The organism is Psychrobacter communis, from assembly GCF_014836505.1.
Classification (GTDB): Bacteria; Pseudomonadota; Gammaproteobacteria; order Pseudomonadales; family Moraxellaceae; genus Psychrobacter; species Psychrobacter faecalis.
This window is the reverse complement of the sequence record NZ_JACSQR010000005.1, coordinates 1-110,981: the sequence shown is the minus strand read 5'-3', so window position 1 is coordinate 110,981 and position 110,981 is coordinate 1. Positions and strand designations below refer to the sequence as shown.

Genomic DNA, 110,981 nt, shown 5'->3' with positions numbered 1-110,981 from the left:
CAGTTTCCCCATAACTTGCTCTCTATATTATAGATATAATCTATCTATTATAGTAATAAATAGGTAGGTTTGTATATGTTTTATTTAACTGTTTGCAACCCTGCTAAACCAATCCATGCACTTTCCATTCTACTTTCCTCATAAAGCCTAACAGTAGACTATAGTATAAGAGTATTAAATCACTCAAAATTTAGTAACCTAAATATAAGTTTACAGCATAAAAAAGACCTTGCCACATTACATGACAAGATCTTTTATTTACCCAAAAAAATCTAAATTAAGAAGGATGCACCATATCCGCAGGGGTTACCCACTCATCAAACTGCGCTTCAGTTAACAGCTCCAATTCAACCGCCACTTGCTTCAAAGTTTTGTTTTCTTTATAAGCAGTCTTAGCAATTTTTGCTGCGTTTTCATAACCAACATGACGGTTCAAAGCAGTCACTAGCATTAATGAATTATGCAAGAAGTCATCGATTTTGTCTTTGACTGGCTCGATACCAACCGCACAATTTTCGTTAAAGCTGTTGCAAGCGTCACCCAATAGCTTGATAGATTGCAATAAGTTAAAGGCAATCACTGGCTTATAAACGTTAAGCTCAAAGTTACCTGACGCGCCAGCCATGCTGATAGTGACATCGTTACCCATGACTTGAGCGACGACCATGGTCATTGCTTCTGACTGAGTTGGGTTTACTTTACCCGGCATGATAGATGAGCCTGGCTCATTTTCTGGAATCGTCAATTCGCCCAAACCACAGCGAGGACCTGATGCCAACCAACGGACGTCATTAGCGATTTTATTTAGGCTGCCAGCTAGCGTTTTGAGTGCGCCTGAAGCAAACACTTCGGCATCACGAGCGGCTAGTGCTTCAAATTTATTTGGTGAGGTGACAAACGGTAAGCCTGTTAATTCAGCCAATTGCTCAGCAGCTTTTACCGCATAATCAGGGTGAGCGTTTAGACCTGTACCAACCGCTGTGCCGCCTAGTGGCAATTCATATAGACCTTGTAGCGCGTTATCGATACGAGTTAATGAATGGTCAAGTTGGCTGACATAACCGCTGAATTCTTGACCTAGGGTCAAAGGCGTCGCGTCTTGCAAATGCGTACGACCGATTTTAACGATACTATCGAATTCTTTGGCTTTGGCATCTAGCGTATCGCGTAGTGCTTTTACCGCTGGGATAAGCAAGCTGTTAATCTGACGGGCAGCCGCCACACGAATCGCGGTTGGGAAGCTGTCGTTGGTAGACTGTGCATGGTTAACATGGTCATTCGGGTGAATCGGCGTGTAGCTGCCGCGCGCGTTCCCTGCGATTTCGTTGGCACGATTTGCCAATACTTCGTTCATGTTCATGTTTGATTGGGTACCAGAACCTGTCTGCCATACTACGAGTGGGAACTGATCCGTTAAACCACCGTTGATAACTTCATCAGCAGCTTGCACGATTAAATCGCGCTTATCGCCTTCGATACGCTCAAGGCTAGCATTGGTAATGGCAGCGGCTTTTTTCACTAGCGCCATTGCTTCAATCATCGGACGTGGCAATGTCTCGCCACCAATTTTAAAGTTCTCGCGGCTACGCTGAGTTTGCGCACCCCAATAAGCGTCAGCTGGGACTTCCACGTTGCCCATGGTATCTTTTTCGGTACGAGTTGCCTGATTCTGTGTCGACATAACTACCCTCTTTGATGGTTTGTTGTATAGCTGCTTTGAAAAAAGTGCAACACACGCTGCACATAAAGGAAAATACGATGTAAAGTGGCGTTATGATAGCATGACTTATCACAAATTTCTCCAAGTCCGTGAGGCTAACTGATGTCTAAAAACACCGGCCAACAACATTCTGCTACTGAATTATCTAACTCATTACCTGAGTTATCGCCTGATGACGCTCACTCGAAAAAGGAGGTTAAAGTCGCTGATAGCTTAAGTAATCCGCCACGACGACAATTTGCCCGCCAGCGTCGGCAATTAACAGCTGGCGAGCGTAGACAGTATGCGCGTATGGCAAGTTTGCATTTAATCAAGTTGCAACAGCGCTTACCGCCGCATGCAAAGATTGGCTTATATTATGATGGCTTTGGTGAGCTACCCACTCAGCCACTGTTGAAATGGTGTCGACGCTTAGGCTATTTACCTTATCTGCCGGTGGTTGGTTCGCTCGGTCGTACTAGAAATGGTAATGTGGATAAACGGCTGCGCTTTGTACCTATTTATCAGTCGAAACTGCTGAATATACCGACGCGCATTCATAGCTTAGGGATGAAGCAAAATCACCATCGCAGGTTACTTTGGGCACGAGAGTTGGATGTGATTATCTGTCCATTAGTCGCAGTTGACAAAAACGGCAATCGCATGGGTATGGGTGGTGGCTTTTATGATACTACGCTTGCTAAGAGCTACCAATCAGGCGCAAAAAAGCCATTAAAAGTAGGCTGGTGTTATGATTTCCAAGTGGTTGAGCAGCTTGAGCGCCAAGCGTGGGATGTGCCTTTAGATGGTTTGATTACGCCAAGTGGCTTGAGGTGGTTTTGATGACTAATAATAAAACCCCTGATGACAAGTCTAGTGCCGAGAATGTTGAGCAACATTTGGGACAATTAGAAAAAACAGAAGTCACTAGAGAGCAGTTATCTTACAGTCAAGAGCAGCCCTTTAGTTCTGATGAATTGCGAATGCTTATCAATGAAGAACGCTTAAATGAATTACTGGCTGACAGTGATGCTTTTTTGGTTAGTCTAAGTGGTGAGATTGAGGATTTTGAAGATAAAAATAAAGACCCATAAAGGATTTACAAAGACAATAATGAGCTACTTTTGCTCAAAACCACTAAGGGTAGTTTTTACTATCTTGTGGATCATTTTCGTCGGTCTTATTATCACGTTAGGTTTTAGCACAAATCCCTATTTACTTCACGTTCAGAATATTCCTCCTCCGCATCTCTATCCTATAGAATTAGTCGTTATATTAATAATGGCGATGCTGTTTCACTTAAGCCTACTGGTAACTATGGATGTATATATGGATAGTCGCTGGAAGTTCTTCGCTATGCTGTTGACTAGCATTTTATTTTTATTTGGTTTCGGTATGATGGCGATGCATGCACCGCCGTCATTAGGTGGGATGATTTTTTGGACATTCCTGTCATCTTTACTATTTTTATTGCTTTGCTTTCGGCAGGTCTGTTTATTTTTTTTAAGACGATTTTTTTTGTAGAGAATCAGTTTAATAACAAGGTAATTGACATTTTAAAGCTGGGTTAAAAACCCAGCTTATACCAAACTCTACTTAACTTTGATAGCTTTACAACACCATCGCCGCAATCCAACCAAATACCAATAACGGAATATTGTAATGGATAAAGGTCGGCACCACACTGTCTTTGATATGGTCGTGCTGGCCATCAACGTTTAGGCCAGAGGTTGGTCCAAGCGTCGAGTCTGACGCAGGCGAACCGGCATCACCAAGCGCGCCAGCTGTACCAATAATCGCCACGGTTGCTAAAGGTGAGAACCCTAAAGAGATACATAGTGGTACATAAATCGCCGCCAAAATAGGAATAGTTGAAAAAGACGAACCAATACCCATGGTCACAATCAAGCCAATCAATAGCATAATAAATGCAGCCATTGCTTTATTACCCGCAAACAATGACGCCGCGCCATCAACCAACGGCTGTATTTGCTCGGTCGCTTTCATGACTTCGGCAAAGCCTTGGGCGGTAATCATAATAAAGCCAATCATCGCCATCAGCTTGATACCATCATTAAAGACCGTATCGGCGTCACGCCATTTGACCACGCCGGTTGCCATAAAGACGCCAAAACCAAACATTGAGCCGAGTAATAATGAATCGGTATAGAGCTGTACGACAAAGGCTGTGACGATAGCAATTAGCGCGACGATGGTTTTCATTTTACTTTGCGTTTGGGCATCGGCAGCTGTTTTGCTTAAAGCGTCTTTTTCTACTACCGCATCGCGAGCTTGTTTATCGATGGCTAGCTGCTGATACTGACGCGGCTTACGATAGCTGATAAATACCGCCACTAGCAAACCAACAAGCATACCCAGCGCTGGAATCGCCATAGCTTTGGTGACCGAAATATTCGATACATCAATACCGGCTTCACCGACGTTTTTAAGCATGATTTGATTAAGATAAATATCGCCAAAGCCATAAGGGATAAACATATACGTGGTCACAAGACCAAAAGTAATCAGACAGGCAATCAGGCGTCTATCGATTTGCATACGGTTAAAGGCAAGCAATAAAGGCGGTACAAGCAGAGGAATAAAGGCGATATGAATCGGGATTAAGTTTTGGCTAAAGCAGCTCATGGTGACGAGCCCTGCAAACAGCATGTATTTAATCATGCCACTGGTGCCACCGGCATCAATGCGTTTAATCACCGCCCCTGCCAAAGATTGCGGTAAGCCCGAATGCGCAATCGCTACCGCGAAAGCGCCCAATAAGGCATAAGACAACGCAATTTGCGCGCCATTACGGATACCTTCTTGAAAGGCATTTAAGGTATCGGTCATACCAAGACCCGCAATCAGCCCACCTGCCAGCGCCCCGATTAATAAACTGAGTACCACGTGTACCCGCGCTAAAGACAGCCCTAGCATGATGACTACCGCTAGTAGCACCGCATTGATGGTCATATTCTCGCCCCTTACCCTATGTTTTTTGGTCCGCTATTGACTATTGGCACATTGCCGACCTATTTATTTCGCCCTAGCGTTTTAACTCACACGTTAACCCATATAGTTGCTATTTGAACGGAGCGGTTAAGACGCGCGTCATTTTACCTGATTTTAGCTATAAATCCCACGCGCAAAACTTAGCAGACAGGAGCGACCCTGCAAATAAAGACGCAATATTGTCATGACTGCTCGTCATATAGCCTTGCAATTTCATTTAGCAACACCATTTATCTAAACATGAACCACTAACTTGACTTTACAAGTCTGGTGAACGAGGAAGAATATATGAGTGAACATAAAATTGCCCAAGACAATATCGACATCGATGTCGACGTTTCATCTAACGTTGCTGATGATAAGGCGCTAAATACTTCATCTGACGATACCTTAGAAAACGTCTCGGCGTCTAAAACTATTCAGGACAGCGCTAAAGACATCGAAGCTGAAAGCGTTAAGGTAAAAGACGGTGAAGAGAGTTATCTGCCGCTACTAGCATTGCGTGATGTGGTTGTCTATCCGCATATGCAAATTGCTTTATTTGTCGGCCGTGCGCCGTCGGTAAAAGCCGTTGAATTGGCACAAGCTGAATACGGCAATAAAGTATTGGTCGTGGCGCAAAAAGACTCGCTAACCGAAGATATTGATCAAGATAACTTGTATCAGTACGGAACGGTGTGCCGCATCGTCAGCACTATGCCGCATGATAGCGATGAGAATTGCATCAAAGTATTGATTGAAGGTCAATACCGTGCGCGCGTTGATAATATTGAAAATCACGACGAGCTATTGATGGCAAGCTTTACGCGTGCTGATCTCGATATCAGCATGAGTGAGAGCCAACAAAAAAACACCATTCAGGCCTTAACGACGTTATTTGAAGGCTATGCCGATGCTCGTCTGCGTAATGCTCGTGAGCTAACTCGCGTGGCAAAACGCATCGATGATTTGCTTGAGCTGGTGTATTTTATCTCAACCCGTGTGTCGATGGATTTGGATATTAAGCAGTCGTTCTTAGAAGAAGACGATATCAAAACCCACATCAATACCTTGACCGAATATCTCGTTAAACAAAGCGCTGAGCAAAATATCGAGCAAGATATCCAAGATGCCGTTCGTCAGCAAATGGAAGACAATCAGCGCGAGTACTTCTTAAATGAGAAGATGAAAGCCATCAAAAACGAGCTGTCAGATATGAATGATGGCGCTTTCGATGAAGATGATGTCGCTGAGCTTGAGCAGCGTTTAGAAGATGCTGACTTGCCAGAAGATGTGCGCAAAAAAGCCGAGCAAGAGCTGAAAAAACTTAAAATGATGCCGCCTGCATCGAGTGAATCATCAGTGGTGCGCAATTATATTGAATGGATTTTGGATACGCCGTGGAATGCGACGACCAAAGTGTCTATCAATTTAGATAAAGCGAAAACCGTCTTAGACGAAGACCATTATGGCTTGCAAGATGTGAAAGACCGCATCCTAGAATACCTCGCCGTACAATCGCGGGTGAAAAAACTGCGCGGTCCGATTCTTTGTTTAGTCGGTCCTCCGGGTGTCGGTAAAACCTCGTTGGGTGAGTCAATTGCGCGCGCCACGGGTCGTAAGTTTGTACGTATGGCACTTGGTGGCGTCCGCGATGAAGCAGAAATTCGTGGTCATCGCCGTACTTATATCGGTGCTATGCCGGGTAAAATCGTCCAGTCATTGGCAAAAGTCGAAGTCAAAAACCCGCTATTTTTATTGGATGAAATCGATAAGATGGCGCAAGACTTCCGCGGCGATCCAGCATCTGCCTTGCTTGAAGTGCTAGATCCATCACAGAACGATACCTTTAACGACCATTATTTGGATATGGACTTAGACTTATCACAAGTGATGTTTATCTGTACTGCCAACAGCATGGATATTCCACCTGCCCTGCTTGACCGTATGGAAGTCATTCGTCTACCGGGTTATACCGAAGAAGAAAAGGTCAATATCGCGCAGAAATATCTCGTGCCGAAAGCGATTAAAAATAATGGCCTTAAAGAAGGTGAAATTGAAATCGTTGAAGCGGCATTGCACAGCATCGTGCGTAGCTATACGCGTGAAGCAGGTGTGCGTAACCTTGAGCGTGAAGTCAATAAAATCTGCCGCAAAGTGGTTCGCGGTTCGGTTGAAACCCATGGTGCACGTGCTCCGAAAAAAGCCGAACGCGAGCTGGTAGTAGTCGATGACAAAAACATCGATGACTATCTAGGCGTCCATCAGTACGATTATGGTCTGGCAGAAGAAGAGCCTGAGATTGGTCGCGTGACTGGGCTTGCTTGGACACAAGTCGGTGGCGAGCTACTAACCATCGAAGCGGTGGCGATGAAAGGTAAAGGCGAGCTGAGCTTTACAGGGTCACTCGGCGATGTAATGAAAGAGTCGATTCGTGCTGCCATGAGCGTAGTACGTGCCCGCGGTGACAGCTTAGGGATTGATTACGAGACCTTTAAAACTACTGACGTCCACGTGCATATGCCAGAAGGCGCGACCCCGAAAGACGGTCCATCGGCTGGTGGTGCGCTCACGACAGCGCTGGTCTCTGCCTTGACGGGCATTGCCATTCGTCCAGATATTGCGATGACAGGCGAGATTACCTTGCGCGGTAAAATCCTACGTATCGGTGGTCTCAAAGAGAAGCTGCTAGCTGCGCATCGCGGTGGCATCAAGCACGTCTTGATTCCAGCGACCAACGAGCGTGACTTGGCCGATATCCCTGATAATGTCAAAGAAGGATTGACCATCCAACCAGTGGCCACGATTGATGAGATATTAAAAGTAGCATTGGTGAGTATGCCAGTGCCGCTTAAGCCTGCGAAAGTGACGGTTGATAAAACCTCAAGCAAGGCGCTGCATAACTAATCTGATTAGTTACTAATCCAGTCTTATAAATCAAAAAGCCGCTCATCGTCATGATGGGCGGCTTTTTTTTGGCAATAATAAAAAACAATCTGGTCAAAACCCTATGCTATATTTTATACAAATGTTTATTAATTAGGAAAGTACAATGTTAAATCATTTAAGGGTGTCTCTAGTTGTAATAAGCACATTACTACCCCTCGCTTTATTAGGCTGCCAAACCAACAGCCTTAATCATTCAGCACAAACCAGTACCGTTATCGACGATAAAAACTGGTCAGCCTCTACGCCCAAACCTAGACTTTTGCAAACGATTACCAAATACGAGTGGCAACTGACACACGTAACTGATGAAAACGGTCAAACTCAGTCCTTTAATCATAAACCACCTTTGATAATGCAAGTCCGCCCCGATACTTTATTATTTGAAGAAGGCTGTCATCGTTATCAGGGTTCTTTTAAGGCTATGCGTCCCTTGCCTTATCCCTACTCATTGCCTGACATAAGAGACTTACCTGATAATTGTATAGCTATTTCTCATTCGGGCAGTGACTTAAATAAGGGCGACATTCAACGAGCTTTAGAAATTGTATTTGCGCCTTACTCAGATTCATATTTTAGGTTTGATCCTGTACTGCCTTCATCGCCACTCTTTTCTAAAAAAGCATCGAAACAACTGGCTTTAACGACCGATAAAGGCAAAATGTTCATTTTTTCTGGCACTGCTATGCCTAAACGAGCCGTCTCTGGACTAACCATTACTAATGAAATATTAGAGCGCTATCAATGGCATCTTATTAGTGCTACTGACCATACCAATAGACCTATTAGCCAATTAAACCATCCAAACGTACCTATTACTGCAAGCTTTGATATTGACTCATATAATCATAGCGATTATCAACAAGGGGCTTTTAGTCAAAGCGTTGGGTTTTTTACGGGATGTAACGGCGTTGGTGGGTCTTACGCGCTCTCCACTAATCAAACCTTATTGATTGGCGCTTCTCCTTCAACCTTGATGGGATGCGGTGATTTAATTAATGGGGTTGAAGATTATCTTGATCGCATTATGCACAACAGTTCTAGTCAACTAACCCTGACCCACCCAGATATTACATCGATATCTAATATTTCTAGCGTACCTATACCTGGCTACCTACTCACTCAAGAGCTAGATTCTGGCGAAACGCTTATCTGGAAGAATGAAATAAAGAAAACACCTTAGCCCCTATTCATTTTCATATTTTTTAAAAAGGATTTTACAATGCTCCTGCCAACTATAAAGCGCTCATTAACTATTATCAGCTTGTCTGTAGCAGTGGGATTAATGGGTTGCCAGTCTGCGCCATTGAATAGTATCCAGCAGACCACTATCGTCAACGCACCTGTTATTAAAGATAAATCTAACTTTACTGACGAGATAGTAATTAAAGAATCACAAGTAATGCAATGGGTAGCTCACTATGACTGGCAATTGGCGCAAGTAATTCATCAAAACGGTAACATAGTCGATATCGAAAATTTCGCACCGATTACCTTAGCAATAGAACCCAGTTCAATAAGTCTGCATCAAGGCTGTGAGCATTATAGAATGGATTTTCATGCGCTGTCCGCGCCGCCTTATCCCTATTATTCTCATCTTACTAAAGTACCCACAACTTGTCATGACGACAATAATACTGATACTGCAATTAAAGAGGATAATAGTATTCAATCGTTATTTGTTAAGTACGCACCTGTTAGGCTTAATTTTGAGTTATTGCCAACTTCACATTTAGCATCACAATCAGCGCCAGTCGCTATACAAGCTGCCCCTAAACGTTTGGCACTTAATATCGAAAATGGTAATCGCTTAATTTTTATAGGTTCAACTAAAGCATTGGCAACTCCCGCTGGATTGCCCATTACTAACGAGTTATTAGAGCAGTATCATTGGACGCTGGTGAGTGCCGTCAGTAATACTTATGATGCAAAAGGGGAATTAACTAGAAAACCTTTGGGCAATTTTTATCACCCAGATCATCCTATTTCAGCGAGCTTTGAAAGTTGGCCTAACAATCAGTACGCATCCTTTAGCTCAGGCTGTAACGGCGCGCGCGCGCCTTATTTTTTACTCAATGATAATACTTTCAAAGTCGGCACTATTATTAGTACTGTAATGGGCTGCGGTGAGACAGGCAATAGAATCGAGTCCGCTTTGTTTGATTTGATGCGTGATAGCAGCAGCCAGCTAACATTAAGCTTACAACCCTCACAGCCAACATCGCCAACATCACCAACAGCAGATAATCAGACCGATATGCCTCGTTATAATTTATTGCAAACGATGGCAACAGGCGAAACCTTAGTTTGGCAAAACGAAGTAAAGAAAACGCTGTAAACCTTTTTCAAACGCATACGTTATTTACATTTATTAACCGATTGTTGCGCATTTAATGAATAGTTATATTTAAACCTTGGCTATACTGATTGCGACATTAAGCAATGTTTGAGTATTTTAATAAAACAATAGACATTCATCACAACAAATAAATATAAATGGAGATAATAATGAATAAGACGATGCTTGCAAGTGCCCTGTTATGTGGTTCAGCTCTAGCGATGACAGGTTGCCAAACCGTCAAAGGTCAAATGCAAACGGGCAATCCACTTAACCAACCTGCGTTAAAATCTACGATCAATGCAGTCGCTGGTAATAAAAATGAAGTGGGTCAAGTATTCCTACGCCCAGTAGATGGCGGTGTCCAAGTTTATGGTAAGCTCATGAACCTGCAGCCTGGTAAAACTGTGGCATTGCACATTCATGAAACGGGTAGCTGCGGCGATATGGGTAAAGCGGCTGGTGGTCACTTTAATCCAGATAAAAAACCGCATTCTCATCCTGATGATATGAATGGTCATGCGGGCGACTTGCCGAACTTAACCGCCGATGCGAATGGCGTTGCTACTATCAACTATGTGAATAAGAAAATCTCTGCCGCTGATGCAGGTAAATACAGTGTTAACCGTCTAGCCTTTATCGTCCATAGCGGTGCTGATGATTATAAGAGCCAGCCTGCTGGTAACGCAGGCGATCGCGTTGCTTGCGGTATCATCGAAAAGAACTGATAGCCCAAAAGTTAATAGCAAAAAACCTCTTAGATTATCTAAGAGGTTTTTTATGGTTTAAAGATAAGGTGATTAAAGAGGTTTACTCTTCTACCCATTCACCATTACGCCAGTACACACCCCAGCGCGTGGCTTTGCCGTTTTTCTCAGAGCCGATATACTGCTCTTTTTTCTTCCGCGACCAGCGCAAAATGGTTGGATTGCCATCAGGGTCTTCGTCTGGACCTGCGAACAGATACTGGAACTTATCTTCCATTTTATCTTTGATTTCGCGTAACTCAGCAAGCTTTGGCGCACGTGTTTCGCGTACTTTCGGGAACTTAGATGCTGCTAAGAACATCCCAGCCGCGCCCTCACGCAAGATAAAGTAATCATCATGCTTGGTCGATTTCAGCTCTGGCAAATGGATAGGATCCATACGCGGCGGCGCTGCTTCACCGGTTTTAAGTACTTTGCGGGTATTGTCACATTTTTGACACGCAAAGTAAGGACCAAAACGCCCGGTTTTTAGCTCCATCTGCCCATCACATTTATTACAATCGATGGTTGGAGCATCTGAGCCCGGTACTTCAAACTTACCTTCTTCTAAGATATAACCGTCACAATCAGGGTTATTACCGCAGATATGTAGCTTAAGACCCCCATCAACGATATAGCCGTTCATGGCCGTACCGCATTTCGGACAGCGTTTCTTTTCCATCAAATCTTTAACTTCAGCCGCTTCATCATCGCTGTCGCTATCATCAAGATTGGCAAACGCTTCGACTGGCATTAAGTTCTTAGTGCCTTTACAGCGCTCTTTTGGTGGTAAGTTATAGCCAGTACAACCTAAGAACACACCCGTTGAACCGGTACGCAGCTGCATCGGACGATCACAAATATCGCAATGTACATCTGGCACATCGGTTGGATCATTCGGGCGCATACCGTCTTTTTCTTTGGCACGATCTAGGGTTGTTTTAAAGTCGCCATAAAAGTTATCGAGGACATCTTTCCAGTCGGTATCACCTTCAGCGACATGGTCAAGCTTGTCTTCTAATGCAGCGGTAAAGGTATAATCCATCAAATCTGGGAAACTGGCGGTCAATCTGTCGGTGACGATATCGCCCATTTTTTCAGCAAATAAACGTTTGTTTTCAAGCTTCACGTAACCGCGATCTTGAATGGTTGAGATGATAGACGCATAAGTCGAAGGTCGACCGATGCCTTTTTTCTCAAGCTCTTTGACAAGGCTTGCCTCTGTGTAACGCGGTGGCGGCTTGGTAAAGTGTTGACTCGGATCGAGCTTATCGAGCGTTAACTTATCACCTTGTTTGACATCAGGTAATAAAGTATCGTCAGTCTTCGCTGGTGGCATAACTTTAGTAAAGCCATCAAACACTAGGGTGCGACCGCGTGCTTTTAGCTCGACATCGCCGGCAGCGACAAATAGATTCACGGATAAGTATTTCGCAGGCGTCATCTGACAAGCGACAAACTGACGCCAAATCAGCTCATATAGACGAATGGCATCACGCTCAACGCCTTTTAACTGCGTCGATTTCATATTGACGTTAGACGGACGAATCGCCTCATGCGCCTCTTGTGCGCCTTGCTTATTGCCATAGAAGTTTGGCTTTTCTGGCACGTATTTGTTGCCATAACTGTCTTCGATATAGCCACGTACGGCGGCTAATGCATCACCAGACAAGAAAGTCGAATCGGTACGCATATAAGTAATATGACCAGCTTCGTATAAACGCTGCGCCAAAATCATGGTTTTCTTAACTGAAAAGCCCAAGCGCGTACTGGCAGCTTGCTGCAATGTCGAGGTGATAAACGGCGCACTCGGACGCGACTGCGTTGGCTTCTCTTCGCGCTCTTTCACGATAAAGTCGTTTGAATTAAGAACTTCTAGGACTTTATCGGTCTGCTCTTTATTAACAAGCTTTAGCGTTTTGCCGTCTTGCTTGGTTGCCTCTAGACGAATCGCAATGTGCTCAGCGTCTGCCGCTTTCTTGGCTTTACTATCAGCAACATGAGTATCGGCGTGAATCTGCCAGTATTCTTCTGGAATAAAGGCGCGAATCTCATGTTCACGCTCGACGACCAAACGCATGGCGACCGACTGCACGCGACCAGCTGACAGACCGCGAGCGACTTTTTGCCAAAGTAGCGGCGATACCATAAAACCAACGACGCGGTCTAAAAAGCGGCGCGCTTGCTGCGCATTCACACGGTCAATATCAAGTTTTGATGGTTGCTTAAAGGCATTTTGGATAGCAGATTTGGTAATCTCATTAAAGACTACGCGCTCATACTTGCTATCTGCACCGCCGATAACTTCTTTTAGGTGCCAGGCAATTGCTTCCCCTTCTCTATCCATATCCGTTGCGAGATAGATTTTGTCAGCGTCTTTGGCTAAAGCTTTCAGCTCTTTGATGACTTTGGTCTTGTTAGGCAATACTTCATAGACTGCCGCCCAGTCATGCTCAGGATCAACACCCATGCGACGTACCAATGCTTGCTGTGCTTTTTCTTCTTTGCTCAGTTTGTCATCTTTTTTGGTAGCAGCAGCTTTTTTGGTACTTTTACTGGCACTAACCGGTAAATCACGGACGTGACCGATACTTGAGCGTACGACAAAGTCATCGCCTAAGTATTTGTTAATGGTTTTTGCCTTGGCGGGTGATTCTACAATCACCAGAGACTTGCCCTTTTTTGGGCTGTCAGCAGATGCTGAGCTTTTTTTGGTTGTGGTTTTTGCCATATGTGACGACACCATAATATAAGTAGATTAAAAGTAAGGTTTAATTCAGCAGCATGGCAATTTATGGTAGCTAGTTATCATAGCCTTGCGGTTTATTGTAGTAGTAGCTGCCAATAGAAACGGTTATAAAACAAACAATAACCATAATACAAAGAGTCAGTTATAAAGACGTTACACTGCTAAGTATTACACTGTCAACTGAAAATGACTGCGAGTTTGCCAAAAGTGCTTGCATATTGCCCTTTAATGGAGACGAAAAATTGCTTTACCAGCTTTAAGATTTTTTCTGCATTTGTAATGCCCATTTTTCTAGGTTTTCTTTCAGTGCCAGCAAATCAGCCTCAATCAATTTTTGCTGATAGGCAGGATTGGTTGATGGACGCACATAGGCGATATCTTCCCAATAAATAACGATGCTATTGGCTTTGGTTAATAGTCCTTTGACAAATGGCTCAATACTAACAGGCAAATCAATTGGCATCTTATCCAGACTAAAATTGGGCTTTTTGATATCCGTTTTGGTATTATTTTGGCTGGAACGAATGGCACTCGGGATAGTCAGCTTGGTATCTTTTGTGGAGGTATCGACAAAACGGCTATCTGGTCGCCACTGTCCATCAATCACTTGATATCGCGTATGCGGCAGTTGCATATCGTCTAGCACTAGGCAGTATTGTCCTAGCATCCCGCGACCATATTCGTTGTCTTTACCTTTAATCCAATCAGGGCAGCTCACAAGCTTTGGATTCAGTTGCAAGCGGCGCGCAGTCATACGCAGCTTGTCCAAACGCTGATCGATACCGTTAGGTTTGAGCGCCATCATACTCCCTAATACGAATAGTACAATGATAACGCCTATTAACATTCCCATAATGGTCTGACCTTTTGACTGAATGAATGCGGTGCTAAAAAACAAAAACAGTGCCAACAATGCAATGGCTACGATTGATACAGATAACCGTCTTGATTAAAACCTGTCAATAAACAGACGCCTATAATGAGCGCAAAATATTAAAAATCAAGCAGAATGTCTTTACCAAACCTCAAGCCTGAATCACATTGCTTGAGAAAACGCTACTATATATACCTATATATCAGATACTTATCTAAACCAAAAACAAGCATGATAACGAGATACAAAAAGTGAATGCCACTAAAAAGTGCTATGATAAACCATAATTTTAAACGCGCGCAGGTTTATTATGAATTATCTTATTAAGCTAAACTCATCGATAGCTGATTTCGCTGGTAAAGCTGCTCGTCAGCTTGTGAGTAAATCAGGTATCGCTGTCTCTCTGATGGGCGCTACCTTATTGGCCATATCAGGCTGTGCAACGACGCAAAGCCTCACGCCGCAGCAGTGTCAAACCAGTAACTGGCAGGAAGTCGGCTATGTCGATGGACTTCACGGGCGCTCGGGTGCTTACTTTGGCAATTATACCAATCAATGTGCAAGTGTCGTTGGCGCAACGCCAAACCGCATATTGTGGGAGCAAGGTCGTCAGCAAGGACTAAAAAACTACTGTACCGAGCTCAATGCCTATAAACTTGGCCGCGAAGGTTATGATTGGCAGCCTGTTTGTCCGCTCGAAGGCATCGAAAAGCTTGAGGAAGCCTACGCACAAGGACGCTACTATTATATACGTCAGCGCGACCTTGACTATCTGCGCTCACCGTATCCATTCGGTTATGGACCTGGACGCTTTGGCTACGGTTATCGCCCGTTTGGTTATGGTTGGTAATTACTATGATTAATGGTCGCTATCCAGTCAAAACATCCTGAAAACGCGACGGTATTGCTGATATCAATTTTTGTAGCCTCTGTCTGCGTAGGCACAGCAAACAAGAAAAATTGATATCAGCAGCGCGTGATGTATCGATATGACTTTTCACTCACTATATGACCCACCGAATGCCATACAATCTACTAAATTGAAGGGTTGCTAAAAAAAGATAACCTCGCAAGGTTGCCCAAGCGAGGCGGGAGAGAAAGTTTATTATTTTAATTATTCTTGTTATTGTCGTGGTTATTTTCTTATTACTAAGCTTACTTGTTTATCTTGCTAGCTTATTGTTTTAAAAACTATTTTTACTGCTCAACTGTATTAATCAGTCGTTTAAACCTTACTCGTTAACAAAAGCCACCTTCGTTAATCCTGCTTGACTGGCTGCCGCTAATACTTGCGCCACGGTATCATACCTACTTTCTTTATCGGCACGCAGCTGGATAGAAGGATCCTTGCCATTCGCCGACTGTTCTTGCAGACGCACTTCTAATGCTTCTATACTGATAGGCTTGTCATCCCAAAACAAACCTGCATCTTTATCGATGCTAATTTGAATCGCCTCGGGCGGTGTTTCATTGACCTCGGCACTGGTTTTCGGTAAATCCAATGGCACCGTTGGATTCAGTACGGTCGCTGTCAATAAAAAGATAATCATCAATACCAGCATGATATCGATAAGCGGAATAAGATTCATCTCATTCATGCTTTGACTGTCATCGTCACCCAATTGAAATGCCATAATTGTTCTCAATACCGTTAATTGTCGTCTTTTCTGCTCGTGCTTTTTTGGCTTATTATCTCTACTGAACCATCACTACAACTGCGATGGTGCGGATTTATGATAATGCTCAGCTTGTTTATCTGCATTTGCCTGCTTCGTTAACTGCGTTACTTGATTAGTAGTATCACGTTGGACTGCTGGCTTTTGAATTGGCGCTTGTTGCACTGCAGCAAGCTCGCTAGATTGTGCCAATAAATCATGCGCTCTATCATTGGCGTGATACATGACGCGGCGATTGATACGTATCGCAAGGTTATAAAACACCACCGCCGGAATCGCAACAGCAATCCCTAAACCGGTCATAATAAGGGCCTCACCGACAGGTCCTGCGACTTGTCCTAATCCTGCTTGACCACTGACACCGATATTATGCAGCGCATGGAAAATACCCCACACCGTGCCAAACAGACCGATAAACGGCGCGATTGCTGCTGTCGTACCAAGTATCGGCAAACCGCGCTCACTGGCAAAACGATAGCGACCGATATGCTTGAGTAACGTCTGCTCAATCACCAAACGCCGAGACGCGGCATCGCTTTCAACCAAACTGACCTGCTTACTATGAATCTGCGCACTCAAATCATCGGCGACGCTAGCTGCCAGTTTGCGACTTTGCAATATGCGAATGATACCCGTCACCCAAGAGGCAATAGATAAAATAAGAAGCAAAAAGAATAAGGTTCTGGTCACCATATCGCTATATTGCCAGTAGGTTGTAAAGTCCATATCAGACTCCTTAATGTGGGATGTCGTTACTTGTCATTTTATGATTGTTAGCAGTACGAGTTTTGATAACTATTTTCGTACATCGTTGCTATATTTCGCTGTGTTTCACTATATTTTGTATGTGTCGGTTGTTTTATATCTGCTTGTATAAATGCGCTTTTCTACACCCAGTCTTTTATATTTAAGGAACCGCATAGGCAATTGGCAGGGTGACATTGCCGACCACTGGCGCGCCGTTTTTGGTAAAGGGTTTGAATTTACCTGAACGCACTTGGCGCTGTGCTTCTTTATCTAACAGCGGATTTCCTGACGATTGGGCCACACGTATGCTATCGATACCGCCTTGTTTATTGACTCTTAATACCAACACCACGTTGAGCGTATCTCCCGAACGGGCGCGGCGAGCGGCGCGGTCAGGAAAGCTAAAGTTTGGCGCCGATGCCCAGTTCGCAGCACTGGCGGTAAAATTGACAGGCTCATTACTTGCCGCAGCCTCTGCTTTTGCTCGAGCAGCGGCTTCCGCTTCTCTTTCAGCCTTTGCCTGCGCTGCTTTTTGCGCCGCCTCTTTAGCGGCATTGGCGTCTGCCTGCGCTTGAGCGTCACGAGCCGCTTGCGCCTGCGCTTCTTGCAGCGCTTTTGCTTGCGCTTGTCTTTCCGCTTGTTGCGCTGCCTTTTCTGCCTGCGCAGCTATTATACGGCGCTGTTCGTCAGCGACTGACTTATCAATAACTGGTGGCTTGTCTTCTATTTTTTTCTTTACAGGTGGTTCTTTTATAGGCGGCGTCTGTACAGGTTTTTCTTTCTGAACGATTGGTTCTTCTTCTCTTACTACGGGATCTACTGGCGTAACCGCTTTCATTTTTTGTTGCGTTTTTGGTTCAGGCTTGGGTTCGGGTTTAGGCGTTGGTATAGATTCAGCTTTACTTTGCGGCACTTCCTCTACCTCAGTAACCACGTTTTCGATGGGTTGAGTAGGTAATGTGACCATTTGGATTTCAAGCGGCGGCGTCTCTTTAATGGGCTTATCTTTAAGCATAGGCGCTTTGATTATCACCAAAGCGATTGCGGTAAGCAGGTGTAGCCCGACCACTAAAATAATAGCGATAAGTATCAATCTAAGTGGTGGCGCCTCTAAATCCGTTGAACTCATAACACCCTAACATTTAACCGTTATAGAATAGCGTAGATAATAATGCAAACGATAACTATTATCAATAGTAAATTATTAATCTCTCCATTTTTTTACTGCCTATCTTAAGCAAAGTTCTTGAGCAAAGTTGTTTAAAACTAAAAATTTAATGAATGAAAAGTCAGTTAATAAAAACCATTATCGTTAATATTGATAATAAGTCTCAATTACTTTATTATGGCAGTTGTTTTTATAGTGAAAATAGCAAATGATCGTAAAACTTTAATTATAAAGCCGCTATTTTTTATCATTATTCTGCTGTTTTTTTAGCATTCTTATAACAATACCAACCAAACCTTTGATATACCGAGTTATTTATGACTACTACTTTATGTTCTAATCGTACCGCAAGCCTCCTTGTTAAACGTCCATTATTGACCGCCATGATGACCGCGTTCATTGCTAGTGTTGGCTTAGCAGGTTGTAGTTCGCCTGATTCAAGTGATAATGAGATAACAGAAACCAAAGCTGAAAACCAAACGGCTGATGCGGCCTCGAATGTAGCTGAAAATGACAACGTTTCTGTTGCGACCATCGCAGTTGATACGGTAAAAGGTAAAGTCGATTTGGCCATGAATCCATCACCATTGGTCGTTTATGATATGACCTTGATGCAAGATTTGGCGGCGCTTGACGTAGCGGTTGACGGTATGCCAAGTGGGCTACTTTTAGATAACTTACAGTCAAAAGTACATCCGGATCCTAAAGAAGTCGGCACGGTATTTGAGCCTGATCTTGAAGCGTTGAACGCCATGCAGCCGCAAGCAATTTTGATCGGCTCGCGTATGGCAGAAAAATACAATGAGCTATCGAGTATCGCACCCACGCTGGATATGAGCATTGATACGGCAAATATTTATGAGTCAAGCAAGCAGCGCTTACACGATTTGGGTGCGTTATTTGGCAAAAGCGATCAAGCAGTAAAATTGCAAGGCAATATTGACACGCTGATTGACGAGACCAAAGCCTTAACCAAAGAAAATAAAGGCAAAGGCTTGGTGGTCATGGTCAATGGCAATAAGCTGTCAGCCTATGGTGATAAGTCGCGTTATGGTTTTATTCACAGCGTATTAGATATTCCAATGGCAGATGATAAAATCACTGATGCGCGTCACGGTCAGCCTATCTCATTTGAATACATACAAAAGACCAATCCAGATTGGTTGTTCGTCGTCGATCGTAGCGCTGCAATCGGTGAAGATGGTGCGGGTGCCAAAGCCGTATTGGACAACCCACTGGTGGCGCAAACCACTGCGTGGGATAAAGCCCAGGTAGTGTATCTAAGCCCAGACTCTTACTTAGCCTTTGGTGGTTATTATCAGTGGCTACAGGATTTAACGACGATTAAAAACGCCTTTACTAAGGCAAAATAAATTTTGACGCTATACAAGATACAAGTAGCAGCTGTTGCTTATGACAGTTGCTATCCATAAAAATTTTCAAACCCTATTCGTAAGCCAGTAGCCGTTATGCCATTATTTTCACCTCGTGCTCAAGCCAGCGTTAAAACCAGCTCTACTCTGCCAGCTGCGCCATCAAGCTGGCAGCCGAGTGCAAGTAGTGGCAGCCGCTACGCCCGTGATAAACAGCGCCGCGCTGCGATACCGCCGTGGTTAATAAACACAGCCAGCCTCATAATTATGGGGCTTTTGGTGTTATTAAGCTTATCCATTGGTGTAGCAGATTTTTCGTGGTCAGGTATTTTGCAAAGCCTTATCAGTCAAAGCGCCAACTCTGATAGTTCATTAATGTTGGTGAGCCGTATTCCGCGCACCGTTGCCATTATTTTGACGGGTATCGCGATGGCGGTGGCTGGGATGATTATTCAAGTGGTGCTGAAAAACCGCTTCGTGGAACCCTCGATGGTTGGGGCAACCCAAAGCGCCGCATTGGGATTACTGGTAGTCAGTTTATTGTTCCCAGCCAGCGCGCTACTGGTCAAAATGGGTGTCGCAACTATTGCGGCAGTCGCGGGCATGATGCTCTTTATGCTGCTGATACATCGCGTTCCGCCGACGGATTTTTTGATGATTCCACTGATCGGTATTGTCTTTGGTGGCATTATCGAGGCGATAACCACTTTTATCGCCTACCAAACGGAATCGCTACAGATGCTCAGCGTTTGGCAATTTGGCGACTTCTCTTCGGTATTAGCTGGACGTTACGAATTGCTTTGGTTGACGGGCGCACTATGCGTGCTGGCTTATATTATCGCCGATAAACTGACCATCGTCGGTTTAGGCGATAATATCGCGCTAAACTTGGGGATTAGTAAACGACAAGTGACGTGGCTTGGTGTTGGCATGGTGGCGATGATGAGCGCTGTCGTCGTCGTAACCGTTGGTATGATTCCCTTTATCGGTTTGGTCGTACCCAATATCGTTAGCCGCATTATGGGCGATAAACTACGTCGCAGCTTGCCCGCAGTCGCGCTCTTGGGCGCATCAGCCGTGCTACTTTGTGATATTATCGGGCGCTCCATTCGTTATCCTTTTGAAGTGCCTGTGGCGACAGTTTTTGGTGTGGTCGGCACGGTGATATTTTTATGGTTGTTATTACGTGCGCCTGCTGAGCAATAAGCCCTAGCGCAATCTTGTCGCTGCCTGATTGTTAACACTTTTCTTAATTTATTCGTCCTGTTGTCTGATTAGATAAGCTTGGCGTTGTTACTATTGAAGGTAGCATAGTAGGATTTATTCATGTTCTCATCGTCTAAGCATAACTTTATAAACGACAATTCTACCAAGACTGGCTCGGCAAAAAAGAGCGCTCTAGCAAATGCTACTTTAGACAATGACAGCCTTGAAGATACTTGTCGTCAAAACCTTTTAGCAAAACTTTGGACCTTTATCGCTGGTCATCCAAAATCCATTGCCGCGATTATTTTACTTATCTCGATGACGCTGTTTTTGACACTTAACGTCAACGGCTATTGGGACTTTGCCCTGCCATTACGGGGTAAAAAATTACTGGCGCTAATGGTCGTCGGTTATGCCATCGGCGTATCAACCCTGCTCTTTCAAACCTTGACCCACAATCCTATTTTGACACCCTCCTTATTGGGCTTTGACTCACTGTATGTGTTATTACAAAGCTTATTGGTGTTCTTTTTAGGCGCAATTAGTTTTACCAGCATTAACCCCATTACCAAATTTACCCTTGAAATCGTCCTCATGTTTGGCGCGTCGTTATTGTTGTTTCGACTGTTGTTTTCAAAAAGCAGTCAGGATTTAACGCGGCTGATACTGGTAGGCGTTATCTTTGGCGTGTTGTTTCGCAGCTTATCAGCGCTAGTTGCACGGCTCATTAACCCCGATGACTTCGTGGTAGTCCAATCGGCCAGTTACGCGCAGTTTAATACGGTCAATCCGCAGCTTTTGGGCATTAGCTTTGTTATTTGCGTCATCAGTGCGCTATTTATCTGGCGCTGGCGCTATCAATGCGATGTCTTGATGCTGGGCAAACCACAAGCAATTAACCTTGGTATCAACTATCAACGCCTCGCCTTTGGGCTATTAACGGTCATTGCGGTATTAGTCGCTACGGCAACCGCCTTGGTCGGTCCGGTAACTTTTTTTGGCTTACTGGTCTGCGCCTTGACCAATCGTATCGCGCGCCATATGTATCACAGTGAGCGTCTGATATTGGTCAGCTTGGTGGCGATGATTTGCTTGGTCCTCGGTCAAACTATATTTGAGCAAGTACTCGGCATGGCGGGTGTATTGTCAGTAGTGATTGAATTGGCAGGCGGCTTGGTATTTTTATTACTCATATTTATGACCTATCGCCGCTAATGATGACTTTTTAAAACGCAACGGTTAAATTTTTCTAAAAACAAGAACTGCTATGATTAAAATAAATAATGTTTCCCACCATATTGGCAGACAGCAAATCCTGCATGACATTAGCCTGTCTTTACCGCCCTCGCAAGTGATTGCCTTAATAGGACCAAATGGTGCGGGTAAATCGACGCTGTTTTCGGTGATGGCGCGCTTGCAACCGCTACAATCAGGGCAGGTCAGTTTCGTTATAGGGAATGAGGAGCATGACATTGTCAGCTGTCATGCACGAACGCTGTCTAAGACCGTAGCCATGCTTGGGCAAGACAACCAAGTACAAGGTCGGTTGCGTGTGCATGAGCTGCTGATGTTTGGGCGCTATCCTTATCATCAAGGACAACCAACGGCTGATGATCAGCAAAAAGTGCAGGAAATTATCGAACGCTTTGAGCTTGAGCCGTTAGCCGAGCGCTTTTTATCGACGCTCTCTGGCGGTCAGCGTCAACGCGTGCTGATTGCGATGATTGTCTGCCAAGATACACCGTACCTACTCCTTGATGAACCGCTCAACAATCTAGATATGTACCATGCTGGCCGTCTGATGCGTGAGCTGCGCGAATTGAGTCATACTGAGCAAAAAACCGTGGTGATTGTCTTGCACGACATCAATCAAGCTGCGCAATTTGCCGATACGGTAGTGACGATGAAAGAGGGTCGCGTACTGGCAACCGGCGCGCCTGTTGATGTACTCACGCATGAAACCATGAAAGAGCTGTACAAAGTCGATGTGACTGTCCTTAACCATCAAGGGCGACCCGTGATTGTCGATACGGTTTAAGTACTGGGTGTTTTATAGCTGTTTTTTAATAGCCGGTTTTCCGTAATGGTTTGAAAATTTATTTTTAATGGTCAATTTTTGCTTTAATCGGCTTTGACTACCTTTGACCCATAAATACACACCGGTAGCGGACAAGACTGCCACGGCCAATCCTATCATTGCTAAGAATATTTGATACAGTAAATGAGCGTTACCCTGTCCAATATGCCCCATGTGTAAGGTTGAGAACCATTGGTCGATTTTATTACCAAATACGCTTTGATATCCGAAAGTGACCTTTTCGACTTTGCCAGTCGCCGTAGCCACTGTGATAGACGAAGCACCACCGTGAGTGCCGACATCTTTGTCGGTTTTAAAACGCATTTGCCATTGCCCCTCCTCTGTAAGCCTGCGGATACCCAATGTCTGCTGTACGGTTACGCCATTTTTTTGCGCAGCAATATGCGCTTGCTCAGTTAAATACGCAATACTATTCGCTTTATTAACAAAGGTATTACTACCCGTTTCAGTGCTCATTGGTGCAACGGCTGACATAGCCTGCTCGCTCGATTTATCTGTTGTCTTTGACTTGCCTTTTTCTTCTCTTTTACCCTCTCTACCTTCAAACCCAACCACTGCTTGCATCACGGGTTGATACACCGATTTTAAATTAAAACCGACACTCGACCACGCAATGACAAATAGCATCAGCCACAACCATAAACCAAAAGCGTGATGCAAATCATAATTGAGCTTAAAGGTATTGGTTTTGCGGCGGATTTTCCACGCCGGTAGCCAGCGCTTAATAAAAGACGCACGTTTTTTAGGCGTAGTTTTAGGTACAGTTTTCTGCAATGCTTTTTTACCGTTAATAGCTCTAGGAAAGGTCAAGTAAAAGCCAATAAAACAATTAATCGTCCAAATAAGGGCTATCACACCTAGCAGCAGCTTACCGATATCGCCAAGCAATAAATCACGGTGCAACCAAAACACTTTCCACATGGTATTACGCTATGCCCACGCGTCTTTATCACGCGTTCCTACGATATCGCCGTTATAAGGGTTTACATAAACCTCTTGAAACGGGGCTTTAGGCTGATCTGTAGCGCTTTGACCTCTAGCTCTATCGACCGAGAATACCGCAGATTTATCCGCTTCTAATGATGTTGGCATACTAGAAAAATTGTACTCTGGATAGGCGGTGATCACCTTGTCGTGCAGGGTTGCAATAGGAAGCTGTGGCCCATCTTGCCGCTCAATTTGAGCCAATTTATAATCAAACACATCATCCAACTCGGCATGGAAAGCCAATAACGAGCCAGTAATGCCAGCCATGATTAAAAAGCCTGCCATCACAAGCCCAGTATAACGATGAATCCATAGACAAATACGGCGTATATTCGATGCAAAAGAAGATAATGAAAGTGAAGTCATGAGTGCTGATTCTTTATGAATATATAGGATTAATGGGGCTACAGCCGAAGCGTAATGTTTAAAAAGAAAGTTTGAGTGCCAAAAAATGGTGATAAAAAAGCCAGCTCTTTTTTATAAAAAGCTGGCTCTATTGCGACTAGAAAATAAATGCAGGCTTAAAACTGATAGGTTAAAGAAGCTTTGATATTACGACCTGGCTCGAAGTCAGTAGCAACATCATCAATCGGGTTTAGGCGAGATGAGTGGCTAGCATAAGCTTCATCGAAAAGATTGTAAACGCCAACCGTCGCTTTTAGTCCTTCAATTTGTTTTGGCGAATAGTTCATAAATATATCATGAACGTCATAGCTTGGTTTTTCAATATCATTCGCGCTAGTATTTGGCATTACTGAAGCGACATAGGTACTGCGCCAGCCAATATCTGTGGTCTCCGTTGGACTATAAGCCAAATTGACCATATATTTATCACCCGACTCTGAGCTGCTTCCGGTCACTGATGGAATACTATAGCCTGTTTTGTCGCCTTTACTGCGCGCTCGCGAATAGCTCAAACCCATACTAAAGTTATTCATTTTATAATCAGCGGCGAGCTCAACGCCTTTAATTTTAAAATCTTCATCTTTATTGATGACACCTTGGCAATCGCCACCTGGTTGTCCATTTGCACAGTTCAAGCCCGGTCTTGTCCCACCTGATCTCACAAACTCAATATAGTTTTCGATATCGGTTTCAAAATATTTACCGCTTAGTTGCAGGGCATCACCGGCGACCGTTAGGTCACGTAAGGTTGTAACGATTCCCACTTCAGCGTTAGACCCTTCTTCTGCTTTTAAGTCATTATTAACATACGTTTTATCACCGTCCGAATTAAAGATGGTTTGGCTTAAATCAGGACCATTAAATAACTGTGTGTAGCTAGCGAATACTTGCGTTAGTGGTGCAATCTCATAGCTTGCAGCAAGTGCACCGACGACATTGTCATAGGTTTTGCCCCCAGCGATAAACTCAGGAGATTTATAACGGTCATAACGCATACCGGGTGTTAAAGTGAGCTTACCGTTTCTCCATTGGTCTTCTAGATAAACAGAGGTGTTTGTTGCCTCGTCTGACCCTGTTTTAACGAAGTCGCGCTCCATCTCCGATTCTTTTTTGTAGTGCTCAATCCCAGAGATGAGCTTGTGCGTGCCAACATTCGTAGCAATGTCACTGGTGTTTTGGATTTTTGCGCCTGTGGTTTGAACTTGCGCGTTAAAATCAAAACCTGGATCATTGATATAATCAGAATCGCGCAAAATACGGGTTTTAGTCTGATACACATTGGTATCTATATCAATCAGCGGATTGCTAGGATTAAACTTATAATCAATACCATAAGTATCGCGCTTCACCTGTTGCGGAATTGGTGGCTCAGAGCGACTCGGAAAATCTGGACGGAATGGGAAAATCCCTTCTTTCTCAGTACGGCTAAAGCTTGCACCTACATGATGGTCATTACCAACATAAGCACCGGCTTTTAATAAGAAGCTCTCGCTCTCACTGTCTTCAAACAACTCACGGCCTTCACCGTCTTCACCCGAGCTGGTATCACGCTTGCCATAATAAGCCAATAAATCGACATTATCAGATGGTGCGCCAAAAACTGTGGCTGACGTCAGTAGCTCATCATTATTACTGGCATAACCTGCTTTTAGCTTGGCACCAATCTTTTGACCAGGTTTAAGTAAGTCAGCGGCATCGACCGTTTTAAAAGCAACCGCGCCGCCAAGTGCATCATTACCGAGCGTGACAGAATTGTTACCCACTGCCACATCCGCTTGTTTGAGCAAATCAGGATCAATGGTGATATCGCCCATATGATAGAACAGCTTGCCTTCTTGGCGCGCGCCATCAATGGTGACTTTTAGGTTGCTATCTTCAAGACCGCGAATACGAATGCGCTGGTTGACCGCTGACGTACCACCTATGGTCACGCCTGGCACCACATTTAAAAAATCGCTTAAATGACCCCACTCTCAACTTGTTTTTCTAAGGTATTGGTTTACTTAGTTTTTAAAATTTCAGTTAAAACAATTAGAATTTTAAATTCTATAAAAATCAAAAGCCTACGATAAGTTGAGATTGGCGTTTAAATGGCTTGCTTGCTGTGCAGGCGTATAGTCTTCGACATCGACGCCATCCTCTTGCACCTTTTCACGTACCGAGCTGTTGGCAGTTACGGTGATGGTTTGTAAGGTCGTACTAGGCACATCCGTTGCCGCAACCGCCAGCTGTGAACACAGAATTGCTGAAACAGCGACCGATAACACCGTTAATTGATTAGAAAATGTTGCTGACTTAACTTCACGCATAACACACTCACTTTACTTACTATTAGGATTGAAGGATTTAAGTGCCACTTTAGAAAGACAGTTTGAAAAAGATGGTCCGAAAAAAACAATTTGGGATTTTGCTTTTTATTTTCTATTAAAATTTTTGTGTTTTATTGATTGACCACGCCTACTCAATCAACAAATACATATAGAAATAACATGATTAACACTAATGATAATGATTAGCATTTGAAATATGACAGGCATAATAACGAAGTATTAACAATTTGGCAATAAATAAAGTAAGGAATTTAATTCAATAAGATAGACGACATTGTGAAAGTTAAGCAGCACCTAACATCGACTGCTATTAAGTACTTAATAGCAGTCGTAATTTTATTTGTCATAAGCGCATTAAGGTTTTGTTAAATCGCCGAGATGAAACAAATTAATATTTTAATCGCAAAAAAAACATTGCAATAAGCAAGGCTTTCGCTATACCCTTAGATAACTGACTAATTAGTCAGGTTTTAATCACCATATCTGGCAATATTGATAAATAATGGTGAGCTGCTTTTATTTATTAGCATACGGAAAAGTGCGACTCTCTGTTGGAAAATTATTAAATGCTTAGATAGCTAGAGAAACAAGATGAAGATCTAGAGTTTACTGAAAGGCTTTTTTAAGTCACGGACTCAACTCTCAAATCATCAGTTTTCCTACGCTGTTTAGGTTTACCTTCAGAGATTGGACTAAAAGTCACTTTAGGAGAAAGCCAAAATGAGTGAAGTTACTCAAGGAAACCCTGATTTATTATATGGACTGCATGACCGCCCTGCTCCTGCAAAAGCTTTCTTAGGGGCGGTACAGCACGTACTTGCCGCTTTCGTTGGTATTATCACGCCCTCTTTAATCATTGGTGGCGCTTTGGGATTGGGAGAGCACATCCCCTATCTGATTAGCATGTCACTGATGGTATCAGGGGTCGCCACCTTTATTCAGACCCGTAAAGTAGGGCCCGTCGGCTCGGGGCTGATGGCATTACAGGGCACCAGTTTTGGCTTTTTGGCTGCCGTCCTTGCCGCAGGTTTTGTGGTAAAAAATAAAGGTGGTGGCCCAGAGGAGATTTTGTCGGTCATCTTTGGCGTGTCATTCTTCGGCGCATTTGTCGAGATATGCTTAAGCCAATTCGTCACCAAACTCAAATCTTTGATGAGCCCTATCGTCACTGGCTGCGTCATTGTCACCATTGGTTTGTCTTTAACCAAAACAGGTCTGACTGATTTGGCAGGCGGGGTTGGTGCCGAAAACTTTGGTAGTATGGAAAATTTACTACTGGGCGGCGGGGTGCTGGTCAGCGTGGTGCTGATTAGTATCGTCAATAATAAAGTGATTCGCTCAAGCGCTATTTTTATCGGTTTGTTGCTTGGCTTATTTGCGGCGATGTTGATGGGGCGTATTGACTTCTCTTTAGTCTCTGAAGCGCCGTTACTTACCGTCCCTATTCCTTTTAAATACGGTTTGAGCTTTGATTGGCAAGCGTTTATTCCGATTGCCTTTATGTATATCATTACCAGTATCGAAACCTCAGGCGATTTGACCGCAACTTCAATGATTTCAGGCGAACCTATTCAAGGTCCTGTCTACGAAAAGCGTATCAAAGGCGGCGTGCTAGGTGATGGGGTCAATTCGTGGATTGCCGCGGTATTTAATACCTTTCCGGTCACTACCTTTAGCCAAAATAACGGCGTCATTCAAATGACTGGTATCGCCAGCCGCTATGTGGGTTTTTATGTGGCGGCGATTTTATTTACCATGGGGCTATTCCCTATCCTTGGCGCTATCTTTACGCAGCTGCCAAAGCCTGTGGTTGGCGGCGTGACGCTATTGATGTTCGCAACCGTTGCTACTGCGGGTATCCGCATCCTATCCACAGTGAATTTTACCCACCGTAATATCTTAATTATTGCGACTTCGCTTGGTTTATCGATGGGTATCGCGTTTGTTCCTGATGTCTTTGCGCAAACGCCGCAGCTGTTCCGCAATATCTTTGGCTCGGCAGTGACCATGTCAGGTATCGTCGCTATCACGTTGGATATGATTTTGCCAAAGAACTATGGCGTCGAGTTTGATACGTCTGATCAACATATAGAAGATGGTCTAAAACCTGTGCGCGTGTTGCCGAAAAGTGAGGTTGAAGGTCAGCCGTTATAACGGCAGCGGGCTTGGTTGAATAAATGGCGCGCTATGTAAAATCCGCTATTCAAGCCCGCAACCGCGCAGAATAAAGGGTATTAAGAAGTCAGCCGCGCGCGCTTCATCTTGCTTATCATAAGCGTCTTTTTGTAGCAGACCGACGATTTCTGTTTCAAATTCTGCATAACGCTGCGTCGTTGCCCAAATCAAAATCAACAGCTGCAATGGGTCAGCGATGCCAATTCTGCCTTGCTCATGCCAAGTTTTCATCACTTGTGATTTATCAAGCGCCCACTCTTTCATGGTTGTCGACATAAAGTCATGTAAATATGGGGCGCCGCCGATGACCTCTAACGCAAACAATTTATGACGGTTTGGATGCACAAACGCTTGGTGTAATTTGGTGCGTACAAACTTCTCTATCACGGCTTTTGGGTCGCTATCGACGGTCATTGTCACCAAACCATCGTTCCATTCTTCAATAATAGAGCGCAAAACCATTTTGTAGAGGTTTTTTTTATTTTTAAAGTAGTAATGGACATTGGCTTTTGGTAGTCCTGCCCGATCAGCAATGCCCTGCATCGTAGCGCCGCGATAGCTTTGTAATACAAACTCTTCTTCTGCAGCTGCCAAAATTACTGCTTGATTTTGGGCGCGGATATCTTGCTGATTACGATGAATAGGCGCCTCAGAATCGGACGCTTGAGATGTTTGATTAGGTTGGGTCATAAGATAAACCATTGGATAGGAGGATAAATAAGTAGCCATATTGCAACATACAACAGCACTGATAAGCCAATTTTATTTTTTATTTAGCGAAAATATAGCAGGGTTTTCGCCAGCGTATAAAAATAATTTGCATAAAACAGTTGACCAAATGGTCAGGTTTAAGCAGAATGGATGTTATTAAACCACTTATCACTCAATTAAACATAAGAATAAAGAGTTTTAAATTTAAATGAAAAGGATGTCACCGTGAGCTTAACACTAGCGCAATTTAATGCCCTCTCGCCAGACGAAGCACTCTCAAAACTATTGACCTGCTGCACTAGCAGCAAATGGGCGCATGACGTAGCAGGCGCTCGCCCTTTTGCAGATATAGACGACCTACTTGCCAGTAGCGACAAGGCTTGGCAGCAAGCGCAAACCCAAGAAGCCAATTTGCTTGAGGCCTTTGATGGTCATCCACAAATCGGCAACGTTGACTCATTAAAAGAAAAATACCGCAATACGCAAGACAGCGCGGCGCATGAGCAATCTGGTGCCAATAATGCTGACATGGATGTCATTGAAGCATTGGCAAAAGGCAATCAAGAGTATCTTGCTAAATTTGGCTTTATCTTTATCGTCTTTGCGACGGGCAAAAGCGCGCAAGAAATGCTGGATTTATTACTCACACGCCTGCCAAACGACCGCGCCACTGAGCTACTAAATGCGGCTACTGAGCAAAATAAAATTACCCGTTTGCGCTTACAAAAACTACTCGGCACTGCTTAAAGCAAATGTGCTTATTTTTACTATATAAAAGGAATGATCATGTCAGGCACTCTCTCTTCCCACATTTTAGATACCCATCTTGGCAAACCTGCCGCTGATATCGCAGTCACCCTCCACCGCGTGCCTGCAAACGGTGAGACCTATCTATTGGCAACAGGTGTCACCAACGCCGATGGTCGAGTTGCCGCTGACAGCTGGAAATTTGATACTAGTATCGATATCGCTAAATATCATTTAGATGTTGGCCGTTATACCTTGACGTTTGCGACCCAAGCCTATTTTGACGCGCAAAATCTCACGGCATTTTACCCGCAAGTAGTCATCGATTTTATGATCAGTGATGGCGGTCATTACCATGTACCGCTACTGCTCAGCGCACACGGCTATAGTACCTATCGCGGTTCATAAATGAATGGCTTAATGGATTTATAGCTGTCTGTTTTACCGTTTTCAATTAACGACAGAACGCTGAACCAAACATTGAATAAAAAAGTATTGCAAAGAAAAGGACAATTCGCGCATGGGTGCATATCTTCTCGACTGGGTCGCTTTATTTTTCCGCTGGTTTCACGTCATCGCTGGCGTGGCGTGGATTGGCGCCTCCTTTTACTTTGTTTGGCTAGACATGAGTTTACGTAAGCCGCCACAGTGGAAGGCGGACAAGGGTATATCCGGTGACTTATGGGCGGTACATGGCGGCGGCTTTTATGAAATAGCCAAATATAAGCTTGAACCAGAAGAGATGCCAAAAACCCTGCATTGGTTTAAATGGGAAGCTTATACCACTTGGCTTACTGGCATGGCGATGCTGGCTATCGTTTATTATTTCAATGCGACTGCCTATCTGATTGATCCCAGTAAAGTCGCTTTTGGCAGCAGTATCGGCGCGATTTCGACCAGCTTATTGTTTTTATTTGGTAGCTACTTTCTGTATGAAGTGATTGTTCGTAGCCGTCTTGGTAAAAACTCGCTGATTTTTAGCAGTATTATCTTTATATTACTAGTGATCGCTTGCTGGGGCTCTTATCAGCTATTTAGTGATCGCGCTTCATTTATCCATATCGGTGCCATTTTAGGGACGGTAATGGCGGGGAACGTCTTCTTTGGTATTATGCCTGCTCAGCGCGCGTTGGTAGATTGTGTGCGTCGCGGTGTGAAGCCCGGCAAAGAAGTGGCGGATTTGGCGCTACAAGCAAAAAACCGCTCGCTGATGAATAACTACTTTACCCTGCCGCTTATCTTTACCATGATTAGCAACCACTATCCGATGATGTATTCACATGCGCACGGTTGGTTGGTGTTAGTATTTGTCGGTATCATCACAGCAACGGTACGTCATTATTTTAATCAAAAACACTTGGGGCATCACAAGCCAAAATTCCTCTGGATTCCGGCATTAGCAACAGTATTATTGATTATTTGGATGCGTCCTGCCCCTGTTGAGCCATTACCCGCTGCTAGTGCCTCTGTTTCTACAGCAAACGCTACACCAGACACTACATCGGACACTACGCCACCAGTTACTGCTGGTTCAGCCGATAACTCGGAAATGAGTGCTGCTACCGAAACTGGCGCTGCCAATGAAGCGGCTACCGAAGTCGTACCTGTGACTGCCTCAGCAGATGATGCCATTATGGATATCGTCCACACCCGTTGTACCACTTGCCACGCGGCGCAGCCAACCCAGCAAGGATTTGCCGCACCGCCAGCGGGCATCATTTTGCAGACGCCAGCAGATATGAAAATCCATCAAGACAAAATTGTCACAGCGGTACAAACTGGCTATATGCCACTGGGCAATCTCACTCAATTGACCGATGCAGAACGCCAACAACTCGTCGCTTACGCTTCAGGGCTATAGTTATTTAATGAGACAGTTATTTAATCAGATAATTAGTTAATGAGCCGACAGTAGAAATACTCACCTTTAATTTGCTTTATTGTATTTAGGATAGTTTAAAAATGAGTCAAAAAATAACCAGTGATTTTAATCACGACACCTACCTACGTGACTTAAAAGGCTATGCAGGCAATCCGCCAAATGCCAATTGGCCGGGCGGGGCAAAAATTGCGGTACAATTTGTACTAAACATTGAAGAAGGCGCAGAAAATAGCGTTATTCATGGCGATGGTCAATCGGAGCGCTTTTTATCGGATGTACTAGGTACGCCCGAATTTAACAACCGCCACCAATCTATCGAATCCGCCTTTGAATATGGTAGCCGAGTCGGCGTTTGGCGCGTGTTAGATACCTTTAAAGAGTATGGTTTACCCATCACCACTTTTACCTGCGCCACAGCAGCTGAAAAAACGCCGCATATTATCGAGCGCGTGCTAGAAGATGGTCACGAAATCGCCAGTCACGGGCTACGCTGGATTACTTATCAATATATGTATCGCGAAACGGAACGCGAACACGTGCGCCGCGCTACCGAAATCTTCGAGCGTATGCTTGGTCGTCAGCCGCTTGGTTGGTATACCGGCCGCGATAGTCCCAACACGCGTGAGCTGGTTGCCGAACAAGGCGGTTATATCTATGATTCAGACTCTTATGCCGACGAGCTGCCCTACTGGCTCAATGTCAAAGTAGAAGATGGGCAAAAAATCGCCCGCAAGCCGCATTTGGTCATTCCTTATAGTTTAGAGACCAATGATATGCGCTTTGCTTCAAGCCCTGGTTTTACCAATGCTGAGCCTTTTTATCAATACTTAAAGGACAGCTTTGATACCTTGTATGAAGAAGGGGATAAAAATGGTAAAAACGAACCCAAAATGCTGACCATCGGTTTGCACTGCCGCATCATTGGCCGTGCGGGCCGTATCACTGCTCTCAAAAAATTCTTGCAATACATTACTAGCAAACCCGATGTCTGGATATGCCGCCGCGATGACATTGCTAAACACTGGTATGAAAACCATCCAGCTACTGACGATAACATCGCCAACTGGATGTAATCATCTGGCGCTAGCTAAACTAAATACATAAAACTGCTCATTAAACAAAAGGTGACATCATGACTACCACAATTATCGCGAGGCCTTTAACCAAGGCCGAATTTGCACCTTATGGTACGGTGATTGAACCCTATGACAAAGAAGAGCAGACCTCTGAAAACTGCTTCTTTATTAATAAAGGTTATGCGTGTCGACATCATGCGATTACGCAGGCTACGCTTGACGGCGGCGATGTTGGCTTCAGTATCTTTCGTGCCAAAAAGCGCGAACTGCCTATCGCCTTATCGGTGATGGAGTATCATCCCTTTGGGTCGCAAGCGTTTTTTTCGATGAATGGTCAAGATTATATTGTCGTCGTCGCACAAGCTGGTGAACCACCACGTTCGGCCGCTGATTTATCAGTGTTTTATGCCAAATCGCATCAAGGCGTGCAATACGATGCCAATGTCTGGCATCATCCGCTGCTGGCACTTGGTCGCGACTCAGATTTTTTGGTCATTGACCGTATCAATGGTGAGGGTAATAACTGCTACGAGCTGGCCATTGATGATTGGCAAGTGAATATTGAAGTAGCAAATGAACAAGCCGAACCAAATACACAAATCGCAGACTAAGCTGAACTATTTAAGCTATTTTTAATGCCTTGCTTAAATGAAAATAAGACTTAAACAGCCGTACTCACCCTTTATCTCTTGAAGATAGACACTAATTTAACACAGCAAAACCCCCTAAGGATTATTAATAATGCCAATTAAAAGCACCTATTACGCCCCAACTGGCGGCTTACCGCCGCAAACGCAACTGTTATCTGACCGCGCTATTTTCACCGAAGCGTATGCGATTATCCCCAAACGGGTGCTCACCGATATTGTGATTAGCTACCTGCCGTTTTGGGAAGGTATGCGCATGTGGGTGATTGCGCGTCCTTTAAGCGGTTTTGCAGAAACTTTTTCACAGTACATCGTTGAAGTCGCCCCAAACGGCGGCTCCGACAAGCCTGAGCTCGACACTAATGCCGAAGCCGTGCTGTTTGTCGTTGAAGGTGAGATGGATATTACTATCGAAGGCGTAGCCCATCATCTTGAAGCCGGTGGTTATGCTTTCTTACCACCTGCCTGTCAATGGACGCTAAAAAATAATAGTAATGAGCCTGTTAAATTTCACTGGATTCGCAAAGCCTATCAGTTTGTAGAAGGACTTGATGCGCCAGAAGCCTTTGTCACCAGCGATCATGATGTTGAAGCAATTGAGATGCCAGAAACCAATGGTGTTTGGAAAACCACGAGATTTACCGAACAGTCTGATATGCGTCACGATATGCACGTCAATATCGTTACTTTTCAACCAGGCGGCGTGATTCCGTTTGATGAAACCCATGTCATGGAACATGGTTTATATGTGCTAGAAGGTAAAGCCGTCTATCACTTAAACGGTGAATGGGTCGAAGTTGAAGCAGGTGATTTTATGTGGCTACGCGCATTTTGCCCGCAATCTTGTTACGCCGGGGGCCCTGGTCCATTTAGGTATTTACTCTATAAAGACGTAAATAGACACATGCCGTTTATACGTCCACAGCGTTAATTTATCTAAAATTATAAATGACCTAAAAGCCAGCATATCACCATGCGCTGGCTATTATTTTTATTTTCAATTTAACCTTCAACATCAAGCGTTAAACAAATAACGCTAAACGTCCAAACACGTTACTTGTTTTTCTTGTACTACTGTACTAGAATACTGAAACGAAACAATATTTTGCTTATTATCCTTTCTCTTACTAAGATTATATATTATGAGCGCCAATCCTTATCACAGTCTATTAACTCATTTGGCCAGCTGTCACGATAGTAGCGCTATCGACGAGCTATTTACTGCGCTATTGACCGATAAAGAACAACAAGAAATCGCCAATCGCATCCGTATTTTTGATTTGTTAGAGCGCGGTATCACCCAGCGTGAGATATCTGAGCAGCTCGGCGTCGGTATCGCCACTGTCTCGCGCGGTGCGAAAGCCATGCAAAGTCACGATGTGAGCGCCCTACTTAAAACTCATAGAGAAAATACGCATAAAAAAGACGCTTAATTGGGCAAAAACATAATTTCATTCTGCCTTATTTTTTTGATAAATCATTGAACTATTTTGGACATCGTTATGACCGCTTCTACTTCCAAGCCTGACCAACCTGCTGCTATCGAAATTCCTAGCAAACCACAGCGTATCAAACTCACGCAGGATATAGATTTTTTTGCGTTATTTAAGCGTATTGAGCACGCTTTTGAAACTTGTTATTTGCTTGAATCATTGGGCGAGGATGGACATATGGCGCGCCACCATGCCATTGGTTTTGACCCAGTGATGACTATTGCCGCTATCGACCGTACCACCTTAGCAATTACTGATAATAAAACCGCCGAAACCACACATTATCAAACTGACAATCCTTATCAGCTATTACGCAGCATCACCCCGCAGCACGTTATTGCGCGCGACCAAAGCGGCGGACTGGTTGGCTACTTGGGTTATGACAGTGTCAATTTTTTTGAGCCAAGTCTCAACGCCAAAGCCAGTGATGATTTCGAACCCTTCAAATTTGGTGTGTATTTAGATGGCTTAACGCTTGATAAGATGACCGGCGAAATATTCTATTTTTACTATCCAACCGCGCAGCAAGAAAATCGCATCGAGCAAATCAAAGCCTTACTTGAAGCCCCCATCCCCAATTATGAACCACCCTCAGTAGAGTTTTTGGGGGATGGCATGAGTCAAGAGGAGCATGCCAAAGCAGTGCTGCAAGTCAAAGAAGACATCATCTCTGGGCGCATCTTTCAGTGCGAAGTTGGCTTTAAATCCAAATATCGCATTTTCGGCGACAAGATGCCAATTTACGAAAAGCTACGCGCGGTTAATCCGTCACCGCATATGTATTTTATGAAATTTGCTCAGCAATGCATTATTGGTGCCTCGCCTGAGCTACTGTTTCGCCTGCGCCAAGGTGAGATGGAAACCTACCCATTAGCGGGCACTGCTAAGCGCGGCGTCGATATCGCAGAAGACCGTAAGCTTGCCCGCGCGCTACTGAATGATGCCAAAGAGATTGCCGAGCACAATATGCTGGTCGATTTGCATCGCAACGATATCGGCCGTGTGGCACAATTTGGTACGGTAAAGGTGCGTAGCCTCATGGATATCAAACGCTTCTCACACGTGCAGCACATTTCTTCTGAAATCGTCGGAATTTTGCACCCCGATGAAGATATGTTTAGCGCCCTTGCCAGCAATTTCCCCGCCGGTACTTTATCAGGGGCGCCAAAAGTGGAAGCCATTAAAGTGATTAATGAGCTTGAGCCTGATGGCCGCGGTGCTTATGGCGGCGCGCTAGGCTCCTTTAATTTTAATGGTGATTGTATTTTTGCCATTCCTATTCGCAGTCTATTTATCAATGGTGAGTCGGCTTATGCGCAAACTTGCGGCGGCAATGTTTACGACTCCAATCCTGCTGATGAATACTTAGAAATCCAGCGTAAGCTGTCAGCGATGAAAGTGGTGTTAGACAGCTTTATGACAGCGTGAATCCATTGTACTTTTGCTAAAGAGCTTATGCCTTATGAATGTTTTAATTATCGACAACTACGACTCTTTTACCTTTAACCTTTATCAATATATTGGCGAGATTTTACAAACCATGGATGGTGATAAAGACGACGCTAAACAAGCGGCAAATGTCATCGTCAAACGTAATAACGAAATTACCTTGGCTGATGTGCAGGCGATGAATCTTGACCGCATTATCATCTCACCCGGCCCTGGTGCGCCTGACGACTCGGCCTATTTTGGTATTTGCGCCGAAGTGATTGAGGTTATGGGCAAGACGACGCCGCTATTGGGCGTTTGCTTGGGCATGCAGGGCATTGCGCATGTCTTTGGCGGCGAAGTGGTACGAGCCAGCGTACCAATGCATGGCAAAGTCTCAGCCATTCGCCATGATAATGCAGGTGTCTATCAAGGCTTGCCACAAGAGATAGAAATCATGCGCTATCATTCCTTGATGGTAAAGGCAGATACGTTACCAGATTGCTTAACTGTTACCGCCGTCGTGAGTAATGATGCCCATCATGACTTAAGACTGACAGATGCAGCGGTCGCAGGTGATGAGATTATGGGACTTGCGCACACTGACTACCCGATACAAGGTGTACAATTTCACCCAGAGTCGTTTGCGACTGAGGGGGCGAAGCGTTTATTAACGAATTTTTTATTGCAGGTGTAATGCAGGGTTTTAAAAGGCTAATGTTAAAAAGCATAAAGGTGTAGTCAAAATGTCCTAAAAACGCTACGGTATTGCTTTTCACTTACTATACAATAAAAAAGACTGGCTATTTAGAAGCCAGTCTTTTTTCAAAATGAACTACTGCTCGATACGCTGCAAAAACGCTTGCGTGCGTGGATGCGTTGAATCTTCAAATAGCTGCTTGGCGCTACCCTCTTCGACTATGTGACCGTCTTCAATCAAGACCACATGGTCAGCAACATCACGCGCAAAGTTAATCTCATGGGTCACCACCACCATCGTCCAGCCTTCAGAAGCCAACTGCTTCATCGTTCCAAGCACATCTTGTACCAACTCTGGGTCAAGCGCCGAAGTTGGCTCATCAAATAGCAACAATGACGGCTCAATCGCCAGCGCACGAGCAATACCAATACGCTGCTGCTGACCACCAGACAACTGAAACGGATACAAATCTGCTTTATCCGATAAGCCGACTTTATCAAGTAACGCCAACGCTTGCTCGCGCGCTTGCGCTTTACTTTGTCCTTGTACCACCGTCGGCCCAAGCATCAAATTCTCAATGGCTGACTTATGCGGAAATAAATTATAAGACTGAAATACCATGCCTGACTTGCGTTGCAAAGCGAGTAAGGTTTTCTTTTTTGGCTTGGTGGCAAAGTCGACGGTCAAGCTGCCATCATCAAATGCAATTACCCCTTGATCAGGAATCTCTAACGCATTCAGACAGCGCAAAAACGTGGTTTTACCCGACCCTGATGGACCCAAGATGACCACTACCTTGCCTTTTTCAATGGACAAGTCGATGCCTTTGAGCACTTGATTGCTACCAAAGGCTTTGTGGATATTAGTGACTTGAATCATAGAGGTTTCCGCTTACAAATGAAAAAACGCTGATGGTAAAAAACGACAAGATGGCTATATTTTTTAGCAAAAATTATTTCGCCACATAACGATCAAGCCTGGTTTCAAGTTTGCCCTGAATAAAGGTTAAAAACAGACAAATTGCCCAATAAATAAACGCCGCTTCGGTATAAACCAGCATAAACTCATAATTACGGGCGGTAATGATTTGCGCCTGTTTAAACAGCTCCGTCACCAGTACCAATGACGCCAAAGACGTGTCTTTTACCAAACTGATAAAGGTATTGGACAATGGCGGTACCGACACCCGCAGCGCTTGCGGCAAAATCACATGGCGAAAGGTTTGTAGATAGGTTAAACCAACTGTGGAGCCCGCTTCCCATTGACCTTTTGGAATAGACAGAATCGACGCACGCACCGTTTCCGACGCATAAGCGCCAATGTTCAACGAAAAGGCGATAATCGCTGACGGAAACGGGTCGAGCTTCACGCCAACACTTGGCAAGCCATAAAAGATAATAAATAGCTGCACCAACATCGGCGTACCGCGAATGGCAGACACATAGATACGAGCAAGCCGATAAAGTATCTCATGGAACCATCCTGCACGCGGCACGATGCGAATCAAAGCTACCGTCAGCGCAATCACCATTCCAATCGCAAATGATATCAATGCCAGCGGTATCGAATAATAAATACCGCCTTTGAGCATTGGCCAAAATGAGTTGATAACGATTTGGGCGCGTGCAGCATCCATAAAGGGTAATAGTGCCAATAAATCGCTTAATACTGAGGTTATAGACGCTAGCATTATTTTTGTTGACTTATATCAGCACCGAAGAATTCTTCGCTAAGTTTGGTTAGCGTGCCGTCAGCTTTTATCTCAGCCATGGCGCCATTGAGTTTTTCGACAACTGCGTCATCACCTTTCAGCAGCACCAAGCCCGAACCCGTCTGCTCACTGGCAGGCGCAACCAATTTAATCTCAAGATTGGCGTCTGGGAATTTTTTTAGATAGTCCAATACGGCAAGGTTGTCATTCATAGTAAAGTCAGCGCGGCCTTGTTTGACCAACTGAATCGCTTGCGCCATACCATCGACGGGAACGATTTCAGCTTCATAACGCTCTGCCAGCTCACCATAATTACTGCTAAGCGATTGCGCTGAACGCAGTCCTTTTAGCGCTTCCCACGAGCTATAACGATTGTCATCAGTCGGTGCCAACACTACAGCGCCTGACCAGCTATATTCAGTCGCTTTATCATATTTCGCTAAGCGCTCAGGCGTGGTCAAACCTACCTGATTGGCAACCATGTCAAAACGTTTTGAATCCAAACCTGCTAGCATGGCATCCCACTGGGTTTCTTTAAATTCAACATCCACCCCTAGTTTATCAGCAACCGCCCGCGTTACTTCGACATCATAACCGGTCAGCTTACCGCTCTCATCATGATAGGTGAACGGCGGATACGTACCTTCAGTACCGACATTAATAGTGCCGCCATTATTGATACGTTGGAGCAAATCAGAACCACCAGTCGCCGCACTATCGGCTGCATTGGTATCAGCATCAGTGGTAGGCGACTGATTACAAGCGGCAAGTAATACCGTACTGGCGGCAAAGGCTAAAAGCGTACGACGTTTCATAAGACGTCCTTATAAAGTAGGTGAATAAGGCAAAAAGTAGCAAACCAATAAATAGGGTGAAAGCATTACAAGCAGTCTTGACTAAAAATTGTGCCTATTGGCTGTCATGCTTGGCTTTGGCTTCCCGATTTGAGGATACTGCGGCTATTTTTCAATACTATTTTTCTATTATGTTGCATCAAATAGGCTAAGTGACGGTTAATATTCATAATATTTTTAACGGCAATCCTACTTATGCAACCATGACTTGCTCATATACTAGCGCAGTTGGGTAAGAATAAACGTACAAAAACAGTGAGTATGCGTAAGATTGTTAAGCTTTACTCATTTATAAGGCTTTATATAGCGGCTTTTTAGATGAAAATCCTTGATGAAGCTACTTATTCATAATAAGGGTAAGACGAGCTTACTTTGGTTATATTCATATTAAGCGTTTATTATATTGAGTGCTCGCATAGTAAATAAGCCGTTTTCAATAAAAAAGACATCAACCCTATGACTGATGTCTTTTATACTATTTTTATCAAAATAACTGCTACTTTTTGAACTTATTGGCAAATGTTTTACCGCTGTTAGCGTCGACATTAATACTAACAATCTTGTTACCTTTTAATAGGTCAGCTTTATAATACGCCGTATGATTGGCATAATCGCGATCATTCTCAAATTCAATTTCTAATATCTTACCACCCGTTTGTTTTTCAGCGATATTAATGGCCTTCATAATATCGGTTTTTGCTTTTTTCTGAATTTGGTAAACGTTGATATCATCGCCATCAAGACGATCCGTTTCCTTTTTTACAATTTTACCTGTATTGGCATCTACTTTGATTTCATAATTGACGCTATCGGTACTGAATTCTAATTCATAGACGCCACCTTTGCCAATGGCATCGCTATCATCCTCATCAAAATCGGCACTGATTAAAATACCAGAAGCTGATTTACTGGCGATAGTAATGGCTTGCTTTAAGCTAATTTTCGCAGCTTGCGCAGCGCGTACTTCGTCTACATTACTAGCGGCACTGGCGGCTGTAGTTATGACGCCCGTCGTCAAGGCTAATGTCAGACAAGCACCCAATGTTGTTAGCTTAAAACCTTTGAGAATTTTATTCATCATATCGTCTCCTGATTCATATTTTTATTTATTACTATCGATTTTGTTTACCGTATTTTTTATTCAACTCTACCGCTTTTCTTATCATAACGCTGATGAGATAGACCTGTGCAGCAAAAAAGTATCCTAATGTATCATCATTGTTTGCAGTCAAAAAAACCGCGCCTATCCTCTTAGATAAGCGCGGTTTATAAAAAACTGCTTTCGTATTAAGACAAGTTTAGTTCAAGATACCATAAGCACATAAGGCATCAGCAACGCGTTTAAAACCAACGATATTTGCCCCTGCCATATAGTCGATATAACCGTTATCGGTCTGGTTATATTTTTCTGAAGCGTCAGCGGCGCAGTCGTGGATATTTTTCATAATGCACTTTAAGCACTCATCGACTTCTTCAAAGGTTTTATATTGACGTACAGAGTTTTGTGACATCTCAAGACCCGATACCGCGACCCCGCCTGCGTTGGCCGCTTTACCTGGTGCATAGTGGACGCGGTGCAAACGCACATAGTCAATCGCATCAGCGGTCAGTGGCATGTTAGCGCCTTCGGCAATATATTTAATGCCGTTTTCAACCATTAATTTGGCATCTTCTTCATCAACTTCGTTTTGGGTCGCTGATGGAATGGCAATATCACCTTTGATATGCCAAGGTTTTTGCTTAGCCAACCATTCACCGCCGAATACATCGACATAATCACACAACGGCTTACTTTGGGCTTTTTGCTCTTTTAGCCAGTTGATTTTTTCTTGGTCCATACCGTTTGCATCGTGCAGCGTGCCTTGTGAATCAGATACGGTCAGTACTGTTGCACCCAGCATGTGGGCTTTTTCAGCGGCGTGGAGTGAGACGTTACCGGCACCTGATACCAACACTTTTTTGCCTTTGATGTTATCGTTTTGAGCGGCAAGCATGTTTTCTAAGAAGTAAACTGCGCCATAGCCGGTCGCTTCAGTACGCATTAAGCTACCACCAAAACCCACGCCTTTACCGGTCAAGACGCCGCCGTGCTCACGCGTTAGATTCTTATACATCGCAAACATATAGCTGACTTCACGTCCACCGACGCCGATATCGCCTGCCGGTACATCGATGTCTTTACTGACATATGGATGCAGCTCACGCATAAAGGCATAGCAAAAACGGCGGATTTCGCTGTCAGACTTACCTTTAGGATCAAAATCAGCGCCACCTTTACCGCCGCCCATCGGCAATCCAGTTAAGGCGTTTTTGAAAATTTGCTCAAAACCTAAGAACTTAAGGACCGATTGGTTGACGGTAGGATGAAAGCGGATGCCGCCTTTATAAGGACCTAAGGCGTTGCTGAATTGTACACGCCAGCCGCGGTTGACCTGCACTTCACCCTTATCGTTTTCCCAATTGATACGAAAAGCGATAACACGGTCAGGCTCGACAAGACGCTCAAATATTTTGAACGTATCATATTCCGGATGGGCGTCGTATAGCGGAGCAATGGTGATTGCAACTTCTTTTACCGCCTGAATAAACTCAGGTTGATGGGCGTAACGTGCTTCGACTTTTTCGATTGCCTGACTGATACTCATATAGGTTCCTTAGGGTAAAAATGGTCATCGTGCTGATTCACGCGGGTGTTTTATCGCTTAAATACAAACGATGGGATTTAAAACACCAATGTGAGATTGAAATCGTTTCTATACGCTAGTAAATATAGAAACTGGGGGATTAGAAGCCAACTGAATGTGTCTCTAAATCGTAAACCCAGAAGCACAAACAATTTTTATCTCATAACTATATAGCATTTTTTTGCTGTATAAGTCTAGTAAATATCACCATCATCAAAATTTATAAAGGATATTTATTTCATTGGTGGTGTTCTAAAAAGTATGCTGGCTATAAAAGTCAATAAAAAATCTATGCTAAGTTTACTGATTCTATAGGGCTTTCAAGGCTTTAAAAATTGTTCAAATTTTAATCAGCATACTTTTTGACACACCACCATTTCATTATAATCTATCAATAAACCCGCCGTGAAAACTCGTTAGTCAAAAAAATGACCGTGCTTATTTGAGTCATTTTCGGCAATGCTTTTTTTTACTTGCTACTTTGACTCTATAATAAAAACATCTTAATAGAAAATAAAAACACTAAATAACTTAAACTATGCCAACTTTTATTTATTAATCGCAATGAAATTGCGATAAACGGTAGTGAAATAGTATTGAGCGGTAAAAAAAACACCGAATATTAAGGCTTCAAACGTTGTTCAGCCATATCAATGGTGATAGTAAGGATTTATAATATCGCCCGCTAGTCGAAGACTAAAATCAGCAAATCCTCAATCCCAATTATCCCCTTATTTATTCGTCACAGAGAAATCGTTATGCGTACAGACTCATTCCAGCAAATCTTGGAAGACCTAAACAGCTCATCTGCCGATGTTGAAGCATCTGCCCTTATCTCGAACGACGGTCTTATGATTGCATCGGCGCTGCCTACAGGCGTTGATGAAGACCGCGTTGGCGCGATGTCTGCTGCTTTATTATCACTAGGTGACCGCGCAGGTCGTGAATTGGCTCGTGGTAGCATCGACCGTATTATGATCCAAGGCGAAAAAGGCTATGTGATTATGACCTCATCAGGTGATGAGGCGGTATTAACCATTATGGCAAAACCAAACGCCAAACTTGGCTTGATATTCTTAGATATTAAGCGCGCCTCAGAAGCCTTGGCAAAACTTATCTAATACTTATTTTTAAAGTTCTGTCATTAAGACTTTATGGGCTATCAGCGCTATAAACTACTTGATAAACAACACTTTAAATGAAAAATCATGCCTTGTCTTATAAAAATTATTTAAGGTATTGCATACCGTTTATATTGAATAAATCTAACAGTGCGGTTTAAAACCTGAGTTTAATTGTCAGTTTGCCATATAAATTTAAGTCATACGCTTAAACCAAATATTTTTTCAATAAGGTTTACGCTTTTTAATAATTATCACAACCATGATAAATGAAGGAGATTACAATGGGTTCTCCACTCCCCGACGCCATGAAGCCTGACATGCCAGCAGAAGAAGTCACTCTGACTTACCACGACGGCACTTCGCGCACTGTTTATGACACTGGTATCGAACGCCCTTATCCTGACGGTAAATTAATCGTCTCACGTACCGACTTAAACGGCGTTTTGACGCACGTGAATGATGCCTTTGTCGAGATTAGCGGCTATGATGTCGATGAATTAATCGGTAAGCAGCATTATATTTTACGCCATCCTGATATGCCAAAAGCGGCTTATAAAGACCTATGGTTGACCGCCGACGCTGGGCAAAAATGGCATGGCTATGTGAAAAACTTATGCAAAGATGGCAGTCACTATTGGGTTTACGCGACTGTCGTACCAAACGTGCGCCGCGGCGAAACGGTTGGTTATACTTCTGTGCGCCGTAAACCATCGCGCAGCAAGATTGATGCGGCAATCGCCCAATATGCCGAAATGAAACAAAATGAGGAAGGCTAAATCATGACGACACATAATATGTTAATCGCGCCTGATTTTTCGCCGGAGCGTTTTGCAGGCTGGCACATGTTTAATACTTTGATTCAAAAGCGTGCCAATCTCAACATGCACCTAAACATCCCTACCTCGCATGCTGAGCAAGAAACCGTTATCAGTGAAGGTGATATTCAAGTTATTTATGCCAACCCTTTTGATGCGGCTACCCTTATCCGTGAGCACGGTTACCATGCGGTTGCGCGCCCTATCGGCAAATCTGATGAGATGGTCATCGCCGCGGCGGCAAATAGCGATATCAATAGCTTAGACGACATCAAAGCTGGCGCTACTATAGCAATGGCTGATAACCACGATGTAAAATTGATTGGTTTACGCCTGCTTGAAGCGGTCGATATCGAAGATAATGACCTTAACTGGTCAGTGACTGAAACATATCAGGCAGCGGCGCGCCAAGTGATTAAGGGTGACGCGCAAGCAGCGTTCTTTTTGGCAGAGATTTTCCATAGCTTTTCACGCCTAACCAAAGCGCAGCTATCAGTGTTAATCGAAAGCGATTTGGCCGATATCAGCCACGTTTTGCTGATTAAAGACGGCTTTCCGGATACTGACATTTTGATGGATGCCATTTTGAATCTGCATAACGATGATGATGGTAAAGAAGCGTTGACTGAACTTGGTATGCCGCAAGGTTTTGAAGCCATGAACGAAGAAGACGCAGAATTTATGATTGATTTGATGCAAACGTTACTTGACTAGCAGGTTCATTGGCATCTTACTGCCGTCATAGCCTATTAGGCTACAATAATGCTAAGCAACCATCGCTATGGTCTATCACGTCATAGCGATTGAGCAAAGTGGTGGCCTAATAGCATTTTTATTAATACTTTTTGAATAACTTTTTAATCGCTTTTTGCATAGTGCTATGACTAACAGGACACGCTTATGTCTGCTTTAGATCTCATCAAAGAAAGTGAAATGGCAGCACGGCGCGTCTATCGTCTTTATTCGCGTAAAATATTTATCGCACCCAACAACCGCCATTTTCACGAACAACGTATCAATGCTGCCCTACTGTTAAACGAAAAAGAACCACTACAAGGCGCGGTAGCCGATTTTTTTTATGGCTGCTGGTATGACATCCCTTATGATGTCACCAATATGTTTACCCGTCTGCAAGGGCGCATGCTGCCGCCTATCGAGCAAGGCTTTCGTGATTGTATCGATAAAAAAAGCTATATCCAAAAAAACAGTATGCTGGCAACGCGCTGGAGCGTACTGGTCTCACCATCTTTAAATGAACAGACGCAGCGCCTGCGTATCAGTAGCGATGACGCCAAAGAAATCGCTAAAGACATCACCAACGATTTGATGCTCGCGCGTGACAATCAAGACTGGGATACCATAGAGCAAATCGAAAACGAGTTTTTTGCCCATTGTATCGCGCGTCACGACCGTCTGGCATTCTCCTTGGTTTGGTTTCGCTTGGGTAAAAGCGATTGGCAATTCGATGCGCGCTGGAATGACTGTCAGCAAAAACTTGAGCAAACCAAAGACACACAAGACGCTTAACGTGCTTATTTTTCATAGCATCATCAACATTCATCTAACGAGTAGCCGCTATGTCTTCTTATTTAAACGCTGATAAAACCTATCTGACCTTGACCCCAGCTGGCATTTTTGAGGCATTTTCGCAAAGTGAACCAACGCCTGAGCAGTTATCCTTGCAAGATTTATTGTCGCATAACGAGACGCTGCTGGCCGCTGACTGGCTCGAGCGCTATTCTGATGAATGGTTAGACAGCTTTTTAGAACATGGCTGGATTGAGAAGCTGTCGCTATTTTTGCCCGCGCCAAATTTGCCGCTTGATCAATTTTTACCGTATGTGGTTTCAAGCTTGTCGGGTAAACGCCGCGCGGCGATTGGTTCTGATGAAGGGTTTTGTCTGGCACGGATTGGCTATAGCCAAGAAGAAGCGGATATGCTCAGTGTGGCGGCGGCGGACTTTTCAGGCTTTATGCTACGCCAAAAACAACGCGGCTGGGCAGTAGAGAGCCAAGCGATTTCTTTCTTTCAGCAAGTTGATTTGCTGATTCCTGAAACCAGTTTTGTATTTTTATGGATTGATGGCTCAGGCTACGTGCTTATCATCGATGGCGAACCTTTAACCAACAACCGTGCCTTTGTTGAGTTGGTATGGGCGCTTAAAACGTCTGGGCTTAGATTTACTAATTAGACCGAATATTTAGCAAACTACACTTAATAAAACCAGTTGCTTCTTATAAATGCACTCTTTAACCATAAGCGGTGCATTTTTTGTATCTGTAACTTAAACTACTGAATATGATAATAAAAATTACCATTTATAATTTTATCGCGTAATAACAATACCCTTAGAATTAACAATAAAGGTTTAAACGTTAGATTATACTTATTATAAGCAACTGTTTACTTTTCCGTTAAATTTATAATTTTAATAAAAACCTCCATTGCTAGATTTTCCTCATCTTCACATTTCCAATGTTTTAAATCATCTTTATTAATAACTACATTCCCCGAACGTGGCAACTTTTGCCAAACCTTGCATTCTTGCTTATTTTTAGGACAGTTTATGGCTTCGCTAACCACTGTGCGCTTACGTTATCAAACGATTGAAATTGGCAATACTGACATTCATATCTGCACCCTACGCGACAATCAACAATTTAGTGACCCCGATAACGAGGCGCTGGACCTTGGTATTTGCTCGGCGTCGTGGCCGATGTTCGGCGTAATTTGGCCGTCAAGCTTGGTGCTGGCCAATCATATGCTTGATTATGATATTGCAGGCAAGCGTATCTTGGAAGTTGGCTGCGGTATGGCGTTATCAAGTCTACTACTGAACCATCGCCATGCCGATATTACTGCGACCGATTATCACCCGACGGTTGAGTATTTTTTGGATAGAAATACCACGTTGAACAATAATAAAGAAATTAACTTTGAACGCTTAGACTGGGCTGAAGACAATAGCCATCTTGGCAAGTTTGATATCATCATTGGTAGTGACTTGCTATATGAAGACCAGCATATTGATATCTTAGCGGAGTTTATCGAACGTCATGCGCTGCCAACTTGTGAGGTTATCGTCGTTGACCCTGGACGCGGGCGCAAAAACAAGCTGACCCATAAGATGGTTGAATTTGGCTTTAGCAGTCAGCACGTGAAACCTGAGGACACCACTTATCTTGATCTACCTTTTAAAGGGCATATTTTGACGTTTTCGCGTTAATATTTAAAACAATCAAAACTTATAGAATAAAAAAAGACGCCATTTTACGGCGTCTTTTTTATGCATTTTATATCGCGATTTATTGCTAGTGTCATTTATAAGTTTATGTATTTACAAGCGTCGAACCAAAGGTGGTTGCACACGTGAATACATGATTAATGAGATACCATTAGATATCAGCTCAATGGCCAATAGGACGCCAAGAATATAAGTCGCTGACTGCGGATAGCTGGTGAATATCATGATAGCCAACGCAATCGAGATAAGCCCTGAGATTAATATTGGCACAAAAGCCACGGTTCGGCGTAAACCAAAAGCAACTATTACTCTGACAATACCCGTTGCCATAAATAAAATCGCAATCACCATGGTTAGGGTCAAAATACCTTGTAGCGGGTTTTGTAGTAGCTCAATACCAATAAATATGCCAAGTACACCGCCGATGGCCGCCAACACTTTACCCGTCGTGGTATAAGCACGGAACAGGGCAATAAACTGTAAAATACCAACCAAAAGAAAGACGAATCCAGCCAGTTGTTCGGCAGCGAAACTGGCGCTAAGCGGATTAAAAAAAGCAAAGATACCGCCAAGAATACTGATGATACCAACGACTAGCCACAGTGTACGACTCATAAGATCCCCTTACTTTATATTTATAATGCGCAAATGATATCGCAGGTTATTGGCAGCCTTGTATGACGGTAGTAATGTATTCAGGTAATCCTGTTACCATCGGTGCCTAGGCGTTGTACTATGCTTATAACCCTGCTAACGGTTTAGGCGTAATATACCTATCATCCAAACGATTCTTGGCGTCAAATTATTTATCAACCCAGCCCTGCTGTCGGGCATAGGCAAGTTGCTCGGGCGTATCGATATCATAGCTCAGCTGTTTATTGAAGACTGTACTGATTTCACTGGGCGAGAGCGCTCTGATTAAATGACGTAGGCCTTTGTCTCCACGTATATGAAACTGCCATTGTTTAAGTAGCTGATAATCGATAACTAACGGTAGACCAACGATGGGATTTTTCGTTTCATTTTTGACCTCGGCTTTACGCTCGATATGGTCGTCTTTTGATAACGTATCGAAAATCTGCCAATACTCATAAGCGCTAGCAGCCACTAGATGCTTACCGGCTAGCAATCCATTAACATGTTCCATATCCAATAAAACTTGGTCAACCCCCATAATCAACACTCGCTCAAGCGCTTCATGATTAAAATCTTTATCATTAACAAACTGAGTCAAGGCTTCAATAGCAGTATAAAGACTATGTCCCATACCAGTTTCGGGCGTTTGGTTAATGACAGTTTCGATATGTAGATGGGTGTCGCTTAGTTTTGCTATCTCACTAGCTATCGATGCCTTGTTTTTAGGAATAACAACAATAATAACTTGCGGATTTGTGCTTGCTGCCAGTCTTATCATATGGCTAATTAACGGAACACCATTTTTACAAAGCAGCTGCTTAGCTTGACCCAGACGACGACTGAGGCCACTGGCTAAAATAATGATGCCATGGTTGGTTTGCTGCTCAAGGTTTTGATTTGATATTGCGGCGCTATTTGACGTCGAGTCACTTTTCTTCATACATCGCTCAATATTTCAGATGTCGTATTATTGCTCGCTGAAAATTTGGCAGTCGCAGTTTGCTTATGCATAACGGCGCTTATTTGTGCCATGATGCCAAGTGCTAAAGCTTCAGGGCCATCACCGCCTAATTTATAACCAATCGGATAGTGGAGTTTTTTCACGCCCTCACTTAAACTTGCCGGATTGTCTTTGACAGCACGAATCTCATTTACCAAGCGCTCGGTTCGATAACTTGGGCCTAATTGCCCAAGATATTTATAATGAGTAGGATGCTCTAACAATAGTGAAAGACGGGCACGGTCTTGGGTCAAACTGTGCGACATCAACGCGACCGCCGCATGACGACTGAGCTTCAGCAGTTTCTCATTATCGTCCAATGCGACTGGCATCACGATATCCGCTTCGGGAAAACGCAGACGCGTGGCATAGTGAACGCGACTATCAATAACGCTGACATGCCAATCTTGTAATTTTGCCATGGTCACAAGCGGCATCACATCATTCCCTGCCCCGCAAATAAGCAAACGGTGTTGTGGTTGTAGACGCTGGATAAGCCATTCTGTGGTGATATCACCGTTTTTTAGGACAACGTATTCGGTATTTTTGTTAGAAACTTCATGCGTTGACAGTTTTTTAATGGTATCTCTAATCTCATGAGTAAAAATATTCGATTGCTCAATGAACCCTTTATTGCCCATACTAGCGCCACTGACAAAAGTTATTTTTTCGTTAGCAATATAGTCTTTCAAATCTAGCCGAAGCCCAATGGGTAAATGGTATTGATCATTTGCGCGAATTAACGTCGCTATCGTTGTAGGATTTTGGCTACGACGAACATGACGAATAACTTCTAAAAACGGCCTTGCGGCTGTCAAACGCTCAAACAGTACATGAACCTTGCCATTACAGCCCAAACCGAAATTTAGCTCATTTTCTAAATCGCCATTTCCATTGCCATTACTTTCACTATCATCATCTGCCTCGTCACTCTCATCACTACCCGTTTGATAAACCTGCACGTTTGCGCCATGACGCGTCAACCAAAAAGCACGTTTGATGATATGTGGTTCTAGGCAACCACCGCTAATCATCCCAACCGAGCGTCCATCAGCGCAGATAAGCATCATTGCCCCAGGCCGACGATAGGCCGAGCCTTCGGTACGTACTACCGTTGCTAACACCGCACCGATGTTTTGCTGCTGCGCCTCGCCTGCGAGCTTTAGAATATCAGCGACCTGATTCATAGTGCCTCTTATCTCTATTTATTTTTATTTTAGTTTCAGTTTTAATGATTAAAATTGCATTTCGCCTTATAAAAACCCGCTAGTGATGGCCGCTAGCGGGTTTTTATATCAAGCATCAGTTAGCCATTCGTTAATATCGACTATCAACAATAGTTATTCTGGCAACTCATAAAGCAGCTTATCAAGAGTGATTGGGAAATCGTAAACGCGCACACCGACCGCATTATAAATAGCATTAGCAATAGCCGCCGCTGCTCCAGAAATCGCGGTTTCGCCAATCCCTTTGATATGCATGGGATTGGTATAAGGGTCATCTTCTTCGACCAATATTACCTCCAGTTGCGGCACATCGGCATTGACCGGCACATGGTATTCAGCAAGATCATGATTGCATAGGCGACCATCACGCTTATCATGGATGATTTCCTCCATAAGCGCCGAACCAATACCGAAAACCATACCCCCGTAGCATTGTGAAGTGGCGGTTTTATGGTTAAGAATACGTCCGGCAGCAAAGGCGCCCGTCATGCGTTTAAGACGAATCTCGCCAGTCACTCTATGGACGGCGACTTCCGCGAAATTGACACCAAACGACGCTTGGCGATGGCTTTTGGCATTTTTTCCTGGTTTGATTTGACCTTTAGCGCTCATTTTTTTCTCATCGCATGCAGCGATAATATCTGCCAATGCATAAGACTGAAAATTGCTAAAATCGTATTTTTCTGCAGCAGACTCGGGTAAAGCTAAACCCGTTTTTTCAGTGACTGTATCTTTTAAATCTAGCGCTTTGTCTTTAAGCGTTTCAACCGCTGCTTCTGTTACGCTAGGGTCATGTTCACCTGCTCGTTTAATCTGACCTTTATCAAGCTGAATGGTGTCTGGATAAAGCCCGACTTTTTCTGCCAACATATCGCGTAGTTGCTCACAGGCAAGATAGATACCGCTCCCTGCACTTGCGGCGCCCACACTACCACCCGAACCTGAAGCCGGTGGCAACTCACTATCACCCAGCTTCATCTCGATATGGTCTATTGGTAAGCCTAGTAAATCAGCGGCAACCTGAGAAAATACCGTATAAGAGCCCGTACCGATATCGGTCATATCGGTTTCGATAATGGCTTTAATGCCAAGGGCTTTTGAATCGTCAACTTGCAGTGTCGCCCGCGCCTCTGACGGTTTTAATTGGTTACCACGAGCGGATGCCGCCATCCCCGTACCAATCCACCAATCTCCCTCTAACTGACTGACAGGTTTAGGATTGCGCTGCTCCCAACCGAATTGCGCCGCCCCTTGCTCCATACAAGCAAGTAGCTGCCGCGTCGAAAACGGAATGTCTTGGCTTGGGTCTTGCTCAGGCTCGTTACGACGTCGCAGCTCAAGCGGATCGATATTCAATTGCGTGGCCAATTCATCCATCGCACATTCAACCGCAATCATACCGACCGCTTCACCGGGTGCGCGCATAGAGCCAGAAAGCACGTAATTCATATCTACTTGTTTATAATTCACGCGGCGATTTTCACCGCGGTATAAATATTTAGTCGATAATGCTGTCGGCTCAAAAAATGCCTCACCCGGTAAATTACTGCCAACGGTATCGTGAATAAAGGTATTGATGATGCCGTCTTTATCACAGCCAATGGCGATACGCTGGCGAGTGTTTGAGCGTCTAACGGTCGCTTCCATCACTTGCGGACGCGTCATACTGATCAGCACCGGACGACCAAGCTCTTTTGCCGCAATCGCTGCTGCAATCGACTCAGGCGCGATACCCAATTTACTACCGAAACCGCCACCAACAAAATAAGAAATTAGTTGGACCTGATCTTTTTTTAGATCTAAAGCATCCATCACTTGCTGTTTGCAAGGTGCAATCATTTGGTTTGAGGTATACATGATGAGCTTATCGTCTTCCCAATAAGCCAGCGTCGCATGCGGCTCCATCGGCGAGTTGCTTTGACTTGGCGTATGGTAAAAGCGATCGAGAGTAATTTCCGCTTGCGCCAAGCCTTTTTCAGGGTCGCCTGTAACAGAATTTTTATCTGGGCCCTTTTGCTCATTGACATCATGAGCACTTGGCAGCTCTTGGGTAAAGTTTAATGCCGCTTGTTCGGTCTCATTTTTATAAGTGACTTTAAGGGCATTAGCGCCTTCGGTCGCCGCTTCAAAAGTCTCAGCAACCACTACCGCTATCGGCTGCCCGTGATAATAAATCTCGCTAGCGCCTTGGGTTGGTGCTTCGGTCTCACCGCCTTGCTGTGAGTTTCGCAAAAAATGCTTAGGATCGGTCACCACTTTGATGATGCCAGGAATATCTTCTAAAGCACTGCTATCGATATTTTCCACTTGTCCTTTGGCTATTTTCGCGCCAACTAAAACGCCGTAAACTTGATTTTCTCGATAAAACTCTGCTGAGTAAGGTGCTTGTCCGCTGACCTTTAACGAACCATCAACACGGTTAATCGGTTTGCCGACCAAATTGCTTGCTGTTTTGTCAAAAAGCGAATCGACAGGCTCATTCATCATCATTTTTTTGGTAGGTTCTGATGGCAATACTGAGTCCAATAATGACATGATTATGCTCCCTCGCCCGCTAAGGCGCGCTGAATAACTTGTTTAAGTAGGCGACGCGTCAATGGTATTTTAAAATCGTTTTGACCGTGACCTTTGGCCTCTTTTAATAATAAGTCTGCGGCTTGTGCGATCGTAGCGTCATCACCCGCTGTGCCCGTTAATAATGCTTCAACGTCTTCATTACGCCACGGCATCACCCCAATACCACCAAACGCCAAACGTACAGTCGCCAAATTACCCGTATCATCGCTCTCGATGACAGACGCACAAGACACTAAGGCAAAGGCGTAAGAAGCGCGGTCACGTACTTTGTCGTAGGTATGCATGCCTTTGATAGGCGATGGTAAAACAACATGAGTGATAAGCTCGCCACTCTCCAAGACATTTTCGATATGCGGCGTGTCTTTTGGCAGACAATAAAAGTCTTTGACTGGAATAGAACGGGTCGAACCATCTGCTTTCACCGTTTCAATGACAGCGTCAAGCAACCGCATTGCCACCGCCATATCCGATGGGTGCTGAGCAATACAGGCATCACTTGTACCTAAAACAGCTAGGGTACGGTGCTCGCCATTAATCGCTGGACAGCCACTACCGGGTTCACGTTTATTGCACGGACTGTCGGTCTGATAAAAATAATAACAACGCGTGCGCTGTAAAAAATTACCGCCAGTGGTGGCTTTATTACGCAGTTGACCCGTCGCGCCAGCTAAAATAGCGCGCGATAATACCGGATAATTGGCAATGACCTCCGGATGCGCCGCCAAATCACTGTTGGTGACCAGCGTACCGATACGTAATCCGCCATCAGCAGTCGTTTCGATTTGCTCAAGCTCAAGACGGGTGATATCGACCAATTTGGTTGGTGTTTCAATCTCAAACTTCATTAAATCTAAGAGATTGGTACCACCGCCGATAAATGACGCATCTTTTGGGCTGGCAGCAGTCGCTGCTTGCTCAGGAGCTTCGGCACGGACATAGTCAAAGCGTTTCATAAGTGAGCTCCTAATTGGGCGTTATGGTTTTTATTTTGTGACGCCTCATTTTGCGACGGCTTACTAAGCTGAGTTTCACTAGGCGGCGGCGACCAAATACCGGTAACGCTTGCAGCATCTGAGCCTTTTGTAGGTATAGTATTTTTTGTAGTTATAGTAGTAGAGACAGCTTTACCTGTTACGTTATTTTCCAAGACTTGCGAGATGGCATTAATAATGTTCGGATAAGCCGAACAGCGACAAATATTACCGCTCATGCGTTCGGCGATTTCTTGTACCAGCAAGCCATCAGGATTTTGCAAATCGGTAGTCACATAGCTTGGCCAGTTTTGCTTAATCTCTTCAATCAAAGCAGTGGCTGAACAAATTTGCCCCGGCGTACAGTAACCGCACTGAAACGCATCGTGGTCTTTAAACGCTTGCTGTAAGTCTGAGAGCGATTCAGGCATTCCAATGCCTTCAATCGTCGTAATCTCATCACCGTCGTGCATGATCGCAAGGGTCAGGCAAGAATTAACCCGTCGCCCATTAATGAGCATGGTACAAGCGCCGCATTGACCGTGGTCGCAGCCCTTTTTGGGTCCAGTAATTTGTAGATGCTGGCGGCAGACATCAAGCAATGTCGTGCGCGGATCAAGATTATCGAGCTGATAATCTTGCTGATTAATCGTTAACGTCAAGGTAGACATGCTGGCTTCTCGCTGGCAGTTATTCATAAAAGGATAAGTGTGCACGCTCTTAAACAGCGTCAATCGTTTCATTATGGCGTATCAAAAACAGCGCTTTGTTTTTACTTTGTAGTCATTGCAGTGTAGTTTTTTTAAGCAAATAGTGAGGACAAAACTTTTTTGTCAACTTTTAAACCTACGATAACTCTCCTTTACAACTGCGGTTGGCTGCTTAACCTCGTTAGTAGAACCTGTAACTTAGCAACCATTGTAATCACGATTTCATTCTCTTAATATGGATTCAACTTTATAAAACCTTCTATAAATAAATCGAACATAATCAATAAAATAGGTATAAAAATATGGAAAACTCAAATCAACTGCTATCCGGAAAACCTCTGCGCATCGATATCGTCTCAGACGTGGTTTGCCCGTGGTGTATCATCGGTTATCGTCAATTGGCTGAGGCGCTCAAGCAAACCAATACCGAGCACGAAATACACTGGCATCCATTTGAGCTAAATCCTAATATGCCAAGCGCAGGACAAAATTTGCGCGAGCACATTATGAAAAAATACGGTTCGAGCAAGGAAGAATCAGACGCGAGCCGCCTTAGAATGACGCAAGCGGGCAATGAAGTTGGCTTTGAATTTAATTTCAACGATGACACGCGGATACACAATACTTTTAATCTGCATCAGCTGTTGTATTGGGCAGGTCAACAAGGACAAAAGCCGATGCATGACTTAAAGCAGGCGTTATTTGGCGCGCACTTTACCGATGGTCGCAACATCTCTGATAATACGGTGCTGGCTGATATTGCAGCGGAAGTTGGACTTAATCGTGAAGAGGCGCTGGCTGTGCTGGAGGATCAGCGTTTTGCCAAAGAGGTACGCGCAGAAGAGCGCCACTGGCAGCAGCAAGGTATCCAAAGCGTACCAGCAATGATTTTTAATGAGCGGCACTTGGTCAGCGGCGCGCAAGGCGTGGACAATTACGTCAATATTTTACAACAATTGGCTGCTATGCAAGAGTAAATAAAGCTTTGCTAATAGGACTATGATTAATGAGTAAAGAAAAATTACTGACGCTGTCAGACGAAGCAGAAGAAATTGTCTTGGATAAGCTTAGAGAGTATATGAGCGAGGAATTTGATGTTGATATTGGCAACCTGCCTGCTAAGTTTTTATTGGATTTTATAATCGAAACCTTGGGACCACTTCTCTACAATCAAGTGGTCGACGATATTGAACCTTGGTTATACGATAGATTTACAGGCGTTTTAGAAGATATGCACAGCTTTAAAAAAGATTAAAAGGCATACAAAAAAACGCCGCCCCATTATAGGAGCGGCATTTTTATTTAATAGCGTTAAAAAAGCTTAGCTATCTAAGCATCATTCTAGAAATGCACCACAGAGCGAATACTCTCACCTTTATGCATCAAGTCAAAAGCTTCGTTGATATCTTCTAACGGCATGGTATGAGTAATAAAGTCTTGTAACGGAATTTCTCCTGCTAGGTAGCGCTCGACGTAGCCTGGCAACTCTGAGCGACCTTTGACACCACCAAAGGCTGAACCGCGCCAGACGCGACCTGTGACTAACTGGAATGGACGGGTTGATATTTCTTGCCCTGCGCCCGCGACACCGATGATGACTGACTCGCCCCAACCTTTATGGCAGCACTCTAACGCTGAGCGCATGACATCAACATTACCGATACATTCAAACGAATAATCAACGCCGCCATCGGTCAGCTCAACGATGACATCTTGGATTGGCTTATCGTAGTCTTTTGGATTGATGCAATCAGTCGCGCCCAATTTTTTGGCCAATTCAAACTTGCTTTCGTTAATATCAATGGCAATAATACGGCTGGCCTTGGCCATTTGTGCACCGATAACCGCTGATAGTCCGATACCGCCTAAACCAAAGATGGCAACCGTTGCACCTTCTTCGACTTTTGCAGTATTCATGACAGCGCCCATACCAGTGGTCACGCCGCAACCAAGTAAGCAAACTTCTTCTAGCGGCGCTTCTTTGTTCACTTTTGCCAATGAAATCTCTGGCAACACCGTATATTCAGAAAAGGTTGAGCAACCCATATAATGGTAAATTGGCTCGCCATCTTTATAAAAGCGCGTCGTACCGTCTGGCATTAAGCCTTTACCTTGGGTCTCACGTACCGCCGAGCACAGGTTGGTTTTACCTGAGCGGCACATTTTACAGACGCCGCACTCTGCAGTATATAAAGGAATGACATGGTCGCCGACTTGCACGCTGGTGACGCCTTCGCCGATTTGCTCAACGATACCGCCGCCTTCGTGGCCTAAAATTGCAGGAAACACACCTTCTGGGTCTTCACCAGATAAGGTGAACGCGTCAGTATGACAAACACCACTGGCGACAATTTTCACCAGTACTTCGCCTTTTTTGGGCAGCATCACATCCACTTCTTCGATAGACAATGGCTCATTTGGCCCCCACGCAATGGCGGCTTTGGATTTGATAAAGTTATCTGACATAGTATTCTCTCTTTTTAATTAATTTTATCGTTTATTATCCGCAGACCAATTTAGCTTATAGCGCTTACTTGATAGAGGCAAGCGCTAGTTATAGCAGTTTATATTTGAGCTGTTTGTAAAGGATTCATTTTATGCTGTCCATTATAGTTGTTTCTGCTGTGATAACAATATGCTATATTTGCAAATATCTTTTACACAATGGTAATAATCATGCGCTGGGATGGCATTAGCGAGTTCGTCTATGTGGCGGAATACGAAAGCTTTACACGAGCAGCAAAAGAATTGGGTATTTCAACCGCGCAGGTCAGTCGGCAGATAAGCGCCTTAGAAAAACGCCTTAACATTAAATTGCTCTATCGTACGACGCGCAAGGTATCGCTGACTGAAGAAGGTCGGGTATTTTATCAGCATTGCCGCGGTGTGCTTGACGGCTTAGATGCGGCCGAACAAGCCGTAAGCAATTTACAAACCAAACCCCAAGGCAGAATTAAACTGACCGCGCCTGTCACCTATGGCGAACAGCAGTTATTGCCCCTTATCAATGATTTTATGGTGCAATACCGCGATATCGAAGTGACGGCTTTTTTAAGCAATCAAAAAATTGACTTGATCGAGGGTGGTTATGATTTGGCGATTCGTATTGGCAAATTAAGCGACTCAACGATGATGGCAAAAAAACTTAGTCATCGTACCAACTTTGTCTGCGCCGCGCCCGCTTATCTAGAAAAGTACGGCGTACCATATTCTCTAGTCGACTTAAGACACCATAATTGCTTACTTGGTACGCGGGATTATTGGCACTTTATAGAAGATAGCGGTAATGCAAATAATGCTGATAAAGAAACAAACCTACGCGTCTCTGGCAGCGTACAATATAACAGCGGTCACAGCCTAGTCGATGCAGCGCTAAAAGGCTTGGGTATCGTACAGTTGCCTGATTATTATGTGCAAAAATATCTAGAATCCGGTGCGCTGGTCAGCGTATTAGATGACTATAGAGAGCCTGAGGAAGGGATTTGGGCGATTTATCCGCACAATCGTCATTTATCGCCAAAAATCAGATTGCTGGTGGACTATTTAGCAGAGCGCTTATCTTAATAAAGCTTGAAAGTGGCGATTTAGGATTAAGGCTACTTATTGTTATAAATTAAGTAAAAATCTTATTTTGACGACTTAGACCGTATTATTTGAGCGTTTAACTCTACTTTTAGCTTTTTTGCACACTCAATAATCTTTTTACGATCGGCGGCGATAGCGCCATATTCAAGCGCGGTTTTACGCATTTGCACGGTGACGTCATAATGCGGATAGCTGGCGTTTTGATGAAATAAGCGCTTATCTACTTCAATCAATGCGGCAAAATCGTGCAACTCTTGCAAGGTATCAGCGAGCATATGGCACCATTTATAGCCTTTAAATTCTATTTGCATAAAATCTACGTAAATTGCCATATGCATGCACTCCTTTATTTTTACTAAAAATTTATCACGCCCTAAACAGCACTTTCACAAAACAGCCATTAAAACAATTCACTTGTCTCTTTCTTGAGCTGTTTAAGCACCGTTTGATATTCGCTATCGCTGGTTGCAAGTGTGCTTAAACGGCCATAGCGCAATTGGCGATAGTGTTGTTGAATCCGCTCAATTTTTACTTGGACAGTTTTTGAGTCACCACTAGCGGTTAGCTTACTGGCATTATTATGCTTACTACTATTTTGACCACTGTCATCATCGATTGCGCTTGCCAAACGCGCAAGCCAAGCCAACTGCCCTTCACTCTCTGAACGCGCTAACGATTTATCCGCTTTAGCGATGCGTTTTGAGAGTTGGGCAAGTGGCAGGTCTGCTGGATGCCAACGTTTGCGGCGACGCTGCCAGATAACAAACACAAGAATCGCCATAACGCTAATGGCACTTACTGCCAACCAAGTGATTTGCTGCATGATTGAGCGAATATTAAACCATTTAAGCAATGAGTCAGCTTGCTTATCTTGATCGTAACCAACGACGTCCTTTTGCCAATAATAGCTCGCTTGGTCTGACAGACGACGTAAGGTTTGCAGCATTTGATACTGCTGATAGCTGATTTGTGCCCCAGCGCCCTCGCCAAATATTGCTGCTCCTCGCGCCTGTGTCAACGCATCCATGCCTTGCTCGACGCGCTCAGGGGCAACAAAAGCTGTCGGATCGACACGTACCCAACCTTGACCCTCAAGCCAGACTTCCGTCCAAGCATGCGCATCCATTTGCCGCACTTCCCAAACGTTACCGTTACGACTAGGCTCTCCGCCTTGATAGCCGGCGACAACGCGAGCAGGAATACCAGCGGCGCGCAGCATAAAAGTAAAGCTAGAAGAATAATGCTCACAAAATCCCGCTTTGGTGTCAAATAAAAACTCGTCAATACGGTTGGTATTTAAACGTGGCGGTGATAGCGTATAGCGAAAGTTCGTTTGATTTATCCAGCGCTCGATTGCCTGTATATAGCGCACGGGATCCGAGCCAGACTGGACAAATAACTGCTGCGCCAGTAGGCGTGCTTGCGGATTACCGCTACTTGGTAGTGCAAGATTGAGACGGCGCGACTCATCAGACAGTACAGGGTCGATACGCATCGGCGCAAACTGCAAGACATCGTAGCGCAGCTGCTGGGTAACCGGCTGATCTTTTCGTAAGGTAAAATTTGAGGTAATACTGATATCTTGCTGCTGAGCAAAAGGATAATCAAGTCCAAATAGCCAGTTTTGCTGCGTCGGCTCTAAGATAATTTGATAGCGATTCGGGGCAATTTTCACCTCATCAGGAACGGTCGCTAAGGCATTCGCTATCCAATTTGGCATTTGCGGCGCGGGTTGCCATTCTCGTTGCTGCGAACTGGGACGCCATGTGATCCCATCAAAATCACTAAAAACCAAACCACGCCAATAAAGCTGCTGCTGTGGCGGGCGCTTATCTGCAAACTCTACCCGAAAAGCCAGCTCAGTCGACTGGCCCAAATTGGCAAAGTCGCCGGGCGACATACTGTCAGAGACACCCGTAGTCGCTTGCTGACCTGAGAGCTGTACTGACCATAGCGGCGGCAAGCGCGGAAAGAATAAAAACAACACAACCAACAGCGGCAATGCGCCAATACCCAGCACGCCCAAAGTACGCAGACGCCCATCACCGCGAGTATTGCCATCATCGTTAAGCGCTATAAACGCCAACAATACAATGACCGCACCGATGATTACCTCTACTGTCGTCACAATGCCTTGATCCATCAAAAACAGTGAAGCAAGGACAAACAAAGATAAATTGAGCACCACATAAGCATCACGGCGCTTGTACAATTCCCACAGCTTACTGATAAGGCACAGCACTAAAAACGCGACGCCCATATCCAGACCAAACGCCGTGTTATAGGTCAGCCATAAGCCCACAAGCCCAAGTAAGAAGCCAAGCATTTGCATGCTTTGATAAACGCGCTTTAGATGCGTCAGTTTTTTAAACTTAGCTTTAATACGCGGTAGTTGGGCAATGATACTGACCAGCGCAAAACCTATAAGCCATAACGGCAAGTGCGCTGCATGCGGTAAAATAACGATGATTTGAGCAATTAATACCCAATAATACGCTGGTAAGGCAAATAGCTTGCGAGTCCATTTAGCATCGCTAGCCTGCTCAGTGTGAGAAGTGATATGTTGACCCAAAGCCAATTGTGCAAAGTTCGCAGGGTTTATCTGTGTCTCATTTGCAAGGTGGTGTTTGAAGTTGTTCATGGTGATTTTGCCAATCGTAACAAACAGGCTTGTGCAAACGTTTCACCTGCGCCCTTCGTTGCAGCAGAATGCTTATTAACCGTTGTCTCATTGGGTAAGCGCATGTTAAATGGGACGCCAAGTTCACCCAATGTCAGCACCCCATACGCCATTTGCGCCAGTTTTTGTTCATGCTGCGCCGCTGGCATATCAGCATAGTCTAAGGTTTGCTCATGGCCGACAGGATCAGTGAAATGTTTGGTAAACATCCCTTGGCCGCGCGCCACGTGTCCCCAAGAAACGCGTGCTAACGACTCGCCTACGATATAGTTATCAAGCCGGTCAAAGTCGTCTTGACCTTGGCGATATTGCCCGCCTATGGGCAAATCCTCCGGACTGGCAATGGCATATTGTGCCTGCCAGTCAAATACTTCAGGTTTTGGATAAACCCACGCGCGACGGGCGAAATAGACATACGACCAAGCGCGCATAATCCCTAAGGGGTAAACGGTTTTTATTTTTAATCTTGGTAGTTGCAACTGCCCACGACGATGCGTCTGCACCGGCAAACGAATGATTTGTTCATCTTGTAGGCGCGTGACCAATACTGAGTGCTGACTATCAGCGTGAATCTCACGTTTGTTATCGTTGTTTTTATTGGCTTTTCTATCGACCTTTTTATGAGGCTTTTGCTCAGTTTGCGCAGAGACAATTTGCTCAAAGGTAAATAATAACTGCCGTCTTGGTCGGCGGCTGTCATTACGCAGCTGCAACGTGACCCAAACAGGCGCGCCGGCTTCTGCCATGGTGATATCAAGCAGACGGACTTGCAGACCCGAGATATGGGCGAAGGTTACATGAAAGCTAATGAGCCAGACGCTGATGAGATAAAAGCACAGCCCCAATACCAAGTTATTACCATAGTTGATACCAGCGATAAAGGTGATGATTAATAAAACGGCAAACAGCAACCCTTCACGGCTAAAAAAGATATAGACGTTACGCAAATTCAGCGTCGCACTATCACTTTTGGGCGCACGCGAGGCAAACCAACGGCTTAACACTGAGCGAGCTGGTACGGTTAAGGCTTTTGGCAATATGCTCATGACTACCCTATCCTTACCATAAAAGATGCAAACAATTAAACAACGTCAGCCACATCTGCCAAAATGCGTTGGGCGATGGTTTGTGTCGCTTGTCCTCCCGTCACATGCGCAGGCACGAAACGCTGGCCAAGTCGATGGTCAGTGACCGCCGCAAACACCGCTTGAATATCTTCAGGCGTCACCTCCATATGTCCCGATACATAAGCATATGCTTGCGCCGCACGCTGTAGTGATAGCACACCACGCGGTGATAAACCATGATAATCAAAGCTTGCACGCGTTTTTGCGACCAGTCTTTGCAGATAATCCAACACCACATCGGCGACATATATTTGCTTGACCCCTTGCTGCGCTAATAATACAGCCTGCGTATCAAGCACTGCGGGCAGCTTTTTTAATAGCTCACGACGATTTTGTCCCTTTAACAGCTCGCGCTCAGCGGCAGGCGATGGATAACCAAGCGACAAACACAATAAAAAACGATCTAGCTGCGATTCAGGCAGCGGATAGACGCCCGCTTGCTGCAATGGGTTTTGGGTGGCTATGACAAAAAATGGCTGCGGCAATAGATAGGTTTGCCCATCTTGTGTCACTTGCCGCTCCTCCATCGCTTCTAATAACGCGCTTTGTGTCTTAGGGCTAGAGCGATTGATCTCGTCGGCGAGTAACAGCTGCGTAAAGATAGGGCCGGGACGAAACTCGAATTGCTGCTGACTTTGATCAAAAATACTCATACCCAAGATATCTGCTGGCAGCATATCATTGGTAAATTGCACGCGGCTAAAGCTTAACCCGAGCAATTGCGCCAAGCCTTGCGCCAACGTCGTTTTACCCATACCTGGCAGATCTTGCAACAACAAGTGCCCGCCTGCCAAAATACCACTGAGCGCCAGTTTAACCACCTCGGGTTTATCTAGCACTATTTGATTTAATTGCGCCATTAGCTGAGCAATTTTTTGCTGATTATGGCGATAGTCATTGGTGGCTTGGCTCATTATCGATTCTTGGCTCATTTTTTAATGAAATAGGTTTAAAAAAGAACACCTCTCTGTTAGGTATTTCTCAATCGAGCGTTGCTGCTATTTTGTTTCATCAACTGTTGGTACCGGTGCCCGCAGCGTTGATAAATAGGCAATCACATCGGCACGCTCCTTACTATCTGGCATCGGATCTGACAGCATTTTTGAATCGGGCATGGCTTTTTCAGCATCAGCGATATAAGTATCAAGCGTCTTAGCATCCCATACCCAACCTGATGCCGCAAGCCCTTCGCTATAGGTATAATCCTCTAGCTCGGCGGCTTTTGCGCCATAAATATTCATCAGCTGCGGCCCTTTTTTATTGAGCCCAGGGTTAAGCTGATGACACTGACCGCATGCGTCTTGGTATATCAGCGCACCGTTATCGGCATCACCCTCAGTATAAAGCGGCAGCGTGACCGGATCTCGATAATCAGGCGGTGTTTTTTCACAAGCGGTGAACAATAGCATAGCGGCACATACAGCGCCTAATGAGTATTTTTTGATAATAGACATGGTGGAATAATCTTAAATTGAGGAGCAGAGGCTATGTATGCGCCTACCTTCACCATAATACAAGGTAAAAAGGATAAACAAACATAACGCTGCGTAGAAGTATATATCGTTGCTAACCGTTAAACAGGGCTAATGTAACATGAAGTTTATTTACCCAAATTTAGCTCTCGCTTGCCACTTTTATGGTATTACTAGGTGCTTCTAAATAATAACCCTGTAAGTAGCGTGCGCCTACGCTCCACGCGACTGACATGGTCGCCGCATCTTCAATATATGGCATCAAGACATCAACGCTAATTTCATTGGTACGCATGATGAGCGACTTAACCGTTTCTAAATTCTCTGGGTTATCAAGGCTATCGACATAATTTCGGGCTAAGCGCACCATATCAGGCTGCACAAAATTGGCCAGCTCAACCGATTTAGCAGACGAGCCAAAATTATTAATACCCAGCTGACAGTTTACTTAGTTAAGCGCCGTAAATTGAGATTTCGCCACGGTTAAATGGTCAGCAATGTCTTTTTCATTAAACTGCAAGGTTAGCGCGCCCGCTCTGCCGCCAACTGCATTGATGAGTTGACTAGCAACGCTCGGTAGTTTTTTATCTATCAACGACGCATTGGTCAGTTGTACCAGTAACCTTGCATCTGGATGGGATTTACGCACATCATTGATTTTTTTACAGGCATTAATCAGTATCCAGCGATCAATTTTTTCAAGGAGCTTGTGCGCTTTAGCCACCGCCATAAACTGGTCAGGGGTCAGTACGGTATTGTTTGCATCGGCTAATGGCAGGCGTAGATACACCTCAAAGAAATCACTGCGATCATGATTGATATCATATATGGGCTGGAAAGACAACTCAAAGCGATTATTAGCAATAGCATCGACTAAAGACTCAGCAAGGGCATGATCATCACTATTGGCATGTTCGCTAGCGTCATATAAATGGTATTTATCACCATGATTGGAGGTTTCAATCATAATTTGATTGATAGCATCCAGAGCCCGTTCGAGCAACACTTTTGGCTCAGGCGTATTTTTTTCTATTTTTACGATCGCAATACTTGCCGTCGTACTTGTCGTCCGTTTATCCACTTCAATTAGCATATCACTAATGGTCGAGCCAATTTTCTTAGCCAATTTCTCAAGCGCAGCGGTATTTTGATTTTCTACCAAGATAGTAAAAGCGGTATCGCTAAAGCGACTCACATGGCTGTTTCCCTCTATCTCATTTGTCATTAGCTCATCTATTGATGAGGGCGACATAATAAGAACAGACTCATAATACGCAGTGATGGCGGTTCAATAGAATCTAGCAGGTCATTATTAGCAATCCTTGCTATATCTTTTATCGCTTTAGGGTCATAGTCTTTTTCGAGGGTATCATTTGTCTCTCTGCTTTTTATTGATGCCTCAGGGCCAAAAAATGAATGAACGTTTTTGCACGCCATATGCTCAGCCGTTGCTACTGGCTCTTTTGGTTTGGGCAATAGTCGCAAGGTACGAAAAACGGACAAATCGTCGTTATTGACAGCGCCACCATTAAATCTACCGTCAAATGTCTCTACCGCTAACCCTTTATCGGTGGCATGTTTTTTTGGCAAGGTATCGTAGCGGGGTTGCTGATAATCTGGTAACGCTTTGGCGACAATCAAACTTGATAAGCTTTGCTGGTTACTGACGCGGTAATGAATGTCATTGAATCCTGTGATGACGTGAGCCTCTTGTTTGGCACTTTGCTTGATGGGTAGTGTCAAGCGAGGCTGGATATAGCGATAGCTTAATGTCATGGCAACCGTGTTAAGCAAGCAATATTCAGCGCCTTCTCGACCATCCTTGATAAGTTTGTCCTTACGCGATTTCAAATAAGCGACCAGCGGTGCTAACTCGATAAATACACAATCATGATGGGCATCATAAGGATTAATCGCACAATGGGCGGTCAAATACGTCGGTGCGCTGTCACTATTTAAATTGACGAACACCTTTGTCTCCGTCTGCAGCTCTACCGTTATAATAAGGTGTTCACTCCACTCTAAGAGCAAACGCTGTACCATCAAGATATTGGCTCGGCGCATGGCACGCACGTTTAACAAGCTATGCAAACATAACTGAGCATATAGCTGATGGATAGTATCCGCACAGTGGGTGGTGATATAAGCACTGACATCAATATCAACTGTCCGCTGTTGGCAAGCCATATAGTAGAGCTGATTGATGTTAGACCATAAAGACGCTGTAGGCTTTTGGTAGCAAAGCGCTTCTTCAAACAGCAACTTTTGATACATCAACAGCGTCTGATAGGTCGCAATGGCCAAGGTAATTGACGAAGATTTGTCATTGGTAAAATAGCGCTGCCACAGATGGGTAGATGGTGATGGTTGATTATCTGCTAAAAAAGCAGTCTCTCGCTTTATAACACCGTCGTAACCCATAATCATTAAATAGTACAGCGATTTCACATGTGCTACATAGTCCAGCTGATAAGCGTTAAAAGCCTGCGTTTCATAGATATAATGCTGGCGCAGCAGCGCAATCAGCTGATTGGCCGCATCCAATACAATATTAAATAGCGTTAGGCGCTGGCGATCCTCTATATTTGCCGTACGCAGCTCTGTGAGCACTTGTTCTAACTGCTCTATTTGCTGCATCTCTGCCTGCAGAGGCAACAGCGCCGCCCATTTGCGTAAATGCTGCTCATCGCTATTAAACGATTTAGGCAATGGTTGCGATAAGGGCGCATCCGCTGTTAAATACTGCTGAAATGTCGATAAATTTACCATTACTATCCTTAGTAATTGCGTAGATTACCAATAGAAGTCGACCGCTATCTCTAGAGTTTACTTTTATAGACGACGACACTTAAGCACAAACCACTCGGGCACAAACTATTTATGCACAAACTATTTAGGCATAGACTTCAAATTGACTGCTCAGTGACCGCTCTATGAGTTTGACTCAAATTGCTTTAACAGTGCCTATGTATGAAAATTTTTAAACTTATCACTAAAAACAACTGTAATAATCACTTAACCGTTATTTGTTTACTAAAATTTAGATGTATTATATTGCCTATTTTAAGATTCATTGTAAATATCAATCGGTACTTTAAAGGGTTTATTAGGCAGTTCGCGCACCAACTTTGGCACTAAATAACCAGGCAAAGCGGCGAGTAACGCCCAGTACAGCTGAATAGCTGCGCGCTCGTCACTATCAAAATGGGCAGCACCGTCTACTTTGTCCAAGACATGCAGATAATAAGGCAGAACGCCAGCGGCAAACAAGCGCTGACTCAATGCGGTTTGCACCGTCACGCTATCATTGATACCCTTTAACAGTACCGCTTGGTTTAATAAAGTGACGCCCGCCGCGCGCGTACGCTGCAAATACTCAGCGGTCAGCGCATCAATCTCATTGGCATGATTACAATGAATCACCATCACTATTTGGCAGCGACTTTGCGACAGTCTATCCAATAGCGCCTCATCTAAACGCGCTGGAATGACCAATGGCAAACGAGTATGCAGCCTGATGGTGGTCAGTTGCGGAATCGCTTCTAAGGTATCGAGCCAAGAAAATAAGCGTCTGTTGGTGACATTTAACGGGTCACCGCCGCTTAAAATCACCTCGTTAATCTCAGGATGGGCGCTAATATAATTGATAATATGCTCTTTGGCATCGGCGGTTGGCATATTGGCGCTATAGTCAAAATGCTGGCGAAAGCAGTAACGACAATGGACGGCACAAGCACCGGTAATGGTTAATAAGACTCTTGATTGGTATTTATGCAATAAACCCTTTACTGGATTGTGCGTATTTTCGCTTAAAGGGTCTGCCACATAACCGGTCACAGCGATTTGTTCTTTTTTATTGGGCAATACTTGTTTAAGCAGAGGGTCATCAACGTCACCGACCGTCATTTTTGCTACAAAACCGCGCGGTACACGCAGCACAAAATGTTCAGGTATATAAACCTCTGAGCGCAATGATTCAAGCTTTAACAGCTCAAGCAACTCATCAATAGAGGTTATCGCTTCCGATAATTGCGTTTGCCAGTTTTTTTGTGTGATTAAATGGTTTATCATGACAACCTTATACCTGTGCCCAAAAGCCGCTATTATACGCTCTTAGTACGTCCGCTATCAAAGCGTACGAATTATTCTACAACCTTGTGCATCATAGGCAGCTTTAGCACAGCAAGGCGCAAACCCCACATCCAATTATTGATGACAATACTTACAACCCTTAGGAGTCTTCCGTGGCAAGTTTTTCTACTAACGAATTTAAAGCTGGTCTCAAAGTCATGCTCGATGGCAATCCGTATGCCATTCTTGAAAATGAGTTTGTCAAACCGGGTAAGGGGCAAGCCTTTAACCGTGTCAAAATGCGCAACTTACGCAGTGGTCGCGTGCTCGAGCAGACGTTTAAATCAGGCGATAGCTTGGAAGCGGCGGATGTCATCGATACAGAAATGAACTATCTTTATAACGATGGTGAATTTTGGCACTTTATGCACCCTGAGAGTTTTGAGCAATTACAAGCCGACAAAACCGCGATTGGTGATGCACTAAAATGGCTAAAAGAAAACAGTAACGCGCTTTGCACCATCACCCTATTCAATGGTGTGCCATTATCGGTCACGCCGCCTAACTTTGTTGAACTGCAAATTACTGAAACCGATCCAGGTGTGCGCGGAGATACGTCAGGTGGTGGCGGCAAACCTGCAACCCTAGAGACAGGTGCTGTGGTACGTGTGCCGTTATTTGTCCAGCAAGGTGAAGTGGTTCGTGTTGACACCCGTACCGGCGATTACCAAACGCGCGTTAACTAAGCGTCTTTATCTCGTTTAAAAAAAGCTTAACCGCTATTAGGGGTTAAGCTTTTTTAATGTCAAATGCTTTTTAGATGAGGAAATTATTCTTCCATCGATTGCTTATACATCAGCCAGTATTGCACCAAAGCATTAAGCTGCTCTTGTTTAAAGGGTTTGGTGCAATAATCCTGCATACCGACATCAAGATATTTTTTACGCTCACCATCCATCGCATTGGCGGTCAAGGCGATGATAGGCGGCAATGCTTGCGGGTCATAAAGCTCATGCAGTTTAATCGTCGCTTGTACACCATCCATAATCGGCATGTGATGATCCATCAAAATGACATCATACTGCTCAGGATTTAACGAAAAAACCTCTATGGCTTGTTGTCCATCCGTGACGTGAGTGACCGTATGACCGCTATTGTTCAGTGCTTTTTTAGCAATCATGGCATTGACGCTATCATCTTCGACCAGCAATATATGACCAATAAGCTCATGACTTGGTTCTGTCATACCAAAGTCGTTTGAGTCTTGCCAGCTCTCGTAATGCGCTTCATCGATAGGAGGTAGCGGCAATAATACGGTGAAAGTCGTACCAATACCGACGGCACTATCTACTTCGATATAGCCGCCCATCAGCTCTACCAAAGATTTACAAACTGACAGACCTAGACCTGTTCCACCATAAAGGCGATGAGTCGATTTATTGGCTTGATCATAAGCATCAAATATCGCCTCTAAAGATTCTGGCTTGATACCGACACCGGTATCTGTAACCTCAATACAAAGCGTCATGTCTTGATGATTAACCGAACCACTATCATCAGTATTATAATGAGAAGCTTGCTCTACTTGTAGCTCATGACTGCATATAGACTTATGATTACCGTATTTATCCTCACAAGGGTTGTTTTCCATGTGTTTAACGTCAATGGTCACCCGTCCGCCTTCACGGGTAAATTTAATGGCGTTATTGACCAAATTTACCATGATTTGTTTGATGCGTACCGGATCACCCTTGATATAAGGCGATAATGCCTCGGTATAATGATAATCTAACGTCAAACCTCGCTGACGGGCTTTGACCGCAAATAAACTCACCACTTCGTTACAAAGGCTCGATATATTCATCGGTATTGAATCGATGGTCATTTTGCCCGACTCAACCTTTGATAAATCTAAAATACCGTTAATAATCGCCAATAAGTGCTCGTTTGAGACTTTAATATTATCGACGTACTCTTGTTGTTCAGCGCTCAGCTTAGTCTCAGCGAGCATCTCAACCATACCAATGATGCCATTCATCGGCGTACGTATTTCGTGGCTCATGTTGGCCAGAAACTCTGACTTCATCTCATTAGCATGCTTGGCATGGCGCTGCTGGTCTTGAAGTTTCAAAGCATCGGCAGCCATCGCAGCAAACTGCGCCAATATATCTGCGTCATTATCGGTAAAATCGTAGTGCGCTTGCATATCCATCAAACATAAAGAACCCAAACTATAGGTCTTGCCATCTTCTTGCATAATAATCGGCGCGCCAGCATAAAAACGCAAATATGGCGCTTCTGTCACCAACGGGTTTTGACTAAAGCGACTGTCCTCTGTCAAATCTGGCAGTACCAAAACCTCATCCGACAGGACAGTATAATTACAAATAGCGACTTTGCGTGACGTTGTACAAATACCATCGAGCCCATGCAGCGATTTTAAATACTGGGTTTCCTCATCCATAAAGGTAATGGCTACGACTGGCATATTAAAAAACAATTTCGCAAGCTCGGTTAAACGCGCAAAAGCAGGTTCTTCATTATTGTTGAGTACCTGATATTTTTTGAGTTTACTAATACGCTCAGCGTCTTTCGCAGCGACAGGATAACGATAACCGATTTCTGACGAGTTAGATGTAGACAAAATGGACTCCGTTAATTCAGGTCAGACGCTTGGCTTGACCGCCGCCTGTTTGAGCAATAATTGTAATGCTTCACTAACCATCAGCATCGCGACCACTGAGGTGACGACGACCGCCGAACCATAGCCACCGCAGTGTAAACCGCCTGTTTGACAGCTTTTATCAACACGCGGTGGCTCTGTCGAATAGACACATTTGATGCCAAATCTCTCTTTAAGCGTACTATTAATCCCTTTTTCATGGCGCAGTTTATTGCGTAGCTTTGCCAACAACGGATCTTGATAACTATCGCGTAAATCGCTTACACGAATTTGACTCGGGTCTATTTTACCACCTGCTCCGCCTGCACACACCAATTTTAGTTTGTTAAAACGGCAATGCAGGGCAATAGCAAGCTTAGCATTCATATCATCAACACAATCTAAAATAACAATTGGATTTTTTTGCATAGCCATTTTTGCTTGCTCGCGCGTGGGCAATAATGCTGCGACATTTTCAGGTGTTAAAAAATCATCTATCAGATTTATTTCAACTTTCGGATTAATCTCACGGATACGTGTTGCCATTGCCGCAATCTTACTTTGACCAAAGGTACTGTCTAACGCGGGTAGCTGACGATTGACATTTGACGCCACCAATATGTCCAAATCAATCAATGTAATCGTACCAACGGCGGTGCGAGCCAGCGCTTCTGCCGCCCAAGAACCCACCCCGCCAACGCCAATGACGTAAACATGCGCTGCGGCAAAGGTATCGACAGCAGAGGCACCATACAATGTTTGCGTGCCTTTAAAACGGCGTTCATACTGCTCGGACGATTCATCAATCACATCGACGCTGTCAGCAGCAAGTTGTTGCTCGCTGCGCGCAGTGACCTCTTTATTAACTAAAGTATCTGTTTGCTTTATAGTTTGCTGCAATTGTGTCTCTTCGGTCATAACAAATTAAAGCTCGATTAAAAGGTTGTTTATTATTAATAAGTATCTTGGACTACTCTTGAACTGGATAACGCCAATCGGTACGTAAAGCATTGCAACTGTTGTGCCAAAATTGCTCGGCAAGCGTCTCGGTTGGCACAGCAAGTAATTCACTTAAACTGCCTAATACATAAGGTAAGTTGGCTGGGACATTTCTATCATGAGCGGGTGCATCGCCCCATTCATCATCTGGGCTTTGGCCAAGTGCTGACTGACTACCGCTCGAAACTTGACACATTATCGGCGTCATATCTGGGCAATCTGTCTCGATGACCAAACATTCAATACCATAAGTATCGACCGCTGCTTGAATCGCACGGCGCAGCTTTTTGGCATTTGGATTGGTCACCTGACCGGTCACCCCAAGTTTAAAGCCCAGTTTTACAAAGGCTTTTGCTTCTTGTTCACCGCCACTAAAACTATGGGCAACGCCGCCAAGCTCATGAGCATCATAGTCATGCGCCTTTAACAACGCCAATGCTTCAGCATGCGCTTTACGGATATGTAGCATCACAGGTAACTGCTGGCTCACCGCCATATCCAATTGGGCTTTAAAAAAACGCGCTTGCTTGGCGACCATATCAGGCTGTTTCATCTCATCCGTAAAGGTATCAAAGCCGATTTCACCGATGGCCAAAGGACGTTTGTCATTTAACATCTGCGCCATGTTTTCTAAATGCTCATCCGTATGATTATCGATATAAAAAGGATGCAAGCCTAGGGCAATATGCGCATGCAGAGAGATTTCTTTTTGCTCAAATGTCTGTCCTGCAATAGCGTGCACCTGTTTATTAATAAATTCTTTAGTTGCGTATAAACGGTCAAAATGCCGTTGTAAATACCCTACCAATACCAAATGGCGCACGCCTCGCTGATACGCTTTTTGTATTTGCTCCTCTCTGTCGACATCAAACACGGGAGCGTCAAAATGGGTATGGGTATCAATGAGAGGAAAAATTGTAGGCAATTTCTCATTAGCGTTAAATGAGGCGTAAATCGCAGTCATCAATAGCCTCCAAATTTAATGGTTTTCATTATTTTTCTTAAATATAGACGTTTATTTTAAATTAGAGACTTTATTAGCTGCTTTTTCGTCAGGCACTTTATCATCGTTATTATGATTTGATAATTGGCTATCGGCCTTTTTACTACTACGCCGCGGAATCAGTAATAAAGCCATGGTAACCGCACTTAAGGCTAACCATTTCTTTTTCTTTTCATTATCAAGATTGCTCATTAGTGGCGCCTATAGGTTCTAGCTACTTTTACTATTAACTTAAAAATCACTAACTTAACCCAGTCTACTTAAAGGACAGTTATTTAAATAATTATCTTAAAAAATTGCTTATAAAAGCAATATGTTATTAGATTCACTCTAATTATACGCTCCTCTAAAATGTACTGTGTTTATCTGTGTTATGAATACGCAAGCTAATGTACGGCAGCGCTATCATGCCGTACATTTACTGATGAGATGGGCTGTATTCTAATCAAGAAGTTAGCGCCTGCGTTATCCATTCGCAAGCGCTCTATATTAGAATTTAGCGTTTTAAAGGATACGTGGTGATGCCACTACTACTTGGCGTATCTACTTTGGTAAACCCTTGTGAAGTGGTTTTTGGCGTTTGGTCACGCTTAGGTACCAGTGGATTGAGTGGCATCAATTCATAGTCTGCGCTGACATTGCCATTCCAGCCTTCTGTACCGCTAAGTGGCAGCTGTTTAATAGTGCCGTTTTTGTCGATAACCAACTGTAGGACGCGCATCTGATTGTATTTGCGCTCAGTCACACTAGCGACAGCGCCGCCGTCACGTAAGATGGTCGGCTGCAAAAATATGATTAAGTTACTCTTTTGCGTGCTGTCATTATCAGAACGGAACAGCCGTCCGATGACGGGTACACTGCCCAAACCGGGAACTTTTTGTTGGCGGGTAGTGGTGTTATCGCGCATTAAACCACCCAAGGCAATGGTTTGCTGATCGTCGGCTAGGATGGTGGTATTAATCAAGCTTTTATTGGTAATCAGGCCACTGGCATTGGCGGCACTGCCAGGTACTACCGACGAAACCTCTTGCGAAACCTCTAGACGTACGGTGCCATTGTCGCCGATATGAGGTATAACATTTAGATTAATACCAATATCTTGGCGATCAATGGTCTGGAATGGATTGGTTGATGAGTCACTGCCTGTGGTATAAGAGCCGGTGACAAAAGGCACGTTTTGACCGACCAAAATACTGGCCTTTTCATTATCCAAGGTTAGAATTGATGGCATCGACAGCAGATTGGCGCTGGTCGACGAATCAAGCGCTTGTAAGATTGCACCATAAAACTGAGTATTACCTTGGCTGTCTTTTTTACTATCACCGATGCCAATTAACGCCCCAGCAATAGAACCTGCTGCTGCACTAATATTTGCGCCACCTGATAACGCGGCGGCGGCAAGCGAGACGGCACTCGCGCCGACGTTATTAAAGTTGACCACGCCATAGCCACTATTGGCATTACCCAGCGCCCATTGTACGCCAAGTTGGGTAGCGTCATCGCCTGAAACCTCAACAATCGCCGCTTGAATCAAAACCTGGGCACGGCGGCTATCGAGCTGAGCGACGGCATCCTCAATCTCAAACATCAGCTCGGGCGCGGCATTGACGATAACAGCATTTTGCGTTTCATCCGCGATAATGCTAAAAGGTCGCCCGCCGATACCATTACCTGTGCCACCTGAACTTGCCGTAGATAACGCTGCTCCCGTAGCGCCAGTACTGGTATTCGTAGCACTGTTGGTAAGCGCATTAGTATTATTGTTAAGGGCTGAGCCTGTACTACTGGCGCCGTTTAGCGAAGCTGACTCTAAGGTTGAAGCCGCACCAGCGCTATTAATAGACTGACTGGCAAGCAAGCCGCGCAGCATCTCTGCAATGTGACCGGCACTGGCATATTTTAAGCGAAAGACGCGCAGACCACTTAAACGTCTCGAAGGCGTAGTGTCTAATTGATTGACCATTTCTTGAACTTTGGCAATCATCTCCGGACTGCCTTTGACGAGCAGCCTATCACTAGAGGTGTCAGCGATGACTTTTAGCTGATTACTGCCACCTTGTGCTTGCCCGCTACCTGCGCTTGCCACCAAGGCGCTAATCAACTCCATCATACGCTCAGCGTCGACATGACGCAGCGGTATGACTTGCAAACTATCATTGACGTTGCTGTCTAAATCGCGGATAAGTGACGTGAGCTGATTAAGACTATCAGCACGGTCAGACAATACTAGCGCATTAACGCCCGGTACCGCTGCTGCGTGCGCCGACTGCGGCATCAAGGGACGAATGACACCAAGCACTTCTGCCGCTTGGGTATTGGTCAAATAAATCACCCGTGTCGCTAAGGCTTCACCGACACTGTCCCCGCGTAAGTCCACCGCCACGCCAGATTGTTTGGCGACGTTATCTGGTACCAGCTTAATGGTCGTACCCGAATCGATAGCGGCAATACCATTGACCTGCATGACACTTAAAAACAGCTGAAAAATCTCGTCACGCGACAGCGCTTTATTAGAGATGACCGTGACGTTACCGTTGATACGCGGATCAAGGACAAAGTTTTGATTGGTAATGGTCGCCACTTCATTAATAAAAGCTTTGATATCAGCATCTTGCAGATTAACCTTCCAGCTTTCTGCATTGACAAGACCTGTACTCGCTGCCCATAAAGGAACGGCTAAACATAGCGGCCGACACAAACGCATCAAACGCTGCAAGATATGGTACAAAGGCGTGACCGAAAAATTTTGAGAACTGACCATATTGATAATTACCTACAGTGATGACGCGGATATACTGATTTTCGTGCTTACTCAACAAATCTTTTGCTGAATATAATATGAACCAAATATATTAACTGATGAAATTTTTAACTAAAACTGCTGGCGAATGGTGATAACTTGATCGCCGCGCTGTACTTCTATTTGTGCTTCGCCAGATTGTTTGACTTGCTGCAGTATACTGGCATCTTGGCCGGGATTGCTGCCAACGCTTTGACCATTGACGGTCAGTACCTTATCGCCCGGCTCTAGCCCTAAACGGTTACGCAGTTTGGCTGGCATGGCGGCGGTGACCTGATAGCTCTCTCCAGATGCCATCACTCCCATCCGACTTAAATAACTGGCTGGGTTTGACTGTAATTCGGTAACGGCTTCATCAATTGGCGACTGCGGCGCGCTTTGATCGGTTGCCTGACCATTTTCTTGGCCATTTTGCTCAGTTTCAGGATTGCCTTGCTCGGACATTGGCGCATTAGACAGGTTTGGCAACATACTATTATCGGGCAAACGCTGATTACTTACCGCACCCGCCAGCATGGCACTTTGATCAAGCGGCATGGCTTCTGGCATTCTGATGACGACTTCTTTATCGTGAGCATCGGCTATAATGACTTCATTCCAATCGACGGCGACCAGCGTATAGTCACTGTCTTTTAAAGTATCACCGATACGGTAATTTTTCACTTCGCCATTGACGTCCAGCATCGCCGAAGACAAACTCTCTGGTATGGCGATAAGTACACCTTTTAACAAAACATTGGGCGGCGGCTGTACGGGTGCAGCGATAGGATCAGGGTCCGCAAAAATGGCAAATAAACCACTATGATCTGTACTGGTGTTCGCTGTACTCTGTAAAGGAGCAACTGGTAAGGTAGGCGCTAATGGCGCAGCTAGCAGCAACCAGAGTAAACGCGCAGCGCTCCAGCATAGCCAAACAATCGCTAATAGCAATAGTGCTGCTGCAAAGCGATTGAGGGTATTAATAACAGGTTTTAAACGGCTAGATACATCGGCAACATTCATCATCTAGCGCGCCCCTAAGCCACTAAGCAATGGCTGGCGCACACTGACCACAGGCGTATCTTGCGGAGCTTGCCCTTTATATTCTGGCATATTTTCTAATAGGCGCTGGGTTAAACTCACATCTAGCATATTGTCGCCATCGATATACAAATCGCCCAAGCGCTTATCTTGATTGTTGATAAGATTGACATGCAGTAGATTTTTATTGTTCTTTTGCTCGGCACTGAGCTCAGCTCGCAGTGCAGGCATGGTGAGATAAAAAACCTTACCACCGCTAGGATAACCGACTTCGCCGCCTACCCACGTAAGCTGACCACTTGCTTCCCTAAAACCGGCGGCGTTTCTATCTGAATTGCCTGCTTCAGAATTTTTTGCAGATTGACGTTTTAATGAAACGTTATTGACCTGAATCGGGGTATTAGGCAACTGCCAATCGACCACACTGGCTAAAGTTTCAGGGGCAATTTTACCGCTCATGTTTTGAATTTGCCATGAGCTGCTACCTACTTTCACCTGACCATTTAAGCGGGTCTGTTCTGAGCTGATATCGACTTCTGCGCCTAATTTGCCTAATAGTAGATGCCACGGCTGCCACGACCACTCAGCAGCACCGGTAAGCGGCGCTGTTGACACGGGCAATTGCCAAATCGCTGAGCCTTGCCATAAGTTGCCAGACACATGTTGTACATACGGCGTATCAGGGGCATATTTTTCAAGCAGCCAGGCTGCTGGCATTTGCAACACGGCAAATAGCGCGAAGAATATAAAGCCAAGTAGCCACCAGAGCTTGCGGGGACGCTTGTGAGACGACGTGGAAACGTGAGGCACGGTTAGCTAACTCTTATATAAGACAAAAACGTCATTATCATAGCAAACAATGGCATACAGATGACAGAAAAAAAGCCAGTATCTTTGCACCAAAATAGTGGCGATAAAGAGACTGACTTTTATCTAGCAGCTTATTTATAAAACCATCACGCTTAATGACACGTTAAAGTAAAATAGAATAAGATCTAAACCAAGAGCTTTTAAATGATTAAATCGCAAAATCCTCAAGCTTGCGACCTGTCGCTAGTGCATCTACCAACCAAGTTGGTTTGCGTCCGCGACCAGTCCAAGTTTCTTCATTATTATCGGTATTGCGATATTTAATGCTGCGTTTTTTCTCAAGCTTCTCGCCCGCTTGCAGAATCTCTTCGATGCTGGCATCGCTTTCTTCAGCGATTTTTTCAAACTGCATATAGGCGTCATATAAACGCTGATGCTGTTTTTCTTCAATCAATTGCTGCGCATTTTCAGTAATCGCGCGTAGCTCATCAACGTTTAAACTATTTAAATCTATGACGTTATTTTTGTTCATCGTAAACTCCACTTTTATATTAAGGTTATAACCGAGTTGGATTTTTACTAAAAACTTATGCGTAATAAAAATCGTAAGTAGCAGTAATATAAACAAGAATATAAACCGCCACAAGTATTGATTGATATTTAATAATAAATACCAGTAAGCAAATAATTATTTCCAAGAAAATAAACTTTTATATTAAATAGAATTTATCATATAAAAATAGCTCAATGATATTATTATCAATGAGCTACAGAATTATAAATACAACATATTGTTATTGTATAAGTTAGAATGGAATATCATCATCTACCGGACCGTCAGACATTGCCGTCGGTTTTGACTGTGCAGGCGATTGAGCAGGTTTATTAAATTGGTTCTGCTGTGCAGGCGCATTTTGATTATTAAAGCTATTTTGGTTGCTACCCTGAGCGCCGCCTTGGTTATAACCGCCTTGTTGGTTATTTCCCTGTTGGCCAAAGTTATTTTGGCCACCTTGGTTTTGGTTCTGACCAGCAAAACCGCCGCCCTGATTGCCATAGCCGCCTTGGTTCTGATATTGGTTCGAGCCTTGAGCGCCACCAAAGCTGCCACCATCATTACTACCACCGCTCGCACCATCGAGCATTTGCATTTGCTCAGCACGAATCTCGGTAATATAACGGTCTTGGCCGTTAGGATCTTGGTATTTACGCGTACGCAAGCTACCTTCGATATAAACCTTACTGCCTTTACGCAAATATTGCGCTGCGATTTCGCCTAGACGGTTGAACAATGAAATGCGATGCCATTCTGTCGCTTCTCTTTTTTCACCGCTTTGCTTGTCAGTCCACTGCTCTGAGGTGGCAACCGAAATGTTGGTCACGCTACCGCCATTACTGAATTGGCGAGCCTCAGGGTCTGCTCCAAGGTTACCGATGATGATAACTTTATTAACTCCGCGCATAATATCGTCCTTTTACTTATAAATAATTTGTTTGCCAGCTTTAATCGAGTATTTAATATAGAGTATGAATACTAGCAGTAATATGACTTCACTTTAACCATTTTTCTGTTAAATATCTAGGGGGCTTTGCGCTAAATGCGACAGCTCTTGTCGTGCAGAATCTGTTAATTGCGTTTTATCCAATTTTAAATAAGCGACCTGCTCTTTTGCCATCACGACCAACTCATCAACGCCATCTACCGCCAGCATTTGCCGTGACCAATCTTGGATATTGATATCTTTGGGAATGGTCACCGTGGTGCTTGATAAATACGGTGGATCAGCAATCGGAATAATCAGCAGCAATGCCGCGCCCATAATGACAGCCAATACGCCCCACGCCAGTAAATTCGGCTGGGTTAATAATAATCCGCCCATCGCCCCGCCAACAAAAGCACCAAAGAACTGACTCGATGAGTTTAGCCCCATCGCCGTTGCTTTATTTGCAACGGGCGCACGCTTCGATATCCATGAGGGAATGGTCGCTTCGAGTAAATTAAAGCCCATAAAGTACAGCAACAAGCCTAGAATAATACCAACCCCGACCTGACTACCAAGTGCTAATAATGCCAGAGCCGCGGTCATTAACGCAATCGCTGCCAAAAATACTTGGCGCATTTTGCGTTTCTTTTCAGCAATAATAATAAAGGGTATCGCTACGGCAAAACCAATAAATAATAACGGTAAATAAACCAAACCCTGCTGACGTACCGATAAACCAAGTACTTCACTGAGCTGATGCGGTAAGATGACGAAAATAGCCGTCATGGTTAAATGCAGAGCAAAAATACCGATATGCAAACGGTTTAAATCGCCAATCTTTAGCACATCTGCCAATTGCTGACCAATCGACTTGTTATCGAGATTGTGCTTAAGCACCCGTAGCGGTGTCGGCACGAACAATAATAGCAACATTGCTAAAACAGCAAAACCTGCCGTGAGCCAAAACAGTCCTGAGATACCTAGCGATCCGACCAATAAAGGCCCGAAGGCAAAGGCCAGCATAATGGAGGTAGCAATGGTCAAACCCATGGTCGCCATCGCTTTGGTGCGCATCTCTTCACGCGTCACATCAGCAAGTAGTGCCATCAATACCGCCGATACCGCGCCACTGCCTGCCAGCGCCCGCCCGATAATGACTTCGTAGATATCAGTGGCATTGGCAGCGATGATACCGCCAATAGCAAATAATATCAGACCCAAAAAGATAATCGGCTTACGCGGAAACTTATCCGCGGCAAGGCTCATCGGTATCTGAAAAATCGCTTGCCCGAGCCCATAAATACCGACCGCCAAACCAATCAGAAACGGCGTTGCGTGCGCATAATTATCACCATACACCGAAAACACGGGCACAATCATAAACAGGCCAATCATCCGCAAAGCGAAGATACCACCGACCCCAATAATTGCCCGTTTTTCTACGCTATTCATACTTGCCTCACTGGTTCATCATTGCTGGTTTATCACTGCGGCTTGCTGGTATTATCACGCCTTTATCAAGGCGTTAGCCTACAAATCAAGCCCACTAGTATAAGTCATTCGCCGTTTGCTTGCCGAAACTTTTATCTTACTGCTGCAGCCGCACGGTTGGCTTCTACTTGCGCTTTTTATAGAGGCGATAATTTTGTTACCAAGTGCATTTAATGGCGCATTACACCTTGAATAATGCCGCTGCCATGACAATAAAGTAAGACGTTGACAAGATACTTGCCTTGACTGTACGGCAGCTTTTAGACTGATTTTAATGATACAGATTTATAGCAAGTATAATGGCTTTTAAAGCAGCCAAGCTTTTAAGAAATACGATATTTAAAATAATAAAATCTAAAGTGGCATGATATAAACAAGTAATACTTAAAAAAGCCGTGCTTACAACTAACAATATTCAAAACCGACATTTTCTCGAAAACTATGCTGAAAAAACTGAAAAACAAAGCTTAATTCAATCTATAACAAAGCACTTATGTTAGTTAACAAACATTTCATTTAGATTGTTTTAATGATTTCAAGGTTAAGACTTAAGTTAGGTTTGAACGTTACGCTTATATAAACCTACATCACTGACGCTTTATGAAAAAATCAGCGTATGAAAATCTATTTTATAACTGTTGTTTTATTAAGAAAATTTCGTGATAACGACAGATTTTTATAAAGCCATAGCAACTTAACAACCAAATATGCTTTTAACAGCCCATTCATTAACTATATTTGACGCTTAGATTTTATATACCATTAGCAAATAGGAAACCTATCAACGATGGCACATGACCATATTGCAATACGCGGCGCACGTACGCACAACCTAAAAAATATCGATTTAGACATTCCACGCGATAAATTCGTGGTAATCACTGGCTTATCAGGCTCTGGTAAATCGTCACTGGCGTTTGATACGCTTTATGCCGAAGGGCAACGTCGTTATGTTGAGAGCTTGTCGGCGTATGCGCGTCAATTCCTCTCACAGATGGAAAAGCCTGAGGTCGATAGTATCGAGGGCTTGTCGCCAGCGATTGCGATTGAGCAAAAATCGACCAACCATAACCCGCGCTCGACCGTTGGGACGATTACCGAGATTTATGACTATTTGCGTCTGCTTTATGCACGAATCGGAACGCCCTACTGCCCTGAGCATGGTGAGCCAATGGTGGCGCAATCGGTCACTGAGATGGTCGATCAAGTCATGGCGTTGCCTGCTGACACCAAGCTAATGATACTGGCACCGGTGATTCGTGAGCGTAAAGGTGAGCATACGGTTTTGCTTGAGCAATTAATTGGTCAAGGTTTTGTGCGTGTGCGCGTCGACGGTGATGTTTATGATACCGATGAGCTGCCAACGCTCGATAAGAAGAAAAAGCATACGATTGAAGTCGTCGTTGACCGCTTTAAAGTCCGTGATGACTTGGGCAACCGCGTCGCTGAAAGTCTCGAGACTGCCCTACGCTTGGGTCAAGGTCTGGTCACGCTACACTTTATGGATGGCAATCCAAAAGAAGGCGGTGACGAAAACCAAGTCATGTCAGCCAAGCATTCTTGCCCTGTTTGTGATCGTGCAGTCTCGGAGCTTGAGCCGCGGATGTTTAGCTTTAATAATCCGTACGGTGCTTGCCCAAGTTGTGACGGTCTCGGTAAACGTCAGTATTTCTCAAGCGATAAGCTAATTACCCATCATGAAAAATCGCTCAATCAAGGGGCGATTAATGGCTGGGATAAGCGGCACGCCTATTACTTTGGTTTGCTATCGACCGTTTGTCATCATTTTAAAATCGACATGGATACGCCATGGCAAGAGCTGCCAAAAGCTCAGCAAGATATCATCATGCATGGCTCGGGTAAAGAGAAACTGACCTTTAATTTTACTGATGAGCGCGGGCGTAAAACCAATAAAACTGTGCCGTTTGAAGGCGTATTGCCGTATTTAGAGCGTCGTTATGCCAAAACCCAAAGCAACTTAGTACGTGACGAGTTGGCGAAATATCTCGCTGATACCACGTGTAACGTCTGTGATGGCGCACGTCTCAATGAAATCTCACGCAACGTCCGCGTTGACGATCAAACCATAGCCCAAATTGTTAAGCTGTCTATCGGTGATGCTGCTGACTATTATAAAACGCTCAAGATTGGCGGTCATAAAGGTGAAGTCGCCGAAAAAATCTTTAAAGAGATTAATGAACGTCTTAACTTCCTTGTCAGTGTCGGGCTTGATTATCTTACCCTTGCCCGCTCTGCTGAAACGTTATCGGGCGGTGAAGCACAGCGTATTCGTCTTGCTAGCCAGATTGGTGCTGGTCTGATGGGTGTCATGTATGTGCTCGATGAGCCATCGATCGGTTTGCATCAACGCGACAATGATCGTTTATTAAAAACCTTAACGCGCTTACGCGATTTGGGCAATACCGTGCTGGTCGTCGAGCACGATGAAGATGCCATTCGCCAAGCGGATCACGTGATTGATATCGGTGTCGGCGCGGGCGTTCACGGTGGTCATATCATCGCCCAAGGGTCGGTCGATGACATTATGGCAACCAAAGGCTCGCTCACAGGGCAGTATATGTCTGGTGAGAAACGAATCGAGATTCCAAGTATTCGTCATAAAGCCAAAACCATCGAAGTTGAAGCCAAAGGTAAAGCCAAACCAAAGCAAGTACCGATGTCGATTGAGCTTAAAGGCGCAATAGGCAACAACTTAAAAAATGTGGATTTGAGCTTACCGATTGGCATTATGACTTGTATTACAGGGGTTTCTGGTTCTGGTAAATCGACCTTGATTAACCGCACCTTAATGCCTATCGCTGCCACTCAATTAAATAATGCTTCAACGCTTATCGCTGATAAGCATGACAGCATTAGCGGTCTTGAGCATTTGGATAAAATGGTCGATATCGACCAAAGCCCGATTGGCCGAACGCCGCGCTCAAACCCTGCGACTTATACCGGTGTCTTTACGCCGGTTCGTGAGATGTTTGCGCAAACGCAAGAGGCGCGCGCTCGTGGTTATAAAGCCGGTCGCTTTAGCTTTAACGTCAAAGGCGGACGCTGTGAGATGTGTCAAGGCGATGGCCTTATCAAAGTTGAGATGCACTTTTTACCTGATATGTATGTGCCCTGCGATACCTGCCATGGTAAACGCTATAACCGCGAGACGCTAGAGATTCACTATAAAGGTAAAAACATCGCCGATGTGCTCGATATGACAGTTGAAGATGCGACTGAATTCTTCTCAGCGATTCCAGCGATTCATCGTCGCCTGCAAGCGCTGATGGACGTAGGTCTGAGCTATATTCGTCTTGGACAGTCTGCGCCAACGCTATCAGGCGGTGAAGCGCAACGGGTCAAACTGGCGCGTGAGCTTGCCAAACGTGATACCGGACAGACGCTATATATCTTGGATGAGCCAACCACTGGTCTGCACTTCCATGATATCGATAAGCTGCTCAATATCCTCCACACCCTACGCGATAAAGGCAATACGATCGTGGTCATCGAGCACAATCTTGACGTCATTAAAACGGCGGATTGGGTGATTGACCTTGGCCCTGAAGGTGGTAAAGGTGGTGGCATGATTATCGCTGAAGGCACGCCTGAAGAAGTGGCAGAAGTGAAAGGCTCGTATACTGGCGAGTTCTTAAAGCCGATGCTTGAAAGAGCGTCGTAAATTGTTTTTGATTTTTTGAATAAGAAAAAGGCCGTCCTAAGTGGGATGGCCTTTTTGTGAAAAACAGCTTAAATTTTCTTGAAGCAAAATCTATTAACGTAACCTCTGAACCTCTGTTATGTAAAACGGAGAGTAATCTTTCTGAAATCTTCCAAAAAGTAGACACATGTAATATTATATTAAGAAAGTTAATAGTTAATTAGGTTGCGTAATGATTATGAAGAAGATAATAGTCCCACTTATCGGATTAATCCTAGCAGGATGTGCATCAACACCCTCTAGATATGCTGTTGGATTTGATTCTCACCCGCAAGGAGCATCATTAATATGTGAAGGTCAGAATAAAGGATATACTCCTTACGTCGCTTATTTTAATAATGTTAAGTTCGTCGAGGGAGCTTCTAATACTCTAGATCTAAATCCATGCCATGCTGTGTGGAGCAGTGGAGTTCGTGCTGCTTATCCAACTAAAGCTCCAATATATCCATCAGGTGCAAGCACATATACACTACAAAGACCTGACGCTCCTGGATACTCCCAAGATGCTGAATTTGCTTTAAAAGTTAAGTCTATGCAAGCAAATGAGCAGGCTGCAATAGCAGCTCACCGAGCTGCAACAGCAGCTGAAAGAGCAGTTACCAATCAAAACAGCATGAGTTACTCAATGAATCAGGGCAATTCATTCAATAATACTGTTCAGTGTAAAAAATTACAGCCCTCTATAAATTCTGAAATAAAGACTTTTTCAGGAATGATATGTCCTATGGGTTGGATGCAAGTTTTTTAAAAATATATTTATACCTTCAGCTGCTCGGCTAAAGTTGTCTATAAAGCTCTGATATTCTTTTATAGTTTTTGCCTAGCAGCTCTAGTCTTATTACAAAAACATTTATTCATTAAAAAGAAGCTTATTGTAGTTATTACACCCCTTTTGTCCCCCATTAGCACATGATTCAGCAAATAAGCTCTTAGCCTTTTGAAGATCCTGCGGAACACCTTCGCCCTTAAAATACATTTGACCTAGATTGTTTTGCGCTTTTGAATCACCTTGCCTAGCTGCTTTTTGAAACCACTCCACAGACTTTTGATGGTCTTGAGGGACTATACTGCCTGATAAATAAACGTATCCCAAATATGATTGGGCCATTGCATAACCCTGATTAGCTGATTTTTGCAACCAATATAAAGCTTTCTGGGAGTCCTGTTCAAGACCATCACCCTTACTGTATTTTAAGCCTAAACTATATTGCGCTCTTACGTCTCCTTGATGAGCTGACTTTTGAAACCAGTCGAAAGCTTTCTCATAATTCTTCGGGACACCGTCACCCTTGTAATACATGAGACCTAAATCATATTGTGCTATTGCATTACCTTGATTAGCTGACTTCTGAAACCAGTTGAAAGCTTTTTGATAATCCTTAGGAATACCATTACCTTGAACATACATGAGACCTAAATTTAATTGTGCCTCTGAATCACCTTGATTGGCAAGACGTTGTAAGTCGTTAAAACTTGCACCCATAGCGGATACAGATAGTAAAGTCGCACATGCGAAAACGGGCAATTTGTCTCTTAAATACTTCATAGTATATCTCTACTCAATATTATTATTTTAAATGCCTTAGTATTTAAAATTAAGAACTTGTCTATGTTAAGATAATCAAATATTATACAGAAAACAAATAAAAAACACACTTGAACACATGGTAAGAACATAAACATATCAGCATCGAAAGCAGCTAAACAATGGGGGCTTTAGTGAGAACTGTCACCTACAAAAATATAAATAATGGCGAACTTTCAATAAACACAGAAAAGAACATAAGCAATTCCTATTTCTATAAAAGAAGATATAAGTAATAAGAAAAAGGGAGACCCATGCCCTCAAAACCAACCACTAAAATATTCGATGTCATCGTCATCGGCGGCGGTCAAGCCGGCTTAGCGGTTGGCTACTATCTAAGACGTGCCAGCCGAAAACAAACCCTCGACTTTATTATCCTAGACAATCAACCTAAAAGCGGTGGCGCTTGGCAACACTTCTGGCCATCATTACGCCTGTTTTTTCCTGTATCGCAGCACCACCTAATTGAAGCGCTAAGCCGGTCAGAATTTTTTGCCCAGCATCTTTTTTACTGTGCTCAGATAATGCATGGGTCATTTCGTGTCCCATGATCGCAGCAATCTCTGCATCTGTTAACTTCAACTTTTCTACAATACCGGTGTAAAAAGCCATTTTACCGCCAGGCATTGCCCAAGCGTTTAATTCAGGTGAACGTATAACTGTAACTTGCCAGTCAAAAGGAACACCTGTTGTATTAGCACGAACGGCATAAGGCTTCATACGATTGAAGACATTTTTAACTCGAATAGCAGTGGCAGAAGTATTATCTACTGCGCCTTGACCATTGGCTTTAGAAACCACTTGAGAGTAACTTTTAGCCGCATTAGTATTTAACGTAGCAGTATCGTACCCTGCCATATCAGCTACAGTGGTACAACCTACTAAAGTTGTAATAGTAGTCAAAACTAAAGCACTTTTTATTTTATTAACAGTTTTCATTAAACGTCCTAGTTGAGAAATACAGTCAAATTAAATAGCTCAATTAAAATCATGAAGTTATAAATTTAGAGCTTTACTACCGTAAATTTATATCTTGCATGACCCCGATTGATAGCAATATATAATTGAATATGTAACTGAAATGTAAGTAATGTTTCTGAATTGCTGAAAGAGATTATCATAGCAAAAAACAAAAGTCTATCAACAAATAAACTATAGTTCGTTTTCTAGAGTCAAAATATTTACTTAACTCTCAATTGAAGCATCTAACTGTATTCTTTTAATCAGAGTCGCTGTTCAGAAAGCATCCTTTAATAAATCCTCCTAAACAAACTCTCTCTCAACATTCATCACCCGCGCATCTACCGTCCGCTCTATTTTTTCCTCGATTTGACTGCATTGCGACTCAACCTCACGTTTAGACAGCCCGACAATTACGAACGTCCATTCGCTGGCGTCATGTTGATCCCGCTCACCGCTTTCACATACCGCGACGCTTGGCGTATTGCCAAAACGTGCATGCAAGCCGCCCATCCGTTGGCGTTTTTCTTTTAACGAGCTACAGCCGGGTAGCGCAAAAGTCAGCGTTAAGATAGCGATATGCATTTTATTCTCCTTGCGACAGTGGTTTACGCTTTATAATAGTAGCAAATAAGCACGGCAAGTTATGCTATCGTTACCTTGTTGTCTCGATAGACTATAACCGCTCACACTGTTTATAGTTATACCATTCACAAATATCACAATAGCCAATATGCGTATCTAATCAATGACCTCTATCAGCTACGTACAGCAACAGCACATTACTCGATTATGCGTGCGCTGCGGATTACTGCTTATGCAATATGGCGCTGAGTCTGCCGTGGTGGTGGACTTATCCAAACGCTTAGGGCTTGCCTTGGGGATGAACAGCGTAGAATGTTCGCTGAATTTTAATGCCATTACCTTGACCACTATCTGTGATGAGCGCTGTATCACCACCACCAGAGACACGATCAATCAGAGTATTAATGTCAATTTATTGGTACAAATCCAGCAAATTATCAATAAAACTGAAGCCACTGTCGATGATAATGAGTTGACTCAACGCACTACCCTTGCCTTTGATGAGTTAGATAATAAGTCGGTGTATCCAACATGGTTGGTGGGCATATTTGTTGGGGCGTCTTGTGCTGCGTTTGCTTATCTAAACGGTGGCAGTTGGTCGATTACCGCTGTGACCTTTATCGCGGGTATGGTGGCGATGTTTACCCGTATATATCTGGCCAAGCACCATTTCAATCCCTTTATCACCGTTATCGTGACGGCTTTTATCGCCTCTTTAATTGGGGCAACGACCTATTATTTTGATATTGGTAATAATGCCGATATTGCGGTTGCCTCTAGCGTGCTGTTACTGGTACCAAGCTTTCCTTTGATCAATTCTTTCTCAGATATCCTAAAAGGCTATGTCAATATTGGCGTTGGCCGTGCCGTTTTTACCTATATGTTGACCTTGTCCGCTTGCGTTGGTATCGTCATGGCGCTGGTTTTACTTAGAATACAGCACTGGGGGTTTTAAGATGTGGTTCATTAAAACCGTAGTGTTGTCGTGCATTATTACCCTTGGTTGGACGCTGATGTTTAGCGTGCCCAAACGCTATATTCTGCCGTGTTTGCTGATGACCGCGTTTGGATTTGGGTTAAAAACCGCGCTTGTTTATCAGCACATCCATCTGGTGGTGGCTAGCTTCTTTGGGGCGATGCTTGCCAGCTTTTTGGGTGTCTACTTTTCTAAAAAATATACGCTACCGCCCAAAGCGTTAATTTCACCGAGCGTCATCTGTATGATGCCAGGTATCGCTGCTTATAAGGCGATGGTCAGTATGGTGCAAATTGGTTATTTTGGTTTTTCCGACGAATTATTTAGCCAAATGATGGTGTATTTATTTGAGGCCTTGTTTGTAACCTCGGGATTGGTGCTAGGCTTATCCATTCCCGGACTGTTATTTTATAGGCGGCGTGCTATAGTTTAGATGGGCTTAGATATCAAGCTATTTATGCCTAAATACTTTTATATTCTGATACTAGCTGGCATACCTTTATAATAAAAAACTTGTAAGATTAATAATGATACCCATTACAATAGAGTTCAAAATAACAGAATTAAAAAATAATAGACTGCAAAATTGCACCAATACGCGTTAATACGTACTGAATAAAGAGACTTAACCATGACAAAACATTATGACTATATTTCCATTGGCGGCGGTAGCGGTGGCATTGCCTCGATCAATCGAGCAGCGAGCTATGGCAAAAAATGTGCCATTATCGAAGCCAACCAATTGGGCGGCACTTGCGTAAACTGGGGCTGCGTACCCAAAAAGGTGATGTGGTACGGCGCGCAAGTGGCCGAAGCCATCGTAAAATATGCACCCGATTATGGCTTTGACGTCGAGGTCAAAGGTTTTGACTTTCAAAAACTGGTCCATAGCCGCCAACAATATATCGAAAATATTCATCGCTCTTATGATAACAATCTGGCGAAAAATGGCGTTGAAGTGATAAAAGGCTTTGCTACCTTTGTCGATACTAACACTGTCGAGGTCAATGGCGAGCTGATTACCGCCGACCATATCTTAATCGCGACAGGCGGTCATCCGATTCTCCCCGACATCAAAGGTGCAGAATACGGCATCGATTCTGATGGCTTTTTTGCGTTAAATGAAATGCCAAAACGAGTTGCTATCGTTGGCGCTGGCTATATCGCTGTCGAAATCGCTGGCGTGCTCAATAGCCTTGGTGCTGAGGTGCATCAGTATGTGCGTCAACATTCGCCGCTGCGCTCATTTGACCATACTATCGTGGAAACCTTACTGATAGAGATGGAGCAAGACGGTATCCAGTTGCATACCAATACCACACTCACTGAGATTCATAAAAATGAAGATGGTAGCCTGACGTTATGTACCGCAGATGGTAGCCTTGATACGGTAGATTGCTTGATTTGGGCGATTGGACGTGCGCCCTCAACCGACAATATCAACTTGCAAGTAACCGGCGTTGAGACCACTGAATTTGGCAAAATTAAAGTCGATAAATTTCAAAACACCAATGTCAAAGGCATTTACGCGGTCGGCGATATTATCGAAAACAGCATTGATTTGACGCCAGTGGCTATCGCTGCCGGTCGCAGGCTTTCAGAGCGCTTATTTAACAATAAAACCAATGAGCATCTCAGTTATGACTTGATACCGACGGTCATCTTTACCCACCCTGCTATCGGTACGATTGGCTTGTCTGAAATCGACGCCGTTGAGCAGCATGGCAAAGAAAATATCAAATGCTATAAATCAACATTTACCTCTATGTATAGCGCAGTCACACAGCATCGTCAAAAGTGCGTGATGAAACTGGTGTGCTTGGGTGAAGAAGAAAAGATTATTGGCTTACATGGTATTGGCTACGGTGTCGATGAGATGATTCAGGGCTTTGCGGTGGCGATAAAAATGGGCGCGACGAAAGCTGACTTTGATAACACGGTTGCCATTCACCCGACAGGTTCAGAAGAATTTGTGACCATGCGCTAGTTTTTATAGACCAGATAATATGAGTAAAAAGCTACCTTTAACGAGGTAGCTTTTTTATTAGACGTCATTAAGGCGTTTCTAATATAAATCTTCATTTATCAAAGCGGTTAATTATCCAGCGTCCATTCTCCCTTGGCATGATAAACGTTAAATATGGTTTTATTAGTTCGGCTATTTCCTGCCATCGTTTGGGTGATATCAGCAGTACAGCTATAAGTACGGTTACCCTTGACGCGGTTACAGTCGATATTCTCGACACGCTCAAGCGTTGGCATCATGCGCTCCATCAAACTGCTTATATCTTGCGCCATTTTGTCATTCTTATTATTGCTCGCATTCGTTTTAGCAGCCTGCATTATCTTGATACCTTCTTTATATTGCGCTGCGATCAATTGCTCAACCGTACTGTCAGGAGGCGCTTTAGAATAGGTAACAAAAAATAGTATATATAGGAGGAGTAACGTCAATTTTTTAAACTTTCCCACTTTGACCTCCTGTTATGCTGATAGCGTTTTTCAAACGTAAGAGGCAGATAATTCAGACAGCACAATCACGATACTGCTATGATGCGTTTAATAATCACCGTTGCGAGATGCTTGTGTGGCAGATGTATTTTTCTATATTACCGATTGGTCTTGGCATCATGACCTTGGTCGCCAGCCTAATCGGCTTGTTTGCTTATTTGATGTCCAATGATAATGCCACGCGCCTGCTCGGTTTTAACTGGTTTAAGCGTTTAATTATCGTGGCATTTCTCCTATTGAGTGTCGGTTTATTTATGACCTTTGGCAGCTTTTGGGGTTAATGGCTTTGGCGTTAATTGCTCTGTGGTTCATTGCTCTGAGGTGAATGGCTTTAGATTTAGTAAAACTGATTGACTTATCATTAGCTTACGAGTTTTTCTAATTCTAATAATTCTAAATCTTGGCGCTTAGGTTCGCCATTATTACCGTCGACGGGAAACGGCATGCTATTGCCATTTAACTGATAACCGCGGCGCTGATAATACGCCAAGAGCTCTGGTCGATGACTGAGAATAGACATCGTTAAACGCGCAGGGTTTTGTGCAGGCGTTTGGGTATTTGATTGTAAATGCCGCTGCGCAAATGTCTCTGCCGCCTGCAGTATCTGATGACCGACGCCAAGCCCTTGCAGCTCAGGCAAGACGGCAAACATACCGATATAAGCTTTTTGGTTACCCGCGCGCTGATTTGTAGCGACATCATCTTTTATGTCGACCGCGATACAGCCCAATAGCTCGCCCGTTTCTTTGCCATCACGCTCACCTGTTGTGGTTTTTGGATAAATAAAAACGTAATGCTTTGGGTCATTAATGACAGCCAATAGCTCATCTTTGGTAGTACGAATACCGCCCACCAAATCTGCCTCATTGGTCCAGCCTTCCGCTTGTCGATAACAGCGATTGAGCAATTGCTCGAGTGCGTCGACATCACTTGCTTCAGCTTGACGTAAAAATACGGTTGTTTTGTTTAAGGCTTCTTGAGTGATGTGGTCTTTATTCATAGCATCGGCTTTCCTTTTCCATTCATGTCTTATAAAAATCTATTGTATAAAAGGCTAACTCGGATAACCAAGCCAGCCTTTATAATAATACGTATCCGTTTTTACTACTAGCGCGATAACGCATGGGCTTGCTCGATAATATCAAACCCAGCATTGATTTGCGCGCGCGTTGGCGCGTGACCACGGCGCAGTAGCTCAGAGAAGGCAATCAACTCTTTATCACGGCCAAGTGAGATAGCAGCACTTGCACGGGTGTTTTCTGCTTCGTCATCAAAATAGTACTCAATACAGTCGAATTTACTCGGCGTGCCGAATATAATACTATGGTCAGGCGTTGCGGCATGACCGCTATAGCGTAGGCTATTGCCGTACTGTGCCGTCCAAAAAAATGGAATACGCTCGGCTAAAGAGTTGACATTGTCTTCATTTAAGATAGCAGCGGCCGCAACGATACCGTGTTGCAGGGCCACGCGCCAATGCTCGATACGCATACGCCCCATCTGATTGGTGGCTTTGGCAATATCACCCAGCGCATAGACGCCGTCGCGCAGCTCTAAATAATCGTTAACTTGCACGCCATCAGGATCGTTGACCTCGTCTATTATTTCGGTACGCGGTGCTACACCTGTACCCAATATGATCATGTCGGCGTCAATTTTGTTGCCGTCATCCAAGACAACCCCGCTCACTGTGCCATTATCTTGCGCTATCTCAGCAACGTTGGCACCAAAGGCGAAGTTCACGCCTTTTTCTTTATGCAAATCAATCAGAGCATCACTGATACTTTCGGAGACAATATTACTCATTACCCGAGGGCTACGACCAACGATGGTAATAGAAGCGACCTTCCCCGCCTCCATTAATGCTGACGCCACTTCCATACCGATAAAGCCGGTACCGACGATAACTACCTGCTTGTTTTCACTGGCCTCTTTAATGTCTTTGGCATCATCCATACTACGCAGTGTATAGACTCCCTTGGCATCTGCGCCTTTAAACGGTGGCACTTTTGGCTCAGCGCCTGTCGCCACCACTAAGAAGTCCGCCGTTTGCTCTTCACGTTTACCATCTTCGCCTTTTATGACGATAGTACGCGCGTTTGGTAATACTTCGCTGACAGTTTGGTTTAAGCGCAAATCAATATTATTGTTACTCGCCCAATCCGCGCCGCCAAGCATCAAATATTTCTCATTCATTTTACCCGCCAAAAACATCTTGGATAATAAAGGACGATTATAAGGCGCTTTATCATCTTTACTAATCATCGTAATCTTGCCGCCATAGCCGCTATGACGCAGCTGATTGGCGGTCATGAATCCCGCGCCGCCGCCGCCAATGATAATGGTATGAGTATCCATCAGCTTATCATTTTCCACGCGCTTATCTATCTTCGCGGCGGTATTGACGACGATGCTATCGCCCTCATCGCTTAGCTCGTATTGGGTCAAGCCGCGCATCGCAACAGGCTCCAATAACGTACCGTCGCGACTGTCAAAAGTACCGTGATGCCACGGACACACGACGCGATTACCACAGCGCAGCCCCTCACCCAAATCTGCGCCAGCATGCGGACATTTACCATCGAAGGCACTAAATTCGTCCTCATCACGGGTGATTAAAATGATACTATCGTCATCCTGTTTATAGGATTTCATGCCACCATTTGGAATGTCGGCTTTGCTAATGGTGACGGTATGAATCGTTGCTTTACTCATGAGTTATCCTTAACGGTTATTATTAAAATTTATTATTTCCTGCTGCAAATGTACTTTTTATCGGCGTTTTAAATAAAATATTAATGCCAAAAATACGTGATTAAAAAAACCAGATGTCTTGCCAGATACTTTGATACTAGCAAGACCCATTGCCATACGCCATTTTTTTATATACTGACTGCGTTGCAAAACGTAAACTTACCTTTACTACCTCTTTAACGTTTTGCTCTTACCACTTTTTATCAATACAAAAGATACCTTTTATGACTTCTCAAGACGATTTTGCTAACGACTCATTTAATAACGATTCTCCTAATAACAAACTTTTGACTGATAAAACCTTTGATATCTCAAATATTGATATTACCGCCGCCACTGATACAGCCAAATTGCCACAGCCGACGCAGCCGCCTTTAAGGCAAGCGACCTATAAAGCCCATGCCACAGATTTTGTGGTCAATGAGATATTGCCGCTCGCCTTTACGGGCGAAGGTGAGCATTTATGGCTGCATATCGAAAAGCTCGGTATAAATACCGCCTATCTGGCTAAGCTGCTGTCCGAGTGGGCAGAGATTCCACTGCGTGATGTCGGTTACTCGGGGCTAAAAGACCGTCATGCGCTGACGACACAGTGGTTTAGCCTGCGCCTACCAAAAAAGCAATTACCAGAGTCTGAATTTGCGCCCGTCGATATCGGCGCCAATGAATCGCTTACTATCCTTGCACAGCAGTGGCACAATAAAAAACTCAATCGCGGGACCCACCGAGCCAATCAATTTATCATTACCTTGCGTGACATTCAGTTTGCGGACTTAGACCTAGCAGCGACAATGTCTGATCAGAGTTTATCTTCTAGGCAAAACGACAAAGATGCGGTTGAGCAGCATTTGGCCCATATCAGCACAACGGGCGTGCCCAATTATTTTGGTCCGCAGCGCTTTGGCCGTAACGGTAATAATGTCAGAGAAGCATTGGCGTTATTTGCGCGTCCTGTACCAGAAAGTCGTCCGAACCCAAAAAAGAGCAAACGCAAACAGGCGCCGCGCGAGCAAAACAGTATGGAATTGTCCGCGGCGCGTAGTTTGATATTTAATGAGATATTAGCAGCGCGGGTGCGTGATGGTAGCTGGAATGCGGGACTTACCGGTGAAGTGTTTAATTTGGATGGTTCAGGTTCAATATTTGCCAGCGAAGTAATGGACGACACTTTGCAAGCGCGACTTGCCAGCGGTGATATTCATCCAACGGCGGTATTATGGGGCGTGGGTAATGATAAAGTCAGTGGCGCAGCAGCCGCTATCGAAAATAATATCGTACAGAAAAGTCCATTGTTAAGTCAGTTGGCAGCAGGCTTAGAGAAGCGCGATATCAAAGCACAGCGACGCGCGCTAAGATTACCGATTGAAGAATTAAGCTGGGAATGGCAGGACGCAGATGATGGGCTGAGCTTGGTGCTCAGTTTTACTTTAACGACCGGCAGCTTTGCGACCAGTGTACTTTCAAGCTTAGTGCAAAATTTAAACACTTCATCTGGCGTTAGTTAACGATTAGCTAGTCGCATAAAGAACGGCAATTTTGTCTTTTTCTACCGCGAGCATATGGTTGGCACTGACCACCTGATTACGCCCGCGGTCTTTTGCCTCATACAAGGCTTTATCGGCGATACAAATTAAGCGCTGACAAATATCGCTGGGCAGTTGGGCTTGCACTATTTCTTTAGCAGCGCGCTTTCTTCTCTGCGAAATCCTTTTTTGTGCATGGGTCTGTTGTGCGCCTGCTTGGTTTGAACTGTGCGAGCTACGCTCTTGTCTACGCTCTCCTTGCCTACGGTTTTTGCGCGCTTCTGTCAGCGATTGCGTATTTTCTTCTAGCGCTAAAGCTTTATACTCATTTTGAATACGCGCACGCTCTTCATGCGTCAGAGTATAAACCCCTAAACTGGCGGTGATATAAAAATCGACATTATCATCGCTCTTGATGACTTGTTGGGCGATATCTTTGCGTAGCTGTTTCGCAATGGTCATCGCGCCCTCGTGCGTGGTATCTGGCAGCACGATTAAAAACTCTTCGCCGCCATAGCGACTGACAATGCTCTCTTCTGATAAAGAGTTTAATAGGGTTTGAGCAACCTCAGACAGCACTTGGTCGCCAACGTCGTGACCATAATTGTCATTGATATTTTTAAACCAATCTAAATCCAATAAAATCACACTGAAATCTTGCTTATCTCCCATTGCGAGCAGCGCTTGCTGCATCTGCGTCAAACCATAACGGCGGCTTTTTAACTGGGTCAATTCATCTTGATTGGCATACTGCATAATCTCAGCTTTACTGTTATCCAATATCAATAGCAGCGTGCGAAACATATAGATGATAAAAATTGCCTTTGGCAGCGCCATATAAATATGGGTGGTGCGCCAAAAAAATGCTGAAGACAAACGCAGTTGATTAAAGGTCTCCCAACTCAGTATCCCATTTTTAAAAATCGACGCAGAAATGGCATTTTCAATTGATGTCATCTCGCTATAAGTAAGATAGCTATAGCCATCTAAAGGAAAAGAGCTCATCGTCATTTGACGTAGATTGGGTATCGTCAAGCCAAAATAGGGAACCAAAGTGACGAGAAAAATCAGGACAATATGACCCAAAAAGGCTTTCCAGACATAGCGGCGACGTATAAGCATCATACCTAACATCGCGCCGCCAACGAGTGATACTCCCGCGACCAAACTACTGTGACCCATGACTAAAATGACCACGGCAATATAAAGGCTATAAAGCGTGACGATTATCGCTTGCCACTTATATAACGAATCCGTGTCTTTTCTAATCGGCGATAAGCGGCTAACCATCCAAGAAAAAAACAGGACCATCAAGGTGAGCCCTATCCACAAGGGATACAGCACATCCATATTTACGTAGGAGCCATAGATATCTTGGCGCCACCAGACAAATAAACACCATAGCCAATGCGATGACACTTCCAGCAAAATAAACAATGCCAGCAGCGATGCCCTATCAGCAGCTTGCCACTCAAAAATCACTCGCGAGAGTTTTCTGTAGCCTAGATGAGATATCGATACAGCCATAATGGGCTACCGCAGATAATGAAAGTTATTGAGCTAAAACCAAATAAGAAAGTAAAAAGGATGATTTATGTTAGATCTAAACTGACGCATTTAGTGTGGCAATTTTTCTTTTAATTATCAATCTGTTTAAGTGATTTATGCGTCAATATCTGACACCTCATTTTGGCCTATGTTTTTTTAGTAATGATTTTTAATAATGATTTTCAATTATATGGTCAATTTACAATGCCGAGTCACAGGATCGACTTATCATTTTAAATAATAGTTTTGGTTTATACTTTTAACTAAGCCAATGTCGCAAATGACTGCCAAATGCCCTGCTGTTCAGGGTGAAGGTTTGGTACGTCACCCAAACGTCGCCACGGCATATTACTACCATGAAAATCACTGCCGATAGAGGCAGCAAGCTGATGTTCAGCGATACTGCGATCGACCATTCGACGGGTACTAATCGGTTCGCTAGTTGAGGGTAACTCACAAGCATCACCGCCAAGCCCGGCAAATTCTTCGATAAGTTTACGTACGCGAGTGGCAGATAGCTGATAGCGGGTTGGGTGCGCGAGTACCGCCTTGCCGCCGCAAGCGTGAATCAGCTCGATGCCGCGCTGCATGGTTAATGCTTCAATTGCCACGTAAGCGGGCTTATTATCCGCCAGATATTTATCAAAGGCTTTTTGCACGGTTTTTACCTCACCCCGCTCAAACAACACTTGACCAATATGCGCACGCCCTACCGCTTGTGGATTGCCGCCTGCTTTATCGAGCACCGCTTGCCATAGCTCATTATAATCAATATCTAATAGCTCACTGAGTTTTGCAGTGATACGTTGACCGCGCGTGGCACGGCTATCTTGCAACTGCTGCAACGTCGCATGCATTTTATCAAAGTCGGTGAAATCAAGTCCCAACACATGGATAATTTTATTGGTGGATTTATTTTTGCCATAGCCGCCGCTAAGCGTATGCTCGCAGCTAATCTCAACCCCATTGATTAATTGTATATCATAGGCCGCCGCCGCCGCGCGTGCCTCGTCGATACCCATCAAGGTATCATGATCGGTCAGCGCCAGTACATGAATGCCAGCATTATGCGCGCGCTGTACTACCTCGGTCGGCGCATAGGTACCATCAGAGCATGTACTGTGGCAATGTAAGTCGATTTTCATAAAGCTGGCCTTAAGGTGTTGAAAGTGTTGAAAGTGTTGAAAGTGTTGAAAGTGTTGAAAGTGTTGTGCATTCAAATACGCTGTCACTACTGACTATATTATCAGTAAAAAAGGGGAAATGCGGCGAAGATAACGCATGAAGGCAGATCATAACGGATGATTATCCTGTTACTTGCTTTTTTTTGCAGCAGTAGACGTGTAAACTACCCCATACGTTTTTTGTTGGACATCCTATTTGCTATGAAAGCCTTATTAGACTTCATTCCGTTGATCGCGTTTTTTATTGCCGCGCGTTACAATGGCATTTTAGCGGCGGCAGGCGCCTTGCTCGTGGCCACTATTATTATTTATGCCATCCATTTTGTGCGTCAAAAAGGCAAATTTGATAAGCAGCAGTGGGTCGTTTTATTATTAACCATCGTCTTTTGCGGTGGCACGCTGCTATTGCGTGACGACATCTACTTACGCTGGAAGTCGCCTATCATCAACGGTATCTTCGCCGTTACGCTATTGGTCAGTGCCATCATCAATAAGCCACTGATGCAACTGGCGATGAAAGAAGTGTTTTCACTGACCTTAAGTGGCTGGAAAAAACTCACCGTCGCTTGGGCACTGTTTTTTGCCTTTATGGGTTTTTTACATTATATCACGGCATTTACGATGTCTGATGAGGCTTGGATTAACTTTAAAACTTATGGCTGGATTCCAATTATGTTGGTATTTGTGATTGCCCAATTTGCCGTATTAAAAAACCATCTCAATCCAGCATTAACCGATAAAACCACTAAATAGAAGCTATTTCAATCATAATAAAAGACTTAAAAGTATAATGAGACATATTATCATTATTTTTTATTCTGGTTATTAGCGCTTTATACATATTATTTACTTGAGGAAGTCCCATGTCCTTATTTGCTATTATCGGCCACGATGTTGCTGGCAGCAGCGCCCAACGTCAGGTAACACGCGCCGAACACGTTGCCCGCCTGAAAGTATTACAAAGCGAGCAGCGACTCATTATCGCAGGTCCAACGCCCATCGAACACGGTAAAAGCGAGATGTCAGGCAGCTTGATTATTGCTGACTTTGACTCCCTCGATGCTGCGCAAGCATGGGCGAGCGCTGAGCCTTATCTGCGTGATGGCGTCTATAGCCATGTAGATATCAAGCCGTTCCTTCAGACCTTACCTGAACCTACTGACAGCGCTGCAGATAAACCAGCAGACAAGCCAGCAAATAAGGTAACAGTATCGTGATTCAGCAGTTATTATTAAATGGTTCTGTTTCTAATCATACCAGTGAGCACGTTCTTGGCCGCGTCGCTAATCTTAGTGTTGCGAGCTTGTTATTACTTGCTAGCTTATCAGCACAAGCAGCACCAACTGTGACCAATGCTGATCCTGCGGCAAGAACGGCTCCGCTTGCGCCAAATGCTGTATTAGCGCCCAATAGTGTTAATCAACTAGCGTTACCAAATACTGCCTCAAATACGGTCTCTGCTACAGCAGCGAACCAAGCTACTAGTGCTCAGCCTGCGACCAATATTAGCGACACTTTAGCCGCGCAGCTACAACCATCAACTAAAGCGCTCTCTGAAGCCAATCAAGAATTGCTAAGCCGCAATGCCCAGCTTCAGCGTCAAGTCAATGACTTACAAACACAAGTAAACGTTTTGGTTTATGAAAGCAAAGGTCAATTGTTTTTATACGGCGCATTTACGGTGTTAGTGAGCTTATTGGTTGGGATATTTATTTCGTGGTTGGTGTTTGTCCGCCGTGACCGCTGGTAGTAAATCCTCTATAAATGTGATGCTTTATGTCCAAATTTGTGTCTAAACCTGAGTCTAAACCGGCTATATCCAAGCCTACCTCTACCTCTCTTGCCACTTATAAAAAAGCCACCAAGCCCCCTAAGAAACCCGCGCCGCCAGATGTGATTACCCCTGCTAAGATTGGATGGCAAACCGATGATGCTGGCAATCAAGTGCCAGTATCAGGGGAGTTTGGCGATGTGTATTTCTCGCACGCTGATGGCTTAGCAGAATCTCGCCATGTATTTTTAGCCCATAATCAATTACCCGAGCGCCTAGCAAACCTTGCTGATAAGCAATGCTTTACGATTGCTGAATTGGGCTTTGGAACGGGCTTGAATTTTTTAGCGACATGGCAGCTTTGGCGTGAGCTTCGTGCTCAGCAGCCGCAGTTAACAAGCGCGCGCTTACACTTTATCACCACTGAAAAATACCCCATTCCGCTTAACGACTTAACGCAGATACTCGCTTTATGGGCACAGCGCGCCCCTGAACTTGCCGAATTGATTAAAGAGCTTTTAGCCAACTACCCACCGCTGATTGCGGGCTGTCATCGACTAAACTTTATTGACGATAATATCACGCTTGATATTTGGTTAGGCGATGCGGGCGATAGTTTGGCAAGTCTGGCTAGTTTTGAGAGCTTAGCTACTTTAAATACTGAGACTGCTATCAATCGTCCTTACGTTGATGCTTGGTTTTTAGATGGTTTCGCGCCTTCTTGTAATGAGAGCTTGTGGGCGGAGTCGATATTTACCCAGATGCAGCGCTTATCTCGTACTGGTACCACTGCCGCTACTTATAGCTGTGCTGGTATTGTCAAACGTGGCTTGCAAGCGCATGGTTTTAGCATTAAAAAGGTAAAAGGTTTTGGGCGCAAGCGCGAGATGTTAACGGCAGCGATGGCGGACAATACTGAGTTCTTACCTGATTCTTTAGCACTAAATGACGATAACAATATTTGCGTTTTGCCACACCCTCATGACCATACTCCTAATCATACAGTGGTTATTGGTGCAGGCGTTGCGGGACTACTTACGGCTTGGACGCTGGCCAACCGCGGTGTGGCTGTGTCGATAGTAGATAAAGTCGCGCCGCTTGCTGGCGCCTCTGGCAATCCGCGCGCCCTCCTCGCACCAAATATGACACCCATTCATCATGTGTATGAGCACTTGCACTCTATCGGCTATCTCTATAGCGGCAGGTTGTACCGTTATTTCAATCGGCAAGCAGCGCTGCAGCAAACGCCGCTCATACTTGAGCAAACAGGCGCGTTAGACTTGCTAATCAAAACCAATATCGGAACTGTGCAAATTGCCGATTATCCCAATGAAATGGCAACCACGGTTACGATTGAAGAGGCGCAGCAATTAAGCGGCTTAAAAACTAAAGACTTAACGGACAATTTATATTTACCAAAATCTGGATTGGTCAATCCACAAGCGCTAAAAACGCTCATCCTTAAGCACTCAAATATCAATTATCAGCAGCTTAGCGTTACTGATATCAAAGAAGCTGCCAATAAAGTGACGGTGATTGGTGAGAAAGAAAGCGGTATTGATGGTCAAAGTTCTGTCACTATCTGCGCTGACAATATAGTGATTTGCGCCGCCTATGAAAGCCATCAATTAGACAAACGTATTGTTGAGTGCCGTACTATTCGCGGGCAATTATCTTGGTTTACACCTACTGCTGAGCAAGTTGCGGGTTTGCCTAAACTACCGCTCAAATATAGTGGTTATTGCGCGCCCTTTATCGGGCAAAGCGGCGATGCTGAGATAAATAACATTCGCGACAATGAGCCACAGTTTTTATTAGGTGCCAGCTTTGTAGATGCTGACGCCAGTATTGATATCCGCGAAGAAGAAAATCAGCAAAATTATGACAAATTGCTTGAGGATATTCCTGAATTAAGCAATGTCTTGCCAGACGATACCAGCGCATGGCAAGCGCGCGCCGGTGTGCGTACGCAAACGATTGATTATCATCCCTTGGTCGGACGACTTGCCCAAAGTCGCCGCATTTGGACGCTCTCTGCGATGGGTGCAAAAGGTTATGCGCTAGCCCCGATATGCGCTGAAGCATTAGCAGATATGATGCTCGGTTGCTTTCCCCCTTTATCGGTTGTTATGTTAGGGCGGCTGTCATCCAATCGGGCGCGATTGCATAAAGCGTAAAAAGTAACAATTTAACGTTACGCTAACTTTTATCAATATTTATGAAAACGCTCTTAAAGCCAAGGCATGTATTGATAACAGTATAGAAGCAGGCTTAAAGAATAATGCTAGACTAGCCTTAAAGTTTAAAACACTTAAATAACGATGATAAATGGATAGCTATCTATTATGAAAACCGATATTTTTACCTTAGTGAAATCAAAACCCTCCTTTAAAGCAATTTCTATTGCGTTCTTAAGCCTATCACTGCTAAATGCTTGCCAAAAGACGCCAGAACCTGAAACCGTTAATGAAACTGCTGAAGCAACCACCCAAACGACGCCAGTAAGCTCTAATATTAATGCACCGAAAGTTGCTGAAACAAAGCCAAGCGCTACTGATTCGGCAGCCACTTTAGAGCAAGATACAAGCTTAAATGAAACAGAAAACGAGCTTAGCGCAGCGGATACCTCAACAAATAGTGCTGCGATAATGCCCAATCCAGAACAAGCCATCAAAGGCGCGCAAATCACTGATGTCAATTATCGCAGTGCCAGCGGTGAGACGTTATTTGTCATCTTTGAAACCTCAGAAAAAGGCGTACTTAACGCTATCGTCACCTTGCCAAATAAACCAAAAATGACCTTGAGTGCGCCAGAAGGCCAAGGCAATAACCCTACTTATCGCTCAAACGATGGCAGTATTCAGCTGGTCAGTCATGGCGGTGGTAGCAGCATTGATCTTATTCAAAACAATAAAACGACCAGCTTTGAGGCCATCAGTGTAGAAGCAGAAGTCATTACCGAATAGTTTTTAAATAAAAATTTGGCTTAGAACCTGTCAAAAATAATAAATTCAACCCTAAAAAAGGCGGCAAATACTTATCATATTTGCCGCCTTTTTTAATCTACTTTACCTTTAGCCAAAGCCAGTGGTCTTGCTAAACAGACTGACCAGCCAGCTCATCAGAGCCCATAAGCCCCAGCCGATAACCACAATAACGATTAATCCTAATAGGTCAGGGATATGCAGATATAACCAAGCAACGATAGGATTACGCCAAAAGAACGCAAAGCGGCTTTTCTGCTGCCTATCTTCTAATGATTGATGCAAAAACGGCCGATCCATATGCATGGTTTCGGTAATGCCATATTCATCGTGTAGATGCTCGTGCACGATGCTCAATGTCTTACGACTGGGCCGAATAAAAATATCGAGCACCGTACCTATACCCGGTACAATACCAACCACCATATCAATCAGCGCCAATCTAACCGCTGGGGTCATTTTATGCGCAGGTACGCCCAACTGCCGACCTAATATAAAAGCATAGCTGGTCAACGCCAGTCCTGCCAAATCTCCCGCCAGCGGAATGGTCGACAGCGCCGCATCAGCCCCCATGCCTTGTTTGGTAAAGGGAATACGTACGAGCGAATCCATGGTATTGGCAAATTTCGCCAGTTTACGCTCAGTTTCGATGACTTGTGCACGTGTTAATCCATGCGCGTCCAGCTTTGCCTGATAATCGATAACTGGTGCATTAACATCAGATACCTTTCTAGCTTTCGACTTTGAGAGCTTCTTAAAGTTATCCATTAAAAGTCGTCCATAAACACGCGATTGCGATAAGAGCAAAGACGTAACGCCCTACCCATATATTGGCCAAAAACGCCTGAAAACAGGCCAGTGCTTGACGACTGGCACAAGCGCTGTTCTGCTTGGCAAACATCATCGCCACGAGCGCCAAACCAAATACCGGTATCACACCCACACTGGTTGGCGCAAAGTAATGCCACATGACCGCACCCATAATCAGCAAAAACAACGTTTGTAGCAGCGAGATAATAATCACATCGTAGCGGCCAAATAATATCGCCGTTGATTTAACGCCAATTTTTAAATCATCCTCACGATCCGCCATCGCGTACTGGGTATCATAAGCCACGGTCCAGCACATATAAGCGATAAACAATAACCAGCACCAGATATCAGGCGCGCCTTGTATCGCGACATAGGCCATCGGTATTGCCCAACCAAAAGCGGCGGCTAAAAACACTTGCGGCAAATGGGTAAAACGCTTCATAAATGGATAAATAAACGCCAATATAACGGCGCCAAGGGACCAGTATAAAACGACAATAGGCAAAAATAATAGCAAACTGGCACTAAGCAATACCAATACTAAAAAAGCAGCAATGGCTTCTTTAGCAGACAAGCGTCCATCTGCCAATGGACGACCTTTGGTACGGCTGACATGACCGTCGACCTTGCGATCAGCAAAATCATTAATCGCACAGCCTGCCGCGCGCATAAAAATCGCACCGAGCGCAAAAATAACAAAGACTTTAAAACTTGGCAGTCCTGCTACCATGCCTTGCTGCTGCGCTTGACCCATCGCCGCCAGCATTACCCCCCAAAGCGTTGGCCAGAGTAACAGCTCGATACCTACAGGTTTATCAAAGCGCGTTAGTTGTAGGTAGGCTTGTAATTTGTCGTTAAATGTCATGGCGTTTTATTATCATCTATAGAAATTTTATATACTTTTTTGCAGGCTATGGAAATGGGTGAACGAATGAGTGAACTACTGAATTTGTTGCCACAAATTATTAGCCTCAATGAGCGACAACTCAGGATATTGCTTGCGTAAGGCTTTAATGGCAGGGACTTTTTCTTTTTGTACGGCTTGCTGTCGCAAGAACCTCAAGTAATCTTCAGGTCGACTCAATTCTTTTAAGCGCGCTTCCAATCTTAAAATTCTCGTACGCAGCATAATATTTATCAGTAATAGCGCCGCTCCCATTACCCAAATAATTAGTGTCGACATTCCTTGCTCCTAAATTCACTAACTCTAAAAGTTTAAACTGATTCCATGCATGATAACGAAAGGTTTTTTAAACGAAATACCCATCAAAACGTACCGCTTCATTATGCCAGCTTTCGCTTGGTTGTTGATGCGCAAGTAATGGTGCGAGCTGCGGGCGCTTGACGACGACGCGGCCTTGTCCTACACCTTGACTGACGATTGCTTGTGCACTTTGGAGCAACTGCGACTCTTCTTCTAGCGTTGGCGGACGTGCCAATTGGTGCAAAGCTTGCATATGCTTGCCCACTTTCGCACCTTTACCCGTTTTGCTATCTTGATAGCTATCCTCTGGAAACATAGGATCAAGATATACCACATCAATAGTCTGATGGCTATTAGCGGTCAAACCATTACTAGAATCTGTAAAATCAATACTTTCAAAATAACTCAGCGCATCGGTATTGATAATCTGTAGTCGGCGCATCAGCTTTTGCCAATTTGGTAGCGTACTCATCCGCTGCTGTTCAGCTAGCAAAAGCAGCGCTATCAAGGGCTGATGTTCAAGCATAATGACTTGAGCGCCAGTACTGGCTAATATCAGGCTGTCATGCCCAAAGCCTGCCGTCGCATCAATGACCGTGCTATCCGCGGTAATTTTAGCCGCTTGTAGCAGTAACTCAGACTTACGCCCAGCACTCACCACTCGGCGCTGTAGCTTATCCCATTCGGGCGCCACGCTCAGCCCATCGCTTAACCATGACAGTTTATTTTTTTCATCTAATACTAAGATAGGCTGGATAGAATACTGACTTAATTGCTGACGACGTTTTTGATTGAGCTTTTCGCTAAATAACTCAATGTTTAGAATAATAGGCAATTGATGTTTGACTACCAGCGCTTGCAGGCTGGCTATTTGCGCTTGTTGGGCTTCATTGACATAAAAAAGCTGGCAATGCATAAAGTCGCTTGATGTTTGTTGCAAACTGCTCATGATTGCCCTCCCTCTTAATGTTTTACGGTTTAAAACGTTACCGTTAACCCAGTTGAAAATGATAACGCCACATCTTTAAAAATTAGCCTGCCATCTGATAGCCAAAACCCCAAGCGGCAATCAGTACTAATACGCCCGTAACAATACGTAGCCAAGCAAAGATTTTAAAGTCACGACGGCTAACCCAAGCGACCAATAAGCGGATACAAAGTAAAGCGACGACAAATGACACCACGGTGCCGATACCCAATACCAGCCAGTCTTCGCTACTGGTCAACACGTCATGGTGCTTTAATAAATCCAACAATGCTGCGCCAACAATGACAGGTATGCCTAAAAAGAAAGAAAATTCCGCAGACGCCTTACGCGACACGCCAAGCCAGAGGGCGCCGATAATAGTGGCCCCTGAGCGTGAGGTTCCGGGTATCAAAGCCAAACACTGCATCAAACCAATCATTAACGCAGTTTTTAGACTGACGTCTTCTGCTTCTTGGGCAATAATCGTTTTAGGTCGATTTTCGACATAAAATATCAGCAAGCCACCGACAATCAGCATAATCGCTACCACGATAGGGTTAAACAAATATGCCTTAATCTCGTCTGCAAAGGTAAAACCTACAATCATTACCGGAATGGTCGCCACAATTAAGCTTAAACCAAGCTGCCTTGGATTACTCATACCTTCCGCTTTACCAGTCAGTAGCCCCATGAGCGCTTGCCAGAGCCTGCCCCAGTAATCATAAATGACCGCTAAGATAGCACCAAGCTGGACTACCACCACAAACAAATCAACTTTTTCCTTAGTCCAAAAGCTCATCAAATCGGCTGATAAAATCAAATACCCCGTACTAGAGATGGGTAAAAACTCAGTGATACCTTCAACGATACCCATAATGAGCGCTTGGATTAATAACAGTATATCCACAGTTGCTTCCCTAAAAAAACAGCGCTAGCCGCTGTTTTATATTGTTGTTGCTTTTATAATCGTTTATACGTAGAAGTACAAAGTACATTGCTTACTAATCATCATGTAAGCACTATGCCTTACCTTGCTCTTTTAGCGTTTTCCATGCTTGATTGCGCAAGTACTTTGGTAAGGCATTAGCCGCATCGCTACCGCCTGTCTGTATGAATTGAGCGATACCCAATTGCCCAATCACCACCGCGTCTGGCCAAACCTCTTCATGGCAAACTTGTTCGTCATGCGCTTTTAATAGCGGCGCACCGTTACCGACGACAGGCAGATTGGCAGCGGTTTGGCTGCCATAATCAAGTAAGCGCTCGGTATCTTCGCCACTTTCTTGCACGACGGGCTGCATAATATGGTCTATTAGTGCATATTGCCCAAAATATACTTGCTGCATACGCGCATCAAGCGCGCTATAAACTTGCGTCAAACCATACCTTTGATACGCACACTGGGCAATGGCTTGTAAGCTAGAAACCCCCACGCAAGGAATATCGTGGGCGACAGATAAGGCTTGCACCACCGCTGTATTGATTCTGATACCGCTAAAAGCACCGGGGCCACGGTTGAATACCAATGCTTTTATCTGCGCCAGATTGAGCTTAGCTTCAGATAAAGCCGCATCTATCATTGGCAAAATGTGCTGAGTTTGCTCACGTTTGCCTTGTTCGGTATGACTCGATAGCACCTGACCATTGGCATCTAAAATCGCGATCGAACACTGCTCAAATACGGTATCCATTGCTAAAAACATCATTACCTCGGCTTATTTTCTTAATACCACAAAACATGCGCTCATCAATCAGCGCCTATCATAGCATTTAGGATAAAAGAATTTTATCAATTTCTAAACTTTCCTAGTGCATCCATCAATATTTATGCAAATACGTCAGACATAAAAAACCCCAAAACTATTTCAGCCTTGGGGAATTTGTTAAAAAGTAAATACTATATCAATCTGAGCGTCTATTCATTAAAAGCGCGTTTTAAACTTCTTTGGCGCTTGGTTTTGTAGCTCTTGCATCTGTTTTTGCATCTCTTCGGTGCTCGGCATATTGTTTGGGTCCAGTCCCATCTGCTTTGCCATCTGCGCGGGATTTACATCTTTGGCACCGCCTTGCTGACCGCCGCCAAATAACGGACCGCCGCCACCAGCACCGCCGCCGCCCATCAAGCCTTGCATCGACTTCATCATTTTACTGATACCTTCAGGCTTAGAAATCATTTTCATCATTTTTGCCATTTGCTTGTGCTGCTTGAGCAAACGGTTGACGTCTTGAATCTCACGTCCTGAACCTGCGGCAATACGGCGCTTGCGGCTTGGGTTAATCTTATCGGGATTCTTACGCTCAAACGGCGTCATTGAATTAATCAAGGCTTCCATTTCACGTACTTTTTCTTCAGGCTTAGCGTCTTGCACGGCTTTTTGCATATCAGAGCCGCCCATACCCGGCATTTTATCTAAAAAACCTGCCATGCCGCCCATGCTTTTCATTTGCTGAAACTGGGTCAATAGATCCTCAAGGTCGAAGTCGCCGCCCTTTTGCATCTTTTTCGCCATTTTTTCGGCTTTATCACGGTCGATTTTTTGCTCGACTTCTTCAACTAAACTTAGAACGTCACCCATACCAAGGATACGCTGAGCGATACGCTCAGGATGAAATAGTTCGAGGGCGTCGAGTTTTTCACCGCGACCTAAAAACTTAATCGGTTTACCAGTAATGGCGCGCACAGACAATGCTGCACCGCCGCGAGCATCACCGTCGGTCTTGGTTAAGATAACACCCGTCAATGGCAGCGCATCGTTAAAGGCTTTGGCGGTATTGGCGGCATCTTGCCCGGTCATCGCATCGACGACAAACAAGGTTTCAGATGGATTGACCGCCGCAGTCAACGCCTTGATTTCAGCCATCATGGTCTCATCGATAGCCAGACGACCAGCCGTATCAATAATCAAAATATCTTGATATTGGATTTTAGCTTCTTCGATAGCGCGGCGGGCGATATCAATCGGATTTTCATCAACTGTTGAATTGACGAACTTGGCATTGACTTGTCCTGCTACTTGCTCAAGCTGTTTAATAGCTGCTGGGCGGTAAACGTCGGCAGAAACCAGCATCACCTTTTTCTTATGACGCTCTTGTAAAAACTTCGCCAATTTACCAGCGGTGGTGGTTTTACCCGCCCCCTGCAAACCAGCGAGCAGATAAACAACCGGCGGTTTACCCGTCATCTCAAGTTGCTGATTGGCACTGCCCATCATTTCGGTCAGCTCGTCATGGACAATTTTGACAAAGGCTTGTCCTGGCGCCAACTCTTTGAGCACTTCTGCGCCAAGCGCTTGCTCTTTGACACGTTTGACAAAATCACGCGTCACTGGCAGCGCAACGTCGGCTTCTAATAGCGCCATACGCACTTCGCGCAGCGTGTCTTTGATATTATCTTCGGTCAACTGCCCAGTACCGGCGATATTACGCAGGCTCGATGATAAGCGTTCGGTTAAGGTATCAAACATAAATAACTCTCAATTAAAATAATTCTTAGTGAAAACAATCTTTGATAAAAGCAATTCTTAGTAAAAACACTATGACAACAATACGTCGTCAAATTTGGTTCAGCGTTGCTTGCTGATTTACATGATTTGGCTATGCTACAGACGATTAAAAAGTAGCATATTATCAATACTATAGCATTAAGAGGCCATAAAGCTTATAGTCGTTTTGCAAATGGCATTTTTCTAATAAGCGCTGCTGTGCTACAAGCGCTATAATCAATCCGTAAGATGGCGCTCAATTGCTTGCCATTTTATGATAAATTGGAGAATTATTCTAATCATTCTGATAATACCATTTTAGCATTCAATTGAGCGGCGTTTGTGCGCTCATCATGAGATGAGGTTCTTTATCTTGCAACTTGCATTTTTACTGGCTGGCATGGTTTATATTTTGGTCAGCATCTACATCGGCTGGGCGCTGATTCACGATAAACCTATCCACAAGGGCGTGAGCTTAGGTTTATTGGTTGTCGGCATGCTCGCACATGCCGCACTACTCTATCCACATGTGGTCACGCTTTATGGGCTAAATTTCAACTTGTTTAATACCATTAGCCTGATCAGTTTATTTTTCTTATTTTTCTACGTTATTTTTAGCTTATACCGCCCTATTGTCAGTCTTGGTATTTTAGCAGCACCGACGGCACTAGTTGGGATGATAATCGGTTATATCGGCCGCGCGCCCTATCGTCCGATTACAGACATCAGTGTCGGGTTAGAGGCGCATATCCTACTATCACTTGCCGCCTATTGTGTGCTGCTGATGGCAGCGCTGCAAGCGCTATTTTTGCGCTTACAAATACGCGAGCTTAAACACCAGTCGATTCATCGCTTTTGGGTCAATAAACTGCCGTCCTTGCAGAGCATGGAAAGTCTATTGTTCGACATGCTATTGGTCGGCTTTGTGTTGCTCAGTATCGCGCTTGGCATTGGCTTTGTTTATGTAGAAGACCTGATGGCGCAGCACCTTGCTCATAAAACGGTCTTTAGCGTGCTATCTTGGCTGTTATTTGGCGCATTATTATTGGGTAATTGGCGCGCAGGATGGCGTGGTAAACGCGCTGCCAACATGACCATTTATGCATTTATCTTATTAGCAATTGGCTTTGTCGGTAGTAAGTTTGTGTTAGAGATGCTGTTATAAACCCAGTTCTGTGATAGTGGTAATTTGACTAAAAAAAGCCGCCAGTATTAAATACCAATACTGGCGGCCTTTTTTACGCTCTTATTTTGGTTTAACACCGTCTTAAAAAAATCTAATTAAAAACCACGGTTTTATTACCTGCCACAATCACGCGGTTTTGTACATGCCAATTTACTGCGCGCGCTAAGACATTACGCTCGATATCACGGCCAATAGCACGTAATTCTGCCACTCCTTGACGGTGAGTGACACGATGGACGTCTTGCTCAATGATAGGCCCTTGGTCAAGCTCGGCAGTCACATAATGCGCGGTCGCACCAATAAGCTTGACGCCTTTCTCATAAGCCTGACGATAAGGGTCGGCACCGACAAAGGCAGGTAAAAATGAATGGTGAATATTGATGACTTGCATCGGCCAACGCTTGACAAAATCAGATGATAAGATCTGCATATAACGCGCCAATACCAACAAGTCATTGCCTGCCATCAACGTATGAATCTGCTCTTCTGCTTCAGCCTTGTTATCCTTGGTGACTGGCACATAATGGAAAGTGATGCCAAAGTTTTCTACCGCTTGGCGCAAGTCTTCGTGATTACTGACAACAGAGGTAATCTCGCAATCGAGTAATCCTCGCTGATGCCGCCACAGTAAATCTAACAAGGCATGGTCAAACTTTGACACTAAGATGCCAACCTTGGTTTTTATCGCATTGTTATGCAAGCGCCACGCCATATTATGGCGCTTGGCCACCGTATGCCCAAAGCTGGCTTCAAAGTTATCCAGAATTTCGCTCAAGCCTGCTAACGCAAACTCCAAGCGCATAAAGTATTGACCGCCCTCGTAAGCGGTTGAGTACTGATCCAAGGTGATGATGTTCGCGCCATAGCGATGAATAAACTCTGATACTGCTTGTACGATACCTGCCTGATCTTTGCATTTGATCAGCAATGTCGCTGTATCGATAGCCGCTGTCGTTTGCGAAGATTTTGCTGATGTACTTGGCAATGACACAGCTGGTGAGGATACAGCTGCATTGTCGCTTGGTGTGGTGTTGCTTGGTGTTGTTTTACTTAGCATAATGCGCCCAATTCAAAAAACAAAGCTATCAGCTCTACATGGTCATGCTGATAGCAAAAATCTAATAAAAGTATAGGAAACCGACTATTCTAATCGTTTTTGCAAAACTTTGCTGATTGAGTTGCTTGTATTTGGTTATTAAGATTACCCCATTCTCAACTTATTTTTCTAAGGTATTGGTTTACTTAGTTTTTAAAATTACAGTTAAAACAATTAGGATT

General features: G+C 44.2%; 98 protein-coding genes and 4 pseudogenes. 45 read left to right on the top strand and 57 right to left on the bottom strand.

Translation table 11 applies throughout. The annotated features are described in order from the left end of the window. Positions 1 to 277 precede the first annotated feature (277 nt). Positions 278 to 1,681, bottom strand: a complete 1,404-nt coding sequence (fumC, locus tag H9653_RS03530; protein ID WP_191690480.1) for a class II fumarate hydratase — start codon at positions 1,679 to 1,681, stop codon at positions 278 to 280. Between the two features lie 141 nt (positions 1,682 to 1,822). Between fumC and H9653_RS03525 the strand changes: the two genes are divergently transcribed. Both H9653_RS03525 and H9653_RS03520 read left to right on the top strand, forming a co-directional pair. Then, on the top strand, positions 1,823 to 2,542 hold the full coding sequence (locus H9653_RS03525) for a 5-formyltetrahydrofolate cyclo-ligase (RefSeq protein WP_191690478.1): 720 nt from the start codon (positions 1,823 to 1,825) through the stop codon (positions 2,540 to 2,542). After that, positions 2,542 to 2,793 (top strand): hypothetical protein, encoded by a 252-nt coding sequence (locus H9653_RS03520; RefSeq protein ID WP_225211582.1) that lies wholly within the window; start codon positions 2,542 to 2,544, stop codon positions 2,791 to 2,793. The genes H9653_RS03525 and H9653_RS03520 overlap by 1 nt, the downstream gene beginning before the upstream one ends. Before the next feature lie 517 nt (positions 2,794 to 3,310). Here the strand turns inward: H9653_RS03520 and H9653_RS03515 are convergent. After that, positions 3,311 to 4,672 carry a Na+/H+ antiporter family protein gene (locus tag H9653_RS03515; RefSeq protein WP_191690474.1) on the bottom strand — a complete coding sequence of 454 codons (1,362 nt, stop codon included), beginning with the start codon at positions 4,670 to 4,672 and terminating at the stop codon, positions 3,311 to 3,313. Positions 4,673 to 5,149: 477 nt separating this feature from the next. Here H9653_RS03515 and lon point away from each other — a divergent pair, with 477 nt between their 5' ends. From lon to H9653_RS03495, 4 genes are all read left to right on the top strand, one after another. Beyond that, positions 5,150 to 7,597 (top strand): endopeptidase La, encoded by a 2,448-nt coding sequence (gene lon / locus H9653_RS03510; RefSeq protein ID WP_191690496.1) that lies wholly within the window; start codon positions 5,150 to 5,152, stop codon positions 7,595 to 7,597. A 145-nt stretch (positions 7,598 to 7,742) separates the two neighbouring features. Beyond that, positions 7,743 to 8,819, top strand: a complete 1,077-nt coding sequence (locus H9653_RS03505; protein WP_191690472.1) for an META domain-containing protein — start codon at positions 7,743 to 7,745, stop codon at positions 8,817 to 8,819. A 39-nt stretch (positions 8,820 to 8,858) separates the two neighbouring features. Then, positions 8,859 to 9,974 carry an META domain-containing protein gene (locus H9653_RS03500; protein ID WP_191690470.1) on the top strand — a complete coding sequence of 372 codons (1,116 nt, stop codon included), beginning with the start codon at positions 8,859 to 8,861 and terminating at the stop codon, positions 9,972 to 9,974. Positions 9,975 to 10,144: 170 nt separating this feature from the next. Continuing rightward, a complete protein-coding gene (locus tag H9653_RS03495; RefSeq protein WP_068407176.1) occupies positions 10,145 to 10,702 on the top strand; it encodes a superoxide dismutase family protein in 558 nt (185 codons plus the stop codon). Positions 10,703 to 10,784: 82 nt separating this feature from the next. Here the strand turns inward: H9653_RS03495 and topA are convergent, their stop codons facing one another. Together topA and H9653_RS03485 are read right to left on the bottom strand one after the other, a co-directional pair. After that, positions 10,785 to 13,451 (bottom strand): type I DNA topoisomerase, encoded by a 2,667-nt coding sequence (gene topA / locus H9653_RS03490; RefSeq protein ID WP_191690468.1) that lies wholly within the window; start codon positions 13,449 to 13,451, stop codon positions 10,785 to 10,787. 274 nt (positions 13,452 to 13,725) lie between these two features. Then, positions 13,726 to 14,322, bottom strand: a complete 597-nt coding sequence (locus tag H9653_RS03485; RefSeq protein WP_191690466.1) for a hypothetical protein — start codon at positions 14,320 to 14,322, stop codon at positions 13,726 to 13,728. Between the two features lie 331 nt (positions 14,323 to 14,653). Here H9653_RS03485 and H9653_RS03480 point away from each other — a divergent pair, with 331 nt between their 5' ends. Then, the gene (locus H9653_RS03480) at positions 14,654 to 15,193 is read left to right on the top strand and encodes a DUF2799 domain-containing protein (RefSeq protein ID WP_191690464.1); all 540 of its coding nucleotides are present in this window, start codon (positions 14,654 to 14,656) and stop codon (positions 15,191 to 15,193) included. A 382-nt stretch (positions 15,194 to 15,575) separates the two neighbouring features. Here H9653_RS03480 and H9653_RS03475 read toward each other — a convergent pair whose 3' ends face one another. From H9653_RS03475 to H9653_RS03465, 3 genes are all read right to left on the bottom strand, one after another. Further along, on the bottom strand, positions 15,576 to 15,977 hold the full coding sequence (locus tag H9653_RS03475; RefSeq protein ID WP_068407187.1) for an ExbD/TolR family protein: 402 nt from the start codon (positions 15,975 to 15,977) through the stop codon (positions 15,576 to 15,578). A 75-nt stretch (positions 15,978 to 16,052) separates the two neighbouring features. Beyond that, positions 16,053 to 16,745, bottom strand: coding sequence for a MotA/TolQ/ExbB proton channel family protein (locus H9653_RS03470; protein WP_191690461.1), 693 nt, complete (start codon positions 16,743 to 16,745; stop codon positions 16,053 to 16,055). 181 nt (positions 16,746 to 16,926) lie between these two features. Further along, positions 16,927 to 17,895: an energy transducer TonB gene (locus H9653_RS03465; protein WP_191690459.1), complete on the bottom strand. Its 969-nt coding sequence runs from the start codon at positions 17,893 to 17,895 to the stop codon at positions 16,927 to 16,929. A 356-nt stretch (positions 17,896 to 18,251) separates the two neighbouring features. On the opposite strand from H9653_RS03465, the gene H9653_RS03460 reads away from it, so the two are divergent. The 4 genes from H9653_RS03460 (at position 18,252) to H9653_RS03445 (ending at position 22,551) form a co-directional block, all read left to right on the top strand. Continuing rightward, on the top strand, positions 18,252 to 19,307 hold the full coding sequence (locus tag H9653_RS03460; RefSeq protein ID WP_191690457.1) for a siderophore ABC transporter substrate-binding protein: 1,056 nt from the start codon (positions 18,252 to 18,254) through the stop codon (positions 19,305 to 19,307). Positions 19,308 to 19,403: 96 nt separating this feature from the next. Further along, positions 19,404 to 20,513 (top strand): ABC transporter permease, encoded by a 1,110-nt coding sequence (locus H9653_RS03455; RefSeq protein WP_223808516.1) that lies wholly within the window; start codon positions 19,404 to 19,406, stop codon positions 20,511 to 20,513. A gap of 120 nt (positions 20,514 to 20,633) precedes the next feature. Continuing rightward, a complete protein-coding gene (locus H9653_RS03450; protein WP_191690455.1) occupies positions 20,634 to 21,728 on the top strand; it encodes an iron chelate uptake ABC transporter family permease subunit in 1,095 nt (364 codons plus the stop codon). Positions 21,729 to 21,780: 52 nt separating this feature from the next. After that, positions 21,781 to 22,551, top strand: a complete 771-nt coding sequence (locus tag H9653_RS03445; RefSeq protein ID WP_191690451.1) for an iron ABC transporter ATP-binding protein — start codon at positions 21,781 to 21,783, stop codon at positions 22,549 to 22,551. Between the two features lie 12 nt (positions 22,552 to 22,563). On the opposite strand, the pseudogene H9653_RS03440 reads toward H9653_RS03445, so the two are convergent. The 3 genes and pseudogenes from H9653_RS03440 to H9653_RS03430 all read right to left on the bottom strand — a co-directional run bounded on the left by H9653_RS03440 (position 22,564) and on the right by H9653_RS03430 (position 26,312). Continuing rightward, positions 22,564 to 23,865 (bottom strand): annotated as a pseudogene (locus tag H9653_RS03440) (PepSY-associated TM helix domain-containing protein). Positions 23,866 to 24,119: 254 nt separating this feature from the next. Further along, a pseudogene (locus H9653_RS03435) lies at positions 24,120 to 25,955 on the bottom strand (TonB-dependent receptor domain-containing protein); the annotation flags it as partial. Between the two features lie 111 nt (positions 25,956 to 26,066). Continuing rightward, positions 26,067 to 26,312: a hypothetical protein gene (locus H9653_RS03430; protein ID WP_225211580.1), complete on the bottom strand. Its 246-nt coding sequence runs from the start codon at positions 26,310 to 26,312 to the stop codon at positions 26,067 to 26,069. A 741-nt stretch (positions 26,313 to 27,053) separates the two neighbouring features. Between H9653_RS03430 and H9653_RS03425 the strand changes: the two genes are divergently transcribed. Next, on the top strand, positions 27,054 to 28,487 hold the full coding sequence (locus H9653_RS03425; RefSeq protein WP_191690447.1) for a uracil-xanthine permease family protein: 1,434 nt from the start codon (positions 27,054 to 27,056) through the stop codon (positions 28,485 to 28,487). 45 nt (positions 28,488 to 28,532) lie between these two features. On the opposite strand, the gene H9653_RS03420 is transcribed toward H9653_RS03425, so the two are convergent. Further along, a complete protein-coding gene (locus tag H9653_RS03420) occupies positions 28,533 to 29,198 on the bottom strand; it encodes a TetR/AcrR family transcriptional regulator (protein WP_068407211.1) in 666 nt (221 codons plus the stop codon). 246 nt (positions 29,199 to 29,444) lie between these two features. On the opposite strand from H9653_RS03420, the gene uraD reads away from it, so the two are divergent. From uraD to H9653_RS03375, 9 genes are all read left to right on the top strand, one after another. Then, on the top strand, positions 29,445 to 29,966 hold the full coding sequence (gene uraD, locus H9653_RS03415) for a 2-oxo-4-hydroxy-4-carboxy-5-ureidoimidazoline decarboxylase (protein WP_068407214.1): 522 nt from the start codon (positions 29,445 to 29,447) through the stop codon (positions 29,964 to 29,966). Between the two features lie 39 nt (positions 29,967 to 30,005). Further along, positions 30,006 to 30,374 carry a hydroxyisourate hydrolase gene (uraH, locus tag H9653_RS03410; RefSeq protein ID WP_068407216.1) on the top strand — a complete coding sequence of 123 codons (369 nt, stop codon included), beginning with the start codon at positions 30,006 to 30,008 and terminating at the stop codon, positions 30,372 to 30,374. Positions 30,375 to 30,486: 112 nt separating this feature from the next. Then, complete coding sequence (locus tag H9653_RS03405) at positions 30,487 to 31,827, top strand: urate hydroxylase PuuD (protein WP_191690445.1); 1,341 nt, start codon at positions 30,487 to 30,489, stop codon at positions 31,825 to 31,827. 101 nt (positions 31,828 to 31,928) lie between these two features. After that, complete coding sequence (puuE, locus tag H9653_RS03400) at positions 31,929 to 32,921, top strand: allantoinase PuuE (protein WP_191690443.1); 993 nt, start codon at positions 31,929 to 31,931, stop codon at positions 32,919 to 32,921. Positions 32,922 to 32,980: 59 nt separating this feature from the next. Beyond that, on the top strand, positions 32,981 to 33,535 hold the full coding sequence (locus H9653_RS03395) for an ureidoglycolate lyase (RefSeq protein WP_068407225.1): 555 nt from the start codon (positions 32,981 to 32,983) through the stop codon (positions 33,533 to 33,535). Positions 33,536 to 33,665: 130 nt separating this feature from the next. Then, positions 33,666 to 34,502 carry a bifunctional allantoicase/(S)-ureidoglycine aminohydrolase gene (locus tag H9653_RS03390; RefSeq protein ID WP_068407228.1) on the top strand — a complete coding sequence of 279 codons (837 nt, stop codon included), beginning with the start codon at positions 33,666 to 33,668 and terminating at the stop codon, positions 34,500 to 34,502. A gap of 211 nt (positions 34,503 to 34,713) precedes the next feature. Further along, on the top strand, positions 34,714 to 35,004 hold the full coding sequence (locus H9653_RS03385; RefSeq protein ID WP_068407232.1) for a Trp family transcriptional regulator: 291 nt from the start codon (positions 34,714 to 34,716) through the stop codon (positions 35,002 to 35,004). Positions 35,005 to 35,073: 69 nt separating this feature from the next. Continuing rightward, positions 35,074 to 36,492: an anthranilate synthase component I family protein gene (locus H9653_RS03380; RefSeq protein ID WP_191690441.1), complete on the top strand. Its 1,419-nt coding sequence runs from the start codon at positions 35,074 to 35,076 to the stop codon at positions 36,490 to 36,492. A 34-nt stretch (positions 36,493 to 36,526) separates the two neighbouring features. Beyond that, positions 36,527 to 37,189, top strand: a complete 663-nt coding sequence (locus H9653_RS03375) for an anthranilate synthase component II (protein ID WP_191690439.1) — start codon at positions 36,527 to 36,529, stop codon at positions 37,187 to 37,189. Between the two features lie 138 nt (positions 37,190 to 37,327). Here H9653_RS03375 and H9653_RS03370 read toward each other — a convergent pair whose 3' ends face one another. From H9653_RS03370 to gdhA, 5 genes are all read right to left on the bottom strand, one after another. Beyond that, positions 37,328 to 38,071 carry an amino acid ABC transporter ATP-binding protein gene (locus H9653_RS03370; RefSeq protein WP_102077631.1) on the bottom strand — a complete coding sequence of 248 codons (744 nt, stop codon included), beginning with the start codon at positions 38,069 to 38,071 and terminating at the stop codon, positions 37,328 to 37,330. 73 nt (positions 38,072 to 38,144) lie between these two features. Then, complete coding sequence (locus H9653_RS03365) at positions 38,145 to 38,882, bottom strand: amino acid ABC transporter permease (protein ID WP_068407243.1); 738 nt, start codon at positions 38,880 to 38,882, stop codon at positions 38,145 to 38,147. Beyond that, positions 38,882 to 39,718: an amino acid ABC transporter substrate-binding protein gene (locus tag H9653_RS03360; RefSeq protein ID WP_191690437.1), complete on the bottom strand. Its 837-nt coding sequence runs from the start codon at positions 39,716 to 39,718 to the stop codon at positions 38,882 to 38,884. Before H9653_RS03360 ends, H9653_RS03365 begins: the two co-directional genes overlap by 1 nt. Before the next feature lie 535 nt (positions 39,719 to 40,253). Further along, positions 40,254 to 40,838, bottom strand: coding sequence for a PepSY domain-containing protein (locus tag H9653_RS03355; protein WP_191690436.1), 585 nt, complete (start codon positions 40,836 to 40,838; stop codon positions 40,254 to 40,256). A gap of 217 nt (positions 40,839 to 41,055) precedes the next feature. Beyond that, positions 41,056 to 42,402 carry an NADP-specific glutamate dehydrogenase gene (gdhA, locus tag H9653_RS03350; protein ID WP_191690434.1) on the bottom strand — a complete coding sequence of 449 codons (1,347 nt, stop codon included), beginning with the start codon at positions 42,400 to 42,402 and terminating at the stop codon, positions 41,056 to 41,058. Between the two features lie 797 nt (positions 42,403 to 43,199). On the opposite strand from gdhA, the gene H9653_RS03345 reads away from it, so the two are divergent. From H9653_RS03345 to H9653_RS03320, 6 genes are all read left to right on the top strand, one after another. Beyond that, positions 43,200 to 43,562, top strand: coding sequence for a roadblock/LC7 domain-containing protein (locus H9653_RS03345; protein ID WP_010201036.1), 363 nt, complete (start codon positions 43,200 to 43,202; stop codon positions 43,560 to 43,562). A 284-nt stretch (positions 43,563 to 43,846) separates the two neighbouring features. Next, positions 43,847 to 44,341, top strand: a complete 495-nt coding sequence (locus H9653_RS03340; protein WP_191690433.1) for a PAS domain-containing protein — start codon at positions 43,847 to 43,849, stop codon at positions 44,339 to 44,341. Positions 44,342 to 44,344: 3 nt separating this feature from the next. After that, positions 44,345 to 45,094, top strand: coding sequence for a PhnD/SsuA/transferrin family substrate-binding protein (locus H9653_RS03335; RefSeq protein ID WP_191690431.1), 750 nt, complete (start codon positions 44,345 to 44,347; stop codon positions 45,092 to 45,094). 186 nt (positions 45,095 to 45,280) lie between these two features. Next, on the top strand, positions 45,281 to 45,907 hold the full coding sequence (locus H9653_RS03330) for a hypothetical protein (RefSeq protein ID WP_191690429.1): 627 nt from the start codon (positions 45,281 to 45,283) through the stop codon (positions 45,905 to 45,907). Positions 45,908 to 45,957: 50 nt separating this feature from the next. Further along, on the top strand, positions 45,958 to 46,572 hold the full coding sequence (locus tag H9653_RS03325) for a hypothetical protein (RefSeq protein ID WP_068407263.1): 615 nt from the start codon (positions 45,958 to 45,960) through the stop codon (positions 46,570 to 46,572). A gap of 375 nt (positions 46,573 to 46,947) precedes the next feature. Beyond that, the gene (locus H9653_RS03320; protein ID WP_191690427.1) at positions 46,948 to 47,607 is read left to right on the top strand and encodes a class I SAM-dependent methyltransferase; all 660 of its coding nucleotides are present in this window, start codon (positions 46,948 to 46,950) and stop codon (positions 47,605 to 47,607) included. 111 nt (positions 47,608 to 47,718) lie between these two features. Here H9653_RS03320 and H9653_RS03315 read toward each other — a convergent pair whose 3' ends face one another. From H9653_RS03315 to H9653_RS03290, 6 genes are all read right to left on the bottom strand, one after another. Then, positions 47,719 to 48,240: an HdeD family acid-resistance protein gene (locus tag H9653_RS03315; RefSeq protein WP_068407267.1), complete on the bottom strand. Its 522-nt coding sequence runs from the start codon at positions 48,238 to 48,240 to the stop codon at positions 47,719 to 47,721. 187 nt (positions 48,241 to 48,427) lie between these two features. Further along, on the bottom strand, positions 48,428 to 49,201 hold the full coding sequence (locus H9653_RS03310; RefSeq protein ID WP_068403858.1) for an NTP transferase domain-containing protein: 774 nt from the start codon (positions 49,199 to 49,201) through the stop codon (positions 48,428 to 48,430). Beyond that, on the bottom strand, positions 49,198 to 50,448 hold the full coding sequence (locus tag H9653_RS03305) for an XdhC family protein (protein WP_068403860.1): 1,251 nt from the start codon (positions 50,446 to 50,448) through the stop codon (positions 49,198 to 49,200). The genes H9653_RS03310 and H9653_RS03305 overlap by 4 nt, the downstream gene beginning before the upstream one ends. 153 nt (positions 50,449 to 50,601) lie before the next feature. Then, positions 50,602 to 53,022 (bottom strand): xanthine dehydrogenase family protein molybdopterin-binding subunit, encoded by a 2,421-nt coding sequence (locus H9653_RS03300; protein ID WP_068403862.1) that lies wholly within the window; start codon positions 53,020 to 53,022, stop codon positions 50,602 to 50,604. A gap of 2 nt (positions 53,023 to 53,024) precedes the next feature. Beyond that, positions 53,025 to 54,017 (bottom strand): FAD binding domain-containing protein, encoded by a 993-nt coding sequence (locus H9653_RS03295; protein ID WP_191690425.1) that lies wholly within the window; start codon positions 54,015 to 54,017, stop codon positions 53,025 to 53,027. Next, positions 54,014 to 54,706, bottom strand: coding sequence for a 2Fe-2S iron-sulfur cluster-binding protein (locus H9653_RS03290; protein WP_068403865.1), 693 nt, complete (start codon positions 54,704 to 54,706; stop codon positions 54,014 to 54,016). Before H9653_RS03290 ends, H9653_RS03295 begins: the two co-directional genes overlap by 4 nt. A gap of 341 nt (positions 54,707 to 55,047) precedes the next feature. Here H9653_RS03290 and H9653_RS03285 point away from each other — a divergent pair, with 341 nt between their 5' ends. Next, positions 55,048 to 55,722, top strand: coding sequence for a DsbA family oxidoreductase (locus tag H9653_RS03285; protein ID WP_191690422.1), 675 nt, complete (start codon positions 55,048 to 55,050; stop codon positions 55,720 to 55,722). A 29-nt stretch (positions 55,723 to 55,751) separates the two neighbouring features. Next, on the top strand, positions 55,752 to 56,000 hold the full coding sequence (locus H9653_RS03280) for a DUF2164 domain-containing protein (RefSeq protein ID WP_068403868.1): 249 nt from the start codon (positions 55,752 to 55,754) through the stop codon (positions 55,998 to 56,000). A gap of 86 nt (positions 56,001 to 56,086) precedes the next feature. Here H9653_RS03280 and H9653_RS03275 read toward each other — a convergent pair whose 3' ends face one another. Next, entirely contained in the window at positions 56,087 to 57,211 is a 1,125-nt protein-coding gene (locus H9653_RS03275; protein ID WP_068403870.1) for an S-(hydroxymethyl)glutathione dehydrogenase/class III alcohol dehydrogenase, read from the bottom strand. 210 nt (positions 57,212 to 57,421) lie between these two features. Here H9653_RS03275 and H9653_RS03270 point away from each other — a divergent pair, with 210 nt between their 5' ends. Next, positions 57,422 to 58,309, top strand: coding sequence for a LysR family transcriptional regulator (locus H9653_RS03270; RefSeq protein ID WP_191690420.1), 888 nt, complete (start codon positions 57,422 to 57,424; stop codon positions 58,307 to 58,309). A gap of 62 nt (positions 58,310 to 58,371) precedes the next feature. On the opposite strand, the gene H9653_RS03265 is transcribed toward H9653_RS03270, so the two are convergent. The 8 genes and pseudogenes from H9653_RS03265 to epmB form a co-directional block, all read right to left on the bottom strand. Beyond that, positions 58,372 to 58,662 (bottom strand): DUF4031 domain-containing protein, encoded by a 291-nt coding sequence (locus H9653_RS03265; protein WP_191690419.1) that lies wholly within the window; start codon positions 58,660 to 58,662, stop codon positions 58,372 to 58,374. A gap of 68 nt (positions 58,663 to 58,730) precedes the next feature. Further along, positions 58,731 to 60,971, bottom strand: coding sequence for a transglutaminase family protein (locus H9653_RS03260; protein ID WP_191690418.1), 2,241 nt, complete (start codon positions 60,969 to 60,971; stop codon positions 58,731 to 58,733). Next, positions 60,968 to 62,056, bottom strand: a complete 1,089-nt coding sequence (locus H9653_RS03255; protein ID WP_191690417.1) for a hypothetical protein — start codon at positions 62,054 to 62,056, stop codon at positions 60,968 to 60,970. The genes H9653_RS03260 and H9653_RS03255 overlap by 4 nt, the downstream gene beginning before the upstream one ends. A 35-nt stretch (positions 62,057 to 62,091) precedes the next feature. Beyond that, complete coding sequence (locus H9653_RS03250) at positions 62,092 to 63,051, bottom strand: AAA family ATPase (RefSeq protein ID WP_225211579.1); 960 nt, start codon at positions 63,049 to 63,051, stop codon at positions 62,092 to 62,094. 84 nt (positions 63,052 to 63,135) lie between these two features. Then, positions 63,136 to 63,591 (bottom strand): c-type cytochrome, encoded by a 456-nt coding sequence (locus tag H9653_RS03245; protein ID WP_068403883.1) that lies wholly within the window; start codon positions 63,589 to 63,591, stop codon positions 63,136 to 63,138. A gap of 160 nt (positions 63,592 to 63,751) precedes the next feature. Further along, positions 63,752 to 64,576, bottom strand: a pseudogene (locus tag H9653_RS03240) (EAL domain-containing protein). A 266-nt stretch (positions 64,577 to 64,842) separates the two neighbouring features. Further along, complete coding sequence (locus tag H9653_RS03235) at positions 64,843 to 66,378, bottom strand: hypothetical protein (protein WP_102077620.1); 1,536 nt, start codon at positions 66,376 to 66,378, stop codon at positions 64,843 to 64,845. A gap of 294 nt (positions 66,379 to 66,672) precedes the next feature. Next, on the bottom strand, positions 66,673 to 67,680 hold the full coding sequence (gene epmB / locus H9653_RS03230; protein WP_068403886.1) for an EF-P beta-lysylation protein EpmB: 1,008 nt from the start codon (positions 67,678 to 67,680) through the stop codon (positions 66,673 to 66,675). 173 nt (positions 67,681 to 67,853) lie between these two features. Between epmB and efp the strand changes: the two genes are divergently transcribed. Continuing rightward, entirely contained in the window at positions 67,854 to 68,426 is a 573-nt protein-coding gene (gene efp / locus H9653_RS03225; RefSeq protein WP_068403887.1) for an elongation factor P, read from the top strand. A gap of 83 nt (positions 68,427 to 68,509) precedes the next feature. On the opposite strand, the gene H9653_RS03220 is transcribed toward efp, so the two are convergent. The 10 genes from H9653_RS03220 to H9653_RS03175 form a co-directional block, all read right to left on the bottom strand. Beyond that, positions 68,510 to 70,324 carry a GAF domain-containing hybrid sensor histidine kinase/response regulator gene (locus tag H9653_RS03220; protein ID WP_225211578.1) on the bottom strand — a complete coding sequence of 605 codons (1,815 nt, stop codon included), beginning with the start codon at positions 70,322 to 70,324 and terminating at the stop codon, positions 68,510 to 68,512. Between the two features lie 21 nt (positions 70,325 to 70,345). Next, positions 70,346 to 71,152, bottom strand: coding sequence for a tRNA threonylcarbamoyladenosine dehydratase (locus tag H9653_RS03215; protein WP_369811268.1), 807 nt, complete (start codon positions 71,150 to 71,152; stop codon positions 70,346 to 70,348). Positions 71,153 to 71,312: 160 nt separating this feature from the next. Continuing rightward, positions 71,313 to 72,305 carry a TatD family hydrolase gene (locus H9653_RS03210; RefSeq protein WP_191690413.1) on the bottom strand — a complete coding sequence of 331 codons (993 nt, stop codon included), beginning with the start codon at positions 72,303 to 72,305 and terminating at the stop codon, positions 71,313 to 71,315. A 51-nt stretch (positions 72,306 to 72,356) separates the two neighbouring features. Beyond that, on the bottom strand, positions 72,357 to 72,536 hold the full coding sequence (locus tag H9653_RS03205; RefSeq protein WP_068403893.1) for a hypothetical protein: 180 nt from the start codon (positions 72,534 to 72,536) through the stop codon (positions 72,357 to 72,359). A 304-nt stretch (positions 72,537 to 72,840) separates the two neighbouring features. Next, entirely contained in the window at positions 72,841 to 75,105 is a 2,265-nt protein-coding gene (gspD, locus tag H9653_RS03200; RefSeq protein WP_191690411.1) for a type II secretion system secretin GspD, read from the bottom strand. A 111-nt stretch (positions 75,106 to 75,216) separates the two neighbouring features. Continuing rightward, complete coding sequence (locus H9653_RS03195) at positions 75,217 to 76,149, bottom strand: type II secretion system protein N (protein ID WP_225211577.1); 933 nt, start codon at positions 76,147 to 76,149, stop codon at positions 75,217 to 75,219. Next, a complete protein-coding gene (gene gspN / locus H9653_RS03190) occupies positions 76,150 to 76,881 on the bottom strand; it encodes a type II secretion system protein N (protein ID WP_225211576.1) in 732 nt (243 codons plus the stop codon). A 301-nt stretch (positions 76,882 to 77,182) separates the two neighbouring features. Next, the gene (locus tag H9653_RS03185; RefSeq protein WP_191690408.1) at positions 77,183 to 77,506 is read right to left on the bottom strand and encodes an H-NS histone family protein; all 324 of its coding nucleotides are present in this window, start codon (positions 77,504 to 77,506) and stop codon (positions 77,183 to 77,185) included. 274 nt (positions 77,507 to 77,780) lie between these two features. Beyond that, positions 77,781 to 78,437 carry a single-stranded DNA-binding protein gene (gene ssb, locus H9653_RS03180; protein WP_191690407.1) on the bottom strand — a complete coding sequence of 219 codons (657 nt, stop codon included), beginning with the start codon at positions 78,435 to 78,437 and terminating at the stop codon, positions 77,781 to 77,783. A gap of 108 nt (positions 78,438 to 78,545) precedes the next feature. Continuing rightward, positions 78,546 to 79,910 carry an MFS transporter gene (locus H9653_RS03175; RefSeq protein ID WP_191690405.1) on the bottom strand — a complete coding sequence of 455 codons (1,365 nt, stop codon included), beginning with the start codon at positions 79,908 to 79,910 and terminating at the stop codon, positions 78,546 to 78,548. Positions 79,911 to 80,736: 826 nt separating this feature from the next. On the opposite strand from H9653_RS03175, the gene uvrA reads away from it, so the two are divergent. Next, positions 80,737 to 83,631, top strand: coding sequence for an excinuclease ABC subunit UvrA (gene uvrA / locus H9653_RS03170; protein WP_191690403.1), 2,895 nt, complete (start codon positions 80,737 to 80,739; stop codon positions 83,629 to 83,631). Positions 83,632 to 83,842: 211 nt separating this feature from the next. Beyond that, positions 83,843 to 84,418, top strand: a complete 576-nt coding sequence (locus H9653_RS03165) for a hypothetical protein (RefSeq protein WP_191690402.1) — start codon at positions 83,843 to 83,845, stop codon at positions 84,416 to 84,418. 102 nt (positions 84,419 to 84,520) lie between these two features. Here the strand turns inward: H9653_RS03165 and H9653_RS03160 are convergent, their stop codons facing one another. Then, the gene (locus H9653_RS03160) at positions 84,521 to 85,216 is read right to left on the bottom strand and encodes a tetratricopeptide repeat protein (protein WP_191690400.1); all 696 of its coding nucleotides are present in this window, start codon (positions 85,214 to 85,216) and stop codon (positions 84,521 to 84,523) included. 293 nt (positions 85,217 to 85,509) lie between these two features. Here H9653_RS03160 and H9653_RS03155 point away from each other — a divergent pair. After that, positions 85,510 to 85,707 (top strand): annotated as a pseudogene (locus tag H9653_RS03155) (NAD(P)-binding protein); the annotation flags it as partial. Here the strand turns inward: H9653_RS03155 and H9653_RS12435 are convergent. Together H9653_RS12435 and H9653_RS03145 are read right to left on the bottom strand one after the other, a co-directional pair. Next, on the bottom strand, positions 85,646 to 85,975 hold the full coding sequence (locus tag H9653_RS12435) for a M48 family metalloprotease (protein WP_225211584.1): 330 nt from the start codon (positions 85,973 to 85,975) through the stop codon (positions 85,646 to 85,648). The pseudogene H9653_RS03155 and the gene H9653_RS12435 sit on opposite strands and share 62 nt — an antisense overlap. A gap of 543 nt (positions 85,976 to 86,518) precedes the next feature. After that, positions 86,519 to 86,800 carry a DUF503 domain-containing protein gene (locus tag H9653_RS03145; protein WP_191690396.1) on the bottom strand — a complete coding sequence of 94 codons (282 nt, stop codon included), beginning with the start codon at positions 86,798 to 86,800 and terminating at the stop codon, positions 86,519 to 86,521. 163 nt (positions 86,801 to 86,963) lie between these two features. On the opposite strand from H9653_RS03145, the gene H9653_RS03140 reads away from it, so the two are divergent. From H9653_RS03140 to gorA, 3 genes are all read left to right on the top strand, one after another. Then, on the top strand, positions 86,964 to 87,755 hold the full coding sequence (locus H9653_RS03140; protein WP_068403911.1) for a threonine/serine exporter family protein: 792 nt from the start codon (positions 86,964 to 86,966) through the stop codon (positions 87,753 to 87,755). 1 nt (position 87,756) lies between these two features. Beyond that, positions 87,757 to 88,209 carry a threonine/serine exporter family protein gene (locus H9653_RS03135; RefSeq protein ID WP_011280954.1) on the top strand — a complete coding sequence of 151 codons (453 nt, stop codon included), beginning with the start codon at positions 87,757 to 87,759 and terminating at the stop codon, positions 88,207 to 88,209. Between the two features lie 198 nt (positions 88,210 to 88,407). Then, the gene (gorA, locus tag H9653_RS03130; RefSeq protein ID WP_191690394.1) at positions 88,408 to 89,763 is read left to right on the top strand and encodes a glutathione-disulfide reductase; all 1,356 of its coding nucleotides are present in this window, start codon (positions 88,408 to 88,410) and stop codon (positions 89,761 to 89,763) included. A 107-nt stretch (positions 89,764 to 89,870) separates the two neighbouring features. Here the strand turns inward: gorA and H9653_RS03125 are convergent, their stop codons facing one another. Next, positions 89,871 to 90,248, bottom strand: coding sequence for a hypothetical protein (locus tag H9653_RS03125; RefSeq protein ID WP_318242143.1), 378 nt, complete (start codon positions 90,246 to 90,248; stop codon positions 89,871 to 89,873). 107 nt (positions 90,249 to 90,355) lie between these two features. On the opposite strand from H9653_RS03125, the gene H9653_RS03120 reads away from it, so the two are divergent. Further along, positions 90,356 to 90,568, top strand: coding sequence for a hypothetical protein (locus tag H9653_RS03120; protein WP_068403915.1), 213 nt, complete (start codon positions 90,356 to 90,358; stop codon positions 90,566 to 90,568). 80 nt (positions 90,569 to 90,648) lie between these two features. Here the strand turns inward: H9653_RS03120 and H9653_RS03115 are convergent, their stop codons facing one another. Next, on the bottom strand, positions 90,649 to 91,287 hold the full coding sequence (locus tag H9653_RS03115; protein WP_191690393.1) for a GNAT family N-acetyltransferase: 639 nt from the start codon (positions 91,285 to 91,287) through the stop codon (positions 90,649 to 90,651). 107 nt (positions 91,288 to 91,394) lie between these two features. After that, complete coding sequence (locus tag H9653_RS03110) at positions 91,395 to 93,002, bottom strand: FAD-dependent oxidoreductase (protein WP_191690391.1); 1,608 nt, start codon at positions 93,000 to 93,002, stop codon at positions 91,395 to 91,397. A 263-nt stretch (positions 93,003 to 93,265) separates the two neighbouring features. Here H9653_RS03110 and truD point away from each other — a divergent pair, with 263 nt between their 5' ends. Beyond that, positions 93,266 to 94,546: a tRNA pseudouridine(13) synthase TruD gene (gene truD / locus H9653_RS03105; RefSeq protein WP_191690389.1), complete on the top strand. Its 1,281-nt coding sequence runs from the start codon at positions 93,266 to 93,268 to the stop codon at positions 94,544 to 94,546. A gap of 3 nt (positions 94,547 to 94,549) precedes the next feature. Here the strand turns inward: truD and H9653_RS03100 are convergent, their stop codons facing one another. Continuing rightward, positions 94,550 to 96,091, bottom strand: a complete 1,542-nt coding sequence (locus tag H9653_RS03100; RefSeq protein WP_191690387.1) for a GGDEF domain-containing protein — start codon at positions 96,089 to 96,091, stop codon at positions 94,550 to 94,552. Positions 96,092 to 96,375: 284 nt separating this feature from the next. Next, a complete protein-coding gene (locus H9653_RS03095; protein ID WP_191690385.1) occupies positions 96,376 to 97,257 on the bottom strand; it encodes a PHP domain-containing protein in 882 nt (293 codons plus the stop codon). A 240-nt stretch (positions 97,258 to 97,497) separates the two neighbouring features. Between H9653_RS03095 and ispZ the strand changes: the two genes are divergently transcribed. The 5 genes from ispZ (at position 97,498) to H9653_RS03070 (ending at position 102,033) form a co-directional block, all read left to right on the top strand. Then, complete coding sequence (gene ispZ / locus H9653_RS03090) at positions 97,498 to 98,049, top strand: septation protein IspZ (RefSeq protein WP_191690383.1); 552 nt, start codon at positions 97,498 to 97,500, stop codon at positions 98,047 to 98,049. A 110-nt stretch (positions 98,050 to 98,159) separates the two neighbouring features. Further along, on the top strand, positions 98,160 to 98,513 hold the full coding sequence (locus H9653_RS03085) for a YciI family protein (RefSeq protein ID WP_191690381.1): 354 nt from the start codon (positions 98,160 to 98,162) through the stop codon (positions 98,511 to 98,513). After that, entirely contained in the window at positions 98,510 to 99,046 is a 537-nt protein-coding gene (locus tag H9653_RS03080) for a hypothetical protein (protein ID WP_318242142.1), read from the top strand. The genes H9653_RS03085 and H9653_RS03080 overlap by 4 nt, the downstream gene beginning before the upstream one ends. A gap of 26 nt (positions 99,047 to 99,072) precedes the next feature. Then, positions 99,073 to 101,244 (top strand): tRNA (5-methylaminomethyl-2-thiouridine)(34)-methyltransferase MnmD, encoded by a 2,172-nt coding sequence (gene mnmD / locus H9653_RS03075; RefSeq protein ID WP_191690379.1) that lies wholly within the window; start codon positions 99,073 to 99,075, stop codon positions 101,242 to 101,244. 168 nt (positions 101,245 to 101,412) lie between these two features. Continuing rightward, positions 101,413 to 102,033 carry a hypothetical protein gene (locus tag H9653_RS03070; protein ID WP_191690377.1) on the top strand — a complete coding sequence of 207 codons (621 nt, stop codon included), beginning with the start codon at positions 101,413 to 101,415 and terminating at the stop codon, positions 102,031 to 102,033. Positions 102,034 to 102,141: 108 nt separating this feature from the next. Here the strand turns inward: H9653_RS03070 and H9653_RS03065 are convergent, their stop codons facing one another. The 7 genes from H9653_RS03065 to ffh form a co-directional block, all read right to left on the bottom strand. After that, positions 102,142 to 102,819 (bottom strand): DUF4112 domain-containing protein, encoded by a 678-nt coding sequence (locus tag H9653_RS03065; protein ID WP_191690375.1) that lies wholly within the window; start codon positions 102,817 to 102,819, stop codon positions 102,142 to 102,144. Further along, complete coding sequence (gene ubiA, locus H9653_RS03060; protein WP_191690373.1) at positions 102,812 to 103,729, bottom strand: 4-hydroxybenzoate octaprenyltransferase; 918 nt, start codon at positions 103,727 to 103,729, stop codon at positions 102,812 to 102,814. Before ubiA ends, H9653_RS03065 begins: the two co-directional genes overlap by 8 nt. A gap of 75 nt (positions 103,730 to 103,804) precedes the next feature. Further along, complete coding sequence (locus H9653_RS03055) at positions 103,805 to 104,047, bottom strand: hypothetical protein (protein ID WP_144296632.1); 243 nt, start codon at positions 104,045 to 104,047, stop codon at positions 103,805 to 103,807. Positions 104,048 to 104,114: 67 nt separating this feature from the next. Further along, positions 104,115 to 105,017: a class I SAM-dependent methyltransferase gene (locus H9653_RS03050; protein WP_191690372.1), complete on the bottom strand. Its 903-nt coding sequence runs from the start codon at positions 105,015 to 105,017 to the stop codon at positions 104,115 to 104,117. A gap of 82 nt (positions 105,018 to 105,099) precedes the next feature. Continuing rightward, on the bottom strand, positions 105,100 to 105,942 hold the full coding sequence (locus H9653_RS03045) for an undecaprenyl-diphosphate phosphatase (RefSeq protein ID WP_191690370.1): 843 nt from the start codon (positions 105,940 to 105,942) through the stop codon (positions 105,100 to 105,102). A 112-nt stretch (positions 105,943 to 106,054) separates the two neighbouring features. Then, complete coding sequence (gene tsaB / locus H9653_RS03040) at positions 106,055 to 106,738, bottom strand: tRNA (adenosine(37)-N6)-threonylcarbamoyltransferase complex dimerization subunit type 1 TsaB (RefSeq protein ID WP_191690486.1); 684 nt, start codon at positions 106,736 to 106,738, stop codon at positions 106,055 to 106,057. 219 nt (positions 106,739 to 106,957) lie between these two features. Continuing rightward, entirely contained in the window at positions 106,958 to 108,499 is a 1,542-nt protein-coding gene (gene ffh / locus H9653_RS03035; protein WP_191690368.1) for a signal recognition particle protein, read from the bottom strand. Between the two features lie 376 nt (positions 108,500 to 108,875). Here ffh and H9653_RS03030 point away from each other — a divergent pair, with 376 nt between their 5' ends. Next, positions 108,876 to 109,682 carry a cytochrome C assembly family protein gene (locus H9653_RS03030; protein WP_191690484.1) on the top strand — a complete coding sequence of 269 codons (807 nt, stop codon included), beginning with the start codon at positions 108,876 to 108,878 and terminating at the stop codon, positions 109,680 to 109,682. A gap of 112 nt (positions 109,683 to 109,794) precedes the next feature. On the opposite strand, the gene purU is transcribed toward H9653_RS03030, so the two are convergent. Next, positions 109,795 to 110,760 carry a formyltetrahydrofolate deformylase gene (gene purU, locus H9653_RS03025; RefSeq protein ID WP_225211575.1) on the bottom strand — a complete coding sequence of 322 codons (966 nt, stop codon included), beginning with the start codon at positions 110,758 to 110,760 and terminating at the stop codon, positions 109,795 to 109,797. Positions 110,761 to 110,981: the final 221 nt, after the last annotated feature.

Excerpts from the sequence above, each read along its gene's own strand:
- H9653_RS03470 (WP_191690461.1), bottom strand. The coding sequence starts at position 16,745 with ATGGACTTTACAACCTACTGGCAATATAGCGATATGGTGACCAGAACC.
- H9653_RS03270 (WP_191690420.1), top strand. The coding sequence starts at position 57,422 with ATGCGCTGGGATGGCATTAGCGAGTTCGTCTATGTGGCGGAATACGAA.
- H9653_RS03145 (WP_191690396.1), bottom strand. The coding sequence starts at position 86,800 with ATGCATATCGCTATCTTAACGCTGACTTTTGCGCTACCCGGCTGTAGC.
- H9653_RS03085 (WP_191690381.1), top strand. The coding sequence starts at position 98,160 with ATGTCCTTATTTGCTATTATCGGCCACGATGTTGCTGGCAGCAGCGCC.
- H9653_RS03065 (WP_191690375.1), bottom strand. The coding sequence starts at position 102,819 with ATGGATAACTTTAAGAAGCTCTCAAAGTCGAAAGCTAGAAAGGTATCT.
- H9653_RS03395 (WP_068407225.1), top strand. The coding sequence starts at position 32,981 with ATGACTACCACAATTATCGCGAGGCCTTTAACCAAGGCCGAATTTGCA.
- H9653_RS03370 (WP_102077631.1), bottom strand. The coding sequence starts at position 38,071 with ATGATTCAAGTCACTAATATCCACAAAGCCTTTGGTAGCAATCAAGTG.
- H9653_RS03360 (WP_191690437.1), bottom strand. The coding sequence starts at position 39,718 with ATGAAACGTCGTACGCTTTTAGCCTTTGCCGCCAGTACGGTATTACTT.
- H9653_RS03340 (WP_191690433.1), top strand. The coding sequence starts at position 43,847 with ATGGGTTCTCCACTCCCCGACGCCATGAAGCCTGACATGCCAGCAGAA.
- H9653_RS03160 (WP_191690400.1), bottom strand. The coding sequence starts at position 85,216 with ATGAAGTATTTAAGAGACAAATTGCCCGTTTTCGCATGTGCGACTTTA.
- gorA (WP_191690394.1), top strand. The coding sequence starts at position 88,408 with ATGACAAAACATTATGACTATATTTCCATTGGCGGCGGTAGCGGTGGC.
- H9653_RS03390 (WP_068407228.1), top strand. The coding sequence starts at position 33,666 with ATGCCAATTAAAAGCACCTATTACGCCCCAACTGGCGGCTTACCGCCG.
- H9653_RS03255 (WP_191690417.1), bottom strand. The coding sequence starts at position 62,056 with ATGAGCATATTGCCAAAAGCCTTAACCGTACCAGCTCGCTCAGTGTTA.
- H9653_RS12435 (WP_225211584.1), bottom strand. The coding sequence starts at position 85,975 with ATGAAGCCTTATGCCGTTCGTGCTAATACAACAGGTGTTCCTTTTGAC.
- H9653_RS03265 (WP_191690419.1), bottom strand. The coding sequence starts at position 58,662 with ATGGCAATTTACGTAGATTTTATGCAAATAGAATTTAAAGGCTATAAA.
- ispZ (WP_191690383.1), top strand. The coding sequence starts at position 97,498 with ATGAAAGCCTTATTAGACTTCATTCCGTTGATCGCGTTTTTTATTGCC.
- H9653_RS03375 (WP_191690439.1), top strand. The coding sequence starts at position 36,527 with ATGAATGTTTTAATTATCGACAACTACGACTCTTTTACCTTTAACCTT.
- gspN (WP_225211576.1), bottom strand. The coding sequence starts at position 76,881 with ATGCCAGCAGCCTGGCTGCTTGAAAAATATGCCCCTGATACGCCGTAT.
- ffh (WP_191690368.1), bottom strand. The coding sequence starts at position 108,499 with ATGTTTGATACCTTAACCGAACGCTTATCATCGAGCCTGCGTAATATC.
- H9653_RS03385 (WP_068407232.1), top strand. The coding sequence starts at position 34,714 with ATGAGCGCCAATCCTTATCACAGTCTATTAACTCATTTGGCCAGCTGT.
- H9653_RS03365 (WP_068407243.1), bottom strand. The coding sequence starts at position 38,882 with ATGCTAGCGTCTATAACCTCAGTATTAAGCGATTTATTGGCACTATTA.
- H9653_RS03210 (WP_191690413.1), bottom strand. The coding sequence starts at position 72,305 with ATGACTGCGATTTACGCCTCATTTAACGCTAATGAGAAATTGCCTACA.
- fumC (WP_191690480.1), bottom strand. The coding sequence starts at position 1,681 with ATGTCGACACAGAATCAGGCAACTCGTACCGAAAAAGATACCATGGGC.
- puuE (WP_191690443.1), top strand. The coding sequence starts at position 31,929 with ATGAGTCAAAAAATAACCAGTGATTTTAATCACGACACCTACCTACGT.
- H9653_RS03165 (WP_191690402.1), top strand. The coding sequence starts at position 83,843 with ATGATTATGAAGAAGATAATAGTCCCACTTATCGGATTAATCCTAGCA.
- H9653_RS03135 (WP_011280954.1), top strand. The coding sequence starts at position 87,757 with ATGTGGTTCATTAAAACCGTAGTGTTGTCGTGCATTATTACCCTTGGT.
- H9653_RS03095 (WP_191690385.1), bottom strand. The coding sequence starts at position 97,257 with ATGAAAATCGACTTACATTGCCACAGTACATGCTCTGATGGTACCTAT.
- truD (WP_191690389.1), top strand. The coding sequence starts at position 93,266 with ATGACTTCTCAAGACGATTTTGCTAACGACTCATTTAATAACGATTCT.
- H9653_RS03495 (WP_068407176.1), top strand. The coding sequence starts at position 10,145 with ATGAATAAGACGATGCTTGCAAGTGCCCTGTTATGTGGTTCAGCTCTA.
- H9653_RS03405 (WP_191690445.1), top strand. The coding sequence starts at position 30,487 with ATGGGTGCATATCTTCTCGACTGGGTCGCTTTATTTTTCCGCTGGTTT.
- H9653_RS03505 (WP_191690472.1), top strand. The coding sequence starts at position 7,743 with ATGTTAAATCATTTAAGGGTGTCTCTAGTTGTAATAAGCACATTACTA.
- H9653_RS03325 (WP_068407263.1), top strand. The coding sequence starts at position 45,958 with ATGTCTTCTTATTTAAACGCTGATAAAACCTATCTGACCTTGACCCCA.
- H9653_RS03250 (WP_225211579.1), bottom strand. The coding sequence starts at position 63,051 with ATGAGCCAAGCCACCAATGACTATCGCCATAATCAGCAAAAAATTGCT.
- H9653_RS03275 (WP_068403870.1), bottom strand. The coding sequence starts at position 57,211 with ATGTCAGATAACTTTATCAAATCCAAAGCCGCCATTGCGTGGGGGCCA.
- H9653_RS03335 (WP_191690431.1), top strand. The coding sequence starts at position 44,345 with ATGACGACACATAATATGTTAATCGCGCCTGATTTTTCGCCGGAGCGT.
- H9653_RS03425 (WP_191690447.1), top strand. The coding sequence starts at position 27,054 with ATGAGTGAAGTTACTCAAGGAAACCCTGATTTATTATATGGACTGCAT.
- H9653_RS03475 (WP_068407187.1), bottom strand. The coding sequence starts at position 15,977 with ATGGCATTTCAATTGGGTGACGATGACAGTCAAAGCATGAATGAGATG.
- H9653_RS03310 (WP_068403858.1), bottom strand. The coding sequence starts at position 49,201 with ATGAAGAAAAGTGACTCGACGTCAAATAGCGCCGCAATATCAAATCAA.
- uvrA (WP_191690403.1), top strand. The coding sequence starts at position 80,737 with ATGGCACATGACCATATTGCAATACGCGGCGCACGTACGCACAACCTA.
- H9653_RS03245 (WP_068403883.1), bottom strand. The coding sequence starts at position 63,591 with ATGTCTATTATCAAAAAATACTCATTAGGCGCTGTATGTGCCGCTATG.
- topA (WP_191690468.1), bottom strand. The coding sequence starts at position 13,451 with ATGGCAAAAACCACAACCAAAAAAAGCTCAGCATCTGCTGACAGCCCA.
- H9653_RS03450 (WP_191690455.1), top strand. The coding sequence starts at position 20,634 with ATGTTCTCATCGTCTAAGCATAACTTTATAAACGACAATTCTACCAAG.
- H9653_RS03070 (WP_191690377.1), top strand. The coding sequence starts at position 101,413 with ATGAAAACCGATATTTTTACCTTAGTGAAATCAAAACCCTCCTTTAAA.
- H9653_RS03235 (WP_102077620.1), bottom strand. The coding sequence starts at position 66,378 with ATGGTAAATTTATCGACATTTCAGCAGTATTTAACAGCGGATGCGCCC.
- H9653_RS03055 (WP_144296632.1), bottom strand. The coding sequence starts at position 104,047 with ATGTCGACACTAATTATTTGGGTAATGGGAGCGGCGCTATTACTGATA.
- H9653_RS03100 (WP_191690387.1), bottom strand. The coding sequence starts at position 96,091 with ATGGCTGTATCGATATCTCATCTAGGCTACAGAAAACTCTCGCGAGTG.
- H9653_RS03500 (WP_191690470.1), top strand. The coding sequence starts at position 8,859 with ATGCTCCTGCCAACTATAAAGCGCTCATTAACTATTATCAGCTTGTCT.
- mnmD (WP_191690379.1), top strand. The coding sequence starts at position 99,073 with ATGTCCAAATTTGTGTCTAAACCTGAGTCTAAACCGGCTATATCCAAG.
- H9653_RS03345 (WP_010201036.1), top strand. The coding sequence starts at position 43,200 with ATGCGTACAGACTCATTCCAGCAAATCTTGGAAGACCTAAACAGCTCA.
- H9653_RS03480 (WP_191690464.1), top strand. The coding sequence starts at position 14,654 with ATGAATTATCTTATTAAGCTAAACTCATCGATAGCTGATTTCGCTGGT.
- H9653_RS03305 (WP_068403860.1), bottom strand. The coding sequence starts at position 50,448 with ATGAATCAGGTCGCTGATATTCTAAAGCTCGCAGGCGAGGCGCAGCAG.
- H9653_RS03120 (WP_068403915.1), top strand. The coding sequence starts at position 90,356 with ATGCTTGTGTGGCAGATGTATTTTTCTATATTACCGATTGGTCTTGGC.
- H9653_RS03315 (WP_068407267.1), bottom strand. The coding sequence starts at position 48,240 with ATGAGTCGTACACTGTGGCTAGTCGTTGGTATCATCAGTATTCTTGGC.
- gspD (WP_191690411.1), bottom strand. The coding sequence starts at position 75,105 with ATGGTCAGTTCTCAAAATTTTTCGGTCACGCCTTTGTACCATATCTTG.
- H9653_RS03300 (WP_068403862.1), bottom strand. The coding sequence starts at position 53,022 with ATGTCATTATTGGACTCAGTATTGCCATCAGAACCTACCAAAAAAATG.
- H9653_RS03030 (WP_191690484.1), top strand. The coding sequence starts at position 108,876 with ATGAGGTTCTTTATCTTGCAACTTGCATTTTTACTGGCTGGCATGGTT.
- H9653_RS03380 (WP_191690441.1), top strand. The coding sequence starts at position 35,074 with ATGACCGCTTCTACTTCCAAGCCTGACCAACCTGCTGCTATCGAAATT.
- H9653_RS03140 (WP_068403911.1), top strand. The coding sequence starts at position 86,964 with ATGACCTCTATCAGCTACGTACAGCAACAGCACATTACTCGATTATGC.
- H9653_RS03195 (WP_225211577.1), bottom strand. The coding sequence starts at position 76,149 with ATGATGAATGTTGCCGATGTATCTAGCCGTTTAAAACCTGTTATTAAT.
- ssb (WP_191690407.1), bottom strand. The coding sequence starts at position 78,437 with ATGCGCGGAGTTAATAAAGTTATCATCATCGGTAACCTTGGAGCAGAC.
- H9653_RS03280 (WP_068403868.1), top strand. The coding sequence starts at position 55,752 with ATGAGTAAAGAAAAATTACTGACGCTGTCAGACGAAGCAGAAGAAATT.
- H9653_RS03525 (WP_191690478.1), top strand. The coding sequence starts at position 1,823 with ATGTCTAAAAACACCGGCCAACAACATTCTGCTACTGAATTATCTAAC.
- H9653_RS03515 (WP_191690474.1), bottom strand. The coding sequence starts at position 4,672 with ATGACCATCAATGCGGTGCTACTAGCGGTAGTCATCATGCTAGGGCTG.
- purU (WP_225211575.1), bottom strand. The coding sequence starts at position 110,760 with ATGCTAAGTAAAACAACACCAAGCAACACCACACCAAGCGACAATGCA.
- H9653_RS03260 (WP_191690418.1), bottom strand. The coding sequence starts at position 60,971 with ATGAACAACTTCAAACACCACCTTGCAAATGAGACACAGATAAACCCT.
- H9653_RS03285 (WP_191690422.1), top strand. The coding sequence starts at position 55,048 with ATGGAAAACTCAAATCAACTGCTATCCGGAAAACCTCTGCGCATCGAT.
- H9653_RS03420 (WP_068407211.1), bottom strand. The coding sequence starts at position 29,198 with ATGACCCAACCTAATCAAACATCTCAAGCGTCCGATTCTGAGGCGCCT.
- epmB (WP_068403886.1), bottom strand. The coding sequence starts at position 67,680 with ATGATAAACCATTTAATCACACAAAAAAACTGGCAAACGCAATTATCG.
- tsaB (WP_191690486.1), bottom strand. The coding sequence starts at position 106,738 with ATGTTTTTAGCAATGGATACCGTATTTGAGCAGTGTTCGATCGCGATT.
- H9653_RS03175 (WP_191690405.1), bottom strand. The coding sequence starts at position 79,910 with ATGAATAGCGTAGAAAAACGGGCAATTATTGGGGTCGGTGGTATCTTC.
- H9653_RS03465 (WP_191690459.1), bottom strand. The coding sequence starts at position 17,895 with ATGAGTTCAACGGATTTAGAGGCGCCACCACTTAGATTGATACTTATC.
- H9653_RS03295 (WP_191690425.1), bottom strand. The coding sequence starts at position 54,017 with ATGAAACGCTTTGACTATGTCCGTGCCGAAGCTCCTGAGCAAGCAGCG.
- H9653_RS03445 (WP_191690451.1), top strand. The coding sequence starts at position 21,781 with ATGATTAAAATAAATAATGTTTCCCACCATATTGGCAGACAGCAAATC.
- H9653_RS03205 (WP_068403893.1), bottom strand. The coding sequence starts at position 72,536 with ATGAGCAATCTTGATAATGAAAAGAAAAAGAAATGGTTAGCCTTAAGT.
- gdhA (WP_191690434.1), bottom strand. The coding sequence starts at position 42,402 with ATGAGTATCAGTCAGGCAATCGAAAAAGTCGAAGCACGTTACGCCCAT.
- uraH (WP_068407216.1), top strand. The coding sequence starts at position 30,006 with ATGTCAGGCACTCTCTCTTCCCACATTTTAGATACCCATCTTGGCAAA.
- H9653_RS03110 (WP_191690391.1), bottom strand. The coding sequence starts at position 93,002 with ATGAGTAAAGCAACGATTCATACCGTCACCATTAGCAAAGCCGACATT.
- H9653_RS03330 (WP_191690429.1), top strand. The coding sequence starts at position 45,281 with ATGTCTGCTTTAGATCTCATCAAAGAAAGTGAAATGGCAGCACGGCGC.
- H9653_RS03485 (WP_191690466.1), bottom strand. The coding sequence starts at position 14,322 with ATGGGAATGTTAATAGGCGTTATCATTGTACTATTCGTATTAGGGAGT.
- H9653_RS03320 (WP_191690427.1), top strand. The coding sequence starts at position 46,948 with ATGGCTTCGCTAACCACTGTGCGCTTACGTTATCAAACGATTGAAATT.
- H9653_RS03115 (WP_191690393.1), bottom strand. The coding sequence starts at position 91,287 with ATGAATAAAGACCACATCACTCAAGAAGCCTTAAACAAAACAACCGTA.
- H9653_RS03290 (WP_068403865.1), bottom strand. The coding sequence starts at position 54,706 with ATGTCTACCTTGACGTTAACGATTAATCAGCAAGATTATCAGCTCGAT.
- H9653_RS03185 (WP_191690408.1), bottom strand. The coding sequence starts at position 77,506 with ATGAACAAAAATAACGTCATAGATTTAAATAGTTTAAACGTTGATGAG.
- H9653_RS03355 (WP_191690436.1), bottom strand. The coding sequence starts at position 40,838 with ATGATGAATAAAATTCTCAAAGGTTTTAAGCTAACAACATTGGGTGCT.
- H9653_RS03050 (WP_191690372.1), bottom strand. The coding sequence starts at position 105,017 with ATGAGCAGTTTGCAACAAACATCAAGCGACTTTATGCATTGCCAGCTT.
- H9653_RS03520 (WP_225211582.1), top strand. The coding sequence starts at position 2,542 with ATGACTAATAATAAAACCCCTGATGACAAGTCTAGTGCCGAGAATGTT.
- ubiA (WP_191690373.1), bottom strand. The coding sequence starts at position 103,729 with ATGACATTTAACGACAAATTACAAGCCTACCTACAACTAACGCGCTTT.
- H9653_RS03455 (WP_223808516.1), top strand. The coding sequence starts at position 19,404 with ATGCCATTATTTTCACCTCGTGCTCAAGCCAGCGTTAAAACCAGCTCT.
- H9653_RS03460 (WP_191690457.1), top strand. The coding sequence starts at position 18,252 with ATGACTACTACTTTATGTTCTAATCGTACCGCAAGCCTCCTTGTTAAA.
- H9653_RS03430 (WP_225211580.1), bottom strand. The coding sequence starts at position 26,312 with ATGCGTGAAGTTAAGTCAGCAACATTTTCTAATCAATTAACGGTGTTA.